The organism is Thiothrix eikelboomii (genome assembly GCF_900167255.1).
Taxonomy (GTDB): Bacteria; Pseudomonadota; Gammaproteobacteria; order Thiotrichales; family Thiotrichaceae; genus Thiolinea; species Thiolinea eikelboomii.
In genome coordinates this window covers 1-115,343 of sequence record NZ_FUYB01000006.1, presented here as the reverse complement: position 1 = coordinate 115,343, position 115,343 = coordinate 1, and the positions used below count along the sequence as shown (strand labels likewise).

Genomic DNA, 115,343 nt, shown 5'->3' with positions numbered 1-115,343 from the left:
GCCGAAGGCACCCGCCTAACCAATACCAGTTTACAAGCAGACACTTTAGAACTCGAAACCGAAGACGACTAAAGCAGCCTGTAAAAAGCCCAGCACTGGTACTGCTGGGCTACCAACCTGCCCTTTGGGGCAAGCCTGTTAAAAAGGAGTGTTTAATGAAACGCAAGTATCTATCTTGGCTGGGCGCTTTAGCCTTGCTCGCTAGCTCAAGCCTAAGCTCTAGCGCAAATGCCACCGATTATACGGGGGGGCGCTTAACTAATACAAACATCAGTGCAGCCGGTGTGCTGATTCCAGACGGAGCACGTCTGTTGGCTTCACAGTGTTTTCAATGCCACGGCACCGATGGCAAGTCCACCACAGGTATCGACAGCCTCGCAGGTGAAAGCCAAAATGAACTCGTCAGCGAAATGCGTGAAATGAAAGCTAAAAATAAAGTCGATCTGATGCATTACCAAGCCAAAGCCTATACCGATGCACAGATTCAATTGATTGCAGCCTATTTCGCCAGCATCAGTGGCGGTGGGAATAATGATAATGACGATGATGACGACAACCATCATAACGATGATAACGACGCCAACGATTAAGCCTAGTCATTCCCATTAAACCGCTTTTCAAGAGATCATGATTATGAACGATTTATCTCGCCGTCAGTTTTTAAAAAACCTCAGCCTAGGCTTAGGTGCAGCGGCTTTACCAATCAGCTTTGCTCAGGCTGCCGTCATTCGCCCGCGTGTTATTGTGATTGGTGGAGGTTTCGCAGGAGCGACTGCCGCTAAATACCTACGCCTATGGTCAAATAATACGGTCGATGTCATCTTGATTGAACCGAATGCCATCTATTATTCACCGATTTTAAGTAATTTGGTCTTGAATGGTCAGCGCCAAGTTGCTCAGCTTGGCTTCAAATACGACACGCTGGCGCAAAAATACGGCGTTCAAGTGGTACGTAGTACTGCCATTGCACTCAATAGTGCTAGCCGTACCGTCAAGCTCGCCAATGGCCAAACCCTAGGCTATGAGCGCTTAATTCTCGCTCCCGGTGTGCAATTTAAAGCAATCCCCGGTCTGAATAGCAATAAAGTCTTGCATGCTTGGAAATCAGGTAATCAAGTTCAGCAGCTACGCCAACAATTACAAGCCATGCCTACGGGTGGAAGCTTTGTCATGAGTATCCCCAAAGCACCATATCGCTGCCCACCAGGGCCGTATGAACGAGCGTGTGTGGTTGCGGATTATTTAAAGCGGAATCAGCCCGGCTCTAAAGTGATTGTTTTAGATGGTAATCCAGATATTACGGTAGAAAAAGATACCTTCAACCATGCCTTCACCAACACCTATGCGGGTATCGTGCAATATGTGCCGAATACTATTCTGCAAGCGGTCGATTCTAATAAAAAGGTAGCGATCACGAGTTTTGGTGATTATCAAGCCAGTGTCTTGAATGTGATTCCGCCGCATCAAGCAGGTGGTATTGTCAGGAAGAACGGCTTGGCCAATAGCAGTACGGGCGATTGGGCGAATGTCAATCCGTTGAGCTATGAATCCACGGCGGCACAAGGCATCCATATTATTGGTGACTCACAAGGAACTGGCCAACCGAAAGCAGGTCATATCGCCAATGCGGAAGCGAAAGTCTGTGCGGATGCCGTGTTGCGTTTGTTATCGGGTGCTCAACCTTTCCAATCACCCGTCACCAACTCAGCCTGTTATAGCCCGATTAGTGCAGATACGGCCTCTTGGTTAACAGCAGCCTTTGCTTATGATCCTGCCAGCCAAAGTATGCAGCTAATCCCAGCTTCTTTTGGTGCTTCGAGTGGTGCAAGCTCATCGAACTACCGCAAAATGTTTGAGTGGGCCAATAGTCTATTTAGCGATACCTTCGCCTAACAATAAGTTCCTGATCCACCTATCGTTCGGCAGCAGTTTAACTGCTGCTGTTTTTTTGGGTGAAGGCAGCTAGCTTAATAGCATCCGACAAACCTCCAATCAGCTTTTATCTAATAGACCACGTTTCATTCAAGGCCTAGCGAATACGCTATTTGCCTAATTGCCATAATCCCTAAATTCACTTAAAAGCGCTTGCTAGCAAGTACCTGATCTTCAGGACTATAGTGGAGTTTTAAGCATGAGTACTTACAACAAGTCAACCACCGATCTTAGTTTTCTTCATCATCCAATGCCTTGGCAAAGTCTCAATACTTTCGACTGGCTATGGAGCCTTATTATTAGCAGTGGTGTCGTCTTAGTTTATTGGCTATATGGCGCATACATGGATGGCTTTGAGCTTGCTATTTTAGCAATTGCCACACCCGCGTTAATTGCACTGGGCTGGTTTTGGAAGTCATTCCGCCTTTATACTTTAATCGTACTGGCTTTAAGCTTATTAGCCTTATTTCTCTATGACAGCAGCCGAACTCAAGCTGATACTAACTTTTTCTTAAAATATTTACTTTCTAGCCAGTCTGCGATTATGTGGATGAGTACGCTATTCGTAATGGCGACTTTTACTTATTTCCTTGGCTTATTTACCTCTCATGAAGTTATTTTAAAAACAGCCACTTATTTAACTTGGAGCGCAGTGGTGATGGGTTTAACTGGCTTGATATTGCGTTGGTATGAGTCTTATTTAATTGACCCAAGCTTTGGACATATTCCAGTTAGCAACTTATACGAAGTCTTTATTCTGTTTTGTATTTTGACGGGTTTACTGTATTTATATTATGAACAGCAGTACCAACAACGTAGCCTAGGTGGTTTTGTATTGTTAGTGATTAGTGCTGCGGTTGGTTTCCTCCTTTGGTATAGCTTTGAGCGCGGCGCTAATAAAATTCTGCCGCTCGTGCCAGCCCTACAAAGTTATTGGATGAAAATACATGTACCCGCTAATTTTATCGGTTACGGCTCATTTGCTCTTGCGGCTATGGTTGGTATTGCCTATCTACTTAAGCAGAACGCTGAACAACACAAACCGAATGGGCTGTTAGCAAGCGCTTTGCCTTCCTTAGATATGATGGATGACCTGAGTTACAAAGCGATTGCTTTAGGCTTTGCCTTCTTCACAGTTGCCACCATTTTGGGTGCGATGTGGGCAGCCGAAGCTTGGGGTGGTTATTGGTCGTGGGACCCGAAAGAGACTTGGGCGCTGATTGTCTGGTTGAATTATGCGGCTTGGTTGCACTTTCGCTTCTCTAAAGGCTGGCGTGGTACCGCGATGGCGTGGTGGGCGATTCTTGGTTTGTTGATCACCTTATTCGCGTTTTTAGGGGTGAATATGTTTTTGTCGGGTCTACACTCGTATGGGCAACTTTAGTAGCACTACCTTAAGTTTAGGCTTGAGTACCTTAAAACTATGCGGTAGCAGGCTAAAACCCCTACCGCAAATAGAATAAGCAACTATGTTTTAATCACGAGCAGGCAACATACGCACTAAAGTCGTATCTCGTTGAACATAGTGGTGGAATAATGCGGCCAAAGCATGCAGACCAATCAAAAAATACCCCACTGTTCCGGCCGTAACATGCAGCTCTTCAAGTTGTTCGGCCCACTCTTTATTAGGCGCTATCAAGGCTGGTAACTCTAAACCAAACCAAATGATCGCTTTGCCTTCCGCACTCAAGATCGCCCATCCCAACAAGGGCATGACTAGTAATAAAGCATACAGCATAAAATGCATCACACTAGAGGCATACCGTTGCCAAGCAGTGATACGGCTATCTTTAGCCGGTGAAGGATTGAACCAACGCGCTACTATCCGTAATAGAGTCAGACCAAAGACCGTTAAACCCAGCATGAAATGCCAACTTTTCAGTGCATTTCTTGGGTCACTTCCTTTTGGAAAAAACTCGCGCAGCTCAATACAGGCATACACCGCTATCAGTAGTAATAAAGTCAGCCAGTGGAAAGCGATCGGAAATAGTCCATAACGGTTTAGTGAATGAGACATGCAGAAACTCCTCGTTAAAATACAGTGATTGGATTTGCTTAGCTTGCAATATCCCGCTATCCACACCAAGCGACAAACCTCACAATTCCCCACTAGGCTATGTAGGCTAAACATTATAAGTCATAAGTGGTTTGGCCTATCCTTAGCTAACGATTGTCTCTCTCACGGCTTATGAGCCTAGCTTTCTCCTCAAAGGTGTTGGTATCTTGATCTATAAGTTTAAAAAACCAAGTTCATATCCACTCATATCGGTTGATTTCAGATTCTCTTAAGAATCGCTCTTCACAATCAACTCATTTAATCATTAATAGGAAGGAAAGCATGTTTAAACTCAAAACCCTCACTCAGGCTTTAGCCTGTACGCTGCTACTCAGTGCAGGTTGGGTACAAGCCGAAACTCCACAAGACTTTTTAAGCAGTTATCAAGCCGCCGCTAAAGCCGCCGATACTAAATTCCAAGGCTTTTCTGCACGTCGTGGCGAGCAGTTTTTTAAAACCACCCACGGTAATGATTGGAGTTGTGCTTCATGTCATACCAGCAATCCAGCTACGGTCGGCAAGCATGCTTCTACAGATAAAGCGATTGACCCACTTGCCCCCGCCGCCAATCCAAAGCGTTTTACTAACCCGCGCAAAGTGGAAAAGTGGTTTAAGCGCAATTGCAAAGATGTCCTTAGCCGCGAATGCACTGCTTTAGAAAAAGGCGATATTTTGACTTTTTTAATGGCTATCCAATAAGGAGCTGGCGATGAAAACTGGGATCAAAGGTTTAGCGGCTGTGGCAGCCAGCTTATTGTTAATCCTTACTGTGCAAGGGTTAGCCGATGCAGATGAGGACAAGTCAGCCTATCAAGGCCAGCGGCAGGGCAAGTATTTAGAAGTTCGACGCCCAAATGAGCACCATGAAGGCAAGATGCAAGGTTTACGTGCTAGCAATGCAACTTGGAAAGCAGAATGCAGTGCTTGCCATCTGGCTTATCCCCCCGGCCTCTTACCCGCTTCTTCATGGCAAGCCATGATGGATGGCTTGGATCAACACTTTGGCACTGATGCAAGCCTTGATGAAGCGACCATCAAAGAAATTTTGCCCTTCCTAACCGCCAATGCAGCCCGCGAGCCGAAAAGGCCGCTTGCTGAGCCGAATTTACGGATTACCGAAACAGCATGGTTTAAGCATGAGCATGATGAAATTGCTGCGATCACTTGGAAAAACCCCAAGATCAAAACCGCTGCTAATTGCGCTGCCTGCCACACGCAAGCAGAACAAGGCAATTTTGATGAAGATAGCGTGCAAATTCCGCGCTAAGGAGTTGAGATGTCAGAACGTATTTTAGTTTGGGATTGGCCGACTCGAGTGTTTCATTGGTCATTCGCACTCAGCTTTGCAGGTGCTTATTTAACAGCTGAATCTGAACGCTATCGGGATCTTCACTTAGCCCTCGGTTATGTATTCGGAGCGCTGATCTTATTCCGCCTCATCTGGGGAGTGATTGGTACCCGTTATGCGCGTTTTAGCTCATTTAGCTTTGCACCGATTGCCGTACTGAGTTATCTCAAATCACTAAGCCAAAACCAAGCCCAACACTTTTTGGGGCATAATCCAGCGGGGGCTATCGCTATCTTTTTACTCTTGGGTTTAGGCTTACTGATCAGCTTGACGGGTATCGCTTTAGAGTGGGAGCTGGGCGCAGAAGACTGGGAAGAGCTCTACGAAGAGACGCACGAATGGGTTGCTAACTTCATGTTGCTGGTTGTCTTTGTCCATATTGCAGGTGTACTCGTCAGCAGTTGGCTGCACCATGAAAACTTAGCACGAGCGATGATCACCGGCTATAAGCAAGGTCAAGCGAGTGCTGCCATCCAAGGCCGTTTCCTCTGGCTAGGTGTGCTGATCCTAATAGGCATATTGGTCTTTTTAGTGATGTATTTAAGTTAAAGGTGGGACGCAACTTCGCGTAATACCAAACTGCCCGATCATCATAAGAACATATTTCTACTACCTTCCTACCCACAATCTAGGATCGACTCGAGTGTTTCATAAAGTCTGCTTTAAAAGTGGCGTTTAAAAAGGCAAATCCAGTTCGACTTGCCTTAAGGATTAAACAAGCTTAGGCCAGATGTTTAATCTGTAGTTGATCATGAATAGCATTCAGCTCAGCGCTAGAGAGTCCTAATCCAGCCGCTAAATTTTGCATATATTTCACTTCGCGGGGGTCGTCCAAGGTCATTGCTAGCAAAGACATCAGATATACTTGCTTTTCCATACCTTGAGGCACACTCTTAATCAAGCCCTGTAAGTCTAAAGGCTTTCTAAGTTCTGTGGTCACAAACTCAAGATCAGCGGGTGACACATCTTTTAAATACTCTTTAATCTTGGCTTGCTCTTGGTCATCAATCACTCCATCGGCTTTCACTGAGTTGATCATGGCACGCAATAAAATCCCGGCATTCTTTTCATCTTCAGGCGTGGTTTGCATCGGCTCATCTTTTAATGCCGCTTGAAAGAAAGAACCCACATCTTTAGCCGAAGCATTTTTAGTTTGTGGACTATCACCTAGCATATTAAATAGATTAGTTAAGATATTTCCGCCGCTGCCATTTCCAGAGCCACTACTGGCTTGAGCCGGTTTACTGGATAGCAAACTCGTTAACAGTGCGCCGATGCCACCCGCAATCGCTGTATTGCGGGTAGCACCGCCACCTAATACCGCACCGAGCAAACCACCTAAAGCGCCACCTCGCCCGCCTAATAGCTTTTTTGAAGCTTGCGCAACAATCAAACCAAAAGCGACTCGACCTAATGTTTTTACTAAGCTCATTCTTTCCTCCAGCAGGTTTTAAAGGGATTTGACTCGAACGGTGTAAGCATGCGTCTAAATAGAGCTTAGCTCAATTTACCTCAATTGCTATTAAGCCCATTAAACTAGCCTACTCTTAAGCACAACTTGTTGATCAGCTTCTTGATGCACATTCAATATGCACATCCAATATGCACATTCAGCGCACGACCTCAGGCTAGACTTATTGTCGATGGAAAGTAAGAACCAAGACATCACGCCACGCGGGTTGATTTTTATCTTCTGGTAAAATGGGCGTTACCCCATGATAGACCTTGTGATCATTCACTAACAATAGATCCGTACTCGTGTTTAAAGTGTATTGCTGCAGAGCTTGCATCTGATTGTTATAAATATAACTCACCCCACCTTGGACATTATGCCGCGCCAATAACATGATCAGAATATAATCTGCACCATCTTTATGCACACCTTCTGGAGTGGGTCTACCCTCTTCCAAGGCCGAAGCGACAATCCGAAATTGATGAGCCTGAATCCGCCATAATTGCTTAGGATTAGCACTAAATTGCTCAACCGACCATGCGATCAAACGCTTAAACACCGGATTAGCGATAGTTGTCGGTAGCCAAGCACGAAAATGACGATTAAAGCCACCATGTACCGCATTATGATAGCTCGATTGATAATGTGGCTCATGAGGCAACTGTTGCAACCGACCTTGTTGCCAATGGAACACTGAATAGCGACGCAAACGATAACGCCCACCATCCCGCAAATAGGGATCTGGCAATAATTGATTCCAGCTTTGACAAAAACGCTGATAAGCCTGCGCCATCTGCTGACACAATTGATGCTGTAAGCGATTCCGAGAGTCACCAACCGCTGCCATAAAGCCAAGTTGATTAAGCTGTGCGTTCACAATCCTTCCATATTATTTTGATCAAGACTATTAATAATCTACTCGCCTTCTGCCTACTTGCCCAGATCACTTAGGAGCTGTAGCAATTATCACCGCCCGCAACGGTGCTGGATAACCTTCAATCGTGCGGGACTGATCCTGCGGATCTAAGAAATCCTGTAAAGATTCAAAACGCATCCATTCAGTTGCACGCTGCTCAGCTGTCGTGGTCGGAGTCAAATCCACTGTCCGAATCTGTTCAAAGCCTAAACGCCGCAGCCAAAGCTCAAGCAGAGCAACCGAAGGGATAAACCACACATTTCGCATCTTGCCATAGCGATCTTCTGGCATCAGCATAGTGCGCTCATTCCCTTCGACAACCAAAGTTTCTAGCACTAATTCGCCCCCTACTCGCAGCACATTTTTCAACTCTTGCAAATGCTCTAAGGGTGAGCGCCGATGATATAACACGCCCATTGACAGTACCGTATCAAACCCCTTACCTTGAAAATCGGGCAAATCCTCGCTTTTTAAAGGCAAGAAATGCACAGGCGGCTGATGGGTATAGTGTTTGATCAGTTGAAACTGCATGAGGAAAAATAAACTCGGATCAATCCCAATAACTTGCTGCGCCCCAGCACCGAATAGCCGCCACAAGTGATAACCACTGCCACAACCGACATCCAGCACCAAACGCCCTTGCAAAGGGGACAAATGTGGAGCGACTCGCGCCCACTTCCAATCAGAGCGCCACTCAGTATCAATCGGAATACCAAACACCTCAAACGGACCTTTCCGCCAAGGAATAAACACCTCTAAGGCTTGGCGTAAAGCTGCACTTTGGGCTGCACTCACATCCGCTGCTTGGCCAATGCGTACCGTTGCTTGCTTAAAATCGCAGCTAGTGGCGGTTAATGGCGGCAATTGTTCCAAAGTTTGTAGCCAGAATTCGCGTTTACCGTGGGGCATTGCGTATAAACTCGTTTGCACCTGCTGGGGCAAGTTGGCTAACCAAGCAGCCAAGCGAGTGGGGGCTAAGTCCTGATATAAAGCCTCAAAACGGGCATCGAGCCAAGCACTCATGCCTTCACCGCGATCATCGAAGCAAATACAAAATTCTGAAACCAGACCAAGCTTTGACTGAAACCCGCCCGTTGTAACCGCTCGTGGTGAACCGCCAACGTGTCAGGAATCAGAACATTTTCCAAAGCAGAACGCTTCTGACTGATTTCTAGCTCGGAATAACCATTGGCACGTTTAAACTCCAGATATAGCTCGGTCATTAAAGCCTGTTGATCCGCCTCAGCGAATTTAATTTTCTCAGAAAGAATCAACACCCCACCCGGCAATAAAGCGTGATAAATCCGTTCAATTAAGGCTTGGCGAGCGGCAGGCTGAATAAATTGCAAGGTAAAATTGAGTACAACAATAGAAGCTCGCTGCATCGGAACTTGGCAAATATCCTCCACCAAGGTTTGGAAGCTAGCAACTGGCAATTGACGCTGCAAACGCTGCTCACAGCGCTGAATCATCGCTTCAGAATTATCCACGCAAATATATTGCACACCGGGTTGCCTAACTTGAGTCGCCATCGCTAACGTAGCTGCACCGAGTGAACAGCCTAGATCATAAATAGTGCTATCCGTTTGGGCATAATGCCTTGCTAACACCCCTAGCTGGCTAATCACGGTTTCATATCCCGGTACAGAGCGGCGCACCATATCAGGAAATACATCAGCAACCGCCGCCGTAAACGCAAAATCGACGACTTGCTGCGTTTGGGCAAAAATTTGATCGCGTGTAGACTCAGTTGCCATGCTTAACCTTGGCCTTGCTCGCCAGCCCAATGAAAATCAGCGGGAATTTTGGCTAACTGCAAAGCCTCACCTGTGCGCTGACCTGCATCCGGCCCCATAAAATACAAATACGGCCCGACCACAGCCTCAGGGCCAACATTGCTATCGACATGCTCACCAGGGAAATTCAAGACCCGAAGACTAGTACGCACAGGGCCAGTATGAATCCGATTCACTCGAATAAAAGGTTGATGATCATATTCCTGTGCCAAAATGTCACACAATGCATTCATCGCCGCCTTACTTACCCCAAACCCACCGTAATAGGCACGATCAGTCGTGTCCGTAGAGAAGACAATCGCTGCATCGGGGGATTTTTCTAGGAGCGGTAAACAGGCACGGACTAATAAGAAATTAGCCTGCAAATTAATTTGTAGCATCTTCGTCCACAAGTCCAAATCATGCTGGCGCACTGGCATAAAAGCCCCCAACCACGCTGCATTCAGCAACAGACCATCTAAACGCCCAAGCTCCTGCTTAATCATCAAGGCTAAACTATGATAAGCATCCGCCGTGGCTGTTAATAAATCCAATTGGCAAATCACTGACTTAGGATAACCGGCTGCAAGGATCTCGTCATACACGGCCTCCAACATGTGATCTTGCTTATCCACTAAAATGACTGTGGCACCAAAACGCGCATATTGCAGAGCAACTGCCTTCCCTATACCCATTGCAGCCCCCGTGACTAACAGCACGCGCTCACGCAGCATCCCCTCAGCGGGTACATAATTCAGTAAATCACTCTGCATGGATTAGCTCCTGACACCTAGAAAAGTTCGGCATGATAACGCGAAATATCCATTGCCGACATGGAAAGGATCAAAAATAGGTGACAGGTTTTATGCTTTCGTTGATGATGCACGTACAGCAAATAGGCGCTAGGCGTTTACTAGCCCTCCTCACAATCAATAGGCATTTGTATTCATGACTGAAACGACTACCACACCAAGTTGGCGTGAGACCTTGCGCAACTTTTTAGATGCGCGAGTGCTAACCATGTTGTTTTTAGGTTTTTCAGCTGGCATTCCGATTTTATTAATTTTTTCATCCTTATCCTTGTGGCTCGGCGAGGCTGGAGTAGAACGAAAAGCAGTCACCTTTTTTAGTTGGGCTGCTTTGGGGTATTCATTTAAATTTGTCTGGGCACCTTTAATTGATAAATTACCCTTGCCCTTGCTCACACGCAGTTTAGGTAAGCGGCGAGCGTGGCTCTTGTTATCACAAGCCCTGATCATGCTCGCGATTGTCACGATGGGCAGCATTGACCCCGCTTTAAGTAAAAATAATTTAACGCTCATGGCATTTGCAGCGGTGCTATTGGGGTTTTCTTCTGCTACCCAAGATATTGTGATTGATGCTTATCGCATTGAGTCGGCTGAGACACGTCTACAAGCCCTGATGTCCTCGACTTATATTGTCGGCTATCGAGTTGCCATGATTGTAGCGGGGGCAGGCGCTTTATATTTAGCCGCTCAGTTTGGTTCAGAAAAAGGCCATTATGTCTACACCGCTTGGCGTTGGACTTATTTTATTATGGCCGCCATCATGTTGGTGGGCGTGCTCACAACCTTCGTCATTCCTGAGCCTAAGCATAAACCCAGCAGCCTGCATTACACGACTCATGACTACTTGCGCTTAGTACTAGTGTTTGCTTGCACAGTTACTGCCTTTGTCTTGACCTTTTTCCTCACCGATGCGCTCTTTACTCATTTGAAAGCAGGCACAGATGGTGGCGTATTAACAGGCTTTTTATTAGAAGCCCTCCGTTTTGCCTTAGCCGTCGCGGTGGCTTTTGCAGTCGGGTATCTACTAGTACGTGCTGGATTAGTCGACCGAGCGATTGCAATTGAAACTTGGATTGCCCCAATCGCTGATTTCTTCAAACGCTATGGCGTAAAAACAGCCACATTTTTATTAGTCTTGATCGGCTTTTATCGAATTAGCGATATTGTCCTCGGTGCAGCTTCCAATGTGTTTTATCAGGACTTAGATTTTTCCAAACAAGAAATTGCTACCGCAGTCAAAACCGTGGGCGTGCTCGTTAGTGTACTTGGAGGGGTATTCGGTGGCTTGTTTGCGACCCAATTTGGCGTCATGAAAAGCTTGCTGTGGGGGGCGATTTTAGCTGCTTTAACCAATTTAGTGTTTGTGCTCTTGGCCGTGAGTGGACATAATCTTCCGGTTTTCTATTTAGCCGTTATCGCTGATAATTTAGCCGCTGGGTTTGCCAGTGCTGCCTTTGTGGCCTTCCTATCTGCACTGACCAGTGTTTCTTTTACCGCCGTTCAATACGCTATCTTTAGCTCACTCATGTCTTTATTTCCCAAAGTTTTGGGGGGCTACTCTGGGACGATGGTCGATGCCATTGGTTATCCTAGCTTTTTTATTTTCACTACCCTAATTGGTTTACCGGTGATTGGCTTAGTGTTGATCGCCACTAAATTTTTAGAGTTAGATCAAAGCAAACTCACTCAGCCGACCTAGCCAGTCCTGATGGGCAGCTGCTTCCTTAACAATAAAGCTGAAGCCGGACAAAGACCAATCAATTGAGCCGTTTGCTGAATGCAGTCAGGTGCTTGGCTGCGCTCAGTAAGCTGATACGCCAAGGCTCTAAAAAAATTACTCGCCGTGGTGGTTAATAAATACAGCTCTTGCACACCTTGCTGAGCTGCTTGCACCTCCATAAAACTGACTAATCTTCGTGCCAAACCGAGTCCTCGGTAATCAGGTAAAACCGCTAAAGACCGTAGCAAAGCCACCGATTCATAAGACTCTAAACCAATGACAGCAATCAACTTACCCGCCCGTTTAATCCCAAAAAACTGTAAAGCCGGGTTATAAAGATCATCGCTAGGCAACTGGCATAAATCCACTAGCCCTTCTAATTCAGAATTCGCAGTCAAGGCCTCAATATGCATCGTTGTCACCTCTATTCCTATCGTACTCGTCCTAGCATCAATAAACCTAAAGCAGAAAAGAGCAACATCGGTAGTATCGCTGATAACAAAGGGGGCAGACCATAGACTAAACCAGTACGCCCAATGATCCGATCTAATAATAAATAACTAATCCCAATCAAAATACCAATAAAAATCCGTTGCCCAGCCCCTGCATTCCTTTGAAAACCGAAGACCAAAGGTGCAGCTAGTACTAGCATCACGAGAGTCGATAAGGGGGTTGTGAAATGCTTCCAATATTCCAACTCAAAGCGGTCGGTATTGAGCGCATTATCGCGTTGATGTTGGATAAACTCTGCCAACTCCCGTGCCGCGAGTTGCTCGGGCGTGACCGTTGCTAAACTCAAAATTTTACTCGGCAGTATATCCTTCAACAGCAACTGCTCATGTCGAGCCAGCTCCACCCCACTTTTACTTAAATATTGATCAACTACTTGCTGCAACTGCCAACTCTCCCCCTGCCGCTCAGCATGTGCTGCTTTAAGAATACGACTGATTCCGCCTACTTGCTCATCCACCTCATAAATAGCCAAACCGTCTACTTTCGCCTCTGACCAAACTTTATCAATATGAATCAGTTGCTTGCCATTTTTCAGCCAGACCCCTTCTTCAGAAATAGAGAGTTCTTGTTGCAAACTACGAATTTTAAAGTTTTCTGCATAGGCCTCTGCACGCGGCACAACCCACTCACCCAAAGCAAACGCTAATAAACTTAATACCAAACCCAGCTTTAAAGTGGTCAGAACAATTTGCCGAATTGAAAAGCCCGCCGCCCGCATCGCAGTAATTTCACTATTTGCCGCTAAATTACCCAAACCCATCAAACTGCCAATCAAAGCTGCATAAGGAAAGTTTTCATATAAAGTTCGCGGTAAGCTATAAACTACATACAGCAAAGCTTGCAATACGCCGTAGCGAGTACCGACTTTGGTGTCCCCTAATTCGGCTAAAAAATCAAATAAAGCAAACAGTAAGCTCAATGACAACCAAGTCATTAAGATACTTAACAGTAGATTTTTCCAAAGATAGCTTACGAGTAGTTTCATGCGGGCTTTCCATAGTATTTACGCAACAGCCAAAATGCCAAAACCACCATTAGAATATGCACCCACCACATGCCAATCCAAGCGGGCAACTCACCGCGCTCCATCATCCCCCGGAGCATAGCGAGCACATTTGCGTATAAACCATATAAGAGAATAGCGACGGCTATTTTGCTAAACCGCCCTTGCCGGGGCGCAGTATAACTTAGGGGAAAAGCCAGCAAGGCTAAAACTAAAGTAGACAGTACAATCGACAAGCGCCATTGTAATTCAGCTTGATTAGCAGGGGAGGCAACGGCTAACAGCTCTAAAGTCGACACGCTTTCAATACTGATTGAGCGCGTAAACGACCGTAAAGGAATCCGCACTCCATGCTCTTTAAAGTGAATAATCGACATACCGCCACGCTCAGCATCATTTTCATAGCGATAACCATCGCGAATTTGCAAAAAGCGTTCACCGGTGGCGGAATCCACAAACAAAATAGCCGATTGCGCCCAGACTAAAATTTCATTCGCCCCGTCTTGTACACGAATAAAAAAACGCTCCATGACCGTCCGTGAATCATCAATACCTTCCGCTAAGACGGTATAATTATTGGTTTTATTACCCGCTGTCACGAATTGACCGGGCGGAATACCGGCAGCTTCGGGGCGTTGATACATTTCTTTGCGTAGGGCTTGGTTTTGTACTTCTAACTGTGGCGAAAATATAAAGACGGCGACTGCCATCAATACTGTCAGTGGCAATACAAAACTAAAAATGGCTCGATAAAACTCTTTAGGCCCGACACCTGAAGCGCCTAGAGCCACCATCTCTGAATCACGATACAAACGACTAAATGCCAGCATCATGCCAATGAGCAAGGCCACCGGGATTAAACGTAATAAATTTTTTAACGACCCAAACAGCAACATATTGCCTAAGAGATCTAAAGGTAGATCACCACTACTAGCACTCGCGAGTAAGCGCACAAAGGTATTACCCACAATAATGAGCGATAGAACCAAGAGGGTTGCCGTGAAATTAAGAGCAATTTCTTTGAACAGATAGCGATTCAGTATCATCTGAGCATTTTTTAGGTATTGAGCTATGATTGTAGCAGCATTATGCTTAGTGAGTCGTCCCTAGTTATTAAGAAACCTTGGGCCTTTTTGAGTGTTTCTTGCTCTAAACGAACGATCTTTGCTAGCTAGCGATTGAATATGGGGAAACGCTATTGCTATCATCACCGCCGTGGTGACTTCTGAATGGATCTGCAAAAACAGGCTTGGGTAATTTGCGATCTGATGGGCCAAATGAGCTCGAAACCCCAATCAGGAAATATTGTATGGAGACTTTATATGAATTTTCCGCTTGAGGGCAGGAATTTTTGTTTGATTAAGAATTATTCATTGGTGCTTTTAAGTTTAGCCATTTTCACTTGGGCAACGCTGGCTCAGGCAGAAACTGCGGCTGAAGCTGAGGCACAAATTAGTGTATGGAAACAAGAGGCCGCCCGCTTAACTAAAGAAGGCAAAACCGCTGAAGCGGCTCAAGCACAAGCTTATGTTAAACAGTGGGAAGAATTGGCTCAGCAAGCGGTAACTACCCCTGCAGCCAATGGCACACCGGCAATCGCCAATAACCCCGCAACACCGGCGAATGTTACTGGGTCGGGTGCAAATCCTGCACAACAAGCTGCACTAAAGGCTCAACAAGAGCGCTTAGCGGCAGAACAAGCTAAACGTGATCAAGCTCAAGCTAATGAAGACCGCCTCTCTAATGGCTTACAAGCGGCGATCACTCAAGGTGATTATAACCAAGCTAAAAACTTTATTAATCAAGGGGCTAAGCCAACTCAAGAGCTGGTACAGATGGCGGTTGATGGGGGCTATACGGGTATTGCCTATTTATTAATGAAAAGTGGCGCACCCAATGATGCGGGCGTTTTAGGGCGTGCTCTGCTCAAAGCCGTGCAAATGCAAGATCGTGATCGGGTGAATAATCTGATTAAATTAGGTGCGAATGCCAATTACTCGGAAGGTGAAGTTACGCCTTTATCCATCGCTGCACGCAATGGTGATATTGGTTTAATTGGTATTTTGCTAGCCGCAGGTGCACAACGCGATCCCAACGATTTAGGTCGTGTCATGTTTACTGCGGTTGAGCAAGGCGAGCGCGAAAAAGTCGCTAACCTCCTAAAAATGGGAGCCAATCCCAATTACGCTAAGGATGGCGAATCAGCCCTCTCGCTTGCTTTAAATCGGGGTGATTTTGGCATGGCAGGCGCTTTAATCGCAGGGGGTGCAACAGCGGATGGTGGTGTTCTCGGTAAAGCCCTGTTCCAGACAGTTGAGCGCGGTGAAGCCGATAAAATTCCGCAGCTGATTAAACTAGGGGCTGATGTCAATTACTCAGCTAGTGGTGTCACCCCTCTAACGATAGCTATTAATAATAATAACTTAGATATTGCAAATATCTTAGTTCGCTCAGGAGCAACTGACCCTTCAGGTCGATTTGGCAAAAAAACCTTTGATGCAGCTTTAGATGGGGATTTAGCATGGATTGCGGTATTGGCTAAAGTGCCAAGCTATGCTAACTATCGAAATGCTCAAGGAGAAACGCCGCTGCATGCAGCAGCCTCTACTGGGCAAACCTCTGCGGTCACGACTTTACTAGCGGCTGGCGTTGATCCAAATATTGTAACGGTGAAGAATTGGACACCTTTGCATCATGCTGCTCGCTTTGGACATAAATTAGCCTTAATTAATTTATTAAAAGCGGGGGCTGATGTTTACGCAGTCAACTCCGATGGCAATGATGCGATGAAGCTGGCTAATCTGGCTTTACGCGACAACAAACATGAAATTGATAGTCGCGGCGTTTTAGAATATCTGAATCTTTGGATGCAACATCACCCACGCGCCCAATAAATGGCTTAGTTTGAGCTAGGAAACTAAGCGATAAAAGAGCGGATTTAAACCGCTCTTTTTAGGCGAATCTGAACATAGAGCAGAAATAGAGCAATGTACGATGCCATTAAAAGCCATCAAAACCAGTTATTCAAGTGACTGAGGCTGAATACCAAGCACGCTCAGGTTGCTCATCAGTATCGCGAATCGTATAGGCATTACGCCCTGCAGCTTCAAAATAAGTACGTGCTAACATTTCTGCCAGAATACCCGTTGTTAAAAACTGTAAGGCAGCAATCATCAAGACCACACCAACTAACAATAGCGGTCGACCGCCAATATCATCACCGAAAATAAATTTCTCAATCGTCAGCCAGAATAGAATTAAGCCGCCGACTAAACCTGTTCCTAAGCCCATCACCCCAAAGAAATGCCCAGGACGAGCGCGGTAATGCATAAAATACCACATGAAGAGCAAATCGAGGATCACTCTGAAAGTACGCGAAATCCCATATTTAGATTCGCCACTAAAACGCTCATTATGCTTGACGACGCGCTCACCAATCCGTGAGGGCGGTACAGTGGTTGCGACCCAAGCAGGAATAAAGCGATGCATTTCACCATAGAGCCGTACTTTTCGAATCACCGAACCACGGTAAACCTTTAAGCTGCAACCGTAATCATGCAGATACACGCCAGTGACTTTACGGATTAACCGATTAGCTATCCGTGAGGGGATTTTGCGTAGAATTAAAGTATCTTTGCGCTCTTTGCGCCAACCGACTAATAAATCTAGCTTCCGCTCCTGCAAGTCAGCAACCATTGCTGGAATATCAGCGGGGTCATTTTGCAAATCGCCATCCAAGGTGACTAATAAGCTCCCTTGCGCTTGATCAATCCCTGCTTGCATAGCAGCGGTTTGGCCAAAATTCCGCTGCAATTCGACGACAAAAACATGCTGACCGTATTGAGCCGTCGCTGCCTGTAAGCGTTCTAGGGTTGCATCTGTGCTACCATCATCGACTAGCACAAGCTCCCAAGGCAAAGTGAATTCAGCGAGCGCGGTATGTACCCTTTCGACTAAGGGTAAGACATTACCTTCTTCATTATAAAAAGGTACGATAATACTTACTGTTTCTTCATATTCAGTCGCCACAATGCTGATCCAATCATTTAGAATGCAAGCGGATTATACGGAAAACCTATCGCGATGACAGATACTAAACAACTCCCGCCACCGACCTCTAGCTCTAAACCACCTCACTGGTTTAGTAAAGTTTGGCCTTGGTTGATTGTGCTCCTCTTTGTGCTTGGCGTGGAATACTGGCTAGGCTGGAAAAATATCCTGCAACCGTGGGCCAGTTTAAGTTGGAAGCAATTGCTGATTGCGGTTGTCTTACTGCTGGTGAGTTATGGCCTACGTACTTGGCGCTTATATGATTACTTTCCGGCCTTGCGTCCGTATCCAGTTGCCTGTTTACGTCTGACTTTACTGCATAATGTATTCAATAATTTACTGCCTGCTCGCACGGGTGAGTTGAGCTTTCCCATGATGATGAAGCGTTATTTTGAGATCAATTATGCACAATCGGTCTCTGCTTTATTATGGTTTCGCTTTTTAGATTTACACTGCATTTTGGCCTTTGCTATTTATCCTTTGCTCGTCGTTACTCCGTTAAGACGACTGGCCATTCCTATTATCCTGCTATGGATGCTAATTCCGCCGTTAGTTTATTTACTCCGCCATCGAGTTGAGCTGCATTTTGCAGGTAAAACTGGGCGTTTTAGCGCCTTAGCTCAGCAAACTTTATTTGGCCTACCCGATAGTATGCTGAGCTTTCTCAAGAGTTGGGCCTTAACTTGGTTAAACTGGCTCGTCAAACTACTGACCTTGGCTTGGGTTTTGGATCAGTTTATTGATGGTGTCACTTGGAATGTTTTAATTACTGCGGTGGTGGCCGGTGAACTAACTAGCGTCCTCCCTCTGCATGCTCCCGCAGGAATCGGGACTTATGAAGCAGGGATTATTGCCGCCCTCCTGCCTTTTTTAGCGCCCGCTATCGCCAGTAGTGCAGCCATTAATCTGCACTTATTTGTGCTCGGCTCAGCGTTGATAGGCGGTTTAGTCGGTTGGTTATTACCTAAGCCGAAGCTTTAGGCTGACTTAAACCGCTCTCGAGCTTGCTTTCAATCCTGACTGCGTTGACGCTCTGTCCAACGCTGCAAGAATAAAGCGAGTACCGTCAAAATCAGGAAACCCAGTACAATAGGAATCACGGTGTTGTTATACGCTTGCCCAATCACAACACCCAGAGGAATCGCCACCGCACTTGAAAGCACACCAATAATGGACGCACCGATCCCTGCATAATCCCCAATGGTTTCCATAGCCAGTGCGTTTAAATTACCAAACAGCAGACCCACACTAAAAAAAGCAATCAAGCAATACAACATAAACAACCATAAAGGCGGCTGACCCTGCTGTAACAAAACGATCACTAAAAATACTGCGGATAAAGCAGAGACTATCTGCAAGGCGTAAGCGGATAACAGTCGCATTCCCAACTTCATCACTAATTTAGCATTGACGATAGAAGCGCCGCCAATCGACAAAGCGAGGGCTGCAAAATACAAAGGAAACTGCTCACCTAAGCCATATTGCTCTTGGAGAATTTGCTGAACTGAGTTTAAATAACCTAAAAAAGCCGCAAAGACCAAGCCTGTGACAACGGAATATCCCATCACCAACCGATTACTGCAGACTATTTTGGTGGCGATCCATTGCTCCTGCCAAGCAAAGGGGCGGCGCTTCTGTGGTGGCCAAGTTTCGGGCATACGCAACCAAAACCAGATCAGCATCGGTGCTGATAAGAAAATAAATGATCCAAAAATCATCCGCCAATCAGCCACCCATAAAATGCCTTGGCCTAAAGAGGGCGCAATGGCGGGCACCATAATAAAAACAATCATAGTGAATGACATAATCTGCGCCATCTCACGCCCAGAATAACAATCACGGACTAACGCCATTGTCACAACGCGGGGGGCTGCCACACCAATACCTTGCAAGATGCGTCCGAACAACATCATTTCAAAACTCGGCGCAAACATCGACACCAAACTACCGAGCATAAACAGTCCTAGCCCCCAATAAATTAATGGCTTACGTCCGACACTATCAGAGAGTGGGCCAAAGAGGACTTGCCCGACGAGCATACCTAAAAATACGGTAGAAATAATCAACTGCGGGGCATTAGGATTACTCACCCCTAAATCATCACCGATAATGGGCAAAGCAGGCAGCATGGCATCAATCGCCAGTGCCATTAACGAAGAAAGGAGTGCCACTAGCGTAACAAACTCCACAAGGCCGGGCATTTTCGGCTGCATCAGGTTAGCTTCTATTTTGGTGGAAAACCCGAAAGTGTACGACCAAAAGCCCAGCTTGTGAACGAGGCTTATTGCACCTTGGCCTCTAAATGGCTATCTTACGCCCTTTAAACAGCCGATATTTAAGACCAAATCAAGGAGCAATATCATGGCTTTCACGCTGCCAGCCTTACCTTATGCACAAGATGCTTTAGCCCCGCATATTTCTGCAGAAACTTTTGAATATCACTATGGCAAGCATCATGCTGCCTATGTTACCAACCTGAATAACCTGATTCCTAATACTGAATTTGCAGATAAATCGCTCGAAGACATCGTAAAAACTTCTTCTGGTGGTATTTACAATAACTCTGCACAAGTGTGGAATCACACCTTCTTCTGGAATTGCATGCAGCCAAATGGTGGCGCTGCTCCTACGGGGGCATTGGCAGAGGCCATTAATAAAAAATGGGGTTCTTATGAGGACTTCAAAAAAGCCTTCCAAGCGTCTGCTGTCGGTAATTTTGGTTCCGGTTGGACTTGGCTGGTGAAAAAAGCGGATGGCTCAGTCGACATCGTTAATATGGGTGCAGCCGGCACGCCTTTGACCACAGGCGATACGGCACTGCTGTGTATTGATGTCTGGGAACATGCTTATTACATCGACTATCGCAATGCACGTCCTAAATTTGTAGAAACTTTCTTAAATAATTTAGTGAACTGGGATTTTGCTGCCGCAAACTTCGCAGCATAATAAGGCTGAAAAACAAGAAGCCGGGTTATTACGCCCGGTTTTTTTATGTTTTTTTATTAAATACTTGAACTACCACAGTAGCAGCCCTACTAATAACAAGGGTAACCTCGATAGGAGCACTTATGTTAAGTAAAACAGTTAAACTCCGCGAAACCTCAAGTTTCGTGCTAGAGTGGATGAAAGCACCGCTGGTTACCGCATCCGTGTTACCGTCTAGTGAACGCTTAGCCCGCAAAATGGTAAAAGGTTTAAGTGCTGAAGTCGGTAAGGTTGTTGAATTAGGCCCTGGTACGGGGGTCTTTACTCGTCAACTACTGGCTTGCGGTATCCCTGAAGAAAATTTGGTATTGATTGAGCTGAATCGTAAATTCGCCAAAAATATGCAAACCCACTACCCCAAAGCTTTGGTTGTGAATGGGGCTGCTGAATCCCTCAACCGTTTACCCTTACAGGACGTCGGTGCAGTAGTGAGTGGCTTGCCCTTCTTATCCATGAAAGATAAGCAAATTGATGAAATTCTTAAAGGTGCGTTTCAAGTACTAAAACCTCAGGGGGTTTTTATTCAATTTACCTACGGCCATCGCTGCCCAGTGAAGCCTCAAATTCTGCAACATCATGGCCTCATCGCGGAACGCAGCAGTTTTGTACTGAATAATTTCCCACCCGCTAGTGTCTATCATATTAAAAAAAGGTCACATTAAACGGCCTAATACCCATCAATATCCGTTTAAAATCAAAGATCACCCTGAGATTTTCAACTCTCTGAATTCGCTTGAATAAACCTCTCTAGTGCCTAAGGTGCTTGGATTGACATAGCGGCATTCATCCCCTATATTCGAGCTTTGAATAACTAAAGGCAGCCTGCAGCGGCTGCCTTTTTGTTTTTCCCAATCTTAACTGGAGGGTTTGCAATGACGACTATAATTAAAGAAACATTAATGCCAACCTATGCTCGCTTACCTGTCACCTTTGCTCGTGGCCAAGGTGCTGTGCTCTTTGATACCGAAGGTAAGGAATATTTAGACGCAGTTGCTGGCGTGGCTGTATGTAGCTTAGGCCATGCCCGCCCAGAGGTCGCTGCGGCGATTTGTGAACAAGCCCAGCGCTTGATTCATACCTCTAATCTTTATCAAATTGAAAATCAGCAGGCTTTAGGTGCGCGCCTCTGTGCCTTAGCTGGGATGGATAATGCGTTTTTCTGTAACTCTGGTGCAGAAGCGAATGAAGCTGCCATTAAGATTGCGCGTTTGTATGGACATAATAAGGGTATTGAATGCCCAGTAATTATTGTCATGAGTAATGCTTTCCACGGGCGCACGATGGCAACAGTAACCGCAACGGGGAATCCGAAAGCTCAAGCGGGTTTTGGTCCGTTATTAGCAGGCTTTGTGCGGGTGCAATATGGTGAGGCGGAAGCTGTTGCCCAGCAATTAGCCACTGATCCTAATATTGTGGCGGTCTTGGTTGAACCCGTTCAAGGCGAAGGTGGCGTACAAATTCCTAGCGCAGACTATCTACCGCGTTTGCGCGAACTCTGTGATCAATATGACTGCTTATTAATCACTGATGAAATCCAAACGGGTATGTGCCGCACAGGCAAATGGTTTGCCTTTCAACATACTGGCATTCAACCGGATGTCATGACGCTGGCAAAAGCGCTAGGTAATGGCATGCCGATTGGTGCTTGTTTAGCACGGGGCAAAGCTGCGAGTGTATTTGGCTATGGAAATCATGGTTCAACCTTTGGCGGCAATCCTCTTGCTTGTCGCGCAGGTTTAGCGGTCGTTGAGGTGATGGAACAAGAGCAACTTGCCCAACGCGCCACTGAATTAGGTGAATACTTCTTAACGGGTTTCCGTACAGGCTTAGCTGAGGTGGCGGGCGTAAAAGAAGTGCGTGGTAAAGGCCTCATGATCGGCATTCAACTCGAGCGTGATTGCGGCGAATTAGTCAAGCAAGGTTTGGCTAAAGGGATTTTAATTAATGTCACCGCAGGAAATGTTATCCGCTTGTTGCCACCTTTAGTCATTACTCAGCAACAAGCGGATCAGATCATCACTACAGTCATAGATTTAATACGGGATTTTTTATAATCTCGCTCTTTATTGTGCCGGATGCCAGAGAGCTGATATGAGTACAGTCCGACATTTCCTTACTTTAAGCGATCTTAGTTCTGCTGAGTTACTCGCTGTGCTTGAACGCGCCATCGACTTAAAGGCCATGACTAAACGTGGCGAGCTTTATACCCCTTTGCAAAATCGTAGCTTAGCGATGATTTTTGAGAAGGCATCCACCCGCACACGAGTCTCCTTTGAAGTGGGGATGACTCAATTAGGTGGGCATGCACTGTTTCTATCGCCGAATGATAGCCAATTAGGCCGAGGTGAACCGATTGAAGATGCAGCGCGGGTGATCTCGCGTATGGTCGATATGGTGATGATTCGTACCTTTGAGCAGTATAAAGTGGAGCGCTTTGCGGCCTATTCCCGTGTACCGGTGATCAATGGCTTAACCGATACCCATCACCCTTGTCAGTTATTAGCCGATCTAATGACTTGGATCGAGCAACGGGGTTTACCCACTGGGCGTACTGTTGCTTGGGTCGGGGATGGCAATAATATGTGCCATTCATGGATGGAAGCTGCCCGTCTGCTGAACTTCAAACTACGCATTTGTACCCCACAAGGCTATCAACCCAAGGCAAGCATTGTGGCAGCTAATGCTGCTCAGCTCAGCTTCTGTGCGACTCCACAAGAGGCCGTCCAAAATGCTGATCTCGTCACGACCGATACTTGGGCCAGCATGGGGCAAGAAGCTGAAAAAAAGCAGCGTGAGCTAGCGTTTGCGGGGTTCGAGGTCACAGATGATTTAATGGCTTTGGCGCATCCCGATGCTATTTTTATGCACTGCTTACCAGCTTATCGGGGTAAAGAAGTATCTGCAGCCGTAATTGATGGCCCACAAAGTGTGGTTTGGGATGAGGCTGAAAATCGCTTACATGCTCAAAAAGCGTTAATGGAAGCCTTATTACTGGGCTTTCCTCATTAATCCTTAATCCACGAGTGCAGACCTATGCGTATCATCACTGCTAATGTTAATGGCATTCGCTCTGCCGCTAAAAAAGGCTTCTTTGCTTGGCTGAATACCCAACAAGCCGATGTCGTCTGTATTCAAGAAACTAAAGCCCAAGTCCATCAATTACGTGAAGATCCGGCCACTTTTTTTCCGACGGGCTACCACTGTTATTACCATGATGCCCAGAAAAAAGGCTATAGCGGTGTAGCCTTGTATTGCCGCACTCAACCGGACACGGTGATTGAGGGGATGGGTTCGGAAGAATTTGATGCTGAAGGTCGTTATCTAGAAGCACGCTTTGGTGACTTAAGTGTTATCTCCTTGTACTTACCCTCTGGCTCTTCAGGTGAGCTTCGTCAGGCCGCTAAATACCGTTGCCTTGCCCATTTTGAAACGGTGCTCACCCGCTTAAAGCAGTCGGGTCGCCACGCGATTATCTGTGGTGATTGGAATATTGCCCATAAGCCTGAAGATTTAGTCAATTGGAAGGCCAATCAGAAATTCTCTGGCTTTTTACCCGCTGAGCGCGCTTGGTTAGATAAAGTGTTTGTTGAATATGGTTTTGTTGACGCTTTCCGCGAATTACCGCAAGAGCCTCATCAATATACTTGGTGGTCAATGCGCACCAATGCCTGGGATAGAAATCTAGGTTGGCGGATTGACTACCAAGTACTCACTCCCAATTTGCAGGGCAGCGTCGTCACCACACGTATTTACAGAGATGAACGCTTTTCTGATCATGCGCCAGTGATCATTGACTATCGCTATCCTTAGTTTTTTCAATTTTAAAACCCAAGGCCATAATCACCTTGAGTACCTCGCGTGCCGTGTTGCGGTCATAAGCTTTTTCAGTTTCTGATAAATCTTCGTAAGGGATCAGACAAGGATGGCGTTTGTTTTTATCATCCCGCTCCTCTCCATAGACCCAACCCTCTTGGAGACGGTGCTGTGCCCAAACCTCATGGGTGTTATACGATAATAACTCTAATAACTCCTCTAAAACTTTCGGCAAAATCACCTTAGAGGTATCAATCGGCTCTGGCTGATACATGCAAAACTCCAACATAGTTTTCCTTAGTGTGGATCGAACGACTTCGTTCGTCAATCCAGTCTATTACGCCGCCGTCGCATCCCCCAACTTGCTAAGACCAGCAGCAGGAGCAGCCCATAATCCAAGCTACCCGTGCCGCCCTGTTGAGCCGGTACTGGGCTAGGTGGCGTAATCGGTGGGCGAGGTGGGAGCACAGGCGGTGTAATGGGGGGTTCCGGCTCAGGCTCTGGTTGGGCTAAATCAGTACCTGAGAGATCAGCACTCGGGCTTAAGGGATTACGTGCCTGCCAATCCCGTGGAGTCAGACTAATATAAGACCAATGCGCATCCATGAAAGGCGCATCTTCTGCACGGGGCATATGATAAAAAGTTGTGCTCGGCCATACGACTAAATCAGCACCTTGCAAAGTTTCTTGATTGACAAAACCTGACAAACTATCTGCACATCCTGCTAACTCGGGATTGTGGGAGGCATATAACTCACAATCACGGAAGGTCGTAAAATAAATATCCTCGTGGGTAAAGGTTTCGGAATCGGGGCCTCTATCTTGTTGCTCAGACTGTGGCAAACGAATTTCATAAGCAAGGGCTTGCCCTTCGGTATTTTTTTGCTCACGATCACGAATCAGCCAACGACGGGCAGTGGCTGGATTCACACTACGCCCCGTTTCTGTCGCCAGCTCTTTAACTTGTAAAACCAGTTGTTCACCCTGCTGTTGCAGATTCAGCTCCTCAATCAGATCATTGCGCGAACTACCCGCTAAATCGAAATCAAGTTTCCAAAAGAAATTATGCACATGGCCTAAACCGACTTTATTGTCTGCAATGAGCCACCCCCTATCTTCAGCACTGGCATCATTAAAGCGCTGCAAAGCCCCCGTAGCCCCGACTGCTGGTTCAATCGAACCATCCGCATAAAACCGCCACAAAGGAATATAATGATAAGCACCGACTCGCGATACACTGAATAGCGATAAGGACTCAATGTTGACCTGCTCGTTTTGATAACGAAAGCCGTGATCGCTTTGACTGATTTGCTCACAAATCACTGGCTTATTATCAAGCTTGAGTAATTTTCCGGCGGGACAATCGGTTTGGCGTAAGCCGACCATATAGCTGCCACCTAAACCATAATCAGAAATATCATGGTAGCGAGCGCCATTATCATCATAAGGTACATGAATTTGTGCAAGGCTGGCACTACTTAAGACCATGCGCCGCTGTCCTGCGGCGGGAGTGTAATGCACTTTATGTAAGATAATCCCCTCACGATTACGCTGCTCCCAACATAAATCCCAGCGCGCACCGTTGGCCAAAGTAACATTAATATAGTAGTCATCTGAACAAAACTCAGCTGCTTTACTGGGTGTCAGGTAAAGAAGATGGGTGACTACGAATAGTAAGGCTAAAAAATTTAAAGGTGTCTTAGTTTTCATAACAGCAGTCTAAAAGATGCTGCTGAAGAGTCGATGTCCAAAACTATAAGTGGTATTTATTAAAGGATAACTTAGAACTGGAGCCTACTCAGTAATGATTGGAAACCCGCTGTTAAATTACTCAGCATTTGCTTAGCCCTGCACCAACAATAGGTTATACTCCCAAACTTCATCGGTCATTGTTTTAGTTCTCATTTCCATGAATCCAAGCATCTTTAAGCTGAAACAAATTGGCGCGGGTCAGTTGTATATAATGCCCTGCCCTCGTCCTCAGGTCTTAGCGGAAGATATGGCGTATTATATGAGTCTAGGGATTGATACGATTGTCTGCTTACTGGAAAAGCCGGAGATGATTGTTCGGGGTTTAGCGCTTGAAGAACATCTATGTCAAGAATTCGATCTAGGTTTTGAGCATTTTTCGATTCCTGATCAAGCAGTTCCTCGCAACTTAACAGCCTTTCGTGGTTTAGTTAATAACTTAGAGACTGAGCTTAGACAGGGGCGTAATCTGGCGATTCATTGTTATGCTGGCATTGGGCGTACTGGCGTTTTAGCGGGTAGTTTATTGATCCGAGATGGGATGACACCACAAGCCGCTATGAACTTGATGTCTGATCGACGGGGTTGCCCGATGCCGCAAACCCAAATTCAATACGAGTTTTTAATGGCACAGCGCGCACCCACGACGAGAATTGCCCCCGATAACTCAAACCTACCCTTGTCACGCTCTTGGTGGCAACGCCTGATCGCTTAACGGGGTGCTGTTTAGCTTTTAGTTCGCCGCGTCACCAGCTGCTGACCACGTGCTAAAAAAACCGCTGCCACCGCCCCCGCTAGCCCACCGAATAAATGTCCATCCCATGAAACACCGGGTTGCCAAGGCAAAATCCCACTCAGCAAACTAGAGCCATACATAAACACCACGAACACCGCGATCAATAAAGGCAAGATACGGCGCTCTAATAAACCAGAAACAATTAAAAACACCGCCAAACCAAACACTAAGCCACTTGCACCAATATGCAAAGCTGCACCACGCCCAAATAACCATAACAAGCTTCCGCCGAGCAAGATAATCGTTAGCACAATCGTCCGACTATTGGCTCGTGAACCTGCTAATAAGGTCAGCAGGACTAATAAAGGTACCGTATTACTCATTAGATGCTCGAAGCTACCGTGCAAAAACGGCATGGTGATAATGCCAAACAGATGTCCGCTATCACGTGGCACTAAACCTAATTGCTCCAAAGGTAAGAACCGATCCAAAACAAAGACCAACCAAATTAAGCCAACAAACAATAAAACCAGCGGGAGTTCTTGCCGAATACTGTGTTGGTTATTTTGCTGAGTCATACACTCTTCCCTTGTAAAATACGCTTGAGGGTATCGACCCCTAATTGATGCATCACTTGAATATTGCGTTCTGGAATCGCATCCACATTCGGATGTTGCGCAATAGCTTGCTCTAAACTGGCTTCACGCAATAAATGCAGCATCGGATAAGGTGAGCGATTGGTATAGTTTTCAGCATTATCCGGCTCTGTCCCAGAGAATTGATAATGTGGATGAAAACTGGCTATTTGTAAAATACCCTCTAAGCCTTCTTGATAGAGCAATTCATCAGCATCATCCAGAAAATCATTATAGGCATAGAAATCTGTCAAAACCTCAGGGTGAATCAGCAGTGTGGTGGCTACTTTTTCCGTAGGTGTCGCTTGGAGGGCATGCAATTCCGCCTTCAAGACCGCTAATAGCAGCTCCGGCTTAGTCGCGGCAGTTACACTAAACCGAATCCGATCGGTTTGATACGGCTGATGCGCAAACGGGCATAAATTATGCGCGAGTACCAAACGCTCGATCCACTGGCGCGTTTGAGCAATCACCGTGGCCGCTTGTGGATGTAAAGCCATACTTACTCCTGAAAAATGTCTTTAATTAACTGCTCACCCGCCTGAAGCTGCAGCTGGCGATGCTGCCGAGCTTGCCAGACTCGATAAACGATTAAGGTAAATAATACTAGCAAACCCGCTAACCAGACTAAATAGTGCGCAGATTCTTGTGCTTGACTCTCGCTGGCCGCACCCGTCGCCGGTGCTGTTATCGACGGCACAAGATCCTGTCCTAAACTGCTAGTTTGATTATCCGGCCTTGTTAATGAATCGGTATGACTAGTTGCATCAGTACTGCTTGTTGCATCAGTATGACTTGCTGAATCAGTGACCTGTTCAGCGATATTAGGTTCTAAACTAACCTCCGCTGATTGTTGAGACAAATTCAAACTCATCCAACCAATCACAGCCGCTAAGCCTAAGCCACCTACCCCTAACAAACTCCAAGTTAAATAAGCCTTAGGTGACTTAGCCGCTGCTGTGGCGGGAGGACTGAGCATAAAATTCGTTAAAGCATGAAACTGCCCAAGCTCAAGCGGTAGTGGTGTTGGATCTAGCAAAATAGGAACTACCCGTTTTTGCATCGCAATCGCAATACTCCACTCCCGATTCACCCACTCAGATAACTGCGCATTGCTACTCCAAAACACCAGCACGCGCTCCGCTTCGGCGAGTTTTTCACGAATCACCGTTTCCCAACGATCACCGTATTGAATATCATCAATATCCCGAAAAATATCCGCCCCGCCAGCTTCTAATAGCTCAACAGCTTTTTCTACTTGAGGGCTATCTTTTCGAGAATAGGAAACAAAAACTGTTCGGCGCATCATGCTGTTATCCTCGCTATCCGACCCTACTCGAGTCATACTGTATGACAAGCATACTGCAAAGCATGTTCACTACAAATCAGCAGATGCACCAGCAGATGATCAATGTTGACGCATTTAATGTTTATTATTATTCGTATTCGTTAAACGTTTCGTCACCACCACCACACTATCATCCATCTCACTTTTATGACGCTCAAAGCCTAAGCGGCTCATTAACCGCAGCATCCCGGTATTTTCAGCTAAGACCTCACCAATAATCATCGCCAACCCACGACTACGGGCGGTATCAATCAGCGTCTCCATTAATAAACCACCTAAGCCACGTCCTTGCCAAGCATCGGCAATGACCAGTGCAAATTCGCAACTTTGGCGATCAGGATTAATTGAATAACGGCAAACCCCAACCTCTTTATCAATACCCTCTTCACGCGCTATCGCCACAAAAGCAATTTCACGGTCATAATCAATTTGTGTAAAACGTACTAGCATATCGGGCGTTAACTCCCGTAAAGACTGCATAAAGCGCATATAACGCGATTCACGGGAAAGACTCCGTACAAACTCTTGCTCCATTTCAGCATCTTCAGGGCGAATCGGGCGAATTAAAATATTAGTCCCATCCGCTAGCTGCTGATGCTTGACTAAATCATTCGGATAAGGATGAATCGCCATATGATCATAGCGCTGTGCTGCCCCCTTAGGATAAGCCACCGTAAAACGGGCATCGACAGCCACAGCTCCTTCAGGGCTAGCCATTAAGGGATTAATGTCCATTTCCAAAATTTCGGGCAACTCACACACCATTTCAGAAACACGTTGCAAGATTTGGCGCAAAGCAGGGAAATTCACCTCGGGCATATTGCGAAACTCCATCAACATCCGTGCAGCTCGCGTCCGGCAAATCATCTTCTTGATCATATAGTCATTTAAAGGTGGCAAAGCCACTGCCCGATCTCGATGCACCTCAACCGCTGTCCCCCCCGTACCAAAGCTAATCACCGGCCCAAACACCGGATCATGTACCACACCGATCATTAATTCCCGGGCGGCTACACTCTGATACATCCGCTCAACCGTAATGCCTTCAACACGGGCTTGCGGCATAGCTCTAATGGTCGCTTCAGTGAGTTCTTGATACACGCTGCGAACCGTGCGGGCGCTATTAATATTTAAACGCACGCCATTCACATCTGATTTATGAATAATATCCGGTGAACTCACCTTCATCACCACTGGAAACCCCACTGATTCAGCGGCGACTAACGCTTCTGCGGGACTCCGGGTGAGAATCGTTGGCAAAGAAGGAATACGAAAGGCGGATAAAATGGCTCGTGACTCGGTAGTTGACAACACGCGCCGCCCTTCAGCCAATACACTTTCAATAATCAGGCGTGCCCCTTCAAGATCAGGCTCGGAACTTTGCACCTCTACCGAAGCAGGTACTTGCATTAACAGCTTTTGATTGCTGCGATAAGACGATAAATAAGAAAAGGCTTCCACTGCCGATTCAGGGGCGGTGAAATGCGGTAGTTTGGCAGCCGATAGAATTTCACGTCCCGCTTCAACCTGTGAATTCCCCATCCAACAAGCCAATAAAGGCTTTTTAAATTTAGCCTTAGCCTTGACAACCACTTGAGCGACAGCAGCCGGATCGGTCATGGCTTGTGGTGTCAGCATCACTAATATGCCATCTACACTCTCATCCGCTAAACAAATATCCAAAACAGCGGCATAACGCTCAGGGGTGGCATCCCCTAGAATATCAACCGGATTCCCATGCGACCAAGCTGCTGGCAAGACTTGATTTAAAGCCGCTACAGTCGCAGCGGCTAATTGAGGAATCCGCAAATTCATTTCAACCGCACGGTCAGTCGCCATCACCCCCGGGCCACCACCATTGGTCACAATCATCAACCGATTCTGGGTCACTGTCATCCCGGAAGACAGAATTTCGGCCGCAGAAAACAATTGAGTGATCGTGTTTACCCTAACCACACCCGCACGCTCTAAGGCGGCATCAAACGCATCATCACCGCCCACAATGGCGCCCGTATGTGAACTCGCGGCTCGCGAGCCTTCTTCATAACGCCCTGCTTTAAGCACAATCACCGGTTTCATGCGGGAAGCAGCACGGAGGCCACTCATAAAACTACGAGCATCATGAATACCTTCGATATAGAGCAAAATACTATCGGTTTTAGGATCAAGTGCTAGGTAATCGAGCACATCGCCAAAATCAACATCCGCCGCATCACCTAAAGTGACCACGGTGGAAAAGCCTACTTGGCGGGTACTCGCCCAATCTAAAATCGCCGTACAGACCGCCCCTGACTGCGAAACTAAAGCTAGATTACCGGGTAGTGCTTGGCTTTTACTAAAGGTGAGATTTAAACCCGAGGAGGGGCGGATCACGCCAAGGCAATTCGGGCCAATTAAATGCATGCCATAGTGATGAATTAACTCCATCATCTCTTTTTCCATGCGTTTGCCACGTGCACCTGCTTCACTGAAGCCCGCTGAGAGCACAATCACCCCTTTAATACCGTGCTCACCACATTGCTTAATAATTTCTCCAACGGTATTAGCCGGAGTCGCTATAATGGCCAGCTCAATCGCCTCAGTAATCACGGGCAGGCCGGGGTAACCAGTTAAACCCTGTATCGTTTTATACTTAGGATTAATGGGAAATATTTTGCCTTGGAAGCCAGCTTCGATTAAATTTTGTAATACGAGGAAACCGACGGTATCAGGGCGTTCTGTGGCGCCGAAAATGGCAACTGCTGAAGGCGCGAATAATTGATTTAGGTAATGGTGGCCCATTATTAAAACCTCTATGATAGTTCTTACTGAGGCCGAGCGCTTATAAAACCGCTAGAACGTTTTTAACAATCTTTTTTGTGCACTGCAACATATACTACTCTTTATAGACTGAAAAAACTATGACAGCAGCCGTAATTAGTCATCAAAAGTGTTCACTTCACGATCATGGTAATCCTTATCACCCCGAATCACCGGAGCGAATGAATGCGATTAATAATCGTATGATTACCGCCGGAGTGGATTGGATTACCCGTCATTATGATGCACAAATGGCCACCCGCGAGCAATTATTGCGGGTGCATGCAACTGATTATATCGACAAAATTTTTGCAGTCGCCCCACAGGATGACAGGATCATCGACTTAGATGGTGACACTAGTATGAATAAGCATAGCTTAGCAGCGGCTTTATATTCAGCGGGTGCTGCTGCTCAAGCGGTTGATCTAGTCATGACCTCGTCTTATCAACATGTATTCTGTGCGACCCGCCCCCCCGGACATCATGCAGGCCGTGCTCATTCGGCTGGTTTTTGCCTTTTTAATAATATCGCTGTCGGAGCCGCCCATGCACTGGCGCAATACGGCCTTGAACGGATTCTGATCGTAGATTTTGATGTGCATCATGGTGATGGGACTGAAGCTATTTTTATCAATGATCCACGGGTATTGTTTTGCTCATCCTTCCAGCATCCATTTTATCCGTTTACGGGGGCGGATACCCGTGCTTTGAATATTCGTAATCTCCCCATGAAAGCGGGAACACGCTCTAACGAATGGCGCGAGCAAGTACGTGAGCAGTGGCTGACCTCTTGGCGCGACTATCAGCCTGAATTAGTGATGATTTCCGCTGGCTTTGATTCACATTTAGAAGATGATATGGGTGGGTTTAACTTAGTCGAGGCGGATTATGTATGGATTACCCGTGAACTCTGCCAAGTCGCTAAAGATTATGGGCAAGGGCGGATCGTGTCCTGCTTAGAAGGCGGCTATGACTTATCTTCATTAGGCCGCAGTGTCGCCGCGCATGTGAAAGAATTAGCTGAGTTTCACTGAGAGCCTTTAAACTTTAAAAAGGGATAAGTTATAGACCTATCCCCTGTCTCCCCTGTTTCAGGACTCGCCGACAGGGACTTTGCCAATACTATCCTAAGCGGCTATTTTCAAATGCGGCTGCTCGTCCCAAGCTAAAGGTAAGCCTAATTGATGAGCCACTTCAAAGGTTAGGCTTGGAATGTTTAAGGTGTAGAAGTGCAATTGATTCACACCCTCAGCCATGAGTTTTTCACATAAATCGACCGCTAGCTCAATCCCTAATTTTTTCTGCTCTTGACTACCTGCAACCGTCCCTTCAAAAATTGAGTGGAAGCGGTTTGGCACGGTTGCACCACAACGTGCACTGAAAGAGATGACTTTATCAAAATCATGCACAGGTAAAATACCGGGTACTAAAGACTGTTGAATACCTGCTTTGACGGCTGCATCCCGAAAACGTAAAAACATCTCAGGTTCAAAGAAATACTGAGTCAAGGCACGCTTTGCACCTGCGTCTAATTTACGCTTCAGTTGCTGGATATCCGCTGCTAGGTTAGCAGCTTTCGGATGGGTTTCAGGATAAGCGGCAACACTAATATCAAAATCGGCGATAGTGTGCAGAGCTTGCACCATGTCAGCAACCTCGCTCAGGCCACCCTCCGTCAGATCAGCATCACCTCGTAAGGCAACAATGCGCTGCACGCCCTGCTCTTTGAAGCGCGTTGCCAAAGCTAATAAAGACTCTCGAGTATGACCTGCTGCAGTTAAATGGGCAGCGACAGGCACTTGGCATTCACGCTGCATATTAAACACCGTGTCTAAGCTATGATCACGCTCGCTGCCTAAAGCCCCATAAGTCACGGAGAAGAAAGCAGGCTTGAGCATTTCCAATTGCCCAATATTCCGCCAGAGGGTACGCTCCATCCGTGGAGTTTTGGGTGGGAAGAACTCAAAAGACAAAATCGGGCTAGTCATACACAAATCTCATGGTCACTGTTGTTATCTTGGAGGTATTTTCTTATGCTGCTGTAATGAAAGCAATTTCAACTTTATCAATAAAAAATTGAATTTTACTGAATGAATCTCCAACGCAAGCACTTAGAACTGATCCACGCTCTGTATCACAGCGAAACTTTAGCTGCAACGGCGAGTCGGCTGCATATGACGCCTTCTGCCCTCTCCCATCAATTAGGTGAATTAGAAACGCGCATGGGCTTAGCCGTAGTGAATCGTAAAGCCAAACCTTTACACTTGACCGCTGCTGGCAAACGTGTCTATGAAACTGCCAGTGATATTTTGCCTCGCTTTGAGCGATTGGAAGCGGACTTAACTCGCCAAGTCAGTGGTTTAGGGGGGCGCTTAAATATTGCGATTGACTGCCACTCTTGTTACTTGTGGTTACTGCCGACTTTGAATCAATTCCGCCGCCAATGGCCAGAAGTGGAGTTGGATTTATCTGGTGGTTTTAGTTTCGATAGCTTACAAGCACTCGTGGCTGGTGATTTAGATGTTGTGATCACCGCTGACCCCGAGCCACTGAATGGAATTAGTTATATTCCTCTGTTTCAATACGAATCCATGTTAATTCTGCCGCTGGATCATCCTTTATTGCAGGAAAAGGAAATTCGCGCCGCCATGCTCAAAGACCAGACTTTAATTATTTATCCTGTCCCCCCTCGGAAGATGGATATTTTCCGCCTCTTCTTACGCCCTGCGGATGTCGAGCCTGCACAGATTCGCCATAGTGAATTAACGGTGATGATGGTGGCTTTAGTCGCGAGTGGTCGTGGTTTATGTAGCTTGCCGAATTGGGCAGCCGATGAGTATATTGACCGAAATTTTGTAACCGCACGTTCATTAGGCCAAGGCGTTTTTAATACCTTGCATGCAGCGGTGCGAGAAGAAAGCTTGCAACTGTCTTATATGCAAGAGTTTTTATGGCTGGCAAAAGACCTTCCATTTTCGACTTTAAAGGGAATAGCACGACCTGCTTGAGTATTTATGATCTTGCGTGCAAATATGAGTCTTAAGCTTGCAATCTTACCCTTGGTCGGTCAAATTAACGGTGGCCTGCTTGTGGGAGAGGGGTTAGGGTGAGTGTGTAGTGCAATCAGTAGCCTATGCTCAACAATGCGGTGCTAATGCGCCTGCTTTTCCCGATGAAAAATATACAAGCCCGACCCCACTAAAATCGCGCTGCCCATCCAAGTATTTAACGTAGGCAGATCACCGAACAGCCACCAACCTAGCACTGCTGCAGAGAGCAACTCAAGGTATTGAAAACCCGCTAACACCGAAGCATCTGCATATTGAAAAGCTTTAGTCACCACTACATGCCCAATAGAGGCTAGCACCCCAACTAAAATTAATTGCCGCCATTGCCAAGGCTCAGGCCAAGTGATTTCAAAGGCAGGATGCTGAAATGGCTGCATAAGCACAATAGCCAGCACAATCATTAAAGAACCAAACACCCCTGAATAAAACTGCATAGTAAAGACAGCGACCCCTTGCTGCGTTGAACTAGTCCGTGCTAACTGACGGGTAAACAGTAAATAAAAAGCAAAGCCCAAGGCCGCGATTAACGGCAAGACGGTGACCAAACCAAAGGAGGATTGCCCGGGTTGAATGATAATTAAAGCGCCGATCATCCCCACTGCAACGGCAGATAAACGCCGCCACCCTATTGTTTCACCGAGCATCCAAGGCGCTAACAAGGTGACTAATAACGGCATGGTAAAAAAGATCGCCAGCGCATCCACTTGAGGCATGACCTGAATCGCGGCAAAAAAGCAAAAGGTTGAAACACAAATCCCCAAAGCACGCCACAGATGCAAACGCAGCTCTTGCCCTCGCGGTAAATACAAGTCACGCCAAACAAAAGGCAAAAGAAACAAACTCTGGAAACCAAAGCGAGCGAGCACAATAGTCGCGGCCGCAATACTATCACCCATCACCTTAGCAGCAGCGTCCATCGCAGGGAGTAAAATCACACCGAACGCCATCAGCTGAATACCAAAAGCTTGGCCTTTTGCCTGAGTCATCGCCAGTTTAAGCGGCTTAGAGCGCTTGCAGCACAGCTTCGGCCTTACTCACTTCAAAGCTATTGGGCGCCTCGACATTGAGTAATTTTACCACTCCATCTTCAAGCACCATCGCATAGCGCTGTGAACGGATGCCACCAAAATCCCCAGTATCTAAAACCAAGCCGAGGGCTTGCGTCAAAGCAGCCCCACCATCTGCGATCATGGTGAGTTGCTCAGCATTTTGTGACTCCCCCCAAGCTTGCATCACGAAAGCATCATTGACGGATAGACAAGCAATCATATCCACGCCCTTGGCTTTCAAATCATCCGCATGCACTACATAACCCGGTAAATGGGCAGCGGAACAGGTCGGAGTAAATGCACCGGGTAAGGCAAATAAAACCACTTTTTTGCCTGCAAATAATTCGGCAACATTTACTTTTTTATGGCCTTCTGTACCTGCGACCGTCACCTCTACAGCTGGGATTTTTTCGCCAATTTGAATCATTCTGTTCTCCTAAGGTTGGGATAAAATTAATAACGCTCAATAAGCTCTGCTGAATCAACTTTGCTTAAGGCTGAGTATTAAAACACAAATAGCAGCCTAAACACCTGCCCCCTTACTCATTAAGGGATTAATAAAGTCGTCCCCGTAGTTTTGCGTCCCTCTAAATCGCGGTGGGCTTGCTGTACCTCGGATAAAGGATAACGCTGATGAATCGGTATCTGCAGCTGACCACTTTCGACCATAGCAAATAAATCGCTGGCATTTTCCTGCATCGCCTCATCGGTGGCGGTATAAGTCATCAAGGTGGGACGAGTAAGATATAAAGAACCTTTAGCTGATAATAGACCTAAGTCAAAATGCGTAATTGGCCCGGAAGCATTCCCATAACTGACTAATAAGCCACGCGGTTGCAAGCTATCCAGTGACCCCATTAAGGTTGCACGCCCTACCCCATCATAGACCACCGGTACACCTCGACCCTCGGTGATTTCTCGCACCCGTTTAGCCACATCTTCGGTATTGTAGTTAATCGTATAATCGCAACCATGTTCACGCGCAATCGCTGCTTTTTCTTCAGAACCAACCGTACCGATCACCGTCACACCCAATGCTTTCGCCCATTGGCAAGCCATTAAACCCACCCCACCAGCAGCGGCATGGAATAAAATGGTTTCGCCTGCTTGCACGGTATAGGTTTCACGCAAGAGATAGCGCACGGTCATACCTTTAAGCATCATGGCCGCAGCGGTTTCATCGCTAATCGCATCCGGCAATTTACACACCCGATTAGCTGGCATATTGCGCAAACTGGTATAAGCCCCTATTGGTCCTGTACCATAAGCCACTCGATCCCCGACCTGTAAATGCTCGACCCCCTCACCCACCGCTTGAACTACCCCCGCAGCCTCTAAGCCCAAACCATTGGGCATCGGTAAAGGATAAAGGCCATTACGATGATAGATGTCGATATAATTCAAGCCAATCGCCGTTTGCAGGATCTGCACTTGACCCGCCACCGGTGCACTCACCGCCTCTTGTACTATCTGCATTAGCTCAGAGCCACCGGGGCTAGTAATCTTCACCACTGTTGCCATACTCATGAAAAACTCCTTGCATAAACGAGCCACTCAAACCCATCACTGTGCCGCCAAAAATAAATAAAAACCAGCCCTATTCGTATTAAATTAACTCTTTTACACTGATGGCGTTCTTTCGCCAACCCAGTAGCACCCACTATGTTTGTAGATACCTTTAAACTCGATGATTATTGCCAACGGATTCAATACCTCGGCGAACTCAAGCCAGATTTAGTCACTGTCAAAGCCTTGATGCAGCAGCATTTAACCACCATTCCCTTTGAAAACTTAACAGTACTAGCAGGCAAAGCTGTCTCCCTCAAACCTGAAGATCTCATTGAAAAACTCATCTATCAGCAACGTGGCGGCTATTGCTATGAAATGAACGGCTTATTCACCATGGCCTTGACAGCACTCGGTCTGGATTATCAATGGGTCGCGGCTCGCCCCCTCTTTTACCCTGTCAAACGACCCCGTACCCATGCAGCCTTAATCGTCAAATTCGAGGGGGTAGAATGGCTCTTAGACCTAGGGTTCGGCAGTTATGGCATTCGTGAGCCGATGCGCTTAGATCAGCTCAGTCAGCCCATCCCTCAAGCTTATGATCAATTCATGCTGACTCAAGAAGCCGATGGTGATCTCGCTGTCCAAGCTCTAGTTGATGGTAGCTGGGTTAAACAATATGGCTTTAATCGTAATGCCATTGATTGGATTGATTTTCTACCCGCGAATTGGATGAACTCCACTCATCCTGAGGCAATTTTCACGCAAAAACCGGTGATTGTCCTCTTCACTCCTGACGGGCGCAAAATCTTATTTGGGCAGAGCTTCAAAACCTATCAAGCCGGTCGTGTTAGCCTAAAAGAAATTCCTCCTGAGCAGCTTGACCAAGTACTCAAGCAAGAATTTAATTTGATTAGACCTAATCATGCCTGATTAGCTCGATCTTCACTGGAGTCCAGCGCCTTGATCCTCGCCAATAAACGTTCTTCCACATAGCGGACGATACTCTCAAGCAGGATTTCACGCGGGTAATCATTCTTGTTCAAGAAAAATCGCAAGAACGGCCATTGTTTGGTTAATGGCAAGGTCAAAGCCCAATGATCGGCATTCACATAGCCTAGCAATTCACTCCCCGGAATCAACGCATCTTCGGCTAAGACTTGACTATCATTCTTAGGGTTATATTTGGCTAACTGCCGATAATTGAACCGCAAAATCCGCGACACCTGCTCAGGCCGAGGTAAAGCGACTAAAGAAAAATAGGCTAACTCGGGCGGTAAAACATGTTCACTTAACCATTGACGGCGCTTAACTCTGGCCAAACTGTCTAACGCTTTACCATCACCGGGATGGCAATCCGGTAACGGCAGCCTCGCGAATAAATACTTCAGCCAGCGAGGCAGTATTTCCACCAAAGGGGAGCCGCCAATCGCACCCGCTAAACTCACCACCGCCACCGTCCGCTGACGAATACTCGGATAAGTGACTAAGGCATGTAAAGCATCGACCGCACCCTTCGAATAACCAAGCAACACAAACCGATGTGCAGCCGGAAAAGAGGTCAATACTTGCTGGATGAGGGCTGCGTTATAACCGCTACTGGCTCGCCCATTCACGGTTAATACCGAACTCATAAAACCCAGCTGGTGCAAGCACTGCCGCTCTTTATGAAATGGAGTCACCCGATGACTCAGGCAATCAGCGACTAGCCCAGTGATAATCACATAATGCAAGTCTAAGCGCGGAGCACCTAAATACACGGTTGGCTGCAGCGCTGGAGCTTCATCCTCCCCTACCCATAAAGCCGACTCAACAGCCCAGTTTGAGGCTTTAGTCTGTGCATAACGCCGACTAACTGCTTGAAAAATTGCACGAAAGCGCGCCCTTGCATCCACTAGATGAATTGTATTATCTCGTGGAGCAGGCTTAGCAATCAGAGCGGGCATCGACACTGAACGTTTGAGTTATTGCGCAGGTTTAGCGCCTAAAATAACCGTGACCATCTGTTCAGGTTGTAATTTAGCCGCAAAGGCACGCTGAATATCCTCACGTGTCACCGCATCAATCCGCTGTGTCCAAGTATCTAAATAATCAAGGGGCAAGCCATTACGCGCTATATTAGCGATATTGCTCAGTAAATTACGATTACTGTCAATGCGTAAAGGGAAACCACCTATCAAATTCGCTTTAGCAGCGATTACCTCTGCTTCAGTCGGCCCCTTCTCCACAAAATCTTTTAAAACCTGCATCGACAAAGCGGCTGCTTGCTGAGCTTGATCAGGACGTGTTTGCAAAGAAATCGTGAACTCCCCAACACTTTGGCGAGCGGCAAAATAACTATCCACACCATAAGTTAAGCCGCGCTTTTCCCGCACTTCATCACTTAAACGCGATATTGAACCACTCCCTCCCAAAATATGGTTACCCACCAAAATCGCAAAGAAGTCAGGATCACTGCGCTTCATGGCAGGTTGACCCATCAGAATCTGTGCTTGGGCAGAATCAAACGGTAAATCGAGGTTTACCGCTGCTGTCAATTTAGCCGGATCAGGTAAGTCTGCTAAGGTCGGGCAAGTCGCTGGGCTGTCTGTTTTTAAGCCTGCCAAGAGTTGTGTCACCAACTGGTCTGCTTGCTCGCGTGTCAAAGCGCCCACTATGCTGACTTTCGCCTGACAAGGATTAAGTTTAGTTTGATAAAATTGCTTTAAATCATCTAGGGTTAAGGCTTTTAAGGAGGCCTCAGTGGTCGCATGTCCATAAGGATGTTGCCCAAAAACGGCCTTGGCATAAGCCACACCTGCCACATAATCAGGGCGAGTTTCGGCTTCTTTAATTGCTGCAATGGTTTTATCTATTTCACGCTGCGCCACCACCGGATCAAAGGCAGGTGCTGCGATCTGTTGGGCGGCTAAAGCAATGGCGGCTGGTAAGACATCAGGATAAGTCAAACTGCGCAAAGCAAAACTAAACGTATCATTATCCGAACCAATACTAAAATCCGCCCCCAAATCTGCCCAAGCCTCACCTAGACCAGCTTCATCCAAGGCAGGGTGAGCTTGCCAAGCTAGTACCCCTTTATTCGCTAAGCTAGCTGTCAGTGAAGACAAACCCATTTTATTCTCAGGGTCGCGGCGCGCCCCTTGATCAAACTCGACATGCACATCCACCATAGGAATGCCCATGCTTGAAGCCAGCCAAATCGAACTACCCTTCGGCTGTTGCCAATGTTCAATCGGTGTAGCGGCATAAACAGTCCCCATTGAAACCCCCAAAGCCAAAATACCTACTGCTTGATAGGCTAATTGATAGACAAACTGAACAGAACTGATGCGCATGCTTAATGTCTCACCTCTACTGATGGCGTGCGTGGTTTAGCCTTAGGATCACGTGTCTGCGGATTTAAAACTGCCACCGTTAACTGATCATCACCAAAATATTTTTTCGCAACGGCTTTCACTTGATCTGCAGTAACTTTTCGCAACATCTCAATCAATTTATCTTTAGTTTCCAGTGGCATACCAATAGCCCACAACGAGCCTAAATCATTCGCTTGCGAAAATACCGAATCACGCTGATAAATCTCAGCGGCGATCCATTGAGTTTTGACGCGCTTTAATTCAGCTTCCGTCACCCCTTCATCAGCGACGCGCTTGATTTGTGCACGCAAGGCTAGCTCTAAATCCTCCACCGTTTTCCCTGCCGCAGGTACACCACTCACAAAAAATAATTGCGGTCCCCGTCCATACATACCATTTCTGGTGCTGGCATTATCTGCAACCCGCTGCTCACTATTAATCAAATTGCGCTCAAGGCGGGCACCATCATTCCCATCTAAAATCGCAGAGAGCACCGTGAGGGCGAGTGCATCCCAATCACTCTCCGTGGGCTGATCAACCGATTTTAATTGTGGTACTTTAAAAGCCATCAGGAGATTAGCTTGTTCAGCGGGTGCTTTTATCTCGAAGCGTCTAATTCCGACTTGCATGGGCTCAAGCGCAGGTTTACGCACCGGTAAAGGTTTAGCGGGTAAACTGCCATAATATTTTTCGGCTAACACCAAAGCCTCTTCAGGCTGAACATCACCTGCAATCACCACTGCTGCATTTAAGGGGGTATACCATTGCTGATAAAAAGCGCGAGCATCATCCGGCGTCATATTATCAAGATCATTCATCCAGCCAATAATCGGATTGCGATAAGGATTCAGTACATAGCTGGCGGCCATCAATTGCTCATACAATAACGAGCGCGGTTGGTCATCCGTTCGCATCCGCCGCTCTTCTTTGACCACTTCTAATTCATGTTTAAATTCATCATCCGGCCATTGATTATTCACAAAGCTATCCGCCTGCAATTTCATGACCTCTTCTAGCTTATCTTTAGGAATTTGCTGGTAATAAGCGGTGTAGTCGGTGCTAGTAAAGGCATTATCTTCCCCACCCAACGCTGCCACCCGCTGAGAAAATTCACGCGCCTTCACGGTTGGCGTGCCTTTGAACATCATATGCTCTAAAACATGAGCCACTCCGGTCGTTCCACTGAGTTCATCCATCGAACCAACTCGCAGCCATAGCATGTGGACTGCAGTAGGCGCACGGTGATCGGGTTTAACAATGAGCTGCATCCCATTTTTTAGGGTGAATAAACGCGGCTCTAATTCTGTCGTGGCGGCTGCGACAGTTGGGTGGGCCACGACCGGTTGGCTAGCCTGCTCTGCATAAACACGGGTACTTGCACTCAAGGCAACTAAGCAAGCGCATAAAACTCTTTTTCTCATTTAAAGTCTAACCTAGCAATCAACCAAAAGTAGTTGGTTTTAATTAACAAACGGTTTCGAAGTATTGGCAAATAACCCTAGCACAGAATAGGGTCACTACTTCATGTCGATTTGTTAATAAAACTAATCGACTGACTGAGCTGCCCTTATCATCGAATCAAACCCAAGCTGCGAGGACTAACATGCAACCCTATTTAGTGATTTTAACAACGACTCTCTTCCTCAGCCTCAGCTTCACTAGCCAAGCCGCTGACCCAATCACAAGCGTTTACACGGCTCTAGATGGGGCAACGTGCAAAACTCTAGAATCTTCTGAGGAAGGCGGTGGCTGGTATAAGGGCCGCTGCAATGGCATCAATGCTTATAAACTCTTAGTGATGGAAAGTGATCTACGCCAAACCATCACCGTGCTTGACCCCAAACAAAAAGAGTTTCCCCTTGAATTATGGAGTACCGTATCCAGTGGCTTTTCTAGCTTAGGCGCTAAAGCGGAATGGCGGGTTAAAAAACAAGGCAATAAAACTCAACCACTTGCCCTGATTGTACGCTTTAATGTCTCTGAAAATCCCGAACAACCTGAAAAAAACACTTCCTACTTAGTAGTGAGCAAAATTACCGCTCAACAAATCTGCGTCACCGATATAGTTAAACCGCAGGCAAAAGCAAATGAATTAGCACGAAAACTAGCCGATCAAGCCGGGGCTAAGGCGTGCAAGTAGTGGGGTAAATTATTACTCAGCATCAGGAATCCTTACACTTGATGCTGTTTATGAATGAGGGGTTTAGCAGACTTGATCCTCCCCAAGAATAATGGACATTCCTACTTGACATCCTCCTCCGACTAAAGTCAGGGGATTCCTCATTCATCGAGCGCTGGAGACTGAGCATTTCCCAGCCCACTGACACACTCTTCAAGGATTACTGAGCTAGATCAGTATTGGTTTCTCCATTAATTCAGCGTAAACATTGAGGGAAAACCCTTATTCTCAATAAAACCCTGCTGGACTATGATGGCTGTGAATATTTTAACCCATGACGGAGTTCATTATGACCAATATGCATTCTGAGGATAAACAGCCTACCCCAGACTATGCGGAGGATAATGCATTTTTCCCCTCCCCTTACTCGCTAAGCCAATTTACTTCGCCCAAATCTGATCTTAGTGGTGCAAATTATCCGACCCCCTATGCCGGTAAACGTTGGAAGATTTTGGTGGTAGCAGCAGATGAACGTTATCTGTTAATGCAAAACGGTACGATGTTTTCTACAGGTAATCACCCGATAGAAACCTTGTTACCTATGTATCATTTAGATAAAGCTGGCTTTACTTTTGATATTGCTACCCTTTCTGGAAATCCCGTGAAGTTTGAGCATTGGGCAATGCCACGTGAGGATGAGAACATCACCGATTTTTTCTCAAAACACCGTGCGCAATTTAAAAGCCCGCTTAAATTGGCTGATGTTATTGAGCAATCATTAGGCGATGACTCTGATTATATTGCCCTATTTATTCCCGGTGGTCATGGTGCGTTGATTGGTTTGCCATTTAGTCCCGATATGCAAGCGGCACTGGGGTGGGCTATGGATCACAATAAATTTATTATCTCACTGTGCCACGGCCCAGCCGCTTTGCTGGCAGTCGGTAAGGATTCTCGCTTTACTGGCTATAAAATTTGTGCATTCCCAGATGCCTTAGATGCACAAACGCCAGATATTGGGTATATGCCCGGTCATTTAACTTGGAAATATGCCGAGCAGCTCACCGCAAATGGTTTTGAGATTCTTAATGAAGGTATTTCCGGTAGGGTGCATCGTGATCGAAATTTACTGACAGGCGACAGTCCTCTGGCGGGCAATGCGCTTGGCATATTGGCTGCAACAACCTTATTGGCAGGCCTAGCCGCGTCTTAACGAAATGCCAACGGAGCAAGTATTAGAGATTGCACTTGCTGTTGAAAACAGCAAGTGTTTGACTGAGGTACAGCATCACCTCAGAGAATTTGCTCAAAGATTAGGCTATGATCGCTTTGTATTATTTTCTACAAGTGCCAGCCTAGATGGGCTTGTGGAGCATATCTATTGGATGGAAGGAGCATGGTTCGAGGACAATGGTTCACTGGATGCAGTGACCTACATGCGCCATTGTCCTGCGACCCAACATATCGCCCAACATGATGAGCCTTTTTTCTGGACTAAAACGATGGTATCTCAAGGTGAGTTGTATCGCATTGTTGCCAAACCTCGTGGTTCGGGTGTACATGGTCTACAAGTTCCCATCTTTGGACGAACAGGGCTACAAGGCGCGATGAGCTTTGGAGGCACGAGTATTTCAACAACGGCAGCAACTAGGCTAGCGTTAACCTTTCTGGCTAATACCGCTTTTTTTACTGTGCGTAAATTGTTAGCTCCTCCCGAAGATGCCGCAGTCGGCTATCTTTCCAAGCGAGAAAAAGAAATGCTGGTTTGGACGGCTGCTGGCTGGCGGCAATCGGCGATTGCTGAAGCCTTGGGCTTGTCTGTGCGTACTGTGGAAAATCACCTAAGAAACGCACGACGACGGCTGGGCGTTGCGACAACCGCCGAGGCAATTCGCATTGCGATACGCAGCGGGCATATCCAAGGGTAACAAAAGCAACATTGGTGAATTAGGAACGCTTCCTAGTCCTACAGTTTGGCGGTTGCTTCCGCCCAAAACATACGCATATCAGCATTGTCCACACGCTCGTAAATGGCTTCGACCGCAACCGTGATTGGTTATAACAGCATGCATTTTCATTGAAGCCGCAGCAAAGCCGCCCGTACTTCCGCCAACTCATTGCGCGTCTGAATCAATAAAGCATCCCAAACTTCATCGGTTTGCCGCTCAATCGCCTGCTCTTCCAAGTCTTTATCATGAGTTCCTTGTAGATCAGCGACTAATTTCTGTTCACGTTTGACTAGCTCTGTTTCAAGAGCTTCTAATTCAGCACGGGTAGCGGGCTGGCGGGTTTGATTGTTCATGATCAACTCCTTAACTTATTCTAAGATTGAGCCTATGTATAAGCTTGAATATATCGCCTATGATTTCTCTAGCTCATTGTTGAGTAAAGCATGGGATTCAAGTCAAAATATTCCCATTGTTTCATCATAGACTAAAGCGGATATCTCGTCTGCTCCCTAAGCATTGCAATCAATAGCTATTATGGTTATTATGACCATAATAGCTATTATGGGAGATCACTATGAATGCAATCCCCGTCTCTATTGCCGAGGCCAAAAGCCATATATCTGAGCTTATTGCTAAAAGCCAACACTCACAAAAACGCTTTGTTTTAACGCGCCGTGATAAGCCAGTAGCGGCCATTGTGAGCTTGGAGGATTTACAGTGGTTAGAGCAGCGCGAAGAGCGTAAAGGTTTGGCCTCCATTGCCACACAATGGTTAGGCTTTGAGGAAGTAGCGGAACATCTAGAAAACTTAAACAACTTGAGAAACCAAGGTGACATGGGGCGCGATGTATCTCTTTGACACGGACATATTAACTAATATTGTAAAACCCCGCCCGTCACCCAGCTTACTCACTCGCTTAGCAAGTATTCCTCAAGAACAGCAATTCGTTTCAACAATTACGATTTCTGAAATTGTCTATGGCGCAATGAAGAGCCAACGCCCTGACTACCACTTAAAGATGTTAGAAGAAGTTCTATTACCCGCTGTGAATATTATTGGCTTTAATGCAAAGGCCGCTTATGCCTGCGGGAGACTACGCGCAGAATTGGAAAAACAAGGTACTCCCTTAGCTTTGGCTGATTTGGAGATTGCAGGAATAGCGATTGCCAACGACTTTATTCTAGTTACAAATAACTTGAGGCACTTTGGACGGATTGAACGATTGAAATCCGAGAGTTGGATATAAGGCTGTTTTTTGTAAATAACCTTATTTATGGGTTAATTACTCACTAGTATAAGAGTGAATACTTTTAATCTGATAATTCCATTCACCATCTTTATCAAATACAGTAAAATACTCACCTACTTTAATGGGGAGAGTTCCCAAAGTCATTTCATCCCCTTGGTCTTTACTATGACCACCGTAAAATATTTTTGCTCTAGAGTATGAAAATAATTTCTCAAAAAAGAAAGGGGTATATTCTGACGTCATATCCCAATGACCATGCCACTGGCCTCTGCCAAGTGACTAGACTCATCAAGACCACAAATTATGATAGCAGGGTGTTTGTCAACTCAACAAAAGCTGAGGACACAACTATTGTAGTTTATTGATCATTTTAAAATCAATAAAAAGCCCCGCAATGCGGGGCTTCTTCTTAATCAAGTTTTAAAGCACTAGCTTAAGCTGCTTTATCCGCTGCTTTCACATACTCTGGCATTTGATCAAAGTTCAAGTAACGGTAAATATCGCTCGCCATGCTGTCGATAGTTTTTGCGTATTCCATATACTCTGCGACGGTGGGTAATTTACCCATAATAGCTGCCACCGATGCTAACTCAGCGGAAGCTAAGTAAACATTTGAGCCAGTGCCTAAACGATTCGGGAAGTTGCGGGTTGATGTCGAGACAGCAGTACTCCCCGGCGCGATCCGTGCTTGGTTACCCATACACAGTGAACAGCCCGGCATCTCAGTGCGTGCACCTGCCCGCCCATAGACATTGTAATAGCCCTCTTCCATCAACTGATGTTCATCCATCTTGGTCGGGGGAGCAATCCATAGACGAGTTGGAATCCCATCCACTTTGTTCAGTAACTTACCTGCTGCCCGGAAATGGCCAATATTCGTCATGCACGAACCAATGAAGACCTCTTGAATCGCATCACCTTGAACCGCAGACAGTAGGCGTGCATCGTCTGGGTCATTTGGAGCGCAGAGAATAGGCTCTTTAATTTCCGACATATCAATTTCGATCACAGCCGCGTATTCAGCATCCGCATCCGCCCGCATCAAGCTTGGATTAGCTAACCACTCTTCCATCCCTTGAATACGTCGATTAATCGTGCGCTCATCGCCATAACCTTCTGAAAGCATCCACTTCAGCATCACGATATTCGAGCGTAAGTATTCAGCCACTGAAGCTTCAGACAAAGCAATCGTACAACCCGCTGCAGAACGCTCCGCAGAGGCATCGGATAATTCAAAGGCTTGTTCAACGGTTAAATCGTCCAAACCTTCGATTTCAACGATACGACCATTGAATACGTTTTTCTTACCTTTCTTTTCAACCGTTAACAGACCGGCTTGAATCGCATAGTAAGGAATCGCATGGACTAAATCACGCAACGTAATACCGGGTTGGCGAGTACCTTTGAACCGGACTAAGACCGACTCGGGCATATCCAGTGGCATCACCCCAGTTGCAGCCGCAAAAGCCACTAAGCCAGAACCGGCAGGGAAAGAAATACCAATTGGGAAGCGCGTATGCGAATCACCACCTGTCCCGACCGTATCGGGCAGCAACATCCGGTTCAACCATGAGTGGATTACACCATCACCGGGGCGTAAAGACACACCACCACGAGTCATAATGAAATCAGGCAGCGTATGATGCGTCACGACATCCACAGGCTTAGGATAAGCCGCCGTATGGCAGAAGGACTGCATCACCAGATCCGCTGAGAAACCTAAGCAAGCCAAGTCTTTCAGCTCGTCACGAGTCATCGGGCCGGTGGTATCTTGCGAACCCACAGTCGTCATCTTCGGTTCGCAATAAGCACCGGGGCGTACACCTGCTAAGTTACAGGCCTTACCCACCATTTTCTGCGCTAAGGTATAACCTTTACCCGTATCAGCAGGTTGCTCTGGAGAGCGGAATAGCTCAGATGCACCTAGACCTAAAGCTTCACGCGCTTTATTGGTTAAACCACGCCCGACGATTAAATTGATCCGGCCACCTGCACGAACTTCATCCATCAACACGGGGGTTTTCAATTCAAAGGTGGAAATGACTTCATCCGTATCATGACGCTTAACCACACCTTCATACGGGTAAACATCAATCACATCGCCCATTTCCATCTTGGCGACATCCATTTCGATCGGCAGAGCGCCCGCATCTTCCATCGTATTGAAGAAAATTGGTGCGATTTTGCTACCGAAGCAATAGCCACCAGTACGCTTATTCGGAATCCCCGGCATATCATCACCGAAGAACCACAAAACCGAGTTAGTCGCTGATTTACGTGAAGACCCTGTCCCGACCACATCACCGACATAAGCGACGGGGAAACCTTTTGCTTTCATCGCTTCGATTTGCTTCAATGGTCCTACTGAACCATTATTAACGGGTTCAATACCATCCCGAGCCATTTTTAGCATCGCATTGGCATGCAAAGGAATATCTGGGCGCGACCAAGCATCTGGGGCTGGAGATAAATCATCGGTATTGGTTTCACCGGGGACTTTGAACACAGTCACCGTGATTTTTTCAGCTAATGGCGGGCGGGAAGTAAACCACTCACCGGCCGCCCAAGAATCCATCACTTGCTGAGCAGCAGCATTGCCTGCTTTGGCCTTATCCGCCACATCATGGAAAGCATCAAACATCAACAAAGTTTGTGACAAAGCCTTAGCTGCTGCTGCCGCTGTCTCTGGATGATCTAAAGCTGCAATCAGCGGTTGGACGTTATAGCCCCCTAGCATCATCCCTAATAGTTCAACAGCACGTACTGAGCTGATGAGCGTAGATTGAGTTTTGCCACTGGCCAAGTCTGCTAAGAAAGCAGCTTTCACATAAGCTGCTTCGTCAACTCCAGCGGGTACACGATTTTCTAATAAATCCACTAAAAAGGCTGCTTCGCCTGCAGGTGGATTTTTTAACAGCTCCACTAAAGCTGCGGTTTGTGAGGCGTCTAAAGCTTTAGGGGGTATCCCCTCAGCAGCACGCTCGTTCACATGGTTACGATAGGCTTCTAACATGAGATCTTATCTCCTCAAACACAATTCTTTGAATTACCGTTTAGCCACTGGCACATAATCACGACGCGGCGAACCGACATAGAGCTGACGGGGGCGGCCAATACGTGATTCTTCATCACCCATCATTTCATTCCACTGAGAAATCCAGCCAACCGTCCGTGCCAAAGCGAACATTACGGTGAACATCGTGACTGGAATCCCCATGCTCAGGAAGATCACACCTGAGTAGAAGTCAACATTGGGATATAAGCCACGCTCTTTAAAGAACTCATCACTTAAAGCGATTTGCTCTAATTCACGTGCGATATCGAATAACTTCTGGTTAGGATTACCCGGTGGCAATTTATCCAGAATTTCGTTAGCCAATTTGCGGATAATCTTCGCACGTGGGTCATAGTTCTTATAAACACGATGACCAAAACCCATTAAACGGAAACGGTCATTCTTATCTTTAGCACGCGCCACCCAATGTGACAGCGGTTGATCGGATTTTTCGATTTCACGCAGCATATTGATAACGGCTTCATTCGCTCCACCGTGGGCAGGTCCCCATAAAGAAGCAATCCCTGCTGCGGTCGCTGCATAAGGATTTGCCTCTGAGCTACCTGCTAACCGCACGGTTGAGGTTGAGGCATTTTGCTCATGGTCAGCGTGCAGAATCAGAATGACATCCAAGGCTTTCGCTAAGAGAGGATCCACCTCATAGTCTTCAGTCGGTACAGCAAACATCATCCGCAAGAAATTGTCCGCATAACCAAGTTTATTCAGTGGATACATGAACGGCAGACCGCGTGAATAGCGGAAACTCCAAGCAGCAATTGTTGGCATTTTGGCGATTAACCGATGTGCACAACGCTCACGCTGAATCGGATCATGAATATTCAGGTCTTCATGATAGAAAGCCGATAAAGCACCGACTACACCCACCATTGTTGCCATCGGATGCGCATCACGCCGGAAACCACGATAGAAGAATTGCATTTGATCATGCAGCATCGAATGGCGAGTGATGATAAATTCAAACTCTTCCTTTTGGGCTTGAGTCGGCAATTCACCTTTTAACAGCAAATAGCACACTTCTAAGAAGGTACTATGCTCAGCCAATTGTTCAATCGGGTAGCCACGGTACAGCAGCTCACCCTTGTCACCATCGAGATAAGTAATCGCACTCGAACAACTTGCAGTCGCCAGATAACCTGGATCATAAGTGAATAGATTCAGCTCTTTAGTCAGCTTACGAATGTCGATGGTTTTAGTACCCATCGTTGGACTCAATACATCCAGCTCGACTTGCTTACCCGTCAAGTTGTCAGTCAGTGTAACGGTATGTTTCGTCATCATGGTACTCCAAGTATCGGGTGGATCGGGGTTATTTGCTCAACGCGGCAGCAATACCTTTACCCAACTCAGCTGGAGATTTTACGGTAATGACACCAGCCGCTTCGAGGGCAGCAAACTTCTCATTAGCCGTGCCTTTGCCACCCGCAATAATCGCGCCCGCATGCCCCATCCGCTTACCTTTAGGTGCAGTCACCCCAGCAATATAAGCAGCAACGGGTTTGGTCACATAGTCTTTAATGAAAGCAGCCGCTTCTTCTTCTGCAGAGCCACCAATCTCACCACACATCAGAATAGCTTCAGTTTGTGGGTCAGCTTGGAACAATTTAAGTGCATCAATAAAACTCGTACCCGGAATCGGATCACCACCGATACCAATACAGGTACTTTGACCCCATTCATTGGTTTGCTTGACCGCTTCATAAGTCAAAGTACCTGAACGAGAAACAATACCGATCTTACCCGGCTTATGAATATGACCGGGCATAATACCGATCTTGCATTCACCCGGAGTGATTACACCGGGGCAATTCGGACCGACTAAGCGCACACCTAAGCTATCTACGATCATTTTCGCTTCAAGCATATCCAAAGCAGGAATACCTTCAGTGATACAGACGATCAGTTTTACACCTGACTCAGCAGCTTCAATGATGGAGTCTTTACAAAAGGGAGCTGGAACATAGATCACCGTGGCATCTGCTTGCGTCGCATCCACTGCATCACGCATGGTATTAAATACGGGTAAACCTAAATGCGTACTACCGCCTTTACCCGGCGATGTACCGCCGACCATTTTCGTGCCATAAGCAATCGCTTGCTCAGAATGGAAAGTACCTTGCTTACCGGTGAAGCCTTGGCATAAAACTTTAGTATCTTTATTAATCAATACGCTCATGCAGCACCTCCTACAGCAGCCACGATTTTACGAGCAGCATCGCCAAGATCATTGGCAGCAATCACCGACAAACCACTGTTATTCAGCAGTTCTGCCCCTTTTTCAGCATTATTCCCTTCCAAGCGCACGACCACAGGAACCGTCACATTCACTTGTTGTACGGCTTGAATAATACCTTCTGCGATCAGATCGCAACGCACGATCCCGCCGAAGATATTCACCAGAATACCTTTGACTGCACTGTCAGACAGAATGATTTTGAAAGCCGCTGCCACCCGCTCAGCCGTAGCACCACCGCCCACATCAAGGAAATTAGCGGGTTGACCACCTGACAATTTGATGATGTCCATTGTGGCCATCGCCAAGCCCGCACCATTCACTAAGCAGCCGATATTGCCTTCAAGGGCGACATAATTCAGATCCCACTCAGAAGCTTCAATCTCGCGGGCATCTTCTTGAGACTTGTCACGCATCGCGACTAATTCAGGCTGGCGATACAGCGCATTGCTATCGACATTGACTTTACCGTCTAAGCACAACAAATTGCCTTCTTTAGTGACGACCAGCGGGTTGACTTCAACTAAAGCGAGGTCTTTTTCTTTGAACATTTTGCCAAAGCCGACTAAGAGCTTAGTGAATTGATTAATTTGATCGCCCTTTAAGCCTAAGCCAAAGGCCAATTCACGGGCTTGATAAGGCATCACGCCACAAATAGGATTAATCGCAGTTTTCAGGATTTTTTCAGGTGTCTCATGGGCAACTTTCTCGATCTCCATCCCACCTTCCGTCGAGGCCATAATCACCATGCGACGGCTAGCACGATCTAGCACCGCACCTAAATACAGCTCACGGTCAATATTGCAGGTTTCTTCAACCAAAATAGTATTGATCGGTTGACCATTGGCATCGGTTTGGAAAGTCACCAAATTGGTGCCGAGTAAAGAGCCTGCAAATTTGCCTGCTTCAGCTGGATTATCAAATAACTTAACCCCACCCGCTTTACCACGCCCACCCGCATGCACTTGCGCTTTGACCACGACTTTAGGCGTGCTTAAGGACTTAGCGGCTTCTTCAGCTTCAGCAGCAGTCGTAGCGACTTTGCTGTTTGGCACAGGCAGGCCATATTGGCGGAAGACTGCCTTGGCTTGATACTCGTGTAAATTCATCCTGATTTCCTTTAGTTGCTAACCCACTTTGAGTCGTAGGTCTTGTTCGCACAAACGCCACGAACTCTAACCGCAAGTCGTGGCGTATCGTGTTATTAGTATGTGCAATTAACGCTTGCGGTTAACTGCGTGCAATGCGCGTCCATCGACAGATAACATAGCTTCATGCACGGACTCAGACAGCGTTGGATGACCAAATACCATCCGGGCGACATCTTCTGCTGAGCTTTCACACTCCATTGCAATCACAGCTTGACCAATCAGCTCAGAAACCATTGGTCCTACCATATGCACACCGAGCAGACGATCAGTCTTTGCATCGGCTAGTACCTTAACCAGGCCCACGTCTTGACTCATCGCTTTCGCCCGACCATTCGCTGCAAAAGAAAAGCTACCGGTGCGATATTCAACGCCCGCCGTTTTCAGATCAGCCTCAGTTTTTCCAACCCAAGCAATTTCGGGGTGGGTGTAAATAATCCAAGGAATGTGGTTGTAGTCTAGATGTGGCTTTTGACCCACAATCTGTTCAGCAACCACGATACCCTCTTCCGAAGCTTTATGCGCCAACATTGGTCCTTGTACACAATCACCAATCGCATAAACATTCGGTAGATTGGTTTTGAGATGACCATCTACAACCACACGACCGCGCTCATCCACTTGTAAACCGATAGCGGCATCAGCAATATCACGGGTATTGGCTTTACGACCCACTGCAACAATTAAGCGATCGACTTCAATTTTCTGCTCGCCGTTTTTGTCATTATAAGTAACGGTTAAACCGCTCTCACCGACTTCAACTGCAGCGACTTTAGAGCTTAGGCGAATATCCAAACCCTGCTTTTTGAACTGTAACGCAGCAGCTTTAGCTAGATCACGATCAGCAGCAGCTAAGAAGTCATCTAGAGCTTCTAAGACAACGACTTCAGCGCCCAAGCGCCGCCAAACACTGCCCATCTCTAGACCAATAACACCTGCACCAATCACACCTAAGCGCTTCGGAATAGTTTCCCAATCCAAAGCCCCTGTCGAGTCAACAATACGCTCATCCAACCATTTGGCAATCGGTAATTCAATCGAGGTTGAACCCGTCGCAATAATGATATTTTTGCCTGCATGGGTAGAGACTGCACCATCTTGCCCAGTCACTTGTACCTGATTACCCGCGAGTAACTTACCGCGACCTTGCAACCAAGTAACTCCATTCGCTTGGAATAATTGTGCAATCCCACCCGTCAATTGCTGCACAATTTTATCTTTGCGTGCAATCATTTGTGGAACGTCAATGTTTAGGCCAGCTACCGTAATGCCATGATCCGCATTGTAATGTGCGATTTCTTCATAGCGCTCAGAACTTTCTAGCAACGCTTTTGAAGGAATACAGCCTACATTTAAGCAAGTACCACCCAAAGCGGGTTTACCTTGCTTATTAATCCACTCTTCAACGCAAGCGGTCTTTAAACCAAGCTGAGCACAACGGATAGCTGCAACATAACCACCAGGGCCACCACCAATCACAATAACATCAAAATCACTCATACCTGACCTCATACATCCAAGACGATACGAACTGGATTTTCCACCAATTCTTTAATAGTTTTGAGGAAGGTCACTGCACCTTGGCCGTCAACAATCCGATGATCATAAGACAGTGCCACATACATCATCGGACGAATGACGATTTCATCATTAACAACGACAGGACGTTTTTGAGTCGCATGCATCCCCAAGATCGCGCTTTGAGGAGGGTTAAGAATTGGGGTTGACATTAACGACCCAAAAACGCCCCCGTTGGTAATCGTAAAAGTACCGCCGGATAAATCCGCCATATCTAATTTGCCTGCTTTCGCTTTCTTGGCAAAATTTACAATACTCGTTTCAATATCAGCCAGACCTAAATGCTCAGCACTACGTAGGACTGGAACTACTAAACCGCGCTCCGAGGAAACAGCAATCCCGACATCACAATAATTGTGATAGACGACATCATTGCCGTCGATAAAGGCATTAATTTCAGGGAAACGTTGCAAAGCAATCGTTGCTGCCTTAACGAAAATGGACATAAAGCCTAAGCGAGCGCCATGCTTTTTCTCGAAGGCATCTTTATATTCATTGCGAATATCCATGATCGGCTGCATATCAATTTCATTGAAAGTAGTCAGCATCGCCGTCGATTGTTTAGCTTCTAATAAGCGCTCAGCGATCCGTGCACGCAGACGAGTCATCGGCACGCGATTTTCAGCGCGATCACCCGTTGGAACAACAGGAGCTTTCGGTGCAACAGGGGCTGGAGTAGCCGCTACTGGAGCTGGAGCAGCAGGCTTAGCAGCTGGCACATCTTCTTTCAAAATGCGACCGTCTTTGCCTGAACCTTGTACCTCAGCTCTGCTTAAGCCGGCTTCATCTAAAGCCTTACGTGCAGCAGGACCTGCTTTGGCAGCCACACTTGCCGCTACCGCTTGGGCAACGCGCTCCGGCGCAGCATCTGCAATCGGTGTCACAGGCAAAGGCCCCGCTGCTGCCGCAGCGGCTTCATGATTGGCAAGAGAAGTAGCCGCACCCGCTTCAATTTTACCTAAGAGCTGCCCGCTGATGACCGTAGCCCCTTCAGCCTGGGTAATTTCAGCCAAGACGCCCGCCACCGCAGCAGGAACCTCAAGCACTACTTTGTCGGTTTCCACTTCAACTAGAACTTCATCTAGTTTAACCGCATCACCTACTTTTTTGTGCCAGGTAACAACGGTCGCATCCGCAACAGACTCAGGCAATACCGGGGTTAAAATTTCACTACTCATCCTGTCCTCATCCTCTATCGGTTTGTTTGGCGGTTATGTGGTTTTGATAAACCATCTGGTAATGGCAGTGACTGTTTTTAGAGCTTACTATCCATGAAGCTGCAAACATTTTCATGGTGATTGTCATAGAGAAATCCACGATTAGACTCAATGAACTGACATCTAAAACCAGCCCTTACAAGAAGATTGTCGACATTATACGCCCGAACTTAGCACTGTCAAATCAAACAGGCTTTTATTGTCGACAAAACAACAAGGTTGCTAAAAAGCAGCCGACTCGTCAGTGGATTTTGGAAGAAATCAAGATCTAGTTGGAGACAAGCAAACTACCCTCTAGTTTTTAGCCCTAGAGAGTAGCTGATCATTGAAACCTAATTGCAACTGTGGCTTAACACTTCAGGCTAGTGTGCAAGGCGTTTTTAGCTAAACATCCCTTTTAGCATGAAGAAAAAGAGTATAGATAGTATAGCGCCTGCGGGTAAAGTGACAACCCACGACATAAAAATATTACCCACAATACGCATATCAATCGCGGCAATCCCACGCGCAAAGCCTACCCCTAAAATTGCACCGACCAAAGTATGCGTGGTCGAAATCGGTAAACCCGTATAAGAGGCTAAAACGACCGTTGAAGCAGTGGCAAACTCCGCAGCAAACCCACGGCTAGGGGTTAACTCGGTGATTTTTTTACCAACCGTAGCAATCACTTGATAACCTAAGGTTGCCAAACCTAACACGATCCCCACCGCACCGACTAATAATACCCAACTCGGCACAGCGGATTTTGCCGCTAATTGACCGTTTTCTTGCACTAAACTAATAATCGCCGACATCGGCCCTACCGCATTGGCCACATCATTCGAGCCGTGTGCAAACGCCATCGCTGAAGCGGTAAAAATCATTAAAATGCCAAATATTTTTTCCACATTGGTAAAATGGAAAGCCTTGTCCGCTTGCTCATCAAATTGAAGGCGACGAATCAAGGCCGCCCCCGCCAAAGCCACGAATAAGCCCACACCGATAGCAATCGGAATTTCCATACCGGGGTGAATATTCAAGCCCACATGCGCCAAACCTTTTTTGACGGTGACTAAAGATAAGATCAAGCCCACAGCAAATAGATAATAAGGGCCATAGCGCCGTGCATTCTGTAAAGGTTCTTTGGTATCCAAGACAAGCTTATGAATACTAGTGAACACCAAAAATGCCAAGACACCCGCAATAAACGGCGAGAACACCCAACTCGTCGCAATAGTCCCGACCGCTCCCCAACTCACTGCATCAGTCCCGACTCCGACCGCTGCAAAGCCGACAATAGCACCGACAATACTATGCGTCGTTGAAACCGGCCAACCTTGGAATGAGGCGACTGTTAACCAAATACCTGCCGATAACAAGGAAGCCAACATCCCCCAGACTAAATACTCGGGATGCTCATCGAAGGCTTCGACCGAAACAATCCCACTACGAATCGTATTAGTGACCTCACCACCGGCTAAATAAGCCCCCGCAAACTCAAAGACCGCCGCAATCATCAACGCCTGTCTAATCGTTAGAGCACGCGAACCCACGGAAGTCGCCATTGCATTGGCCACATCATTCGCGCCGATCCCCCAAGCCATAAAAATCCCAAAAGCACCCGCCAAGAAGATATAGATCGTATTTACATCACTAAACCAAGCCATCATGACAGTCTCCTTAGCGCGCTAGCATTAGTTGCAGTCGAGTACCCACTCGTTGCGCATCATCCGCAACCCGCCCCATCCACTCAATCAAGCGATAAGTGAACATTACATCTGTTGCACGCAGGCTATCCTCCAACTCAAATAAAATATTGCGCAATTCGACTTGCTTGCGATCCGTGGTCTGTTCAATGCGGCCGAGATCTTTGATCATCTCTTCGACACGCTCAACCTCTAGACCTCGAAAGCCTGTTTCTACTAAAGAATCCAACTCACCAATGACCAGTAAAGCTTGCTCAACTGCCTTCACCGTTTGGGCGGTATAATCAAGAAATAACGCACGCATCGTTACAGGGAGCTGCATTTTGCGCCCTACGACCAAACCAGCAATATCTTTAGCTTGATTAATGACCGCATCTTGCATCATTAAGACATCGAGTAAATCTCGACGATCAACCGGCATGAATAAGCCTTTAGGCAATTGATGTCGCAAAGCATGCTTCATGTCATCAGCATCGTGCTCAGCTTGCACAATGGCCTGCTGCTCAACCTTCACTAAGTCTAAGTCACCCGCATTCATGGCTTCGACCAGCGGGATTAAATGCTGCACACCCAAACAAACTTTTTGCATATGCTCTTGTAAGGGACGAATGGGAGAGTGGCCGAACAAACCAGCCATATAGTTGGAGATAGGCATAACAATCACCCTAGGGGTCGTAGGATTAATGACGGGCGATTATGACGATTATGACGTTTTTATGAAAGGCTTATGACCAACTTAATCCTGTCAGAACTTAACCTACTGCACTCAAGCTAGTCACTGATCCCTCCTCCGCTAGCTGACACCCAAAGTATTTAGCCCGCTCGATTACTTGCAATGCCCAGCTCTGATGGGTGGTTAACTCACACATCACACCATTTAATTGAAAAACGGCGGGCGCATGATTAGCTAAGATTTTTTTTGCCGCTAAATAATCGGTATGCTTAACTCTCAAGGCTTGATGAATAATCGGTATTTGATGGGGGTGTATCACGGTTTTCCCGACTAAGCCATGCAGTAAATCGCGCTGAAACTCCGCTTTTAGCACGGTATGATCCCGAAAACATTCAAAAACAGGAGCAGTTAGTTGGAAACCAGCAGGCATTAATTGGGCAACTAACATGCCCACCACATAAGCTAAAGGGCCATCATATAAGGTATGTTGCGGATGAGTTCTCAGTTGTAAACAGGCTAATAAATCATTACCACCAATACGTAGCACTAAAATACGTGACTTTAATTCGGCCTGCTGTAAGCGTAAACGCAATTCACGAACCGCATAAGCATCCAGAATTTGAGCCGTCTCCAAGGTCGGCATAAACCAAAACTGGTTTGGAGCAGCTTGCATCACTTTTTGCCAATGCTGAAAAGAGTCATGATCAAACTTAGGTAATACAAAACCGTCTAAGGCACAGATACTACGGTGGCTCAAGAGTTCAAGTGCCATTTGTGGATGACGCGGACGCACAAACACCAAAGGTTGAGCACCACGTTCTGCCTGATAAAGCACTTCTAAACAAGCGTATAAATTGAATAAAGCAGCCTGCACCTCATGCTCAGCAATGGCATCTTCTAAACAAATCACCAAAGAGCGCAAATCAGGAATTTTTTGCTGTAAAATAACATCAAGCAAGTCCGAACGAGTCGCGGGCATATACAAAGTTGCCCCTAGTTGATACGGCGATAGTTTATCGTTCATATTGCCTTTTTGATGATAGTGACAGCGCGATAAGGTGCGATCAGCTCCCCAACCACTTCCAAAGCTAGTCCTCGCTGGGTAGCTAGATGGTTTAGTAAGCGAATGGCGGGGTCAGCCAATGATTGAACTAAGACTGTCTCAGGTACACGCCGCATCACTGCACGAGTGGCCTCTGCAATCCCGGGCTTGAGTAAATTTAAGTTGCGAATGCCATAGCGACTCACCACTTGCCTTAGCGCCTCCTCAGACTGTAAGGCTAAACTTTGGCGCAACTCAAGCGTCCACTCACTGGGTAAAACGGGGGGTAATTGTGCATACTCAGCCTCAATTGTGGCAATGAAGGCCTGACTGACATCTTGTTCAGCCAGATGAGTATAGTACATACAATAATGCCAACCCTCATCCGGCGACCATACTGAACGCGAAACTAGCCCAGAAATGGTCGAACCTAGCACTCCAAAGGGAATTAACCAGTCCTCACCGGAGGCAGCTAGCCATGAGCGCCCAGTCGGATCCGCTAAACTGACAAAGGGAAGTTCTTGAGCAGGATAGCGCGGTGCTAAAGATGCAGTGAGCTGCTTAAAAATAGCCCCCTTCCCCACCCAACCATCTAAGAATACCCAATGATCGACAGCCGATCGCGCCTCTAGCCAAGCGAGTGCACTTTTATCAATACCACGATCACGAATAATACTAACGCCATAATGATCAGCCTCCACCCCCATTGAGCGAAGTGCACGCACTAACAAAACCCCAAGGGGGACTCCCGCTCTGACCAAGCTGATCAAGATAATGGGTTGTTGAGGGCGATGCTCAACGAGGCTGCGGGCTAATTGCTGCACTTCTAGGGCTAAACGCTGCTTGCCTGCCTGTAGCGCTTGCCTAAACAAAGCCAAATGTTCCGGCGTGGGAGCTGTTTCTAAGGTCAACATCTCTGAATAATGGCGCTGCCCTGTTTGGATTAGCTGTTCTTTTTGCTCGACGGGGGTATCAGCTAAGACACTCAAGCGCAATAAAAACTGAATATCCTCAGCAGCGTAAGAGCCTGAAAATCCTTGATACTCACTCATGCCATTGCCCTGCTAACTGACTTTTGGCTGGAAAGGCTAGAAAATCACAGTGCTGCATAAACTCAAAATCAGACAAACTATCGCCCATACCGAATAAAGGCCGCCGACCATAAACGGCTTGGCATTGCTTGATCACCTCAGCCACCGCCTTAGCTTTACTAATTGGGCTAGGAATCAAAGCTAAGTTATTGTCATTTTGGTGTAGATAAAATCCCTCTAAATCAGCCTGCTCAAGCAATAACTGCCTTATTTGATCCAGCTCAGCGACCTCTGCCTTGGTTTTAAACACGAGATAGACGGCGGTCGTATCCACGGTTTCTAACCAACCCCGTAAATTTAAGCCTGCCTGCTCACCTAAAGCTAAACCTTCAGCCAGTAAATTTAGCAAGCGTGTTTGATACGGATCAAGGAGGGCTTGTGTCTGTGCCTGCCATTTCGGCTCAAGCTGCCCCTCAGGAGTCAAGATCACACCACCATGCAAACACACTGCACCATAACTAAACGGAAGTTGTACTCGCTTAAAAGACTCAATACCTCGGGCAGTGACTGGAATGACCATCATCTGTTGTAAAGCCCAGTGGATAAACTCGTGTTGCCAAGGATAAAGAAAGCTCAAGGCTTTACCATCCGCACCATTGGCAACCACCCATTGTGGCTCTACGCATGACATTTTGCGGGCAGTCTGAAATAAGGTGTCATCCAAGTCAGTGAGTAAAATGGGCTTCACGGATAAAACTCCACTACCGTCGCTTGTAAGGCTGCAAGCAAATCAGCATCGAGCAAAGCGGCTGGCGTTTCGGTGCATAAAAAAATACGATCATAGACACTTGGATCGACATTATATAAAAAATTTGCAATCCCTTGACCATAGTTATCCTGTAAAGCATAACTCCGCTGAATACTATGCCCCAAGGCAATCGGCGAACGAGTGGTCGCGCTGAAATCGACGGAAATACCCATTTGCTCTAAAGATTCGGCTAATAAAAACGGCGGCCAAACAAATTCCCCTGTACCCAAAACCAAGACATGCTCATGGGGCTGAACACCGAGTTGCTCAGCATTAACCGGTAAGGTATGGGTCTGTACCCCTAAACGCCCCCAGTCATGTGCACAACGAGCCTGCCATGCACCCGTACCCACCACATCTACCGCAGGCATTTCAAGGGGCGGAGCCTGATTAGCCTGCCACTGCCACTGCCCTGCTAATAAAGCTACCTGGGTCGCCCGCGACCCCAAACGAGCAGCGGCTTGACCGGCTGACCAATCGGTCAAGGTGGTGACAATAATTCTTTCAAACTGATCCTTACCTTGGTCTTGTAAAGCAGTGACGAGATTTGCAAAGGTTTGCCCTGTCGAAGCCTCATCATCCACCAATACTAAAGAACGCGCCTCTTGTAGCAACTGTTGATGAGCCAAGGCTTGTGGATAATGTAAAACCTGCTGAGTCGCGTGACTATGTTCTTCTTTAAACTCTAAGCTAATCGGTGCAGGTAAAGGATGGCGAGTCGTACACAGATACAAGCTATCAGGGCGCGTGCGACTTAAGGCTTGTTGGACACCTGCACCTAAACTAATAGCGGTTTCTGCCATACCAATCACGACGATAGGTCCTGGCAAATCCGCTGGAATACGGGCGGCTAAAGCATCCATCACAGCCCGCATCCGTGAGGGGGCTACGGGGATATGCCGACCCAGCACTTTAGAGACAAATAAAAAAGCTCGCTTAGGATTACGACGCTGTGCAAAACCGAATAAATCATCTGCTTGATAGGAACTAAGAGGGGGATCTAAATGCAGGGTGAGAGTACCCGTTTGTAATTGCACGCTTAAAGCCATCCACCACTCCCCCCTTAATAAAAAGCTAAAAACCTAAAACTCTAAAATTTATCCACTAAAAACCGCGCTGAGTATAACAAGAGTTCTTAATTAAATCAGTTAATGCTTAAGCCCTACACTCGACCCGCCAAATCGCTAGTTGGGTTTGGCTGACAATTTGTGCAGCTGTCAAAATCGGTGCGGTCTCTAAGCCCTTACTGTGTTCAACTTGTGCTGCCTCCAGCAAAGCCACTGCGAGCACCCCACGAATCGCAAAATTCATATTCTGGGTATTCGTAAAGCTAGACGAAACCACACCCAGCACGCCACCTTGGCTATCCAGCAAGGGGCTACCACTTGAGCCGGGCTGAATGGGCGCTGTAAACTGCAATAAGCGCACATCATTATGTGCACCAAACAATCCCGAGATAACACCTTGGGTGACTTGCACCCCACTCCCCATAAGGCTAGCTAATGGATACCCTAAGGTAGTAATCGCCTCGGCTAAGTAGACTTGGGTTTGACGAAAGGGTAAAGGTCTGACTGAGAGACCGGTACTAACCCGGATTAAGGCAAGGTCATTGGTCGCATCACTAATCAGCACCTCGCCCGCCATTTTACCCTGCATTGAGCTAAGCTGAATATGTTGAGCACCCTCTACCACATGTGCATTGGTCATAAACACTTGAGGAGCAACTAAAAAAGCCGAACCGGTCCAAGCCTCTTGCGACGGCCGCCCCGCATCAGGGCGACCGTGCGTGACAAACGGCGAACCTTCATCAATATCCTGCCCCATCCGCCGCCCTAAAGCCGCTAAGCCATACGCAGAGCTTTCCGCTAAAGCTCTAACCTTCCACTTCGCTTGTTTCAAATAAAACTCAGCAATAATCATCGCAGAGGCCGTCTCTGTAGCTAAAGGCAAAGTATGCTGAAAGACCTCGGGCAAACTCAGACTTACCTGTTCCCCTAGATTTAACGGGCCGAAGGCGCCATAGCGATAGAGCACCACACACAAGCGCGTAATATTAGGATTAGGCAACTGCTTCACGGCCAAACTCAGACCATAACCACAACCATCCTCATCTAAGGTGGTGGTCATCCAAACCGGATCGGGTAAATGGCCTAATTGTGCTGGAGCGACCAGTTGTCTCGCCTCATTCAAGGGGAGGACTGCAAGGCCTATCTCCTGCTTAATTGACTGTTTAAAGCGCAGGCTCAAGCGCCAATAATCGCTCTCTAAGGCTAAATTTGCACCGACTGCTAAATTGATCATGCTGTCTTGACCCACTCGCTATAAACTCTATTGGATCATAGCAAGAAGGCACTGAGTTTGATAAAATTTACGCCTAACGTGACCCGTCGCTAGGTCGATTACTGACGATGGCTTTTATTACAATTTGTTTAAATAAATCACAACAAACACACGATTAGATTTCAACCTCTTGCAAAAGACATCAAAAAAACAGACTTAATTTTGATTAACGCTTAACTTGATAAACACCCTTTGAAAACTCAGCTGAACTCATTACTCGTATTGATTACCTATTGATTAGTAAGCTTATCTTTACTGATCTTTACCCAAACGATGAGTCCTAAGCTGACCTCAAGCAGGATACATTATGCGTATTTGGTTCAATAAAACATTTTCTAGTATTAGCTCTATTTTTTCTAATCTACGCCAAGCCCAAGGGGTAGGATCGGTCACTATTATCGCTAGCCATACCAATCCCTATGCACCTGCTCTAGGGATCGCGCATGAGGCCTATGCTGAACCGAGCGGACTAGTCGGGGAAGCTTATTTGCAGTGGTGCTTGCAATTTTGCCAAACCAAACAGATTAATCTTTTTTGGGTCGCCAAAGAAGCGCGCTTTTTAGGTAACCATAAAGAAAAATTTGCACAAATTGGTACTAAACTCTTAATAGTAGCTAAACCGGAAGTGTTAGCGCTGTTAAATAATAAAGGCGAGTTTTATCGCAGTTTGCCACCTGAAGTCGCTCTGACGATGGAATGTCGCAGTGCCTGCAATAAAGAGGCCTTTGCTCAAGCAGTTGCAGAGCTAGCTCAACGACATGACAGCCTCTGTGTCAAGCCAGCTATTTCTATTTATGGATTGGGGTTTAGGATCTTAGATACCGTTCAACCGAGTATTACTCACTTACTCGAAGGAGTTGAATACCAAATTCCTTTAGACGAATTGCGGGTAGGGATGGAAAAAACATCCGTATTTCCCGAGTTATTAATCATGGAAAATTTAACCGGCCACGAATGGAGCGTAGACTGTGTTGGACGTCAAGGTCAGCTGCTTTGTGCGATACAGCGGCGTAAACTCGCTAAGGGCTTGGGTCAAGTGATTGATAATGATGCTGAAATTCAAGGTATGGTAGTGCGTCTGACTCAATATTTTCAGTTAAATGGTATTTTTAATATTCAATTCAAGCTCGGTGCTCATGGGCCAAGGCTCTTAGAAATTAATGCCCGCCCTTCCGGTGGTGTAGGAATGGCTTGTTTAGCTGGGGTCAACTTAGCGGAATTGTTATTAAAAAGCTTAGAGTCTGAGGTGGTGGAATTGCCGCCCATTCACTATGGACGACGGGTATCAGAATTGAATGCCCCGATAGTCCTAGAGGCTGCCAGTTCAGTCATCGTGTCAGTCTGAACTTGATTAATTTTTAAAATAGCTGTTTTAAGTGAGTCTAGTTATTAAGTTTTTATTAAATGATTTTTTAATTAGGCTGTGAATAAACGAAAAAAATTTGGAGGTGGATGATGGCTGTTAGTTTAAGTAAAGGTCAACGAATTACCCTAGAAAAACAGGGTGGCAGTAGTTTAACTAAAGTAAGAATGGGGCTAGGTTGGGACCCAGTTAAGAAAAAAGGCGGCCTATTTGGCAGCTTGCTAGGCGGTGGCGGTGGTGATATTGACTTAGATGCTTCTTGCTTACTCTTAGACGCACAAAAAAACTTACTCGATGTGGTTTGGTTTCGTCAATTACAAAGCAAAGATAGCTCCATCAGACATTCTGGCGACAACCTCACCGGTGAAGGCTCAGGTGATGATGAGATCATTTATGTCGATTTAACACGCATCCCAACGGGGGTCGCTCATTTAGCGTTTACGGTCTGCTCTTTCCGTGGTCAAACCTTCAATGCCGTAGAAAACGCTTTTTGCCGCTTAGTTGACGATACGAATAATACCGAGCTAGCGCGCTTCAATCTCTCCGATAAAGGCTCACATACCGGTGTGGTGATGGCCATTATCAGTCGAAATGGCGCAAGTTGGCAGATGAAAGCGATCGGCAGCCCAACAGCCGGTGCAATTGCCAATGATATGATGCCTGCTGTGATCGCGGCGATCTAGGAGTATTACCATGTCTATTACTCAATTAGTAGCAGGTGGCAATTGCGCTGTTCCTAAAGAATCGCTAACCGTAGAAGTTCAACTTACACCCACACAGCTCAATGGGGTAGATGTTGATATTTCTGCGTTTGTATTAGCGAGCAATGGCAAAGTGCGGGGTGATGAAGGCATGGTATTTTACGGGCAACCTAGCCCCGGAAATGGCAGTGTTGCCCTGATGGGTAATACCGCAGGGCAAGCGACATTCAAGGTTAATTTGCCAACTTTGGATGCAGTGACTGAGAAAATTGCCTTCACTGCCACCATCCATGAAAATCGCCAAAACTTTGGCGCTTTTCAAAGCTTAAAAGTCACCGTAAAAACTGCCAATACGACGGTACTAGAAGCAAATATTAATACCGGTAGTATGATTGAATCCGCCTTAATTTTAGGTGAACTCTATCTACGCCAAGGCCAATGGAAATTCCGTTCAGTAGCCCAAGGTTTTGCTGGGGGTTTACAACCCTTGGCCGAGCATTTTGGCATAGAAGTGAGTAGCCCAACGCCAAGCCCTGCACCTGCACCTGCACCTGCACCTGCACCTGCACCTGCACCTGCACCTGCACCTGCACCCAAAAAACCCATTTCATTAAGTAAAATCACGCTAGATAAGTCGCGCCCGACGGTTAGCCTTGAGAAAAAAACCGAAGGCTTTGGTGAAATTCGCGTTAACTTAAATTGGAATCGCGCCGCCACCCCCCCTAAAACGGGTGGTTTATTAGGTGGGTTATTTGGTGGTAATTCAAACGGGCGCGTCGATTTGGATGTGGGTTGCTTATATGAACAAGCCGATGGCAGTATTAGTGCTATTCAAGCTTTAGGTAATCGCTTTGGCTCTTTTCATAGTGAACCTTATATTGAATTAAAAGGTGATGACCGCACGGGTGCAATTAGCGAAGGCGAATGGCTGCATATTAATGGTCAGCAATGGCAAAAATTTCGACGAATCTTGATCTATGCTTTTATTTATGAAGGCGCTCCCAATTGGGCACAAACTGATGGTGTAGTCACCATTTATGTACCGAATGAAGCCCCCTTAGAAATTCGCTTAACCGAAGGTAGTAATAATCTCGGTATGTGTGCGATTGTTTTATTAGAGAATGATCGTGGCACACTTAAAGTTAATCGTGAGGTTCGTTATTTCAACGGACATCAAGAATTAGATAAAGCTTATCATTGGGGTTTAAATTGGCGAGCGGGTTCTAAATAAAACCCATTAAAGGAGATAGCGATGGCATTAAGTTTACAAAAAGGCGGTAACCTTTCCCTCAGCAAAACTGATCCAAGCTTAACTAAGATTTTAGTCGGCTTAGGCTGGGACGAACGTACCACAGATGGCAGTAGCTTTGACTTAGACGCGAGTGCCTTCTTACTCACTGCAGGCGATAAAGTACGCAATGACAGTGATTTTATTTTTTACAATCAATTAAAGTCTCCCGATGGCTCAGTAGAGCACGCGGGTGATAACCGCACTGGGCAAGGCGATGGTGATGATGAATCGGTGAAGGTGGATTTAAGTAAAGTCCCTGCTGAGATCACTAAAATCGCTTTCACCGTCACTATTCATGATGCCGAAGCACGACGGCAAAACTTTGGACAAGTCAGCAATGCCTTTATCCGTGTCGTTAATGATTTAACGGGAACAGAAATCGTGCGTTATGACTTAGCCGAAGACTATTCCACTGAAACCGCCATGATCTTTGGCGAACTCTATCGACATAACAGCGAATGGAAATTCCGTGCAGTTGGTCAAGGTTATTCTGGCGGATTAAAGGCTATGTGTGACCAGTTCGGTATTAAAATCGGTTAATTTTTTGAACACCCATTAAGGAGCAATAACAATGGCAGTCAGTTTACAAAAAGGTGGCAATGTTTCTCTTACTAAAGAAGCACCCGGTTTAGCTGCAATCACGGTCGGTTTAGGCTGGGATTTACGTCAGACCGATGGGACTGATTTTGACTTAGATGCCTCTATTTTCATGTTAGGCGATAACGGTAAAGTCTTATCTGATGACTCCTTCATTTTCTATAATAATAGAAAATCAGCCTGTGGTAATGTCGAGCATATGGGCGATAACCGCTCTGGTGCAGGCGATGGTGATGACGAAGAAGTCAAAGTGAATTTAGCTGGTTTAGCCGAGAGTGTTAAAAAACTAGTGTTCTCTGTGACGATTCATGATGCCGAAGCACGGCGGCAGAACTTTGGGCAAGTCAGCAATGCTTATATTCGCCTAGTGAATGCAGCAGATGGTAAAGAAATTGCACGCTATGATTTATCTGAAGATGCGAGCGTTGAAACAGCAATGTTATTTGGTGAAATCTATCGCCATAATACCGAGTGGAAATTCAAAGCAGTCGGTCAAGGTTTTGCGGGTGGTTTAGGACCAATGGCTGCTTCTATGGGCGTTAATCTTGGTTAAACTGAGTATCCTAGTATAAATCCTGAGTACAGGCATCTATATAGATGCCTGTTTTTATATGTGCTTATGGTAGTTACCCTTCATTATGTGGAAAGATTTTAAATACTCTATTCTCGTTACTATTTTATGTGTCGGCCTAGCTGTTTGGTGGGGACTCTCTTCACCGATGGGGGTGTTGACAGCCGTCTTCTTGGTATTAGTGTTAGGGATTATGGAGGTCAGCTTATCATTTGATAATGCGGTGGTTAATGCCTCTATCCTTAAAGAAATGGATGAAAAATGGCAGCAAATCTTCTTAACCATCGGTATTTTAATTGCCGTGTTTGGGATGCGCTTAGTATTTCCGATTGTCATCGTCGCCATTGCTACCGGTTTAGGCACACTTGAAGTCATTAATATGGCACTGAATGACCCACAAGAATATTCTCGACATCTGATGGAAAGTCATGCCGGGATTGCTGCTTTTGGTGGTATGTTCTTGCTGCTAGTTTTCCTGAGCTTTATGTTTGATAAAGATAAAGAAGTTCATTGGCTAGGAGCCTTTGAAGAAAAGATGAGTGCCTTAGGTAAGCTGGATGTGATTAGCATTTTAATCGCTTTAGTGACGCTCTTCTTATTACAGGAATTTTTACCGATTGATAATGAAACACGCCTGACTGTTTTAGTCGCTGGCTTAGGTGGAGTGGTCTTATATATCGCGGTTAGCAGTTTAGATGTTTTTTTTGAAAATGAAGAAGAAGGCGCGGCCGCTGTCGAAACAGTCAAACGCAATGGTTTAGCGGGCTTTTTGTACCTAGAAGTGTTAGATGCATCCTTCTCATTTGACGGTGTAATTGGTGCTTTTGCGATTACCAACGATGTCGTCATCATTATGTTGGGCTTAGCGATTGGGGCGATGTTTGTCCGTTCAATGACCGTACATTTGGTGCATAAAGGAACTTTGGATGAATACATTTATTTAGAGCATGGCGCACATTATGGGATCGGTGCTTTAGCCATCATCATGCTCCTCAGTATCCACTTCCATATTCCTGAAATCATTACAGGACTCATTGGTGTTAGCTTCATTGTGGCTTCAGTGGTAGCCTCGATGCGGTATAAGAAGAAAGCAGTGATTAGTGCTTAAATTAAAGGAGAATAAACCATGTCTTTTTTAGATACTTTAAAACAAAAAGCGGGCGAAGCGCGTAGCAAGCTAGCCACCGAAGTGGGTAAATTCCGTAACCGTGAATTTATGGAAGCCTGTGTCGCAGGCTGCGCTTTAGTTGCCGCTGCTGATGGCAATATTGATTCAGCTGAAAAGCAAAAAATGATGAAATTCATTCAGCAATCAGATGAACTCAAAGTGTTTGAGACCAAAGATGTCATTAACTTTTTCAACAAAGTCGCTGAAAACTTTGAATTTGATAATGAAATTGGTAAGGCCGAAGCCTTAAAAGTGATCGGTAAACTGCGCAGTAAGCCGGATGCAGCCCGTTTAATGGTGCGGGTTTGCTGTGCGATTGGTAGTGCTGATGGTGATTTTGATGACAAGGAAAAAAACATCATCCGCGCTATGTGCCGCGATTTGAATATCCCTAGTGATGATTTCGGCCTCTAACACTTAGGCAGACTCAGAACCATCGTCATTGCCCACTGCTTAGCAGGGGCAATGATCTTGAGCTTAGTAATTACTCAAACAGAAGCCAGTCGCTCAATCGCTTTTTCGAGATTCGCCATACTGGTTGCAAAAGACATCCGAATATAACCGGGCGCCCCAAAAGCAGACCCTGGCACCATCGCAACGCCGACCTTATCCAATAAATAACCGGATAAAGCGGTATCATCCGCTAAACCTAAGCGCTCAATCATCCCCTCTACCTTCGGAAAGCTATAGAAAGTGCCTGCTGCAGGTAAGCAACTAACACCATCCATCTTGTTCAAACTCGAACACACAAACTCATGGCGCTGTTCAAAGGCTGCGACCATCGTGCGAATAAAAGACTGATCACCCGCCAAAGCAACCGTGGCTGCATATTGTGAAATTGAGCTTGGATTGGAAGTACATTGCGATTGGACATCAGCCATTGCCTTCACTAAAGCGACCGGACCTGCTGCATAGCCAATCCGCCAACCCGTCATAGCATAAGCTTTAGAGACGCCATTCAAAACTAAGGTACGCTCATACAGATCTGGACAAGCACTCAGAATATTAACAAATAACTGATCACCAAACAGGGTATGTTCATACATGTCATCCGTTGCAATCAGAATATGCGGGTGTCGACGAAGTACCTCACCCAAAGCTTGCAATTCAGCGGTGGTATACGCCATCCCCGTCGGGTTAGAAGGGCTATTCAGCACCAATACCTTGGTTTTAGCGGTAATCGCAGCCTCTAGTTTAGCGGCGGTTAATTTGAGTTGCTCTTCCTGTGTCGTTGGCACGATCACCGGCTTGCCATCCGCGAGCAAGACCATATCAGGATAAGATACCCAATAAGGGGCCGGAATAATGACCTCATCACCCGTATCTAAAAAGGCTTGGCAAAGATTATAGAAACTCTGCTTACCCCCAGAAGATACGATAATTTGATTTGGTTTATACTCCAAACTATTTTCCTGTTTAAACTTATTGATAATAGCCTGCTTAAGTTCTGGTGTCCCATCGACGGCGGTATAGCGCGTCTTCCCGGTTCGAATCGCCTCAATCCCTGCCTCTTGAATATGCTGAGGCGTATCAAAATCGGGTTCACCGACACTCAGGCTAATAATATCGCGCCCTTGTGCTTTCAATTGGGCGGCTAAGGCACTCATCGCCAAAGTAGGTGAGGGTTTAATGCGCCCGATGCGCTCTGCAAGTTGAATATTCACTTTTTATAAATCAACCATTTAGATTATTTTCAAACAATAAGGCAAGCCCGATAGGGTTTACCGTCCTTTTGTAGACTGCTGCGGTATCTTATGTTAGCTGCTCCCCACTTAGAAAAACAGCAAGCAACTTGAGTTTCTCTGCTACTCAATTGACTTGCTTATTTACTCGAGTCTAATCCTCTGAATTTCCACCCGCTCACTGTCCGTCAGCATCAGCCACACACTGAGCTTGGGCACGGCAATAGCAGGCAGTTGCAAATAGCCTTGTACTTGCGCGATGCCCTCCTGCTGTTTTGCTTCCCAATCGGCTGCGTTATCGCTTTTTTTGGCATATTTCAATTCAATCAAATGCTGGTGTTTCACCGCAAACGGGCTGCGTTCCAGCAGCAATACATCGGGGTATTTCTTATCCATTTCGCGTTCGCTGTGGATGAAATAAATCGGGAACTGATAGAGCAATGTCACCAACAAGGTCTTGATGTGCTTTTCATCCAACTTGATCAAATTGAGTGTGGCCTCTACTACTGTGAAGGAAATTTAGGCTTCCAAGGATTCAGAATAGCAACATGTGTGCAGGCCGCCCACGATCAATGATGAAAACCGGTCTATTCATGAATAAACACACCTTAAATGTGAAATATTCAGCACTACCCTTGATCAGTATTTAAAAACGAACAATAACCGTACAAACGATCCGTTTATCCTTTCACTTAGCCAAAATCTGCTAAAATCTCTGCACTATCTGGAGGTTTGCATGAGTGCTGCTAATCAATTTAATCTGAATACCGATTACCAACCCGCAGGCGATCAGCCTCAAGCGATTGCTTCTTTGTTGGAGGGGCTAAACCAAGGTCTAGTCAATCAAACCTTGTTGGGTGTGACGGGTTCAGGTAAGACCTTCACGATGGCCAATATCATCCAAGCCACGCAACGCCCTGCCATTATCTTAGCGCATAACAAGACTTTAGCAGCACAACTGTATGGCGAGTTTAAGGAGTTCTTCCCCAACAATGCCGTTGAGTATTTTGTCTCTTACTATGATTATTATCAGCCAGAGGCCTATGTACCCTCTAAAGATATTTATATTGAGAAGGATGCCTCGATTAATGATCATGTCGAGCAAATGCGTTTATCCGCCACCCGCAATTTGTTTGAACGCAAAGATGTCGTTATTGTTGCCACCGTTTCGGCTATTTATGGCTTAGGTGATCCCGAATCTTATTTAAAGATGCTGTTGATTTTAGTGCGGGGTGACAAAATTGATCAGCGTACCCTGCTGCGGCGGATGGCTGAACTGCAATACACGCGCAACGACCTTGATTTGCAGCGTGGGACTTTCCGGGTGCGTGGGGATGTGATTGATATTCATCCGGCTGATTCAGATAAAGAAGCGATTCGCATTGAGCTATTTGATAATGAAATTGAAAACCTCAGTTATTTCGACCCGTTAACTGGCGAATTACTGCGCCGAGTCCCGCGTCTGACAATTTATCCCAAAACCCATTATGTCACCCCACGTGAGGTCTTACTAGCAGCTGTCGAGCAGATTAAAGATGAGTTACGCGAGCGCCTAACGGTCTTACGCACGGAAAACCGCCTCGTCGAAGCACAAAGGCTGGAACAGCGCACGCTGTATGATCTGGAAATGATCATGGAAACAGGCTATTGCTCCGGCATTGAAAACTATTCACGCTATCTGTCTAAGCGCGCCCCCGGTGAAGCACCACCTTGCTTATTTGACTATTTGCCGCGTAATGCCTTGGTCTTTGTCGATGAATCACATGTCACGATTCCACAATTTGGTGGTATGTATAAAGGTGATCGCTCCCGTAAAACCACCTTGGTGGAATACGGTTTCCGCTTACCGTCTGCTTTAGATAATCGCCCGCTGAAATTTGAAGAGTTTGAACGCTTAATTCCTCAAGCGATTCATGTCTCAGCTACACCGGGTAGTTACGAACTTGAACATTCGGATAATATCGCTGAACAACTGGTACGCCCTACCGGCTTAATTGATCCACTCGTGGAAGTGCGTCCTGTCATTTCACAGGTTGATGATGTGATGTCTGAAGTGACGGAGCGGGCAAAAAAAGATGAGCGGGTACTCGTGACTACGCTCACCAAACGCATGGCTGAAGATTTAACTGATTATCTAATGGAGCATGATCTTCGTGTGCGCTATTTGCATTCAGATATTGATACCGTTGAGCGGGTTGAAATCATTCGTGACCTGCGTAAAGGTGAATTTGATGTTTTAGTCGGGATTAATCTCTTGCGGGAAGGTTTAGACATTCCTGAAGTTTCTTTGGTCGCCATTTTAGATGCCGATAAAGAAGGCTTTCTTCGTTCTGAACGCTCACTGATTCAAACGATGGGGCGGGCTGCCCGCAACTCTGAAGGTAAAGCGATTCTGTATGCCGATAAGATCACTGAGTCGATGCGTAAGGCCATAGAGGAAACTGCCCGTCGTCGTCAAAAGCAGCTTGAATTTAATGCGGAACATGGTATCACCCCACAAACCATCCGTAAGCGGATTGCGGATGTCATGGAAGGTGCTTATGGCCACGCCAAACGCACGGATAAACATGGCAAAGCGCAGAAGATTGCAGAACAAGGGGCTGACTACCGCAGTATGAGTCCCGCCCAAGCCGTGAAAACACTTAAGCAACTTGAAGAAAAGATGTTTGCTTTAGCTAAAAACTTGGAATTTGAAAAGGCAGCCGCGCTGCGCGATGAATTGGCTAAACTACGGGCGCAGGTGTTTGGTTTGGAATGAAAACACTTAGCCCATGACTTATTTTACTATTCGCCAGTACGCGAAAAAATTAGCTTGGCTAATGCCCTAAACTCACTAAAATAGTGATTCCCAAGTTCCTTGAAGCCCGTTTATGCTAACTCTGTTACTTAATCTTCTGTTGTTCTTAGTACTCAGCAGCCTTGCTTCTTTTTTTGGCCTGCGGGTTTGGATTAATCGCAAACTACGCCCAAATCCAGAGGATTTACCTGAGCTGATCATTAGCCAAGACTCCCCTTTGTATAAAAACTTCTATGGCCTTTTGGATCAAGCTCCCAGCCCAAATCATTCAATGTTTTATCCACTTAGCCCGTTGCAAGATGCTTTATTAGAGCGGGTTAAATTAGCTGAGCAAGCGGTCGGTAGTATCGAAGCGCAGTATTACATGCTGAATGATGATGAAGCGGGTGATATTTTTTTGCAGGCATTGACCGAGGCAGCTCAGCGCGGGGTCAAGGTTCGCTTACTGATTGATGATCTGGATGTCATTCAACGTGAAGATGTACTCATTCGTTTAGTGGATGAATTCCCCAATTTTCAGATTCGTGTCTTCAACCCTGCTTGGCTACGCCTGATTCGTAAGCCAGAGTTTTTAGTGCGATTTCCTCGGCTGTCACGGCGTATGCACAATAAATCTTACACCGTCGATGGAATTTTCAGCATTATCGGTGGGCGGAATATTGGCAATGAATACTTTGACTTAAAGCACGAACTTATCTTTGCTGATTTCGATATTCTTTTTGCCGGACCGATGGTGCAAACAGTAAGGCAAGAGTTCGATACCTATTGGTATAGCGGCCTCTGTGCAGATATTCATGATTTAGGCAGCGCTGCTGATGATGAAAAGTATGCAGCATGGCGCAATAAGCTGCGTAGCACCTATACAGAATATCTGCCGATTTTAATGCATGATCGTGACCAAACCTTACCAGCATTAAAACGAGGTGAAATCCAACCGTATTATGCTGAAGTAAAAGTCATCTACGATGAGCCTGATAAAATTCTCACCAGCGTTTTCAAACCCGATAGCCGCATGCTACAAGAAGTAGAGGGCGTGATTAACTCGGCACAACAAGAGCTATTGATCTGTGCGGCTTATTTAATTCCCAGTAAGCATGGTATCAAATTATTGCAAAGCTTACGGGATCGTGGAGTGAAAATAACCGTACTGACCAATTCGTTTGAATCCAATGATGTGATGGTCGTACATGGAAGCTATAGCTCCTATCGCAAACCTTTACTCAAAATGGGCGTGCGTTTGTATGAACTCAAATCCCATGATCGGCACGCGGATAATAAGCACTCCTTGCTAGGCTCAGAATGCACCAGCTTACACGCGAAAGCCTTCTTTATTGATCGGCATCGGAACTTCATTGGCTCGTTTAATATGGACCCGCGCTCAGCGATTCATAACACCGAAATGGGCGCTATTTTTGAGCATCACGGCTATGCCGAAATGCTCACTCAAGAGATTTATGATTTTGTGGAAACCCAAGCTTATCAACTGCAATTAAGCCCCCGAGGCAAACTAGAATGGCGAGAGCCTTTAGCCGATGGCAGCTATCGTATTCATACGAAAGAACCGAAGATGACACCTAGACAACGCCGTTTCTTACCTTTAATTGCTTGGCTACCTGTGGAGTGGTTGCTTTAGAAGCAAACTGAAACCACTCGACCCGCCTAGCCCATGCTATTGGCAACCTCAGTGACCTTTATGACTGAGTTTATCCATGATTGCATACAACACACCCGAAACCACAAAGGTGAGGTGAATGCCGACCATCCACATTAAATCCCGATCTGTTAAATCACTGACTGCCATAAAGCCCTTGAGCAATTCAATCCCTGAAATGGCTACAATCGAGCCAATTAACTTAATCTTTAGATCCGTAAAACCAATTTGCCCCATCCAGTCAGGGCGATCCATATGCCCATGCAAATCCTCCATTTTGGAGACGAAATTTTCATAACCACTGAAAATGATGATGATCAATAGATTCATAATCAAAGAAATATCGACAATAGACAAAACGCCAACAATAATTTCATCCCCATCCGCCACCAAAATCGTTGAGCCTAACACCCAAAGCTGCTTAAGCGCTTTAAATAATAACAGCACCATACTCACTACCAATGCTAGATAGATAGGTGCAGTTAACCATCGACTCATAAACAAAAAATGCTCAAAACCACTTTCTAATCTTTTCATTTTTAAACTTCTAGCGATTAACAAACGGCGCTGAGTATAGCGAACTCATCCTCAAAAAGTTAATTTCCCCTAGGCAATTTTCTGAACATTAACGGCTAAACACGCTATCATGGCTCACAAAAAATGACACTTACAGGATCAAGCATGTCACACCAGCTACCACCACTGAATGCTTTGCGAGCGTTTGAGGCTGTTGCGCGTCACCAAAGCTTCACTAAAGCAGCGGAAGAGCTTTTTGTGACTCGTGCGGCAATTAGCCATCAAATTAAGCACTTAGAAGAGTTTTTAGGGATCGAATTAGTTGAGCGCCATAACCGCTCCATCACCTTAACTCGAGCGGGCGAAGCCGCCTTACCCAAGCTCAGAGAAGGCTTTAATACCCTCGCTGATGCTGTACATCTGATGCGCTCCCAGAAAACTAATGAAAGTTTGAGTGTTTGGGTAGCGCCTTCTTTTGCCTCAAAGTGGCTAGTACCGCGCTTACATACTTTTTCGCAGCAACATCCAGACATTGATATGCGTATTAGTGGTGAGGCCAAACTCGTGGATGCTACCGAGCAACACGGTGCTTTGGATGAATTATTCCGAGCACATGAAATCGACGTGATGATTCGCTTTGGACAGGGCAATTATCCGGGCTGCTTAGTAGAAAAACTGTTTTCTGTTGAAGCCGTGCCTTTATGCAAGCCCTCTTTGCTCACCGACAGTGAGCATCCCTTGCGTGAACCTGCAGATTTAAAGTTTCATACCCTGTTGCATGACGATACGCCTTATATCGGTCGCCCTAGCTGGGAGCGTTGGTTGCAGCTCGCTAACGTAGAAGGTGTCGATTTCAAACGCGGCCTACATTTCAACCATGTTTCATTGGCGATGGAAGCGGCTTTAGATGGGCAAGGCGTTTTGCTCAGTATGGATGCTTTAGCTCAGCATGATATTGAAGCAGGTCGTTTATGTATTCCCTTCCCGCTCAGTATGCACTTAGAGCATGCCTATCATGTGATTCGCCCCAAATCCGCCACGACCAATCAGCGTGCAGCTTCAGCTTTTATTGCTTGGGTATTAGCCGAAGCCGAAGAACAAGAAGAGCAGCGACTAGCTTAGAATCGCTGCGTTTTTGATTTCAGCATAGACGGTTTGCCCTAGTTTCAAACCCAAGAGCGTGGCAGCTTTACGGGTTAACTGGGCTAATAACTGCTCATGACCAACTTGTAAACTCAAGGTGGTATAACCACTCGAATGATCCACCCAAGCTAGTACTTGGGCTGGCAAGCTAGGGCTGGCCTCCAGTAAACGCGGAGGCTGCAAACTCAGGCTCACATCTCGAGCATAAATTCGTAAGCGCAGCAGATTACCTTTAGCTAGCTCTGTATGGGGTAGACTTAATATGCCGCCCGAAAACTTAAGTTGTAATAATTCGAACTCCGCATCATAAGCTAAGACCTCAGCTTGAATCACGCTAGAGGCGCGTTGGCTTTGGGCTAGGGGTAAATCTAAGCGTGTTAATACTGCTTGCAAAGCGCCACTGGCTAACACTTTGCCTGCCTCCATCAACACTAAATAATCAGCCAGTTGCGTGATTTCTCGGGGTGAATGCGTAACATACACGATCGGTAAAGCCAGCTCCTGCTGTAAGCGACGCAAATAAGGCAAAATTTCATGCTTATGCGCTTGATCTAAAGAGGCCAAAGGTTCATCCATCAGCAATAACTTAGGATTGACGGCTAAGGCTCGAGCAATCGCCACACGCTGCTTTTCCCCACCCGATAATTTGGCCGGTTTACGGTGCAGCAAATGCTTAATATTCAACAAAGCCAATACCAACTCCAAGTGAGCCTGCGCTTGCGGTAAAGCCACTCGCTTGCGTCCATAAGCAATATTCTGCTGTACGGTTAAATGTGGAAATAAGCAAGCTTCTTGAAACACATAGCCTAAAGGGCGTTGATACACCGCTAAAAATAAACGTCTTGAACTATCCTGCCACAGCTCATCCTTGAACTGACAATAGCCGATTTGCGGCGACTCCAAGCCCGCTATACAGCGTAGTAATAAGCTTTTACCCGCCCCAGACGCTCCAGTAATCACACTAATCCCCGTCGCGGGTAACTGAAGTTGTACCTGTAATTCAAAGGCCTCGAGCTTTAACTGAAAATGCGCAGTCAGCATGACCATCGACTATTTGCCTCGATTCAAATAATACAGACCGAGTAGCACACTGAACGCAAACAATACCAGTAAAGCTGCCAAGCTATGCGCTGCTTGGTAATTCATAGCCTCCACATGGTTATAAAGTTGCACAGACACTACTCGTGTCTCACCCGAGATATTGCCGCCAATCATCAGCACCACCCCAAACTCACCCACCGTATGCGCAAAACCGAGTACTATCGCGGTCAGGAAGCCCTGCTTAGATAAAGGTAAAGCGACAGTAAAAAAAGCATCTAACGGATGAGCACGCAAAGTCAGAGCCGCTTCCAACAAACGTCGATCCAAACTACTAAAAGCGGCTTGAATCGGTTGCACCACAAACGGTAATGAATAGAGCACTGAAGCCACTAATAAACCGGTAAAACTAAAGGGCAAAGTCTCTAAACCTAGCGCTTGCATACTTTGCCCGACCCAACCTTTTGGCCCTAAAACAACCAGCAAATAGAAGCCCAACACCGTTGGCGGCAATACCAAAGGTAAGGCTACCAAGGCATTTAAGGGGGCTTTCCACCAGCCTTGCGTCTGCGCTAAATGCCAAGCCAATGGGGTGGCGATCAAGAGAAGAATGAAGGTTGTTAAACTGGCTAATTTTAGGGTTAAGGCGATCGCTGTCCAATCTTCTAGGGTCAGCATACTTAATCAGCCTTGGGTAAACCGTAACCGTAGGCACTAATCATCGTTTGGGCAGGCTTACTGGCTAGAAACTTTAAAAAGCTTAAGGCCGCAGGTTGAGCTTGGCCTCTAACTAATAAGACCGCATCTTGCTGAATCGGTGTATATAAATCCTCAGGTATTAGCCAAACAGAACCTTGAGTTAACTCCCCCTCTTTTTGCACTTGTGATAAGGCTACAAAGCCTAACTCTGCATTACCCGTTGCAACAAAATCATAGGTTTGACTAATATTTTCACCTTGGACTTGCTTGCTGGCCAAGCTCTGGCTCAAGCCTAAGCTATCCAATACTTCAAGAGCAGCCTTACCATAGGGCGCGGTCGTTGGATTAGCCAGAGCTAAATGCTGGAACTCATTTTTTTTCAAGACCTCCACTGGCTCAGCTAGCTTATTTGGCTCACTACTCCACAAGACTAATTTACCCAGTGCATAGGTGAATTGACTCTCAGCTACTGCAAGCTTAGCTGCTACTAACTGTTGAGGTGTTTTGCTATCTGCCGATAAAAACACTTGAAACGGTGCGCCATGCTCAATTTGTGCATACAATTTGCCCGTTGAACCCGTAGAAACCTTTAACTCATGCCCTGTTTCTGCTTTAAAAGCCTGTGCTAATACCGCTAAAGGTGCAAAGAAATTGGACGCTACCGCGACATAAACCTCATCAGCACTCAATACCGAACTATAGACACTATTCAGCAAAACTAAGCTGAGTAAGCGTTTCTTCATAGCCGATACTCCTTTAAAAGCATAACGCTAAATAACCTGGGACAAATTGAGAGCAGTTTAGCACAAACACCAGCAGCTATAGCTTAGTTAAGGCTGAGCGTACTTGTTGCTCACTATATGCAGCCAAGGCTTTGCGGGGAGCAGCATGGCTATCAATACTCGGTAGAAAGTGTACTTCAATCAAGATCTTGGGTTCTGCCAACACAGCCCAAAGATTTTGCATTAAAGTTTGTGGAGTCAGATAGGGCACAATAGGATGGGTTTGGCCTTGAATCGTTAGATAATGAATCGCAACCGGTTGAATCAGTGCATCTACAGTTACCGCTGCTGCAAATAAGCGCGCATGAAACGGTAACATCGTCTTATTGTCAGTGGTCGTACCTTCTGGAAATATCAAGACGCGCTCTTGCTGTTCTAAGCGCTTGGCAATGCCTTCGCTTGCCCCCTTAGCACCATCCCGTTTGCCACGCTCAATAAATAAAGTCCCACTTTTAGCAGCTAACCAGCCTAACACTGGCCAAGTTTGTACTTCGCTTTTAGAAAGAAACGTAAGCTCGGTTTGCCCGCCCAACAGTGGAATATCTAACCAAGACACATGATTGGCCGCTAATAAGCTACCCGCAGAGGCAGGCTCACCATAGGTCATCACCTGCCCCCCCACAATACGGATGATGCGAGCTAGCCACCAACGCTTCAGACGCTGATAGCTCGGATCAGTAAAGTGACGCTGCAAAGCCGCTAAGATAGCGGTAATCAGCACTCCAACTAAAACGTGTAAGGCTAAATTTAGAAATCGAAATAAACGTCTTAGCAGTATCACAAAACTCTCATCATCTTAAACTATCAAGGAGTGGCCTCGGCTCCTAGTTTAGGGCGGTTAGTATGGCGTACATCTTTGCCTTCTACTAAATAGATCACATATTCGCAGATATTCTTGCAGTGATCACCGATCCGCTCTAAAGAGCGTGCACACCATAATACATTTAGGCTATCCCGAATCGTGCGCGGATCTTCCATCATATGCGTTAATAACTGGCGTGATAATACATCAAACTCAGCATCAATTTGCAAATCACTGTCTGCAATTTGCCGAGCAGTTTCTGCGTCCATCCGTGCCATAGTATCTAAAGTCCGGCGCAGCATCTCGCGCACATGATCACCTAAATGGCGCAAAGCCGTGTGCAAAGAGCTAGCCAAGCCTTCGGTAGAAATCGCATGGCGGGCAATTTTCTCTGCTTCATCACCAATCCGCTCTAAATCGGTCACTGACTTAATTAGACTAATCACTAAGCGCAAATCACCAGCGGCAGGTTGGCGGCGAGCAATAATTTGTGTACAGGCTTCGTCAATTTCGACCTCTAAACGGTTAACCCGATAATCTGAATAAGCGACCTCCTCACCTAACTGACTATCATTTTCCATTAAAGCCCGTAAGGCCTTACCTAATTGCTCTTCAACCAAACCACCCATTTGTAGGGATTGATTGCGCACATGCTCCAATTCTTGATTGTATTGATGCGAAGTATGCTGCCCAATGTCCATCGGAAAACTCCTCGTAATTTTATATATTTTATCAATGTGGACTAACCAAAACGCCCAGTAATATAGTTTTCTGTCAACCGATGCTGCGGATTCGTAAAGACTTTATTGGTTTCATTCACTTCGACCAAATAGCCTAAATGGAAATAAGCAGTACGCTGTGAAATCCGCGCCGCTTGCTGCATCGAGTGCGTCACAATACAGATTGTAAAACTTTGCCGAAGTTCATCAATCAGCTCTTCAATCGTCGCGGTGGCAATCGGATCTAAGGCTGACGTCGGTTCATCCATCAGGATCACTTCAGGGCTAACCGCAATCGCCCGGGCAATGCATAAACGCTGCTGTTGACCACCCGACAAACCTGTCCCCGGTGCTTGTAAACGATCCTTGACTTCGTTAAATAAGCCCGCTTTTTTCAAGCTTTCCTCGACAATATCATCTAGCTCACTGCGATTTGCCGTTAAACCATGAATGCGCGGGCCATAGGCCACATTGTCATAAATCGACTTCGGAAAGGGATTGGGTTTTTGGAAAACCATCCCAACACGAGCGCGCAAGAGCACCGGATCTTGCTCTTTGGCATATACATCTTCACCATCTAATAAGAGCTGCCCCCTGACTTTACAACCATCAATGGTGTCATTCATCCGATTCAAACAGCGCAAAAAAGTGGATTTGCCGCAACCCGAGGGTCCAATCATTGCAATCACTTCATTTTTGCCAATATCTAAATCAACGCCAAAAATAGCTTGCTTGACTTGGTTATAAAAAACATCCACATCGCGGGTATAAAACTTAGGATCATCTAAGAATGGATTGCCAACTGGTTGAGAAGCTTGCTTGAGTTCCTCAACAATCGTTTGAATATCCAGCGGTTGATCTTTAGCGCTGGCGGCTGAAGCATCCTGTGAAATCGGAAGTGTCATAGTGTTTTTTGTCAAAGCTAGAGTGTTCATAGGCTTACCAGCGTCTCTCAAATCTTTTACGTAACAGAACTGCCAGTAAGTTCATCATCACAAGGAAGAATAACAGGACAATAATGGCAGCGGAGGTTTTTTCAGTAAAGGCACGTTCTGGGCTATCCGACCATAGATAAATCTGGACAGGCAAAATAGCCGCTGGATCAGTAATACCGTGGGGAATATCGACAATGAAGGCCACCATGCCGATCATTAATAGCGGTGCAGTTTCACCGAGTGCATGTGCCATGCCAATAATCGTACCCGTTAAGATACCGGGCATCGCTAAGGGCAGTGTATGGTGGAAGACCGTCTGTACTCGTGAAGCCCCCATCCCATAAGCCGCTTGGCGAATCGAAGGCGGCACTGATTTTAGTGCGGCTCGACTGGCAATAATAATCGTCGGCAAAGTGATTAAGGTCAACACCAAACCACCGACTAATGGGGTTGAACGTGGCATACCAAAAAACTGAATAAACACCGCCAAGCCCAATAAACCAAATACAATTGAAGGCACCGCCGCGAGGTTATTAATATTCACCTCAATAAAATCCACGAAAGGATTATTCTTAGGTGCAAACTCCTCTAAATAAATCGCAGCTGCCACTCCAATCGGGAAGGCTAAGGTCATGGTTACCAACATGGTATAGAAGGAACCCATCAGCGCACTCAAAATACCTGCCTGTTCTGGCTCACGAGAATCACCTGAGGTGAAAAATGGGACATTAAAACGGCGCTCAATCTCACCTTTCGCGGCTAAATCATCGAGCCAAGCCAATTGAAAATCTTTAATTCGCCGATCCGCTTCAGCTTGGGTACGATCAATCTTACCTTTAAAGTAAGTATCAATATCATCATCAGTCATCACCCAAATCGTTGGTTGAGTGCCAATGAGTTGAGGGTTGTCCATGACTTGTTTTTGCAAATCATAAGCTGCGCTCGAACTCACCAACTTTTTTAAAGCCATTTTTTGCTTGCGCTCGGTCACCCCCGGGAAACGGGCATTTAAGGCATTCATCACAACCGCATCATAATTCGCCGCCCGTAACTTTTCTTGAGAAGCCGTCGACTCGACGCCTAAAGCTTCAGCACTTAGATTCACTTCTAATTGCATATAGGTTTGGGTAAAGGCTGGCCAACCTTGCATGAAAATAGTGGTTAAGAGAATCACCAAAAAGGTCAAACTCAGCACAATTGACGCTAAACCATAAAAGCGAAAGCGCTTTTCCCGTGCATAGCGCTTAGCCAGACTGGCACGAACTAATTCAGTCTTATTACTCATGTTCCGGCTCCCGTTTAGTCATACTGCTCGCGGTATTTGCGCACGATCCGCAAAGCCACGATATTCAAAATCAAAGTGAGTACGAATAAGGTCAAACCTAAAGCAAACGCCGCTAAGGTCTTTGGACTATCGAACTCTTGGTCGCCTGTTAAGAGCGTAACGATTTGTACCGTCACAGTGGTGACAGCTTCCAACGGATTGGCCGTGAGATTGGCAGATAAACCAGCCGCCATCACGACAATCATGGTTTCACCAATCGCACGAGAAGCCGCTAATAAGAAAGCCCCAACAATCCCGGGCAAGGCGGCAGGTAAAATCACTTGCTTGATCGTTTCTGAGCGAGTAGCTCCCATGCCATACGAACCATCACGCATCGCCTGCGGGACTGCGTTAATCACATCATCGGACAGCGATGACATAAACGGAATAATCATCACGCCCATGACTAAACCGGCGGCTAAGGCACTTTCTGAGGCGACGGTCAAACCCACACTTTCCCCCAAATCACGAATGAAAGGTGCAACCGTTAACGCCGCAAAAAAACCATACACCACGGTGGGAATCCCAGCCAAGACTTCTAAGCTCGGCTTAACCCAAGCACGAACCCGCCGACTGGCATATTCAGATAAATAAATCGCTGACATTAAACCTACTGGCACCGCAATCACTAAGGCAATCACTGAAATCAACAAAGTGCCTGCAAATAAAGGCACCGCGCCAAAGCTACCAGAACCACCCACTTGATCAGTACGAATCGCCGTTTGCGGACTCCAATGTGTGCCAAATAAAAACTCGGTGATCGGTACGGCTTGGAAGAAACGAATTGACTCAAAGAGAACTGACAGCACAATCCCCAAGGTCGTGACAATCGCAATCGAGGCACAAAGAATCATTAAACCCACAATGACTTTTTCAACTTGATTACGTGCACGAAATTGCGGTGCAATTTTGCGTAAGCCCCAAAAGATGCCTAGACCCGCTAAAGCAAATACCAACACAGATTTGATCAGGTTGCTATTAGCTTGTAAGTCCATGTAGTAGCGTGCCGCTGCTTGTTGCACAGGCTCGGCAGTTGCATCAATCGCCCCTGCTTTTGCCATGCTTGCCACCCGATTCATAAACAGATTCACCGTGGTTGCATCGGCTGCCTGAATGTCCGCAGGTAAGCTAGCAACGACCTGTTGGCTAATCAGTGCAGGGCTAAAAAATGACCATAGCATTAAAGCGATTAAAGAGGGGATTAAGCACCACACCACTACTAAATAACCATAATAGCCGGGCAGTGAATGCAGCTTATTAACTCCACGATTTCCATTGGAGACAGCTAAGGCTCGCTTACGCCCAAAGAAATAGCTGAAAGCTGCTAAGACCAGCAGTAGAAGCAAGATGATTGAGCTATTCATACATGTGTATACCACAGCAAGGAAGAGGTTTTGCAGTCGGTAGCCACTGTCATTTTAGAGCGACACAAGTGGCTGCACGCGGATAATACTGCGTGTTTATGACAAATTCATGACAAAATGACTAAGCTTCTTTAGCAAAAACCGGGAGTTAGCGAGCTAACCCCCACCGTGAAAATTAAAGTAAATGCTTAGTTTTTACTATTAGAGAGACTCGAGAACTTTTAAACCTTTTGCTGCCTCACCAAAGCTCTGACGCTCAGCCTCTGGCATAGGGATCATACCTTTTTCGGCTAAATATCCGGTATCACCCCAAGCAGCATCGCTCGTCAGTTCGGTCACGAAATCTTCAATGCCTTTCACTGTACCCACATGCTCTTTCTTCACATATACATACATCGGACGTGAAACCGAGTATTTGCCAGCAGCAATATTTTCGAAGCTAATCTCAACACCTTCGATAGCTGAACCTTTCACCTTGTCGGCGTTTTGATCCAAGAAACTGAAACCGAAAATACCCACTGCTTTCGGATTAGCTTGCAGCTTTTGTACGATCAGATTGTCGTTTTCGCCCGCTTCGATGTATTTGCCATCTTCACGCATGCTATTGCAGATTTTCTTGAATTGATCGCCATCTTCTTTTTCCAACTTTTTGATCGCTGGGAAGCTTTTGCAACCTTCATGCATAACCAATTCAACAAAAGCATCCCGAGTACCTGAGGTGGGTGGTGGTCCTAGGACTTCAATCGGTGCATCCGGTAATGCAGGATTGATTTCTTTCCAAGTTTTGTAAGGGTTAGGTACTAATTTTAATTCGCTACTAGCTACATCCGGTATCTCTTTCGCCAGTGCTAAAAACAGATCACGGCGGGTGAAGTTATAAGCATCCGCCGCTTTAGCATTCGCTACTGCAATCCCGTCGTAACCAATTTTGATTTCAACCGGGCTAACGCCGTTCTTTTTGCAATCGGCTAATTCGCTTTCTTTAATCCGACGCGATGCACCCGTCATATCGGCCGATTCAACCGCAGTCCCTTCGCAGAATAATTTCATGCCGCCACCTGTGCCAGTGGATTCAACCTTAGGAGCTGGATTGCCCGTTTTCTTGGCATAGTTTTCAGCGACGGTCGTAGTAAAAGGATAAACCGTTGAAGAACCAACGATTGAGATATTGTCACGAGCTTGTGCAGCACTAGTAGCAACCAGCAAGCCCGCTGCGATAGCCATAGACAGTTTTTTCATTTCAGCGTTCTCCGTTCATTAAGCCTTAAGATGTGCGCAGTGTAGAGCTTAAATATGACAAAGCGATGACAAACTGTCATTTTCAGGATTTAATTATTTACCCCTAAAATTCTCAATAAAACCATTTAATAACAATGACATAGGATATTCATCAGAGCGTCATTGTTCTGCAGCAATCAAGATTCACACTCTAGTTCTGGTTCTTAATAGCTTTAACTTAGGAAAGAAATCATGAAGCTGCTCCAGCAATTAAATGCACGTGAAATTCCTTTATGCCTACTCATCAACCAGATTAATCGTAGACGACCGATTAGCTATTTCTTTGCGGGAATCAGTCGCTTAGGCAATGGTGTGTTTTGGTACACCTTAATGCTAACGTTACCACTAATTTATGGCTGGTCAGCTCTCTATGTTTCACTCCACATGGGGTTAGTCGGCTTAGTCGGTTTAATGATTTATAAACTCCTCAAGGGTTCAACTTTGCGAGTACGCCCTTATCACTACAACACAGCTATTTTCCAAAATGTAGCGGCTTTAGATCAATTCAGTTTCCCCTCTGGACACACTTTGCATGCGGTGAGCTTTACATTGATTTTGCTGCATTACTATCCAGAGTGGTCTTATTTAGTGATTCCATTCGCGGCTCTCACGGCCGTTTCACGCATTGTGCTTGGCTTGCATTATCCAAGTGACGTGCTAATCGGTGTCTTAATTGGCGTCACCCTAGCCTTGAGTAGTTTCCTAGTCATGGTTTAAACCACCTCTTTAAACCACCTAGGCTTTAAAGCTGATTGAAGGCTAATTTAACAAGGAGCGTGTTATGCAAGGCTTACGTCCTGTCACCTTAGAAGGCAAACTGATCCGTTTAGAACCTTTAACCAAATGGCATGCACCGGATCTATTAAAAGCTGCACGCGATGAATCCATTTGGAAATATATGTTCTATGGCAATTTAGCAGAACCCCTCGCAATGAATACGTTCATCAGCCATGCGATTCGCTTACGGGATGCCGGTAGCGATTTACCATTTGCTGTGATTCACAAAGCAACCGATCAAGCCATTGGCTGCACTCGCTTTCGAGATATTTGCCTTAAGCATTTTAAACTGGAAATTGGTGGAACTTGGTATGCCAGCGACTATCAACGCAGTGGGGTCAACCTTGAGAGCAAATACTTATTGATGCGCCATGCCTTTGAAACCTTTGGTATTTTGCGCGTACAGTTTAAAACCGATATTCGCAATCTGCGCTCACGTCAATCCTTAGAGAAAATGGGTGCAGTCCCCGAAGGGATTTTAAGACGGAGTGCGATCATGCCCGACGGGGTGATTCGTGACACCCTTATTTATAGCATTTTAGATACGGAATGGGCAGCGGTAAAACAGAATTTAGAGCAGCGCATGGAGCGCTTTAATCATAACTATCCCCCCGATTATTTACAGGGCTTGCCAAATTGGATCAACTCAAATTCGACAAGCCACTAATCACTGATTACTCATGAGTAATCAGATGATTATTTCAAAAGCGGCAAATACTCTGGATTATAATTACCTACCGGATAGGGGCGACTTTCATCTATGCCCGTGCGGGTATTGCCTGCTCGGTAGGTAAAGCTTGCTGGGTCATCCAGCTCAACCGCTCGTTCGGTAATTAATTCACCCGTTTGGTAAGGCGTACCATCGACTTTAGTCAGCGCCTCAATCGGTTCACGGAAATGCCGATACGCCCAAGGTGTAATGGCAAATACATCCTTACCGAAGTGATAACGCTGGCTGACAACCACTTGTCGATAGCGAGCTGCAGCGGCCAAAGCGTCTTGTTGAGGTGGATATAGAAAAACGCCTTGAATATGGCCATTGTCTTGCAGATGTTTGCCTTTAGCTGTTAACTCACGCATCAGACGCTGACGCAAGTCTTGCACCTGTTGGAAGGCTGTTGCATCCGCATTCATTAAACTCGGCCAATCAGCACTATAGCCCTGTTCTTGACGAATTTCGTGGGCTAACCATGCCTCAATGGAGGCTGGCATCTCACCATAAAGGCTAGCACCAACGACAGTTTCTAAGAAATAACGCAACTCCCCCATGCCTAAGTTCCGATTAATCGGATCAGCCTGCCGAGCTTGACCGGGAACTGTACTCGGTAAAGCGGTTTTATCCGCTTGATAGCTTAAGTAATTCATCTCCTGCCAACCTAAACTACTCGAAAATTTGCGGGCCAATGCCCAGGTACTATCTATCGTATTGCCCGTGCCGGACGTAAAGGTCGGAAATTCAGTGCGGGTAATCCCACTATGGCAAGCAAGACATTGCATCATTTCTTCACGGGTTTGTGGGCGTAAAGCCCCCTGCTTATCCTCAATAAAGCCTGCGAGTAACCACCCAGCTCCATTATCAACCCAACCTTGCTCATCATTACCATAGATACCACTGCCCTCGGCTTTTTCTGCGGGGCGAAACTGACTCGGTTGCCAAGGGCGAGCTTTATACATATAACGAATTTCTTTAACCCGCCGACTCCGCGTACCCGGAAATGGACTGATACTTGGGTCTGAACCATCTGCTTGTACATCAACATAATGCAAAGGATGGGCAAACTCAGTACCTAACGGATAGAGACCACGCTCGACCTTTACATCATGAGCTTTACCCCAATACTGCTGTGGGCTGTCTGCGGTGAGCCGATCTTGAATCGCTTGCTCCAATAAATCTAAATTCGCCTTATAAACGGCTAAATCAAAACGTCCTGTTTCATCCTGCATAAACTTAGCAGGCAATCGGATATAAACCCCCGAAACCGATCCTGTGAGCGGCGTAAAAATCCCGTAGGGCATAAAATTTAATGCCCGCCAACCGGTTAACCAACCGTGTTCATCCTGAAAAAAGCCATGCTTGGCTTGCATACTGCGCACAAAACCATCGGCTTTAGCGGGTAAGTCTTGAGGATCTAGTGCCGGAAATAAGCGAAAAGGTGCTTGTACCCCTGCATCCCAAGCTCTTAAATCGCCACTGCGTTGCTGAAAAGCGGCTTGCCAATTATCACTACGAAGATAAGTTTGCATATCCCAAGTTGAGGGATCTAAGCCTAAGCTTGTGACGACTTGGCTTAACACTTCAGGCTTTAAGGTATTTTCCCAATGATTCACACTGGCTAAAGGTGCATAGTTATCATAAGGCGCATAGGCATATTCCAATTGAAAATTGCCAATCCGTGGCTCAGCTCCAGCTTGCGGATTGTTATTGCCTAAACCCGCTTTATAGGCTGCATTGGTATGGCAATACTGACAGGTATTCTGTGCACCGCGTGAAGTTTCGGTATAACACTGTGCAGGAATCTGCGGATAGGGATTACTAAAACGCAGCGGGCTAATCACAGAACCTTGTAAGCCAACACCTGCACTCGATTTCTCAGCAACTGACCATGCTCGCTCATCACAAGCACTCAATAACAAAGCACTACTCGCCAACCAACCGATCAGAGTCTTCATCGTTTATTCCATAAAAAAGGTCGATGATTTGCACCATCGACCTGAAGAGAAGAGAACTCAAACTTTATTATGCAATGAATATAAATGAGTTACTTAATAGCGGGCAGACCACTGATATAACCTATGTTAGCATCGAACTTGTCGATCTTCGCTAAAGCAGCATCCACCACAGCATTCGTCCCCGTATCCCAATCACCATGATGCTGGCTATTGCTCATGATATAAGCATGCCCATTGAGGTCTTCAAGAACTTGCAAGCCGGTATTTTCACCCCCTGCAACAGCACTCAAAATACGGGTTAACTTTTTAGTATCAACGTTATACGCCCATACGAAATTATTCACATGCATGCCTGAATCTTCGCCGATAAATAAAGTACGCATCTTTTCAGCAAAGAAAATATTATCGGTATTGGCGATTTTCTCTGGATTGGCGGTATTACCTAAAGCATCTGCTGCACTCAGTGGCTCACCCAACAAAGCCGCTTCGACATACATATTGGTGGCAACATAATCAGAATTGATGGCATTGCCTGCACTGTCTTTTTGACCCGCTTGCAAATCGGCAGAATACGTTGCACCCGCTGAGTTTTTGGCTAATTTAATATCATTGGCAGGCTCGCCACTGGTATCGGTCATGCTGTCACGAATCGCCGACATGGCTAGATATAAGCGCTTATCTTTAGCATTGACCGCAATGCCCTCCATTTTAGTGAACTCTGTCGTTGCCCCTTTGAGCGCAGCATAACGACGGGTTTCTAAGAAAGCCGCTGCTTGATCTTGCCCCGAACGCACGATTAAACATTCATCAGCCGTCGAACCCGCCCGCACACGCTTATACCCTGTTGGGCAAGCCCCGCTAGTTGGTGCGGTTGCATCAAAAATACTACTGAAGCTTGCAGCATCGGCTAAGGCTTTAATTTCAGCATCCGTACCATGCCCAAGCTTTACCCAAGTTAAATTGGCTTTACCGCCTGCCTCTGCACTCGTCTGCGTCCATTTTGCAGCGTAGATCGTACCTGCTGATAAATCACCCGACTTATCGGCAACAAACAGAGCCATTAGACCGTGCGTGCCATCATCACCAAAATAAGCGGTCTTGCCATCGGGCATAACTTTAGACATTTCCCAAGTACCACGCCCCATTGCGTAATGCTTGACGACTTTGGTCGTCCCATCCGCATTGACCGTTACTTCAGGAATAATACCATGATGATAAGGATTGGCGGTTTGCTCAGATTTATAGTAGATCTCGTTTAAAGCCTTCAGACCCGCCGTGGTCGTCGTATAGTTGCTAGCTAAGGGATTGTATTGCAGATCGTAATCTTCTTCTGAGCCTAAATGGGTATTCCACGGGGTTTGTGAACCAAAACAAGGAATCCATAAACCATTGACTCCGGCAAAATCAATCGGGCGTTGTGACTTAATGCTGAGCTTCCCATCTGAAGCTTGCGTTAAAGCGGTCAACAACATGCTCATCGGCATCCGTGTATACCAACCCTCTTTGCTATATGCCGTACTACCATCTGATAATAACCAGTCATATTCTAAGTGGTTCACCAGAAATAAATTGCCACCTACACTTAATAAGCTATTCGCATCGGGGGTTTCCGCGATAACGGGCTGCCCCATTGGGTCTTTAATCGCTTCCATCTTGTAGTTATACAACTGACCTGCAGCATGGGCATTGCCCCCGACTTTATCTTTTACCCCAAATAATTTGTTATAAGTCAGTGGATATTGTGCCGTGCTACCATCGCTATACGTCACGGTAGCCACTGAGCCAGTATGCGCTTTAGCCATTGCATCCGCTGTCGCAGGAGCGGGTGTGCTACTAAACTCAATAGATTTGAAAGTTTTAGTCGAATGACTATTCCCACTCTCATCACAAGCCACTAAAGCGGTGGCGACTGCTAAGCTTAGCATTGAAAATTTCAGCGGTTGCATCACAGGTTTCCTATTCCAATTTATATCGTTAGATGCCGCTACTCTAAGCAAGAAATTTTGCAATTGTATGAACCTAAGATAGCAATTCAGTGAATTTGCAAATAGCCATACTATTTATAAATAGCTCTATAAATAGTTTCATAAATCGCGTTATAAACAGCCTTGTTATTCCGCCAAACAGCTACACTTAGAAACTAATCAAACCTTTACCAGTCTAGTTGGTAACTGAATTTATTTTTAAGCTTTGATAACCACACCCGAGAGGAAATTTATGTCAGCTTTAAAACTTATGAGTGCTAGTTTCTTCGTGGCTGCCACAACAGCTATTTTACCCATTACCCAGGCTGCCAGCCCACCTGCGGTTCAACCACCCGGTCCGGTCGACATGAGTGTGACGATGAAACCCTTCCCTAAACCCCATCCTAATGATAATCGCCTCGTGATTCGTTTGCCCAAACGGCAGAATGAAGCGACCTTATTAGTGCGCGTCACGCCGGGTAAACATACTCAGGTTGACTGCAATACCCGTGCATATAGTGGTGAGTTAGAAACTAAAACAGCTCAAGGTTGGGGCTATGATTTCTATGTCTTACGCACCGATGGTAAAGCCATGTCGACGATGATGGCTTGCCCACCGAATAGCTCACAGATGAGATTTGTACCGGTGACTTCAGCTCAGCAAACCCTGACTTACAATAGCAGAATGCCCTTAGTTTATTATGTGCCAAAAGGTTTTACGGTGAACTACGAAGTGTTTGTACCACAGCACCGTGGCACTGCCAAACCTGAATAACTGCAAACAATTAAAACTCAGTTCCTACCCAACGAGTTAGACTACTTGCCAACCCCCTTTGAGCTGGCGTAAAAAGTAAGACACGAGTTAGGAGGAGCTGAGCAATTGACTGAACGATTGTTTGAAGCCGTGTCGCCCTAGCTCGACCAAACAACAAATACCTAGCACTTAAATCAATGCGTTTAAGTGCTTAATGCAAGTGACAAGGTTGGTTATGACTACTACCCCCTCTACACCTGAGTCAGACAATAGCAAGGCTCAAGATACCGCTAGTGTACCGGCAGGTCGGATTGCCCGGCTCGCTCGCCTTGGCTCTTTAGCCACGGGTGTTGCAGGCGGCATGCTGGCTGAAGGTGCACGTCAACTTGCACAAGGTAATCGTCCCTCGATGGGAGAGTTGCTAATGACTCCCGCCAATGCAAAACGGGTCGCTGATGAACTGGCACGGTTACGCGGTGCGGCAATGAAAGTGGGTCAACTGCTTTCAATGGATGCTGGCGATCTATTACCTGCCGAACTTGCTGAAATTTTTGGGCGTTTACGGGCTGATGCCCAACCGATGCCACTGCTGCAATTATCTAAAGTCTTAGAAGAAAACTGGGGTAAAGACTGGAAAACTAAATTCCGTCAGTTTAGCTTGCAACCTTTAGCGGCAGCCTCCATCGGCCAAGTCCATGAGGCACACACCCAAGATGCTCGTCACCTTGCCTTAAAAATTCAATATCCGGGGGTACGTGCCAGTATTGATAGTGATGTCGATAATGTCGCTACTTTGTTGCGCCTTGCGGGTTTGATCCCCAAAGGCCTTGATTACCAACCTTTATTGGATGAAGCCAAACGCCAGTTGCATCAAGAAGCCGACTACCTGCGTGAGGCTGGTTATATGCGGCAGTATCAAAGTTTACTGGCAGATAGCCCACATTATACTTTGCCGACGGTTTGTGAGGAGTTAACCACTCCCAACATTTTAGCCATGTCATTTATGGGTGGCGTACCGATTGAAGCCATTTCTTATGCCTCCCAAACTGAGCGGGATCAAGTGATGACTTGGCTATTAGCCCTGCTCTTTCGTGAGATTTTTGAATTCCGCTTAATTCAAACCGACCCGAATTTCGCTAATTACCGCTACGACCAAAGGAATCAGCAACTCATTCTGCTCGACTTTGGGGCGACTCGCGCCTACCCAGCGGCGATTGCAGAAGCCTATCGCCAACTGATGCAAGGTGCTGTTGAATATGATCGTGCCAAAATGGATACCGCTGCCGCAGATATTGGCTTTTTCCAAGCAGCGATTCACCCTAAACAGCGTGAAGCCGTCATTGATCTCTTTACGCAAGCCTGTGAACCTTTACGCTGGCAAGGCGTGTATGACTTTGGTGCCTCCAGTTTAGCCGGGCGGATTCGTGATGCAGGCTTAGTGCTCAGTATGGAGCAAGGTTATTGGCATACGCCCCCTGCGGATGCACTATTTTTGCACCGCAAACTAGGTGGCTTGTACTTATTAGCGGCGAAATTACGCGCCAAAGTGGATGTACGCAGCCTCTTTTTACCTTACTTGCATTAAATTTGCGGCAAACTGAATGTCTTGCTATTCAAACAGCATATCCTTCAGTCAAATACCTAAATAATTTGTCATCTGCGGCAACTTCGAGGGTGGCTCAAAATGAGAGTCCTGTTTACGATATACAGCTAAAAATGCATACCGCCCGGACAAATGCTTAATTTTTAAGTTCGCCCCTGAAAACATGGCGAGTTCTTCTAAACTCTGCAAAATTCTGGGTTCAGGGTGAACATTAAACCAAGTCAGCCAAGTGAATAGTGCTGTTCGAAACCACCGAGGCAGCTCGGCTTGATCAGAAAAATCCACAATATGTAAACAGCCTTGTGGTTTAAGTAAAGTCAGGGCATGCTCTAACACTGCTGGCCAACCCGGAATCATCGACAGCACATAAGAGAAGATAATGTGATCCAAGGGTTCATCTAAACCCAAATCACGCCAGCTAATCTGCTCAGCTAAACCTTGGTGGAGCTGAATCGAATGAGCATACAGAGTACGTTGAAGATTCTTTTCAGCCCTAGCTAGCATCAGGTTAGAAGCATCTACACCATAGAAACGGGCTGCCGGATAGCGATAAGCCAACTTCACTAAATTCCGCCCTGTACCACAGCCTATTTCTAACACCGCCTCATCCGCTTGGATCGGCAAATCCTTTAAGAGCGTATCGCGGCCTAACAAATAATATTTTCTCGACAAATCATAAATATAACGCTGATAGCGGTATTGTTGATCCATCCGTAAGCTGGCATCTAAACTGTCCATACTCAAGCAGCCAAACGATATAAGTGAAAACCGCCATAAATCGCTGAACGATCCTGTTTGAATAAACGCGCTGATTCGGCTGCTTCATAAACAAAATACTTCAATAACTCAGCTGGTAAGGCAGATTCTAGAGGTGAATGAGTCGCAGCAGTACGGAAAATCACTCGTGTCCCCGGTTTAGCAACTCTTAGAATTTCTGTCCATAACTCAATGAGTACTGCATCAGTCATCCAATCCTGGGCATCTAGCAATACAAAACGGTCATAGCTTTGCTTAGGTTGTGTTTTTAGATAATCGAGAATAGAACCAAACTGTGTTTCAACCTTAGGCAGCTGCTCTTTAATTAACTGATAATTATCTATTTTCAAATAAGCAGGTAAGGCTAGACGCTTAGTATGATCATAATTATGACTAAAGGCTTGCCAAGCAAAATAATTATCTCTAATCGGAAAATCACAGGCTAAACGCTTTACTCGCTCACGATATTGCTGCACTAAATTGCCATCTGCTTTCATCGCAGCATATTGTTGGGGTGGAATCCCTAAGCTAAATACCGACATAGGTAGTTTGCCTAGGAAATTTACCAGTTTATTATCAAAGAAGGGGGCAATATGTCGATTAAAAATTACCTCTTGTTCATATAAGCTATTTGCTTTTAATAGCAAACTGGGCTTGCAATCAATCCGCTCACCTAACCAATGCAAGCAACGCATGAAATAGCCAAAACGGGTTTGCTTATATAAACCTTTAGTAAACATTTTAACTCTAGCTGAACCTAATAACTGAGATTTGCCCCAGAAAGCCACTAACTCAGGGTTAAGCTGTGGTTGAATATAATTATAATAATTATCTAGATTAGAAGCACGATCTGCATAACCGAAGAAATCATAAAAACTTTTATGATTCGGTAAATATTGCAAAGCTGCAAGCTTTAGGCGCGTCAGTGATAAATGATAAGGATTCAAATCAATCGCAGTGATTTGTGCTGGGCTAGCCGTTAAGTAATTCAGAACATTACAGCCACCAGAAGCAATCGTGAGCAAGCGGCTATCTGTATTCAGTTGTAGTGCTTGTAGGTCAACCACGGGGTCTTCCCAAATTTGGTTATATATAAAACTATCAAACCAGGTACTGAATAGGCGCTGCTGCATCCCCATCATTGAGCTAGGTGCATGCTGGTGAACGGCATTACGCAGAGCGATTGAATGCGTCATGTTGAATTTTCCATTTTTATAAATATTTCAGAATGATGCAGCCCTGCAATGAAGTCTCGATGACAAACAGATGACGATTTTATTAAAAAACACAGCAGGCTAAGTATTATTCGTTAAACTAACGCCTCCGTGGAGGTGCATAGATGCTAATAGTACTCAAAGAATACGCCCGCTTATGGTGGCGACAACGTTGGTGGCTCAGCCTAGTATTGCTGGCGATTACGGCGGCGGTGAGCATCGAACTGCTGATTCCACTGATTTTTAAAAATATGGCGAATGCCTTCGCACTGCCTGTCAGTGAGGCGACCGCTCAGGTTTTAATGCAAAATCTGCTCTATCTAGCGCTGGCTTTTATGCTGGAATGGTTGATCTGGCGAGCGCTAGAATTTGGCATTATCCCACTGGAAGCGGGTGGAATGCGCTATTTAGATTCCTTTTGCTTTGAGGTCTTACTTAAGCAGCCTTATCGGTTTTTTGAAAATAACTTTGCAGGTAGCTTGGTCAAGCAAGCTTCGCGCTTTACTCGCTCTTTTGAAAGCCTGACCGATTGGCTGATATTTCAGCTATATAGCAAAGTCTTAGCGACCAGTATTGCCTTATTTTTATTTTTTCAACAAGACCCGCTATTAGCTGCCTACTTTCTGATTTTTATTATTCTGTTTATTGCTTGGAATTTAGGATTTTCTTTATGGAAGTTAAAATATGATGAACAAGTTGCCGAATGGGATTCAAAATTAGGTGGCCTTTACTCAGATAGCATTAGCAATATTGCCGTTTTAAAGAGCTTTGCTCTCGAGTCGCATGAACAAGCTAATGTTCGTCATTTCGCTAGGATTTTATACAAAAAGCGCCGTTTCGCTTGGATACTGATGTTCATTTCTTTTGCGGTGCAAGCGATTTTAACTTCTTCCATTGAGTTTATTTTAGTTTACAATATGATTCAAGATTGGAGGCAAGGTCAATTTGAAGTCGGCCAATATGTTTTATTTCAAACTATTCTATTAGTTTTATTACGGCATTTATGGGAATTTGGGCAAAGCTTTCGTTCTTTATTCAGCTCTATTGCCGATGCTCGTGAGATGGCGAACATCATTCAAAACCAACAACTCGAACAAGATACTAGCGAAGCTCAAGCCCAAACCATTCGGCATGGAAAAATTGAATTCAAACAAATTTATTTTAATTATCGTCAAACCAAAGCCGGTAGTACCGTAGCCACGAGTGGTTTATTTGAAGATTTTAATTTAACTATTCAAGCGGGGGAAAAGTTAGCACTCGTAGGGCATTCTGGCTCGGGTAAAACTTCCATTACTAAGCTTTTATTCCGTTTTGTTGATCCACAACAAGGTGAGTTATTGATTGATGACATACCGATCAAGCGCTTCACTCTTGCGTCCTTACGCCAGCAAATCGCCCTAGTGCCACAACAGCCCGAACTGTTTCATCGCAGTATTAAAGATAATATTCTGCTAGGCAAGTCAGTCAGTACCGAAGAGTTAGAACGAGTCGCTCGCCAAGCTCAGGCTTTAGATTTTATTGAACAATTACCTGAAAAATTTAATACCTTAGTGGGTGAACGGGGTGTCAAACTCTCCGGTGGTGAAAAGCAGCGCATTGCAATTGCTCGCGCCTTATTACAACAAGCCCCGATTGTGGTCTTAGATGAGGCCACCAGTGCACTCGACTCCCTCACCGAACAGCAGATTCAAACCGCTATTTTTGAATTGATTGAAAATAAAACAGCCATCGTGATTGCCCATCGCCTCTCCACCATTCTACGCATGGATCGGATTGTCGTGCTCGCCAATGGCCGTATTTTAGAGCAAGGCACACATACTGAATTACTGGCTAAACAAGGCCATTACTATCGCATGTGGCAACATCAAAGTGGGGAGTTCTTGAATTTAGATTAAACCAAAGAATACACCTGCACCCCATGCTGGGCGCAGACTTGGGCTACCTTTGGCCGAGTGAGCTCATCAATAAATAACCCGGTTAATTGCGAAGCATGCCCTACCCTTACGGGTGCATTACGCTCGAGCTTAGTTTTATCCGTTACCAAAAAACGCTCGCGCGCATTACTCAAAATCGCTTGCGTGACACGCACTTCACGATAATCAAAATCAAGCAAGGCTCCCTCCTCATCTAAAGCGGAAGCCCCAACCACGGCATAATCCAATTTAAACTGCTTAACGAAATCCACAGTCGCCTCACCAATCACCCCACCATCAGTATGCCGTAAGACGCCCCCAGCAATAATAATTTCAAAACTGGGATTCTGAATCAGGATATTCGCTACGTTTAAATTATTGGTGATGACCATTAAATTCTGATGGGTCAATAAAGCGCGGGCGACTGCTTCCGTGGTCGTGCCAATATTAATAAATAAGGAACTATTATTGGGAATTTGCGCGGCACATAATTCCCCCAGTAGCCGCTTTTCTTCTGAGGCCATATTCCGCCGCTGCTCATACCCAACATTTGCCACCCCAGAAGGCAATAAAGCGCCACCATGTACCCGTGCTAACAGCCCCGCCTCACACAGTTCATTCAAATCTTTACGGATCGTTTGTGGTGTCAGCTCAAAGGTTGTGACCAGTTCATCCACCAAAACCCGCTCGGCGCTACGGGCTAAACTCATAATTTGCTGTTGTCGTAATGAAAGCTGCATGCGGGTCTCCTGCTCGAAGTTTACGGCCTTGAACTTCAAGCCTAGCTAAATAACGAAAATAAATCTTGCAAAAACGAAAATTCACGAAGATACTTTACAGCGACCATCATCGCACTATAAACAAGCACAGGATAGTATGATGTTAAATTCACCCACGCATGAGCTTTATGATCTAGTTGTGATTGGCGGCGGCATTAATGGCTGCGGTATCGCACGGGATGCAGCAGGCCGTGGCTTAAAGGTATTATTAGCCGAGCAAGGTGATTTAGCTCAAGGTACTTCGTCTGCTAGTACTAAATTAATTCATGGTGGGCTGCGTTATCTCGAATATTATGAGTTTCGTTTAGTACGTGCCGCACTTTCAGAACGCGAAATCCTGTTAAACAATGCACCGCATATTATTTGGCCGATGCGGTTTGTCCTCCCCAATAATAAAGCTATCCGCCCTGCTTGGTTGGTTCGTTTAGGTTTATTTCTCTATGATCATATCGGTGGGCGCAAACAACTCGCACCAACCAAAACGCTGAAGCTTCACCAACATGCAGCACTCAGTGCTCCCCTGAAAGACCATTTTGAAATTGCTTTCGAATACTCCGATTGTTGGGTCGATGATGCTCGCTTAGTGGTTTTAAATGCGCTAGATGCAGCTCAGCGCGGAGCAACTATTCGCGTACATAGCGCTTGTACGGGTGCACAGCGTCAAAATGGGATTTGGCAAATTACGCTTCACAATCAAAAAACGAAACAAAACGAAACTATTCAAGCGCGAATTTTAGTTAATGCCACTGGTCCTTGGATTGATCATTTATTGCATCAAGCTCAGCTGTTAGCGACGCAGCAACATAATGTGCGCTTAGTGCGTGGCAGTCATATCGTCGTACCGAAACTGTATGCACATGATCGCGCTTATTTTTTCCAGAATACCGATGGCCGCATTATGTTTGCTATTCCTTATGAGCAAGCATTTACCCTGCTCGGCACCACGGATGTGGATCATCAAACAAGCTTAGATCATGTGCAGATCACCGAAGAGGAAACTCAATATCTATGTGACTCAGCCAGCTTGTATTTCAAACAACCCATTCAACGCACCTCTGTAGTTTGGAGTTATGCTGGAGTGCGGCCTTTATACGACGACGGTGCGAATCAAGCACAAGCTGCAACCCGTGAATATGTTTTGCGGGTGGACGATGAACAAGGGCAAGCGCCGTTACTGAATGTGTTCGGTGGTAAAATCACCACTTACCGACGCTTAGCCGAAGATGCTTTGTCTAAATTAACTGCTTGGCTCCCCACCGCAACACCGTCTTGGACAGCCAATGCGCCTTTACCTGGGGGAGAGTTTGCCTTCGCCGAGCAGGCTCAGCTGGTGGCGCAATTGCAAAACGATTATCCCTTTGTTGATCAAGCTTGGGCGCAAAGCTTAATGCGACGTTATGGTAAGCGGGCTTGGGATTTATTGGGTGATGCTAAAAGTTTAGCCGACTTAGGTCAGCCGTTTGGTGCTACTTTAACAGAGCGTGAAGTTGATTTTTTACGTAAAACAGAATGGGCGAGGGATGCAGAGTCGATCTTGTGGCGACGTAGCAAATTAGGGCTACAGATGACCGCAGAACAGCGCGCAGCATTCCAAGCGTGGCTAGAATAAGCACGCGACCATCAGGAGGAGGGAGAGAATTCATGAGTTTGACACTGGAACGAGTGTCCAAGGTCGTCGAGCGGGATACTTATATTTATCCTACCGATCTACACCTTGAAGCGGGCAGCTTGAATGTTTTGCTCGGCCCTACTTTGTCTGGCAAAACCAGCTTAATGCGCCTCATGGCAGGCTTAGACCTACCTAGTACTGGGCGAGTGCTATGGCAAGGCCAAGATGTGACAGGCAAACCCGTGCAAGAACGCAATATCGCAATGGTCTACCAGCAATTCATTAATTACCCGTCCATGTCCGTCTATGAGAATATCGCCTCGCCTTTACGCATTCGTGGTTTGAAGCGCCAAGCACTGGACCAACGTGTCCAAGCGGCCGCCGAGTTACTCAAGCTGACGCCCATGCTGCAACGTAAACCTTTAGAGCTATCGGGAGGACAACAGCAACGTTGTGCCTTAGCTCGTGCCTTAGTGAAAGAAGCGGATTTAGTGTTATTGGATGAGCCACTAGCGAATCTCGATTACAAACTGCGGGAGGAATTACGCGAAGAATTACCCCGCATCTTTACGGCCTCCGGTGCGGTCTTTGTTTATGCGACCACCGAACCGACTGAAGCCTTATTATTAGGTGGGCAGACGGCTACCCTATGGGAAGGGCGACTTACCCAATTTGCGCCTACGCTTGAGGTGTATCGCCAGCCAAACTCGATGACAACAGCGCGGGTCTTTTCTGATCCTCCGATGAATTTCTTGCAACTCAGTAAACAGGGTAATCAATTAAAATTTGATACTGGGGAAACACTACAAGCGAGTGGTGGCCTCACCAATCTCGCGGATACCGTGTATAGCTTGGGCTTTCGTCCGAATCATTTAAGCTTAGCACCCACGAGTCCTGATGCTTTGAGTTTTCAGGTGACCGTCACCGTCGTAGAAATCAGTGGTTCAGAAAGTTTTGTGCATCTCAAGCACGGTGAACAGCGTTGGGTAGCCTTGCTCAGTGGGATTCACGAGCCAGCCCCCAACACAGGCCTGACCGCTTATGTTGACCCCAAACATCTCTATGTATTTGCCGCCGATGGCTCACTGATTAGCCTGTCTACACACCCAGAGCGCCTAAGGAATTAGTATGGCAGAGATTTATCTGAAAAAACTGGCACATAGCTATCTCCCGAATCCACAAAAGCCGGAAGATTATGCCCTGAAAGAAATTGATCAGGTCTGGGAAGATGGTAAAGCTTATGCCCTACTCGGCTCTTCTGGCTGTGGCAAATCCACCTTACTCAATATTATCTCGGGTCTACTCACTCCTAGCCAAGGTCAAGTGCTCTTCGATGGCCAAGAGGTCACCCAGCTACCCACTGAACAGCGCCAGATTGCACAAGTTTTCCAATTTCCGGTGGTCTACGACACGATGACGGTCTATGACAACCTCGCTTTCCCTTTGCGCAACCGCAAGCAAGATGAAGCCAGTATTAAAACCCGTGTTGCCGAAATTGCTGACATGCTGGAATTAACGGCGGATTTAAAGAAAAAAGCACGAGGTTTAACCGCAGATGCTAAGCAGAAAATTTCCTTAGGGCGGGGTTTAGTGCGCCAAGATGTTGCAGCCATTTTATTTGATGAACCACTAACAGTGATTGACCCGCATTTAAAATGGCTATTACGCATGCAGCTCAAAGCCCTGCATCAACGTTTAAATCGCACCATGATTTATGTCACCCATGATCAAACCGAAGCCTTGACCTTTGCCGATCAAGTTGTGGTGATGTATGACGGCTATGTGGTGCAAATCGGCACCCCTCAAGAACTCTTTGAACGCCCTGAACATACTTTCGTCGGTTATTTCATTGGCAGCCCAGGGATGAATGTTCTACCTGTGAGTTTAGAGGGAGCAACCGCCTATCTGAATGGGCAGAGCCTTGCGTTAACCACACGCTACATCAGCCAGCCGGGCGATAAGCTTGAATTAGGAATTCGGCCTGAATTTACCCAACTCAGCCCTATTCCCTCTGCGCATAGCCTAACGGTGACTATCAAGCGGATTGAAGACATTGGGCGGCATAAAATTGCACGGGCAGATTATCAAGGCCGAGAAATCAATATTGTCATCCCTGAAGATCAGCCAGTTTCCGTGGATTATAAATATCTCACCCTTGATCCGAGGCATATTCATCTCTATGCCAATGGCTGGCGACTCAAACAGGAGGCTTCCGCATGAATAAAACCTGGAATAATAAAGCTTGGTGGATGGTTTTGCCGGTCGTACTCTTAGTGGCCTTCAGTGCAGTCATTCCATTAATGACGGTGGTGAATTACTCCGTTCAAGATACCTTCGGCAATAATCAATTTTTCTGGGCGGGTTTACAGTGGTTTGAAGAGATTGTTAATTCTGAGCGCTTTCATGATGCCTTAGGTCGGCAGTTTTTATTCAGCGGTATTATTCTGTTAATTGAAATCCCGCTAGGTATTTTTATTGCCATGAATATGCCGAAAAAAGGCTGGTCAATTTCTGTATGCTTAGTCTTAATGTCCTTACCCTTATTAATTCCTTGGAATGTTGTCGGTACAATTTGGCAGATTTTCGGACGAGTTGATATTGGTTTACTCGGGGCTGCTGCGAACAAACTTGGGATTGATTATAATTATACCCGTGATATTGGAGATGCTTGGTTCACGGTTATTATCATGGATGTCTGGCATTGGACTTCTTTAGTGGCCTTATTATGCTATGCTGGCTTGCAATCTATTCCTGAAGCCTATTATCAAGCAGCACGTATTGATGGCGCTAGCAAATGGGCTATTTTCCGCTATATCCAATTACCAAAAATGCGCGGCGTTTTATTAATTGCGGTGCTCTTGCGTTTTATGGATAGCTTTATGATTTATACCGAGCCATTTGTAGTCACGGGCGGGGGACCAGGGAATGCAACCACCTTCTTGTCGATTGACTTAGTAAAAATGGCGATTGGGCAATTCGACTTAGGCCCTGCGGCGGCTTTCTCGTTAGTTTACTTCTTAATCATTCTGTTACTGAGCTGGGTATTTTATACCATCATGACTAACCTTGATAAGCAGGAGCGCTAACGATGAATGCGACTATGGCTAAATCCAGCTCACCTAAGCGTTCTCGCCTGACTCGTCAAGGCGTCGTGATGACTTTATATCTGGTGTTTTTATTGCTACCGATTTATTGGTTGCTCAATATGAGTTTAAAAACCAATGAAGAAATTCTATCGACCTTTAGCTTATGGCCACAAGACTTAACTTTTAAAAACTATATTACTATCTTCACTGATCCGAGTTGGTATTCGGGTTATATTAATTCGATTACCTATGTACTAATGAATACCGTAATTTCGATTACAGTCGCCTTACCAGCGGCTTATGCCTTTTCACGCTATCGGTTTCTGGGGGATAAGCATTTATTCTTTTGGTTATTAACCAATCGTATGGCACCACCGGCTGTTTTCGCCCTGCCATTTTTCCAATTATATAGCTCAGTTGGGCTATTCGATACGCATATTGGGGTGGCTTTAGCACATTGCTTATTTAATGTGCCACTCGCTGTTTGGATTTTGGAAGGATTTATGTCGGGTGTACCTAAAGAAATTGATGAAACCGCATATATTGATGGTTATAGCTTTGGTCGCTTTTTCACCCGTATTTTTATGCCCTTAATTGCTTCAGGCATTGGGGTCACGGCCTTTTTCTGCTTTATGTTTTCATGGGTGGAATTATTACTCGCACGTACCTTAACCTCAGTCGCTGCCAAACCTATCGCAGCGACAATGACCCGCACGGTCTCAGCCTCAGGTATGGATTGGGGGGTACTCGCCGCAGCGGGAATCTTAACCATTATTCCGGGGGCTTTAGTGATTTGGTTTGTGCGTAATTATATCGCCAAGGGTTTTGCCCTAGGTCGAGTGTAAAGGAGGTCAAGATGGATTTAAGTTGGATGGCTTGGACTTGGCAAACTGCTTTGTTTTTTAGCCTGATTGCCTTGACCTTAATTGGCATGGGAATTTGGAGTGTAAAATCCCCACAAGCCCCCCGCCTAGGGATTTTACAGATTGAAACGACCCCCGGTGATCGGCTATTTATTTCCCTATTGGGGAGTGCTTTCATTTGCTTGGGTTGGTTAGCCGCTTTTGGCTCACCTTTATGGTGGGCAGTATTAGTGTGTATCGTATATGCCTTAGCGGTATTTCGCTGGGTATAGCATTCTTAACTGAGGAGGAGCTTGTATGAAAATCAAAAGACTAACATTTGCAATAACCACTGCCCTGCTATTTAGTTATGGGCAAATTGCGGTGGCAGATGTTGATGCTGCAAAAAAATGGATTGATAGTGAATTCCAACCATCATCCTTGTCTAAAGAAGATCAATTAAAAGAACTAGAGTGGTTTATTAAAGCTGCTGAGCCTTTAAAAGGGATGGAAATCAATGTTGTTTCCGAGACCATCACCACTCACGAATATGAATCTAAAACTTTAGCTAAAGCTTTTAGCGAAATCACCGGAATTAAAGTTACTCATGATTTAATTGGCGAAGGCGATGTGGTTGAAAAGCTGCAAACCCAAATGCAATCGGGTAAGAATATTTATGATGCCTTTATTAATGACTCAGACTTAATTGGTACGCATTGGCGTTATCAGCAAGCCCGTAATCTGACCGACTGGATGGAAGGTGAAGGTAAGGAGGTGACAAATCCGGGTTTGGATTTAAAAGACTTTATCGGCTTAAGCTTTACTACAGGACCTGATAAAAAGCTGTATCAATTGCCGGATCAACAATTCGCTAACTTGTATTGGTTTCGCCAAGATTGGTTTAGTGATGAAAAAAACAAGGCTGATTTTAAAGCAAAATATGGCTATGACCTAGGTGTTCCAGTGAATTGGTCGGCTTATGAAGATATTGCTGAGTTTTTCACAGGGCGGGAGATTGATGGCAAAAAAGTCTATGGACACATGGACTATGGTAAAAAAGATCCCTCTTTAGGTTGGCGCTTTACTGATGCGTGGATGTCAATGGCGGGGATGGGTGATAAGGGTGAGCCGAATGGTTTACCTGTGGATGAATGGGGGATTCGGGTAAATGAAAAATCCCAACCGGTCGGCTCTTGTATGGCACGCGGTGGGGCAACCAATGACCCTTCTGCAGTGTATGCAATTACCAAATATGTGGATTGGTTGAAGAAATATGCCCCACCCGCTGCCGCTGGTATGGTGTTCTCTGAGGCGGGCCCTGTTCCTGCTCAAGGTGAAGTAGCACAGCAAATGTTCTGGTACACCGCTTTCACGGCCGATATGGTCAAAGACGGTTTACCCGTCGTGAATGCAGATGGCACTCCCAAATGGCGGATGGCCCCCTCACCTCATGGTGCTTATTGGGAAGAAGGCATGAAAGTCGGTTATCAAGATGCGGGTTCTTGGACGATCATGAAATCCACCCCGACTGATCGGGCAAAAGCGGCTTGGCTCTATGCGCAATTCGTCACTTCTAAAACCGTGGATGTGAAAAAATCGCATGTCGGCCTGACCTTTATTCGTGAATCGACGATTAATGATAAGAGCTTCACGGAGCGCGCTCCGAAATTGGGCGGCTTAGTGGAATTCTATCGTTCACCAGCACGGGTTCAATGGTCGCCAACCGGTACTAACGTTCCTGATTATCCAAAACTTGCCCAATTATGGTGGCAAAATATTGGCGATGCTTCATCCGGCGAAAAAACACCTCAACAAGCCTTAGATGCTTTATGTGAAGCCCAAGAAAAAGTCTTGGAACGTTTGGAAAAAAGCGGGGTGCAAGGTGAAATTGGGCCAAAAATGAATGAGGCCAAAGACCCGAAAGAATGGCTCGATGCCCCCGGTGCACCTAAGCCTAAATTAGACAATGAAAAGCCTCAACCCGAAACCATTAACTATGATGAGTTAGTAAAATCTTGGACTAAAAGCTGATTTAAGCTATAAAGATTAACCCCTCCCAGCCTCCCCTGCTCAGGGGAGGCGTTTGCTTTTTCCCTTGTTAAGGAGAGATTTGGGAGGGGGGTTTCTCATCCTCAAAGGAACTCGCTATGGCCTATTTAATTGCAATTGATCAAGGCACAACCTCCACCCGTAGCATGGTCTTTAATGAGCGATTGCAAGTCATTGCGTTGGCTCAACAAGAATTTCCACAATACTTTCCACAATCGGGTTGGGTGGAGCATGACCCCGAAGATTTATGGCAAACCACCCTCAGCACACTGAAAGCGGCGCTTGCTAAAGCTCAGCTTGAGGCAGCGGATATGAGTGCGATTGGTATTACTAACCAGCGTGAAACTGTTGTTGTTTGGGATAAAGACACAGGTAAAGCCATTTATAATGCCATTGTGTGGCAAGACCGCCGTACCGCTGATTACTGTCAAGAACTCAAAAAAAATGGCAGTGAAGCACTGATTCAACAAAAAACGGGCTTACGGGCGGACCCTTATTTTAGTGGCACAGAAGTCCGCTGGATTTTAAATCATGTTGAAGGTGCACGTGCTCAAGCCGAAGCGGGTCAACTGCGCATGGGTACTATTGATACTTGGTTGATTTGGCAGTTAACGGGCGGCAAAGTCCATGCCACTGACGCGACCAATGCTAGCCGCACGATGCTATTTAATATTCATACCGGACAATGGGATGCCGAGCTATTAAAACTCTTAGAGATTCCGGCGAGTTTATTACCTGAAGTCAAAGACTGTGCCGCCGATTTTGGCATCACTGACCCCGCGATTTTAGGTGCAGCCCTGCCGATTTCAGGCGTGGCGGGTGATCAACATGCTGCTGTAGTCGGGCAGGCTTGTTTCCAAGCAGGGATGATGAAATCAACCTATGGCACGGGTTGTTTTGCACTGTTAAATACCGGAGCGCATGCGGTTAACTCGCATAATAACTTACTCACCACCTTGGCGTATCAACTCAATGGCCAGCGAACCTATGCCTTAGAAGGCTCAATTTTCATCGCTGGGGCAGCGGTACAATGGCTGCGTGACGGCTTAAAAATCATCCAAAAAGCCAGTGATACTCAAGCTTTGGCTGAAGCGGCTGACCCGAATCAAACCGTGTATTTAGTCCCTGCCTTTGTCGGTTTAGGGGCACCCTATTGGGATCCAGAGGCACGCGGGGCTTTATACGGCTTAACTCGCAATACCGGTCCGGCTGAAATTTCCAAAGCCACCTTAGAAAGTATTGGCTATCAAACTCGTGATTTATTACAAGCGATGCAGGCAGATAGTGCAGGTTTAAAAGAAACCAAGACCGTACTGCGGGTCGATGGCGGGATGACCGCTTCCACGTGGGCCATGCAGTTTTTAGCGGATATTTTGGACAGTCCAGTAGATCGCCCTCAAATCTTAGAATCAACTGCCACGGGGGCTGCTTATTTAGCGGGCTTACAACAAGGTATCTGCCCAGCACCCGAGCAATTTGCCAAAGAATGGGCCTTGGATCAACGTTTCACACCCACAATGAACCAAGCAACCCGCGAACAAAAATATGCAGGTTGGTTAGATGCCGTGCGGCGGACACGGAGCAGTTTAGCTTGATCAGAGGGCGCGACAAACCTAACGATTAGCCAGCAATTGCCTTAATAATGGAACATCCACATACTGCCTGACACCAGCCTCACCCTGTAACACCGTTATGCCTTGGTCTGGCTCACCCAAGTGATCCAGCACCAACAAGGCTTGACTAAAATCTTGGGTTTTAGTGTATTCATTCACCGTCACCAATGTTGGTACTCCGGCAGCATGTGCGGATTTTAAGCCATTGTCGGAATCTTCTAGGGCTAGGCACTCTTCAGGCTGAAGCTTTAATTGCGCTAAAGCATAGGTGTAAATATCCGGTGCAGGTTTTTTCTTTGGCACTATATCGCCCGCTGCAATGCAATCAAACCACTGCAGCGCCTCAGCCCCCAAAGTGGCTGCTAATAAATAGCTCACATTCTCCGGTGTAGTCGTGGTAACAATCGCTAGGCGCAAACCTGCAGCCCGTGCTTCTTGAATTAAGCGTTGCACACCACAGCGTAAAGGAATCTGTCCTTGTTGCAGTCGCTCTAAATAGAAATGCGTTTTGCGCTGATGCAGCTTAGCGATAAAGTCTTTTAAATCCTTGGGCTTGATGAATGGTGTTGCATAATGGTCTATGAAAAATTGAATCCGCTCTTTGCCCCCAGTCACTTGGAGCAACTCACCATACAGTTGCACATCCCAATGCCACTCTAAACCGATTTCAGCAAAGGCTTGATTGAAAGCAACACGATGCCCGTGCTCCTCCGTATCGGCCAATGTCCCGTCAACATCCCATAATAAAGCTTTTAATTGTGTCATACTCAGCGCCTCCATTGGCTTAGGATAAGCGTGTTTGTGGCGTGGTGTTATTCATCTCAAGAGATAAGTCTTAAAATTAACGAGGTATTATCTGCCGCCTTGTAATCAATCTGAAATATTTGTCATGCTAGGATGCGCCGAAGCCACTAAAGGTAGAAGGTCATGAAAAAACAAATCCTCTGTGTCGAAGATGAAGCAGCGATTCGACAAATGATTCGCTTTAGTTTAGAACGTGAAGGCTATACCGTGATGGAGGCCGAAAATGCCTATGTAGCGCGTGAATTGGTTGCGAATCAAACCCCTGACCTCATGTTAATTGATTGGATGTTGCCCGATTTGTCTGGGCCTGAGCTGATTCGGCGTTTCCGTAAAGATGAAGTGACCCGCGATATTCCTATCGTCATGCTCACGGCACGCTCTGAAGAAGAGGATATGATTCATGGCCTTGAGGTCGGTGCGGATGACTATTTAGCCAAACCGGTGTCTTTAAAAACCCTCACCGCCCGCATTAAGGCTTTGTTGCGCCGCTCTGAAGGTTTTAGTGCACGCAAGGTATTAACGATGGGGCCAATTAATCTCGATTTAGATGCTCATCAACTCACCATTCATGGCCAAGCGATTCATCTAGGGATTACCGAATATAAGCTGCTGGAGTTCTTTATGAAGCATCCGGGGCGAGTCTATTCACGCGCCCAACTCCTCGATTTTATTTGGGGGCAAAATACGTATATCGAAGAACGCACCGTGGATGTACATATTTTGCGTTTACGCAAAGCCCTAAAACTACAAGAAGCGGATCACTGCATTCATACCGTGCGCGGTGCCGGCTATCGTTTTACCGAGGAAGCCTTTCATGAGCTATGACTATTGGCAGGTGGAAATCCGCCGCCTAATAGCCATGCTCGTGCTTAGCCTCATCATCGCTTATGCGACAGGTTATTGGCTCTTGAGTTTTTTAGTGGTCAGCTTGGGCTATATTGCTTGGATGCTGTTTAAGCTAAGGCAGTTACAAACTTGGCTAGCCACGGGTCAACCACCAGAAGCGATGCCCGATAGTGATGGTGCTTGGGAGCAAATCACTTATCTGATCCATCGCAGCAAACAAAAAAGCAAATCACGTAAAAAAAAGCAGCGCGAAACTTTAGATCGCTTAAATAATGTGATGGCCGCCTTACCCGATGCGACCGTGCTAATTAACCAAGACTTTATTATTCAATGGTCAAATCCTGCAGCGGCTCGCCTGTTAGGGATTCAAATTGAATTAGATTGGGGTAATCGGTTAGATAATTTAATTCGCTCACCTGAACTCCATGCACTGTTAGCTGCAGGTGAGACGGATAAAAAAATCCGCCTGCTTTCGCCACTGGATGAGCAAATTATTCTACAAGCACATTTAGTCGCGGTGCAGAAAAATCTATTTTTATTTAATGTGCGTGATATTAGCCAAGGTGTTCATTTACAACAAACCCGCAAAGCTTTTTTTGCGAATGCCTCTCATGAATTACGCACGCCTTTAACGGTATTAGCCGGTTATTTAGAATTATTCGAAGATGAGACTGCATTGCCTGAGCATTTATTACCAGCCGTACAACAAGCCCGTGCTCAAGCCGAGCGAATGCAGCGCATTATCAGTGATATGTTGTCTTTATCTAAATTAGAAAATGATGAACAACGCCGGATGATTGAAACTGAAATTAATGTCCCTGAGTTACTGCATGAAATTGCTCTTTCTTTAGGTGATACGTTAGCTGCCGACTCCCATACTTTAAGTTTAAACTTCGATCCAAACCTTTATTTGCTAGGCCATGAGCCTGATTTACTGAGTGTGCTGACTAATCTCACAGATAATGCGATTCGGCATACACCGCCTGGAACCCATATTCAGCTGGATTGGCAGCAGCGAGCGAATGGACAAGTCTGTTTGAGCGTTGAAGATAATGGGTCTGGTATTCCAGCACAACATATTAGCCATTTAACAGAACGTTTCTATCGAGTGGATAAAGGCCGTGCACGCGATAAAGGTGGCACGGGCTTAGGCTTAGCCATTGTTAAACATGTGATGCTTAATCACGGTGGCAACTTAGACATCACCAGCAAAGCAGGCTGTACCCGCTTTACCGCTTGCTTCCCAAGTACACGCGCTCTACGAAAATAGCCGAGCATTTACAAAGCACGCTGCTATACTGCAGGCATGACTAATACCCTCAAATTCTGGACTCGCTTACCTGCCACGCTCTTACGAGAGTTAATCAATGGTGAAATCACCCTGCGTGCAATGGGCTTGGTGTATACAACCTTACTCTCTATTACACCCTTGTTAGCCTTAAGCTTTTCCGTGCTCAAGGGATTTGGGGTTCACAATCAGCTTGAACCTTTATTATTACAGTTTATGGCTCCCCTCGGGACGAAAGCTGAAGAAGTCACTAAGCAAGTGCTGGGTTTTGTCGATAATATTCAAGTCGGTGCTTTAGGCGTGGTCGGTTTAGTCACTCTGCTCTATACCGTATTAATGATGATGCAACAGATTGAAAATGCCTTTAATCATCTGTGGCAATTACCTACAAATCGCTCCTTACATAAGCAATTTAGTAAATACATCAGTGTCATTATGGTGGCTCCGATTATATTATTCACTATGTTTGGTTTAATGAGTTCATTAAGCCATACAGCGATTGCTAAACAGTTATCGAGCCATTCGAGCTGGAATAGTTTATTACAACTCATTCCTGTGTTATTAGTGGTTGCTGTTTTCACTTTTATTTATATTTTTATTCCTAATACCCGCGTTAAATTTCTACCCGCTTTAGGGGCAGGGATGATTGCAGGGGTTGCATGGCAAACAGGAGGTTGGCTATTTGCTGCCTTTGTCGTGAACTCTGGACCGCAAACGGCTATTTACTCTGTATTTGCGGGTTTATTTTTATTTATGCTCTGGATGTATATCGGTTGGATTATTGTATTATTAGGTGCGCGCTTGGCTTATTATTTCCAATACCCTGAAGCTGTTTTTCAAGTAGGGCAAGCCGATAATTTAAGCTTAGAAAGTCGTGAGCTACTCGCTGCTGCTGTCTTACGCGAAATTGCCCTCGGGTTTACCCAAGGCCGCCCACCTTTAAGCTTAGAAGAATTAAGAGCACAAATTCCTATTTCGCGGTTATTAATTAATAAAACTTTAGAGGATTTAATTCGCTACGGTATTCTCAGCCAAGAAACTGGTAAACAACCCCGCTATTTACTGCGTGTATCCCCTGATTTGCTCACCGTACACTATATTCGTCAGTCCCTTTGGCAAGGTGATCACTTGCAGCAAAAGCAAGCTCAACAGATTCGCCAAGCCACGGGTCTAGGCGAGCAAGGCTTAGAGCGTTTGCATCAACAAGCTGAGCTGACCATTACGCAATTATTAGAGCAACGCACGGCTGAACCACCGACACAAGCCAGCACTTAGCCATTGATTTCAACTGGATTTCATGCTTCATTGCAAGTTTAGGTTGGCCGCTTACTGCTCAGCCTCTACGCAGCACAAGGAATCCACTATGACGGCTAAATTCACACTCGATGAACTCCAACAAGCTTATGCCGCAGGCCAAATAGATACGGTTATTGCTTGCCAAGTCGATATGCAAGGACGCCTGATGGGTAAGCGCTTTCATGCCGATTACTTTATCAAACAGGCGGTGAAAGAAACGCATGCTTGTAATTATCTACTGGCGACGGATATGGATATGCATACCGTGGATGGCTATGCCGCCACCAGTTGGCAAGCGGGTTATGGCGATTATGTGATGAAGCCCGATTTAACGACCCTCCGCCCGTTACCTTGGTTAGCAGGCACGGCCTTAGTGCTTTGTGATGTACTCGATCATGCTACCCATGAACCCGTAGCGCATTCGCCGCGTGCCATGCTCAAAAAACAAATCGCCCGTTTAGCTGACTTGGGTATGCAACCCATGATGGCGACTGAATTAGAATTTTTTCTGTTTAATCAAAGCTATGCAGAGGCACATGCAGCAGGCTATCAACATCTAAAATTAGCCAGCGCCTATAATCAGGATTATCACATCCTGCAAACCAGTAAAGAAGAGTCCGTGTTGCGTGCCATTCGTAATGGCTTATTTGGAGCGGGCATTCCGGTCGAGTGTTCTAAAGGTGAGGCCTCTGCTGGGCAAGAAGAAATCAATATTCAATACGCTGATGCACTCACCACTGCGGACTATCATTCCATCGTGAAAACAGCTTGTAAGGAAATCGCCTGGAGCCAAGGTAAAGCGGTCACTTTCATGGCAAAATGGGATTACAGTGCAGCCGGTAGCTCTGCGCATATCCATCAGTCCTTGTGGAGTCTCGATGGCCAGACTGCCCTATTTTTTGATCCGCAAGCCCCCAATGGCATGTCTACCTTGATGCGTCATTATCTGGCAGGCTTACTCGCTCATGCCGATGCACTCACCTATTTCCTCGCGCCTTGGATTAACTCCTACAAACGCTTTCAAGCCGGCACGTTTGCGCCCACTAAAGCCATTTGGAGCCGCGACAATCGGACTGCTGGCTATCGTTTATGTGGTGAGCATAGTCAAGCTCTTCGGATTGAATGTCGTGTCGGCGGAGCGGATTTGAATCCTTATTTAGCGCTCGCCGCCCAAATTGCTGCAGGTTTGGATGGCATTGAACGTCAGTTGGAGCTTGAGCCTGAATTTCGTGGTGATGCCTATGCAGCTAACCATGTCCGTACCATCCCCACCACGCTAAGGGCGGCTTTAGAAAAACTCGATCACTCCGCGATGCTGCGAGCGGCGATGGGCGATGCGGTGATTGAGCACTATTTGCATACCGGACAGTGGGAGCAATTTGAATATGATCGGCGCGTGACCAATTGGGAATTATGGCGTGGCTTTGAGAGGGCTTAGGTATGCAGCACTATGATTATATTATTGTCGGTGCAGGGGCAGCAGGCTGTGTCGTCGCCAATCGACTGAGTGCCAATCCTAAAGTATCCGTCTGCTTAATCGAAGCAGGCGGCAGTGATAAAAGTTTATGGGTAAAAATCCCCGCAGGGATTTTTGGCTTATACGGTAATAAGAAATATGACTATACCTATCAGGGTGTACCCCAAAAGCAGTTGAATAACCGCGTAATTACTGTCAATCGTGGTAAAGGTTTGGGGGGGTCTAGCTCGATTAATAGCATGGTTTATATTCGTGGCAATCAACATGATTATGATGGCTGGGCCGCTTTAGGCTGTGAAGGCTGGTCTTATCAAGAAGTTCTACCTATTTTTAAAGACTTAGAACGTAATTTAGCAGGGCAAGACCCTGCCTATCATGGTTTTACGGGTGAACTGAATGTGGTCAACCCTCAAGATATTAACGAGCTAGCGCGGCGTTTTGTGCAAGCCGGAGCAGCGGCGAAGCTACCGGAAAATACCGACTTTAATGGCGAATCACAGCTAGGTTTAGGTATTTATCAGGTTACACAAAATCAAGGGGTGCGTGTCAGCAGTTATACGGCCTTTATTGAACCGATTCAACAACGCCCGAATTTAACGATATTAACCAATACCGAAGTCTTCAAATTGCAGATTACCCAAGATCGGGTGACAGGGGTCGAGCTTGAGCGCGATGGCGTGCACAGTAGCTTGCAATGCACTCGTGAAGTCATTTTAAGTGCGGGGGCGATTGCCTCGCCTCGGATTCTGTTAGCGTCGGGGATAGGGGATCAAGACGAGTTAAAAGCCCTCGGTCTAGAATGCAAACAGCATCTACCCGGTGTGGGTGAAAATCTACAAGATCATATTGATAGTATGGTTACAGTGCGCTCGCCTCAACCGGTGTCAATTGGTGTTTCTTGGGCAAGTGTGTTCCCCCATATTTTGCCCGCCCCTTTTCAGTATGGTTTAAAGCGCAAAGGCTGGTGGACGACTAATTATGTCGAAGCGGGTGGCTTTGCCAAAACTCGCTATGCGGAAGCCGCCCCGCTTGGCAGCCCTGCGGCTGACCCTGATGTGCAATTCCATTTCACGCCGATTTTTCGTAGTTATCGCGGGCGCAAATTGGAAATGGGGCATGGTTATTCCTTATTTACTTGCGTCTTACGCCCCGAAAGTAAAGGTCGTGTGAAACTCGCAAACGATGGCCGTTTTAAAAATCTACTGATCGACCATAATTTTTTCTCCGCCGCTGCAGATCAAAAGGTTTTGATTGAAGCCGTGAAAAAAGCGCGTGAAATCCTTGCCTCCCCCGTGTTCGATACGGTGCGGGGTGAAGAAATGGCCCCGACCTCGCGTCTGCAATCAGATGAGGAAATCCTTGCGTATTTACGGCAAACCGCGAGTACCGTTTTCCATCCAGTCGGTACTTGTAAAATGGGGGTAGATGCTCTGGCTGTCGTGAATCCGTATGATTTAAAAGTTAAAGGCATGCAGAATTTGCGGGTGATAGATGCCTCCATCATGCCTAAATTAATCAGTGGGAATACCTCTGCGCCGAGCATGATGATTGGTGAAAAAGGTGCACGAATGATTTTGGCTGCAGCTTGATATGCATAAGCTGACACTTATTCGGCCTATTTGCAGGCAACTCGCTGAACTGACAAGCTAGGCAAGCGTAGCAGCCTTAAAGGAGAATAGGCATGTTGGATTGGAAACAAGTGCTTCATCTGAGTCAAAAAGGTAATTTGCCTCCTGATCGCGTGGTGAGCAAAACCGATCAGGAATGGCGGGCGCAACTGAGCCCTGAGCAATATCAAATCACTCGTCAGCATGGTACTGAGCGGGCGTTTAGCTCAGAATTGTGTAGTTTATTCGAGCCGGGTTTATATGCTTGTATTTGCTGTGGCAGTCTGTTGTTTGATGCTAGTCAGAAATTTGAATCTGGCAGCGGTTGGCCCTCTTTCACTCAACCTCTTAAAGAAAATGCCCTTGCCTATCATGCGGATCGTTCCTATGGGATGTTCCGTGTCGAAACCCTCTGCAATACCTGTGAGGCTCATTTAGGCCATGTATTTCCCGATGGCCCACCGCCGAGTGGTTTGCGTTATTGTATGAATGCGGTCGCTTTGAAAAAACTGAAGGATGCTCAAAATGACAACTAGCCCCTTAGAAACAGCTAGCTTTGGCGGTGGCTGCTTTTGGTGTACGGAAGCGATCTTCCAAGAATTGCAGGGTATCGAACAAGTGGTGAGTGGCTATAGTGGTGGACATTTGCCCAATCCTGATTATCGTAGTGTCTGCACGGGTAAGACTGGGCATGCAGAGCTGGTGCAAATCCAATTTGATCCCACTCAGATCAGTTACGCCGACTTGGTGCGGATTCATTTAGCAACCCATGATCCGACCAGTTTAAACCGCCAAGGTGCAGATCGGGGTACGCAATATCGCAGTGTCATTTTTACTCATAGCCCCGAGCAACAAGCAACGGCTCAAGCAGTAGTCGAAGAAATGCAGGCAAATTTTGATGCGCCGATTGTGACGCAAATTACGCCTGCTGAGACTTTTTATCCTGCAGAGGATTATCATCAAAATTATTACCGCACGAATCCAAGCGCAGGTTATTGCCAAGCGGTGATTAATCCGAAATTGAGTAAAGCACGGGCTTTGCTTAAGCAATATCTTGCTTGACCCTTAACGAGGGTGTGTTTAAACTCTAGTTACAAACTGTTTAGTTCAGCTATTATTTTGAGTGAATTTTATGCAATGCTTAATTTTTTCTCATGCAAACTTTTTATACAGCACATTTCCTGCTAAGGGCCTCTGTAAGTGCTTGATT

At 46.2% G+C, this 115,343-nt stretch carries 111 protein-coding genes (1 of these 111 running past the window's edge); 54 read left to right on the top strand and 57 right to left on the bottom strand.

Translation table 11 applies throughout. From position 1 onward, the window contains the following. The 4 genes from B5D50_RS08865 to ccsB all read left to right on the top strand — a co-directional run. Window positions 1–72 carry the 3' portion of a DUF5666 domain-containing protein gene (locus tag B5D50_RS08865; protein WP_078922243.1) on the top strand. Its footprint begins 1,383 nt before the window's first position, so only the last 72 of its 1,455 coding nucleotides appear in the window; its start codon lies beyond the left edge, outside the window; it ends in the stop codon at window positions 70–72. 83 nt (window positions 73–155) lie between these two features. After that, window positions 156–590 carry a c-type cytochrome gene (locus B5D50_RS08860; protein WP_200807067.1) on the top strand — a complete coding sequence of 145 codons (435 nt, stop codon included), beginning with the start codon at window positions 156–158 and terminating at the stop codon, window positions 588–590. Window positions 591–633: 43 nt separating this feature from the next. Beyond that, a complete protein-coding gene (locus B5D50_RS08855; protein ID WP_078922242.1) occupies window positions 634–1,893 on the top strand; it encodes an NAD(P)/FAD-dependent oxidoreductase in 1,260 nt (419 codons plus the stop codon). Between the two features lie 238 nt (window positions 1,894–2,131). Further along, complete coding sequence (ccsB, locus tag B5D50_RS08850; protein WP_078922241.1) at window positions 2,132–3,316, top strand: c-type cytochrome biogenesis protein CcsB; 1,185 nt, start codon at window positions 2,132–2,134, stop codon at window positions 3,314–3,316. A gap of 90 nt (window positions 3,317–3,406) precedes the next feature. Here the strand turns inward: ccsB and B5D50_RS08845 are convergent, their stop codons facing one another. Next, a complete protein-coding gene (locus B5D50_RS08845; RefSeq protein WP_078922240.1) occupies window positions 3,407–3,949 on the bottom strand; it encodes a cytochrome b in 543 nt (180 codons plus the stop codon). Between the two features lie 321 nt (window positions 3,950–4,270). Here B5D50_RS08845 and B5D50_RS08840 point away from each other — a divergent pair, with 321 nt between their 5' ends. Genes B5D50_RS08840 through B5D50_RS08830 form a run of 3 tightly spaced genes read left to right on the top strand, consistent with a single transcriptional unit; the run spans window position 4,271 to window position 5,885 of the window. Next, window positions 4,271–4,687: a DUF1924 domain-containing protein gene (locus B5D50_RS08840; protein ID WP_078922239.1), complete on the top strand. Its 417-nt coding sequence runs from the start codon at window positions 4,271–4,273 to the stop codon at window positions 4,685–4,687. A 10-nt stretch (window positions 4,688–4,697) separates the two neighbouring features. Beyond that, entirely contained in the window at window positions 4,698–5,255 is a 558-nt protein-coding gene (locus tag B5D50_RS08835; RefSeq protein WP_078922238.1) for a diheme cytochrome c, read from the top strand. A 9-nt stretch (window positions 5,256–5,264) separates the two neighbouring features. Beyond that, window positions 5,265–5,885 (top strand): cytochrome b/b6 domain-containing protein, encoded by a 621-nt coding sequence (locus B5D50_RS08830; protein WP_078922237.1) that lies wholly within the window; start codon window positions 5,265–5,267, stop codon window positions 5,883–5,885. Between the two features lie 172 nt (window positions 5,886–6,057). Here the strand turns inward: B5D50_RS08830 and B5D50_RS08825 are convergent, their stop codons facing one another. From B5D50_RS08825 to B5D50_RS08805, 5 genes are all read right to left on the bottom strand, one after another. Continuing rightward, window positions 6,058–6,768 carry a DUF533 domain-containing protein gene (locus B5D50_RS08825; protein WP_078922236.1) on the bottom strand — a complete coding sequence of 237 codons (711 nt, stop codon included), beginning with the start codon at window positions 6,766–6,768 and terminating at the stop codon, window positions 6,058–6,060. Window positions 6,769–6,970: 202 nt separating this feature from the next. Next, entirely contained in the window at window positions 6,971–7,666 is a 696-nt protein-coding gene (locus tag B5D50_RS08820) for a 2OG-Fe dioxygenase family protein (RefSeq protein WP_234975839.1), read from the bottom strand. A gap of 66 nt (window positions 7,667–7,732) precedes the next feature. Beyond that, window positions 7,733–8,728: a tRNA 5-methoxyuridine(34)/uridine 5-oxyacetic acid(34) synthase CmoB gene (cmoB, locus tag B5D50_RS08815; protein ID WP_078922234.1), complete on the bottom strand. Its 996-nt coding sequence runs from the start codon at window positions 8,726–8,728 to the stop codon at window positions 7,733–7,735. Beyond that, on the bottom strand, window positions 8,725–9,462 hold the full coding sequence (gene cmoA / locus B5D50_RS08810) for a carboxy-S-adenosyl-L-methionine synthase CmoA (protein WP_078922233.1): 738 nt from the start codon (window positions 9,460–9,462) through the stop codon (window positions 8,725–8,727). The genes cmoB and cmoA overlap by 4 nt, the downstream gene beginning before the upstream one ends. A 2-nt stretch (window positions 9,463–9,464) precedes the next feature. Further along, window positions 9,465–10,253 carry an SDR family NAD(P)-dependent oxidoreductase gene (locus B5D50_RS08805; RefSeq protein WP_078922232.1) on the bottom strand — a complete coding sequence of 263 codons (789 nt, stop codon included), beginning with the start codon at window positions 10,251–10,253 and terminating at the stop codon, window positions 9,465–9,467. A gap of 175 nt (window positions 10,254–10,428) precedes the next feature. On the opposite strand from B5D50_RS08805, the gene B5D50_RS08800 reads away from it, so the two are divergent. Next, a complete protein-coding gene (locus B5D50_RS08800; protein WP_078922231.1) occupies window positions 10,429–11,988 on the top strand; it encodes an AmpG family muropeptide MFS transporter in 1,560 nt (519 codons plus the stop codon). Here B5D50_RS08800 and arsN2 read toward each other — a convergent pair. From arsN2 to lptF, 3 genes are read right to left on the bottom strand one after another with little or no spacing between them, the layout of a single operon-like run. Then, window positions 11,985–12,422, bottom strand: coding sequence for an arsenic resistance N-acetyltransferase ArsN2 (arsN2, locus tag B5D50_RS08795; protein ID WP_078922230.1), 438 nt, complete (start codon window positions 12,420–12,422; stop codon window positions 11,985–11,987). The genes B5D50_RS08800 and arsN2 overlap by 4 nt on opposite strands. A gap of 17 nt (window positions 12,423–12,439) precedes the next feature. Beyond that, window positions 12,440–13,507, bottom strand: coding sequence for an LPS export ABC transporter permease LptG (gene lptG, locus B5D50_RS08790; protein ID WP_078922229.1), 1,068 nt, complete (start codon window positions 13,505–13,507; stop codon window positions 12,440–12,442). Then, window positions 13,504–14,571, bottom strand: coding sequence for an LPS export ABC transporter permease LptF (gene lptF / locus B5D50_RS08785; protein WP_078922228.1), 1,068 nt, complete (start codon window positions 14,569–14,571; stop codon window positions 13,504–13,506). Before lptF ends, lptG begins: the two co-directional genes overlap by 4 nt. A gap of 309 nt (window positions 14,572–14,880) precedes the next feature. On the opposite strand from lptF, the gene B5D50_RS08780 reads away from it, so the two are divergent. Continuing rightward, window positions 14,881–16,419 (top strand): ankyrin repeat domain-containing protein, encoded by a 1,539-nt coding sequence (locus B5D50_RS08780; protein ID WP_159448601.1) that lies wholly within the window; start codon window positions 14,881–14,883, stop codon window positions 16,417–16,419. A 130-nt stretch (window positions 16,420–16,549) separates the two neighbouring features. Here B5D50_RS08780 and B5D50_RS08775 read toward each other — a convergent pair whose 3' ends face one another. Continuing rightward, the gene (locus B5D50_RS08775) at window positions 16,550–17,554 is read right to left on the bottom strand and encodes a glycosyltransferase family 2 protein (RefSeq protein WP_143594305.1); all 1,005 of its coding nucleotides are present in this window, start codon (window positions 17,552–17,554) and stop codon (window positions 16,550–16,552) included. Window positions 17,555–17,608: 54 nt separating this feature from the next. Here B5D50_RS08775 and B5D50_RS08770 point away from each other — a divergent pair, with 54 nt between their 5' ends. Continuing rightward, on the top strand, window positions 17,609–18,556 hold the full coding sequence (locus B5D50_RS08770; protein ID WP_078922225.1) for a lysylphosphatidylglycerol synthase domain-containing protein: 948 nt from the start codon (window positions 17,609–17,611) through the stop codon (window positions 18,554–18,556). 29 nt (window positions 18,557–18,585) lie between these two features. Here B5D50_RS08770 and B5D50_RS08765 read toward each other — a convergent pair whose 3' ends face one another. After that, entirely contained in the window at window positions 18,586–19,788 is a 1,203-nt protein-coding gene (locus tag B5D50_RS08765) for a multidrug effflux MFS transporter (RefSeq protein WP_078922224.1), read from the bottom strand. A 148-nt stretch (window positions 19,789–19,936) separates the two neighbouring features. Between B5D50_RS08765 and B5D50_RS08760 the strand changes: the two genes are divergently transcribed. The 5 genes from B5D50_RS08760 (at window position 19,937) to B5D50_RS08740 (ending at window position 24,370) form a co-directional block, all read left to right on the top strand. Continuing rightward, window positions 19,937–20,521 carry a superoxide dismutase gene (locus B5D50_RS08760; RefSeq protein ID WP_078922223.1) on the top strand — a complete coding sequence of 195 codons (585 nt, stop codon included), beginning with the start codon at window positions 19,937–19,939 and terminating at the stop codon, window positions 20,519–20,521. A 122-nt stretch (window positions 20,522–20,643) separates the two neighbouring features. Further along, window positions 20,644–21,222 carry a class I SAM-dependent methyltransferase gene (locus B5D50_RS08755; protein WP_078922222.1) on the top strand — a complete coding sequence of 193 codons (579 nt, stop codon included), beginning with the start codon at window positions 20,644–20,646 and terminating at the stop codon, window positions 21,220–21,222. 210 nt (window positions 21,223–21,432) lie between these two features. Further along, window positions 21,433–22,614, top strand: a complete 1,182-nt coding sequence (locus B5D50_RS08750; RefSeq protein ID WP_078922221.1) for an aspartate aminotransferase family protein — start codon at window positions 21,433–21,435, stop codon at window positions 22,612–22,614. 37 nt (window positions 22,615–22,651) lie between these two features. Next, window positions 22,652–23,569 carry an ornithine carbamoyltransferase gene (gene argF / locus B5D50_RS08745; RefSeq protein ID WP_078922220.1) on the top strand — a complete coding sequence of 306 codons (918 nt, stop codon included), beginning with the start codon at window positions 22,652–22,654 and terminating at the stop codon, window positions 23,567–23,569. A gap of 24 nt (window positions 23,570–23,593) precedes the next feature. Continuing rightward, window positions 23,594–24,370 carry an exodeoxyribonuclease III gene (locus B5D50_RS08740; protein WP_078922219.1) on the top strand — a complete coding sequence of 259 codons (777 nt, stop codon included), beginning with the start codon at window positions 23,594–23,596 and terminating at the stop codon, window positions 24,368–24,370. Here B5D50_RS08740 and B5D50_RS08735 read toward each other — a convergent pair. Both B5D50_RS08735 and B5D50_RS08730 read right to left on the bottom strand, forming a co-directional pair. Next, window positions 24,348–24,647, bottom strand: a complete 300-nt coding sequence (locus B5D50_RS08735) for a RyR domain-containing protein (RefSeq protein ID WP_078922218.1) — start codon at window positions 24,645–24,647, stop codon at window positions 24,348–24,350. The genes B5D50_RS08740 and B5D50_RS08735 overlap by 23 nt on opposite strands. A 50-nt stretch (window positions 24,648–24,697) precedes the next feature. Then, on the bottom strand, window positions 24,698–26,083 hold the full coding sequence (locus B5D50_RS08730; protein WP_078922217.1) for a copper amine oxidase: 1,386 nt from the start codon (window positions 26,081–26,083) through the stop codon (window positions 24,698–24,700). Window positions 26,084–26,282: 199 nt separating this feature from the next. On the opposite strand from B5D50_RS08730, the gene B5D50_RS08725 reads away from it, so the two are divergent. Further along, the gene (locus B5D50_RS08725; protein ID WP_078922216.1) at window positions 26,283–26,837 is read left to right on the top strand and encodes a protein-tyrosine phosphatase family protein; all 555 of its coding nucleotides are present in this window, start codon (window positions 26,283–26,285) and stop codon (window positions 26,835–26,837) included. An 11-nt stretch (window positions 26,838–26,848) separates the two neighbouring features. On the opposite strand, the gene B5D50_RS08720 is transcribed toward B5D50_RS08725, so the two are convergent. From B5D50_RS08720 to B5D50_RS08705, 4 genes are all read right to left on the bottom strand, one after another. Further along, window positions 26,849–27,436: a rhomboid family intramembrane serine protease gene (locus B5D50_RS08720; protein ID WP_078922215.1), complete on the bottom strand. Its 588-nt coding sequence runs from the start codon at window positions 27,434–27,436 to the stop codon at window positions 26,849–26,851. Then, complete coding sequence (locus B5D50_RS08715) at window positions 27,433–27,993, bottom strand: DUF1415 domain-containing protein (RefSeq protein ID WP_078922214.1); 561 nt, start codon at window positions 27,991–27,993, stop codon at window positions 27,433–27,435. The genes B5D50_RS08720 and B5D50_RS08715 overlap by 4 nt, the downstream gene beginning before the upstream one ends. A 2-nt stretch (window positions 27,994–27,995) precedes the next feature. After that, a complete protein-coding gene (locus tag B5D50_RS08710) occupies window positions 27,996–28,802 on the bottom strand; it encodes a toll/interleukin-1 receptor domain-containing protein (RefSeq protein ID WP_159448599.1) in 807 nt (268 codons plus the stop codon). A gap of 114 nt (window positions 28,803–28,916) precedes the next feature. After that, window positions 28,917–31,622, bottom strand: coding sequence for a bifunctional acetate--CoA ligase family protein/GNAT family N-acetyltransferase (locus B5D50_RS08705; protein ID WP_078922212.1), 2,706 nt, complete (start codon window positions 31,620–31,622; stop codon window positions 28,917–28,919). A 119-nt stretch (window positions 31,623–31,741) separates the two neighbouring features. Between B5D50_RS08705 and B5D50_RS08700 the strand changes: the two genes are divergently transcribed. Beyond that, window positions 31,742–32,674: a histone deacetylase family protein gene (locus tag B5D50_RS08700; protein ID WP_078922211.1), complete on the top strand. Its 933-nt coding sequence runs from the start codon at window positions 31,742–31,744 to the stop codon at window positions 32,672–32,674. A gap of 93 nt (window positions 32,675–32,767) precedes the next feature. On the opposite strand, the gene B5D50_RS08695 is transcribed toward B5D50_RS08700, so the two are convergent. After that, window positions 32,768–33,628, bottom strand: a complete 861-nt coding sequence (locus B5D50_RS08695; protein ID WP_078922210.1) for a methylenetetrahydrofolate reductase — start codon at window positions 33,626–33,628, stop codon at window positions 32,768–32,770. A 102-nt stretch (window positions 33,629–33,730) separates the two neighbouring features. Between B5D50_RS08695 and B5D50_RS08690 the strand changes: the two genes are divergently transcribed. Then, window positions 33,731–34,648 (top strand): LysR family transcriptional regulator, encoded by a 918-nt coding sequence (locus B5D50_RS08690; protein WP_078922209.1) that lies wholly within the window; start codon window positions 33,731–33,733, stop codon window positions 34,646–34,648. 143 nt (window positions 34,649–34,791) lie between these two features. Here the strand turns inward: B5D50_RS08690 and B5D50_RS08685 are convergent, their stop codons facing one another. The 3 genes from B5D50_RS08685 to B5D50_RS08675 all read right to left on the bottom strand — a co-directional run bounded on the left by B5D50_RS08685 (window position 34,792) and on the right by B5D50_RS08675 (window position 37,284). Further along, entirely contained in the window at window positions 34,792–35,694 is a 903-nt protein-coding gene (locus B5D50_RS08685) for a DMT family transporter (RefSeq protein WP_078922208.1), read from the bottom strand. Window positions 35,695–35,710: 16 nt separating this feature from the next. Next, window positions 35,711–36,184, bottom strand: a complete 474-nt coding sequence (locus B5D50_RS08680) for a peroxiredoxin (protein ID WP_078922207.1) — start codon at window positions 36,182–36,184, stop codon at window positions 35,711–35,713. A 119-nt stretch (window positions 36,185–36,303) separates the two neighbouring features. Next, on the bottom strand, window positions 36,304–37,284 hold the full coding sequence (locus tag B5D50_RS08675; RefSeq protein WP_200807066.1) for a quinone oxidoreductase family protein: 981 nt from the start codon (window positions 37,282–37,284) through the stop codon (window positions 36,304–36,306). 135 nt (window positions 37,285–37,419) lie between these two features. Here B5D50_RS08675 and B5D50_RS08670 point away from each other — a divergent pair, with 135 nt between their 5' ends. After that, a complete protein-coding gene (locus tag B5D50_RS08670) occupies window positions 37,420–38,196 on the top strand; it encodes an arylamine N-acetyltransferase family protein (protein WP_078922206.1) in 777 nt (258 codons plus the stop codon). Here the strand turns inward: B5D50_RS08670 and B5D50_RS20495 are convergent. The 3 genes from B5D50_RS20495 to B5D50_RS08655 are packed head-to-tail and all read right to left on the bottom strand — an operon-like array spanning window position 38,187 to window position 42,040. After that, entirely contained in the window at window positions 38,187–39,209 is a 1,023-nt protein-coding gene (locus B5D50_RS20495; protein WP_078922205.1) for a hypothetical protein, read from the bottom strand. The two genes, B5D50_RS08670 and B5D50_RS20495, sit on opposite strands and share 10 nt — an antisense overlap. Window positions 39,210–39,227: 18 nt before the next feature. Further along, window positions 39,228–40,598 carry a M16 family metallopeptidase gene (locus tag B5D50_RS08660; RefSeq protein WP_078922204.1) on the bottom strand — a complete coding sequence of 457 codons (1,371 nt, stop codon included), beginning with the start codon at window positions 40,596–40,598 and terminating at the stop codon, window positions 39,228–39,230. A gap of 2 nt (window positions 40,599–40,600) precedes the next feature. Beyond that, window positions 40,601–42,040: a M16 family metallopeptidase gene (locus tag B5D50_RS08655; protein ID WP_078922203.1), complete on the bottom strand. Its 1,440-nt coding sequence runs from the start codon at window positions 42,038–42,040 to the stop codon at window positions 40,601–40,603. Between the two features lie 182 nt (window positions 42,041–42,222). On the opposite strand from B5D50_RS08655, the gene B5D50_RS08650 reads away from it, so the two are divergent. The 3 genes from B5D50_RS08650 (at window position 42,223) to B5D50_RS08640 (ending at window position 44,666) form a co-directional block, all read left to right on the top strand. Next, complete coding sequence (locus B5D50_RS08650; RefSeq protein WP_078922202.1) at window positions 42,223–42,759, top strand: hypothetical protein; 537 nt, start codon at window positions 42,223–42,225, stop codon at window positions 42,757–42,759. Window positions 42,760–43,087: 328 nt separating this feature from the next. Continuing rightward, a complete protein-coding gene (hchA, locus tag B5D50_RS08645; protein WP_078922201.1) occupies window positions 43,088–43,951 on the top strand; it encodes a glyoxalase III HchA in 864 nt (287 codons plus the stop codon). A 4-nt stretch (window positions 43,952–43,955) separates the two neighbouring features. Then, window positions 43,956–44,666 (top strand): PA1136 family autoinducer-binding transcriptional regulator, encoded by a 711-nt coding sequence (locus tag B5D50_RS08640; protein ID WP_078922200.1) that lies wholly within the window; start codon window positions 43,956–43,958, stop codon window positions 44,664–44,666. A gap of 146 nt (window positions 44,667–44,812) precedes the next feature. Here B5D50_RS08640 and B5D50_RS08635 read toward each other — a convergent pair whose 3' ends face one another. Next, on the bottom strand, window positions 44,813–45,040 hold the full coding sequence (locus B5D50_RS08635) for a hypothetical protein (RefSeq protein ID WP_078922199.1): 228 nt from the start codon (window positions 45,038–45,040) through the stop codon (window positions 44,813–44,815). Window positions 45,041–45,261: 221 nt separating this feature from the next. Between B5D50_RS08635 and B5D50_RS08630 the strand changes: the two genes are divergently transcribed. After that, complete coding sequence (locus B5D50_RS08630) at window positions 45,262–45,546, top strand: type II toxin-antitoxin system Phd/YefM family antitoxin (protein WP_200807065.1); 285 nt, start codon at window positions 45,262–45,264, stop codon at window positions 45,544–45,546. Further along, a complete protein-coding gene (locus B5D50_RS08625; RefSeq protein WP_078922198.1) occupies window positions 45,533–45,934 on the top strand; it encodes a type II toxin-antitoxin system VapC family toxin in 402 nt (133 codons plus the stop codon). Before B5D50_RS08630 ends, B5D50_RS08625 begins: the two co-directional genes overlap by 14 nt. A 36-nt stretch (window positions 45,935–45,970) precedes the next feature. Here the strand turns inward: B5D50_RS08625 and B5D50_RS20085 are convergent, their stop codons facing one another. The 14 genes from B5D50_RS20085 to B5D50_RS08555 form a co-directional block, all read right to left on the bottom strand. Then, the gene (locus B5D50_RS20085; protein WP_143594302.1) at window positions 45,971–46,180 is read right to left on the bottom strand and encodes a hypothetical protein; all 210 of its coding nucleotides are present in this window, start codon (window positions 46,178–46,180) and stop codon (window positions 45,971–45,973) included. Window positions 46,181–46,370: 190 nt separating this feature from the next. Then, window positions 46,371–48,950, bottom strand: coding sequence for a bifunctional aconitate hydratase 2/2-methylisocitrate dehydratase (acnB, locus tag B5D50_RS08620; RefSeq protein ID WP_078922197.1), 2,580 nt, complete (start codon window positions 48,948–48,950; stop codon window positions 46,371–46,373). Window positions 48,951–48,983: 33 nt separating this feature from the next. Continuing rightward, window positions 48,984–50,288, bottom strand: coding sequence for a citrate synthase (locus B5D50_RS08615; RefSeq protein WP_078922196.1), 1,305 nt, complete (start codon window positions 50,286–50,288; stop codon window positions 48,984–48,986). A 31-nt stretch (window positions 50,289–50,319) separates the two neighbouring features. Further along, a complete protein-coding gene (gene sucD / locus B5D50_RS08610; protein WP_078922195.1) occupies window positions 50,320–51,186 on the bottom strand; it encodes a succinate--CoA ligase subunit alpha in 867 nt (288 codons plus the stop codon). Then, complete coding sequence (gene sucC / locus B5D50_RS08605) at window positions 51,183–52,358, bottom strand: ADP-forming succinate--CoA ligase subunit beta (protein ID WP_327193078.1); 1,176 nt, start codon at window positions 52,356–52,358, stop codon at window positions 51,183–51,185. Before sucC ends, sucD begins: the two co-directional genes overlap by 4 nt. 102 nt (window positions 52,359–52,460) lie before the next feature. Beyond that, the gene (gene lpdA, locus B5D50_RS08600) at window positions 52,461–53,891 is read right to left on the bottom strand and encodes a dihydrolipoyl dehydrogenase (RefSeq protein WP_078922193.1); all 1,431 of its coding nucleotides are present in this window, start codon (window positions 53,889–53,891) and stop codon (window positions 52,461–52,463) included. A gap of 8 nt (window positions 53,892–53,899) precedes the next feature. Next, window positions 53,900–55,147 (bottom strand): 2-oxoglutarate dehydrogenase complex dihydrolipoyllysine-residue succinyltransferase, encoded by a 1,248-nt coding sequence (gene odhB / locus B5D50_RS08595; protein WP_078922192.1) that lies wholly within the window; start codon window positions 55,145–55,147, stop codon window positions 53,900–53,902. A 419-nt stretch (window positions 55,148–55,566) separates the two neighbouring features. Continuing rightward, window positions 55,567–56,835, bottom strand: a complete 1,269-nt coding sequence (locus B5D50_RS08585; protein ID WP_234975838.1) for an inorganic phosphate transporter — start codon at window positions 56,833–56,835, stop codon at window positions 55,567–55,569. Between the two features lie 10 nt (window positions 56,836–56,845). Beyond that, complete coding sequence (locus tag B5D50_RS08580) at window positions 56,846–57,526, bottom strand: TIGR00153 family protein (protein ID WP_078922190.1); 681 nt, start codon at window positions 57,524–57,526, stop codon at window positions 56,846–56,848. A 97-nt stretch (window positions 57,527–57,623) separates the two neighbouring features. Next, complete coding sequence (locus B5D50_RS08575) at window positions 57,624–58,568, bottom strand: HpcH/HpaI aldolase/citrate lyase family protein (RefSeq protein WP_078922189.1); 945 nt, start codon at window positions 58,566–58,568, stop codon at window positions 57,624–57,626. Next, on the bottom strand, window positions 58,565–59,638 hold the full coding sequence (locus B5D50_RS08570; RefSeq protein WP_078922188.1) for a cysteine protease StiP domain-containing protein: 1,074 nt from the start codon (window positions 59,636–59,638) through the stop codon (window positions 58,565–58,567). Before B5D50_RS08570 ends, B5D50_RS08575 begins: the two co-directional genes overlap by 4 nt. Beyond that, complete coding sequence (locus tag B5D50_RS08565) at window positions 59,631–60,365, bottom strand: HAD family hydrolase (RefSeq protein ID WP_078922187.1); 735 nt, start codon at window positions 60,363–60,365, stop codon at window positions 59,631–59,633. The genes B5D50_RS08570 and B5D50_RS08565 overlap by 8 nt, the downstream gene beginning before the upstream one ends. Continuing rightward, window positions 60,362–61,474, bottom strand: a complete 1,113-nt coding sequence (locus tag B5D50_RS08560) for a phosphoribosyltransferase domain-containing protein (protein ID WP_078922186.1) — start codon at window positions 61,472–61,474, stop codon at window positions 60,362–60,364. Before B5D50_RS08560 ends, B5D50_RS08565 begins: the two co-directional genes overlap by 4 nt. Window positions 61,475–61,580: 106 nt before the next feature. Further along, window positions 61,581–62,726 (bottom strand): trypsin-like peptidase domain-containing protein, encoded by a 1,146-nt coding sequence (locus tag B5D50_RS08555; RefSeq protein ID WP_234975837.1) that lies wholly within the window; start codon window positions 62,724–62,726, stop codon window positions 61,581–61,583. 346 nt (window positions 62,727–63,072) lie between these two features. Here B5D50_RS08555 and B5D50_RS08550 point away from each other — a divergent pair, with 346 nt between their 5' ends. The 7 genes from B5D50_RS08550 (at window position 63,073) to B5D50_RS08520 (ending at window position 68,870) form a co-directional block, all read left to right on the top strand. Next, window positions 63,073–64,110, top strand: coding sequence for an ATP-grasp domain-containing protein (locus B5D50_RS08550; protein WP_078922185.1), 1,038 nt, complete (start codon window positions 63,073–63,075; stop codon window positions 64,108–64,110). A gap of 107 nt (window positions 64,111–64,217) precedes the next feature. Further along, complete coding sequence (locus tag B5D50_RS08545) at window positions 64,218–64,811, top strand: TerD family protein (RefSeq protein ID WP_234975836.1); 594 nt, start codon at window positions 64,218–64,220, stop codon at window positions 64,809–64,811. A 10-nt stretch (window positions 64,812–64,821) separates the two neighbouring features. Further along, window positions 64,822–66,060: a TerD family protein gene (locus B5D50_RS08540; RefSeq protein ID WP_143594301.1), complete on the top strand. Its 1,239-nt coding sequence runs from the start codon at window positions 64,822–64,824 to the stop codon at window positions 66,058–66,060. A 21-nt stretch (window positions 66,061–66,081) separates the two neighbouring features. Beyond that, entirely contained in the window at window positions 66,082–66,660 is a 579-nt protein-coding gene (locus B5D50_RS08535; protein ID WP_078922183.1) for a TerD family protein, read from the top strand. A gap of 31 nt (window positions 66,661–66,691) precedes the next feature. Beyond that, complete coding sequence (locus B5D50_RS08530; protein ID WP_078922182.1) at window positions 66,692–67,270, top strand: TerD family protein; 579 nt, start codon at window positions 66,692–66,694, stop codon at window positions 67,268–67,270. 85 nt (window positions 67,271–67,355) lie between these two features. Next, window positions 67,356–68,396 carry a DUF475 domain-containing protein gene (locus B5D50_RS08525; protein WP_078922181.1) on the top strand — a complete coding sequence of 347 codons (1,041 nt, stop codon included), beginning with the start codon at window positions 67,356–67,358 and terminating at the stop codon, window positions 68,394–68,396. Window positions 68,397–68,414: 18 nt separating this feature from the next. Continuing rightward, a complete protein-coding gene (locus B5D50_RS08520) occupies window positions 68,415–68,870 on the top strand; it encodes a tellurite resistance TerB family protein (RefSeq protein ID WP_078922180.1) in 456 nt (151 codons plus the stop codon). Between the two features lie 74 nt (window positions 68,871–68,944). Here B5D50_RS08520 and B5D50_RS08515 read toward each other — a convergent pair whose 3' ends face one another. Together B5D50_RS08515 and B5D50_RS08510 are read right to left on the bottom strand one after the other, a co-directional pair. Further along, window positions 68,945–70,120, bottom strand: a complete 1,176-nt coding sequence (locus B5D50_RS08515) for a pyridoxal phosphate-dependent aminotransferase (RefSeq protein WP_078922179.1) — start codon at window positions 70,118–70,120, stop codon at window positions 68,945–68,947. 162 nt (window positions 70,121–70,282) lie between these two features. Continuing rightward, window positions 70,283–70,624: a PD-(D/E)XK nuclease domain-containing protein gene (locus B5D50_RS08510; RefSeq protein ID WP_327193048.1), complete on the bottom strand. Its 342-nt coding sequence runs from the start codon at window positions 70,622–70,624 to the stop codon at window positions 70,283–70,285. Window positions 70,625–70,874: 250 nt separating this feature from the next. On the opposite strand from B5D50_RS08510, the gene uvrB reads away from it, so the two are divergent. Together uvrB and B5D50_RS08500 are read left to right on the top strand one after the other, a co-directional pair. Continuing rightward, window positions 70,875–72,896, top strand: a complete 2,022-nt coding sequence (gene uvrB / locus B5D50_RS08505; protein ID WP_078922177.1) for an excinuclease ABC subunit UvrB — start codon at window positions 70,875–70,877, stop codon at window positions 72,894–72,896. A 112-nt stretch (window positions 72,897–73,008) separates the two neighbouring features. Then, on the top strand, window positions 73,009–74,568 hold the full coding sequence (locus B5D50_RS08500; protein ID WP_078922176.1) for a phospholipase D family protein: 1,560 nt from the start codon (window positions 73,009–73,011) through the stop codon (window positions 74,566–74,568). 48 nt (window positions 74,569–74,616) lie between these two features. Here the strand turns inward: B5D50_RS08500 and B5D50_RS08495 are convergent, their stop codons facing one another. Further along, entirely contained in the window at window positions 74,617–75,123 is a 507-nt protein-coding gene (locus tag B5D50_RS08495; protein ID WP_078922175.1) for a TIGR00645 family protein, read from the bottom strand. A 144-nt stretch (window positions 75,124–75,267) separates the two neighbouring features. On the opposite strand from B5D50_RS08495, the gene gcvA reads away from it, so the two are divergent. Beyond that, window positions 75,268–76,224, top strand: coding sequence for a transcriptional regulator GcvA (gcvA, locus tag B5D50_RS08490; protein WP_078922174.1), 957 nt, complete (start codon window positions 75,268–75,270; stop codon window positions 76,222–76,224). Here the strand turns inward: gcvA and modC are convergent. The 9 genes from modC to B5D50_RS08445 all read right to left on the bottom strand — a co-directional run bounded on the left by modC (window position 76,216) and on the right by B5D50_RS08445 (window position 85,147). Then, window positions 76,216–77,292 (bottom strand): molybdenum ABC transporter ATP-binding protein, encoded by a 1,077-nt coding sequence (gene modC, locus B5D50_RS08485; protein ID WP_078922173.1) that lies wholly within the window; start codon window positions 77,290–77,292, stop codon window positions 76,216–76,218. The genes gcvA and modC overlap by 9 nt on opposite strands. A 3-nt stretch (window positions 77,293–77,295) precedes the next feature. Continuing rightward, window positions 77,296–77,961 (bottom strand): molybdate ABC transporter permease subunit, encoded by a 666-nt coding sequence (gene modB, locus B5D50_RS08480; RefSeq protein WP_078922172.1) that lies wholly within the window; start codon window positions 77,959–77,961, stop codon window positions 77,296–77,298. Between the two features lie 2 nt (window positions 77,962–77,963). Beyond that, window positions 77,964–78,725 (bottom strand): molybdate ABC transporter substrate-binding protein, encoded by a 762-nt coding sequence (gene modA / locus B5D50_RS08475; protein WP_078922171.1) that lies wholly within the window; start codon window positions 78,723–78,725, stop codon window positions 77,964–77,966. 76 nt (window positions 78,726–78,801) lie between these two features. Next, on the bottom strand, window positions 78,802–79,545 hold the full coding sequence (locus B5D50_RS08470) for a lysophospholipid acyltransferase family protein (RefSeq protein ID WP_143594300.1): 744 nt from the start codon (window positions 79,543–79,545) through the stop codon (window positions 78,802–78,804). A 23-nt stretch (window positions 79,546–79,568) separates the two neighbouring features. Then, entirely contained in the window at window positions 79,569–80,267 is a 699-nt protein-coding gene (phoU, locus tag B5D50_RS08465) for a phosphate signaling complex protein PhoU (RefSeq protein ID WP_078922169.1), read from the bottom strand. Window positions 80,268–80,308: 41 nt separating this feature from the next. Then, window positions 80,309–81,190, bottom strand: a complete 882-nt coding sequence (gene pstB, locus B5D50_RS08460) for a phosphate ABC transporter ATP-binding protein PstB (protein WP_078922168.1) — start codon at window positions 81,188–81,190, stop codon at window positions 80,309–80,311. Between the two features lie 34 nt (window positions 81,191–81,224). Continuing rightward, window positions 81,225–82,505, bottom strand: a complete 1,281-nt coding sequence (pstA, locus tag B5D50_RS08455; protein ID WP_078922167.1) for a phosphate ABC transporter permease PstA — start codon at window positions 82,503–82,505, stop codon at window positions 81,225–81,227. 14 nt (window positions 82,506–82,519) lie between these two features. Beyond that, window positions 82,520–83,908 (bottom strand): phosphate ABC transporter permease subunit PstC, encoded by a 1,389-nt coding sequence (pstC, locus tag B5D50_RS08450; protein WP_078922166.1) that lies wholly within the window; start codon window positions 83,906–83,908, stop codon window positions 82,520–82,522. 201 nt (window positions 83,909–84,109) lie between these two features. Continuing rightward, window positions 84,110–85,147 (bottom strand): substrate-binding domain-containing protein, encoded by a 1,038-nt coding sequence (locus B5D50_RS08445; protein ID WP_078922165.1) that lies wholly within the window; start codon window positions 85,145–85,147, stop codon window positions 84,110–84,112. A 231-nt stretch (window positions 85,148–85,378) separates the two neighbouring features. Between B5D50_RS08445 and B5D50_RS08440 the strand changes: the two genes are divergently transcribed. Together B5D50_RS08440 and B5D50_RS08435 are read left to right on the top strand one after the other, a co-directional pair. Continuing rightward, window positions 85,379–85,903, top strand: coding sequence for a phosphatase PAP2 family protein (locus B5D50_RS08440; RefSeq protein ID WP_078922164.1), 525 nt, complete (start codon window positions 85,379–85,381; stop codon window positions 85,901–85,903). A 64-nt stretch (window positions 85,904–85,967) separates the two neighbouring features. Further along, window positions 85,968–86,630 (top strand): GNAT family N-acetyltransferase, encoded by a 663-nt coding sequence (locus B5D50_RS08435; protein ID WP_078922163.1) that lies wholly within the window; start codon window positions 85,968–85,970, stop codon window positions 86,628–86,630. Between the two features lie 29 nt (window positions 86,631–86,659). On the opposite strand, the gene B5D50_RS08430 is transcribed toward B5D50_RS08435, so the two are convergent. Both B5D50_RS08430 and B5D50_RS08425 read right to left on the bottom strand, forming a co-directional pair. Further along, window positions 86,660–88,633 (bottom strand): hypothetical protein, encoded by a 1,974-nt coding sequence (locus tag B5D50_RS08430; RefSeq protein ID WP_078922162.1) that lies wholly within the window; start codon window positions 88,631–88,633, stop codon window positions 86,660–86,662. 89 nt (window positions 88,634–88,722) lie between these two features. Next, the gene (locus tag B5D50_RS08425) at window positions 88,723–90,579 is read right to left on the bottom strand and encodes a PhoX family protein (protein ID WP_143594299.1); all 1,857 of its coding nucleotides are present in this window, start codon (window positions 90,577–90,579) and stop codon (window positions 88,723–88,725) included. Window positions 90,580–90,850: 271 nt separating this feature from the next. On the opposite strand from B5D50_RS08425, the gene B5D50_RS08420 reads away from it, so the two are divergent. After that, window positions 90,851–91,372 (top strand): ecotin family protein, encoded by a 522-nt coding sequence (locus tag B5D50_RS08420; protein ID WP_078922161.1) that lies wholly within the window; start codon window positions 90,851–90,853, stop codon window positions 91,370–91,372. A 214-nt stretch (window positions 91,373–91,586) separates the two neighbouring features. After that, the gene (locus B5D50_RS08415; protein WP_078922160.1) at window positions 91,587–92,936 is read left to right on the top strand and encodes an ABC1 kinase family protein; all 1,350 of its coding nucleotides are present in this window, start codon (window positions 91,587–91,589) and stop codon (window positions 92,934–92,936) included. A 48-nt stretch (window positions 92,937–92,984) separates the two neighbouring features. Here the strand turns inward: B5D50_RS08415 and B5D50_RS08410 are convergent, their stop codons facing one another. Continuing rightward, entirely contained in the window at window positions 92,985–93,692 is a 708-nt protein-coding gene (locus B5D50_RS08410) for a class I SAM-dependent methyltransferase (RefSeq protein ID WP_078922159.1), read from the bottom strand. A gap of 2 nt (window positions 93,693–93,694) precedes the next feature. Beyond that, window positions 93,695–94,906 (bottom strand): BtaA family protein, encoded by a 1,212-nt coding sequence (locus B5D50_RS08405; protein ID WP_078922158.1) that lies wholly within the window; start codon window positions 94,904–94,906, stop codon window positions 93,695–93,697. Window positions 94,907–95,049: 143 nt separating this feature from the next. Between B5D50_RS08405 and B5D50_RS08400 the strand changes: the two genes are divergently transcribed. Then, window positions 95,050–96,819, top strand: coding sequence for an ABC transporter ATP-binding protein (locus B5D50_RS08400; RefSeq protein ID WP_078922157.1), 1,770 nt, complete (start codon window positions 95,050–95,052; stop codon window positions 96,817–96,819). On the opposite strand, the gene B5D50_RS08395 is transcribed toward B5D50_RS08400, so the two are convergent. After that, the gene (locus B5D50_RS08395; RefSeq protein ID WP_078922156.1) at window positions 96,816–97,577 is read right to left on the bottom strand and encodes a DeoR/GlpR family DNA-binding transcription regulator; all 762 of its coding nucleotides are present in this window, start codon (window positions 97,575–97,577) and stop codon (window positions 96,816–96,818) included. The genes B5D50_RS08400 and B5D50_RS08395 overlap by 4 nt on opposite strands. Window positions 97,578–97,716: 139 nt before the next feature. Between B5D50_RS08395 and glpD the strand changes: the two genes are divergently transcribed. The 8 genes from glpD (at window position 97,717) to glpK (ending at window position 106,797) form a co-directional block, all read left to right on the top strand. Then, window positions 97,717–99,225 carry a glycerol-3-phosphate dehydrogenase gene (gene glpD, locus B5D50_RS08390; protein WP_078922155.1) on the top strand — a complete coding sequence of 503 codons (1,509 nt, stop codon included), beginning with the start codon at window positions 97,717–97,719 and terminating at the stop codon, window positions 99,223–99,225. A gap of 32 nt (window positions 99,226–99,257) precedes the next feature. Next, window positions 99,258–100,352, top strand: coding sequence for an ABC transporter ATP-binding protein (locus tag B5D50_RS08385; RefSeq protein WP_078922154.1), 1,095 nt, complete (start codon window positions 99,258–99,260; stop codon window positions 100,350–100,352). A gap of 1 nt (window position 100,353) precedes the next feature. Continuing rightward, the gene (locus B5D50_RS08380; protein ID WP_078922153.1) at window positions 100,354–101,445 is read left to right on the top strand and encodes an ABC transporter ATP-binding protein; all 1,092 of its coding nucleotides are present in this window, start codon (window positions 100,354–100,356) and stop codon (window positions 101,443–101,445) included. Beyond that, entirely contained in the window at window positions 101,442–102,311 is an 870-nt protein-coding gene (locus B5D50_RS08375; RefSeq protein WP_078922152.1) for a carbohydrate ABC transporter permease, read from the top strand. Before B5D50_RS08380 ends, B5D50_RS08375 begins: the two co-directional genes overlap by 4 nt. A gap of 2 nt (window positions 102,312–102,313) precedes the next feature. Beyond that, complete coding sequence (locus B5D50_RS08370) at window positions 102,314–103,156, top strand: carbohydrate ABC transporter permease (protein ID WP_078922151.1); 843 nt, start codon at window positions 102,314–102,316, stop codon at window positions 103,154–103,156. An 11-nt stretch (window positions 103,157–103,167) separates the two neighbouring features. Next, the gene (locus B5D50_RS08365) at window positions 103,168–103,446 is read left to right on the top strand and encodes a DUF2160 domain-containing protein (protein ID WP_078922150.1); all 279 of its coding nucleotides are present in this window, start codon (window positions 103,168–103,170) and stop codon (window positions 103,444–103,446) included. 25 nt (window positions 103,447–103,471) lie between these two features. Beyond that, complete coding sequence (locus B5D50_RS08360; RefSeq protein ID WP_200807063.1) at window positions 103,472–105,184, top strand: ABC transporter substrate-binding protein; 1,713 nt, start codon at window positions 103,472–103,474, stop codon at window positions 105,182–105,184. A 116-nt stretch (window positions 105,185–105,300) separates the two neighbouring features. Then, window positions 105,301–106,797 carry a glycerol kinase GlpK gene (gene glpK, locus B5D50_RS08355; protein WP_078922149.1) on the top strand — a complete coding sequence of 499 codons (1,497 nt, stop codon included), beginning with the start codon at window positions 105,301–105,303 and terminating at the stop codon, window positions 106,795–106,797. Window positions 106,798–106,815: 18 nt separating this feature from the next. On the opposite strand, the gene B5D50_RS08350 is transcribed toward glpK, so the two are convergent. Continuing rightward, the gene (locus B5D50_RS08350; protein WP_078922148.1) at window positions 106,816–107,580 is read right to left on the bottom strand and encodes an HAD family hydrolase; all 765 of its coding nucleotides are present in this window, start codon (window positions 107,578–107,580) and stop codon (window positions 106,816–106,818) included. A gap of 162 nt (window positions 107,581–107,742) precedes the next feature. Here B5D50_RS08350 and phoB point away from each other — a divergent pair, with 162 nt between their 5' ends. The 7 genes from phoB (at window position 107,743) to msrA (ending at window position 115,195) form a co-directional block, all read left to right on the top strand. Next, a complete protein-coding gene (phoB, locus tag B5D50_RS08345; protein WP_078922147.1) occupies window positions 107,743–108,444 on the top strand; it encodes a phosphate regulon transcriptional regulator PhoB in 702 nt (233 codons plus the stop codon). Further along, window positions 108,434–109,735 (top strand): phosphate regulon sensor histidine kinase PhoR, encoded by a 1,302-nt coding sequence (gene phoR / locus B5D50_RS08340; RefSeq protein ID WP_078922146.1) that lies wholly within the window; start codon window positions 108,434–108,436, stop codon window positions 109,733–109,735. Before phoB ends, phoR begins: the two co-directional genes overlap by 11 nt. Before the next feature lie 36 nt (window positions 109,736–109,771). Beyond that, window positions 109,772–111,028, top strand: a complete 1,257-nt coding sequence (locus tag B5D50_RS08335; protein ID WP_078922145.1) for a YihY/virulence factor BrkB family protein — start codon at window positions 109,772–109,774, stop codon at window positions 111,026–111,028. 88 nt (window positions 111,029–111,116) lie between these two features. Next, window positions 111,117–112,487: a glutamine synthetase family protein gene (locus B5D50_RS08330; RefSeq protein WP_078922144.1), complete on the top strand. Its 1,371-nt coding sequence runs from the start codon at window positions 111,117–111,119 to the stop codon at window positions 112,485–112,487. Window positions 112,488–112,489: 2 nt separating this feature from the next. Beyond that, on the top strand, window positions 112,490–114,115 hold the full coding sequence (locus tag B5D50_RS08325) for a GMC family oxidoreductase (RefSeq protein WP_078922143.1): 1,626 nt from the start codon (window positions 112,490–112,492) through the stop codon (window positions 114,113–114,115). A 92-nt stretch (window positions 114,116–114,207) separates the two neighbouring features. Then, complete coding sequence (gene msrB, locus B5D50_RS08320; RefSeq protein WP_078922142.1) at window positions 114,208–114,669, top strand: peptide-methionine (R)-S-oxide reductase MsrB; 462 nt, start codon at window positions 114,208–114,210, stop codon at window positions 114,667–114,669. After that, window positions 114,659–115,195 carry a peptide-methionine (S)-S-oxide reductase MsrA gene (gene msrA / locus B5D50_RS08315; protein WP_078922141.1) on the top strand — a complete coding sequence of 179 codons (537 nt, stop codon included), beginning with the start codon at window positions 114,659–114,661 and terminating at the stop codon, window positions 115,193–115,195. Before msrB ends, msrA begins: the two co-directional genes overlap by 11 nt. Window positions 115,196–115,343 lie beyond the last annotated feature (148 nt).

Bases quoted from the DNA above. Each gene is read 5' to 3' on its own strand.
- B5D50_RS08860 (WP_200807067.1), top strand. From the start codon at position 156: ATGAAACGCAAGTATCTATCTTGGCTGGGCGCTTTAGCCTTGCTCGCT.
- B5D50_RS08855 (WP_078922242.1), top strand. From the start codon at position 634: ATGAACGATTTATCTCGCCGTCAGTTTTTAAAAAACCTCAGCCTAGGC.
- ccsB (WP_078922241.1), top strand. From the start codon at position 2,132: ATGAGTACTTACAACAAGTCAACCACCGATCTTAGTTTTCTTCATCAT.
- B5D50_RS08845 (WP_078922240.1), bottom strand. From the start codon at position 3,949: ATGTCTCATTCACTAAACCGTTATGGACTATTTCCGATCGCTTTCCAC.
- B5D50_RS08840 (WP_078922239.1), top strand. From the start codon at position 4,271: ATGTTTAAACTCAAAACCCTCACTCAGGCTTTAGCCTGTACGCTGCTA.
- B5D50_RS08835 (WP_078922238.1), top strand. From the start codon at position 4,698: ATGAAAACTGGGATCAAAGGTTTAGCGGCTGTGGCAGCCAGCTTATTG.
- B5D50_RS08830 (WP_078922237.1), top strand. From the start codon at position 5,265: ATGTCAGAACGTATTTTAGTTTGGGATTGGCCGACTCGAGTGTTTCAT.
- B5D50_RS08825 (WP_078922236.1), bottom strand. From the start codon at position 6,768: ATGAGCTTAGTAAAAACATTAGGTCGAGTCGCTTTTGGTTTGATTGTT.
- cmoB (WP_078922234.1), bottom strand. From the start codon at position 8,728: ATGAGTGCTTGGCTCGATGCCCGTTTTGAGGCTTTATATCAGGACTTA.
- cmoA (WP_078922233.1), bottom strand. From the start codon at position 9,462: ATGGCAACTGAGTCTACACGCGATCAAATTTTTGCCCAAACGCAGCAA.
- B5D50_RS08805 (WP_078922232.1), bottom strand. From the start codon at position 10,253: ATGCAGAGTGATTTACTGAATTATGTACCCGCTGAGGGGATGCTGCGT.
- B5D50_RS08800 (WP_078922231.1), top strand. From the start codon at position 10,429: ATGACTGAAACGACTACCACACCAAGTTGGCGTGAGACCTTGCGCAAC.
- arsN2 (WP_078922230.1), bottom strand. From the start codon at position 12,422: ATGCATATTGAGGCCTTGACTGCGAATTCTGAATTAGAAGGGCTAGTG.
- lptG (WP_078922229.1), bottom strand. From the start codon at position 13,507: ATGAAACTACTCGTAAGCTATCTTTGGAAAAATCTACTGTTAAGTATC.
- lptF (WP_078922228.1), bottom strand. From the start codon at position 14,571: ATGATACTGAATCGCTATCTGTTCAAAGAAATTGCTCTTAATTTCACG.
- B5D50_RS08770 (WP_078922225.1), top strand. From the start codon at position 17,609: ATGACAGATACTAAACAACTCCCGCCACCGACCTCTAGCTCTAAACCA.
- B5D50_RS08765 (WP_078922224.1), bottom strand. From the start codon at position 19,788: ATGCAGCCGAAAATGCCCGGCCTTGTGGAGTTTGTTACGCTAGTGGCA.
- B5D50_RS08760 (WP_078922223.1), top strand. From the start codon at position 19,937: ATGGCTTTCACGCTGCCAGCCTTACCTTATGCACAAGATGCTTTAGCC.
- B5D50_RS08755 (WP_078922222.1), top strand. From the start codon at position 20,644: ATGTTAAGTAAAACAGTTAAACTCCGCGAAACCTCAAGTTTCGTGCTA.
- B5D50_RS08750 (WP_078922221.1), top strand. From the start codon at position 21,433: ATGACGACTATAATTAAAGAAACATTAATGCCAACCTATGCTCGCTTA.
- argF (WP_078922220.1), top strand. From the start codon at position 22,652: ATGAGTACAGTCCGACATTTCCTTACTTTAAGCGATCTTAGTTCTGCT.
- B5D50_RS08740 (WP_078922219.1), top strand. From the start codon at position 23,594: ATGCGTATCATCACTGCTAATGTTAATGGCATTCGCTCTGCCGCTAAA.
- B5D50_RS08735 (WP_078922218.1), bottom strand. From the start codon at position 24,647: ATGTATCAGCCAGAGCCGATTGATACCTCTAAGGTGATTTTGCCGAAA.
- B5D50_RS08730 (WP_078922217.1), bottom strand. From the start codon at position 26,083: ATGAAAACTAAGACACCTTTAAATTTTTTAGCCTTACTATTCGTAGTC.
- B5D50_RS08725 (WP_078922216.1), top strand. From the start codon at position 26,283: ATGAATCCAAGCATCTTTAAGCTGAAACAAATTGGCGCGGGTCAGTTG.
- B5D50_RS08720 (WP_078922215.1), bottom strand. From the start codon at position 27,436: ATGACTCAGCAAAATAACCAACACAGTATTCGGCAAGAACTCCCGCTG.
- B5D50_RS08715 (WP_078922214.1), bottom strand. From the start codon at position 27,993: ATGGCTTTACATCCACAAGCGGCCACGGTGATTGCTCAAACGCGCCAG.
- B5D50_RS08710 (WP_159448599.1), bottom strand. From the start codon at position 28,802: ATGATGCGCCGAACAGTTTTTGTTTCCTATTCTCGAAAAGATAGCCCT.
- B5D50_RS08705 (WP_078922212.1), bottom strand. From the start codon at position 31,622: ATGGGCCACCATTACCTAAATCAATTATTCGCGCCTTCAGCAGTTGCC.
- B5D50_RS08700 (WP_078922211.1), top strand. From the start codon at position 31,742: ATGACAGCAGCCGTAATTAGTCATCAAAAGTGTTCACTTCACGATCAT.
- B5D50_RS08695 (WP_078922210.1), bottom strand. From the start codon at position 33,628: ATGACTAGCCCGATTTTGTCTTTTGAGTTCTTCCCACCCAAAACTCCA.
- B5D50_RS08690 (WP_078922209.1), top strand. From the start codon at position 33,731: ATGAATCTCCAACGCAAGCACTTAGAACTGATCCACGCTCTGTATCAC.
- B5D50_RS08685 (WP_078922208.1), bottom strand. From the start codon at position 35,694: ATGACTCAGGCAAAAGGCCAAGCTTTTGGTATTCAGCTGATGGCGTTC.
- B5D50_RS08680 (WP_078922207.1), bottom strand. From the start codon at position 36,184: ATGATTCAAATTGGCGAAAAAATCCCAGCTGTAGAGGTGACGGTCGCA.
- B5D50_RS08675 (WP_200807066.1), bottom strand. From the start codon at position 37,284: ATGAGTATGGCAACAGTGGTGAAGATTACTAGCCCCGGTGGCTCTGAG.
- B5D50_RS08670 (WP_078922206.1), top strand. From the start codon at position 37,420: ATGTTTGTAGATACCTTTAAACTCGATGATTATTGCCAACGGATTCAA.
- B5D50_RS20495 (WP_078922205.1), bottom strand. From the start codon at position 39,209: ATGCCCGCTCTGATTGCTAAGCCTGCTCCACGAGATAATACAATTCAT.
- B5D50_RS08660 (WP_078922204.1), bottom strand. From the start codon at position 40,598: ATGCGCATCAGTTCTGTTCAGTTTGTCTATCAATTAGCCTATCAAGCA.
- B5D50_RS08655 (WP_078922203.1), bottom strand. From the start codon at position 42,040: ATGAGAAAAAGAGTTTTATGCGCTTGCTTAGTTGCCTTGAGTGCAAGT.
- B5D50_RS08650 (WP_078922202.1), top strand. From the start codon at position 42,223: ATGCAACCCTATTTAGTGATTTTAACAACGACTCTCTTCCTCAGCCTC.
- hchA (WP_078922201.1), top strand. From the start codon at position 43,088: ATGACCAATATGCATTCTGAGGATAAACAGCCTACCCCAGACTATGCG.
- B5D50_RS08640 (WP_078922200.1), top strand. From the start codon at position 43,956: ATGCCAACGGAGCAAGTATTAGAGATTGCACTTGCTGTTGAAAACAGC.
- B5D50_RS08635 (WP_078922199.1), bottom strand. From the start codon at position 45,040: ATGAACAATCAAACCCGCCAGCCCGCTACCCGTGCTGAATTAGAAGCT.
- B5D50_RS08630 (WP_200807065.1), top strand. From the start codon at position 45,262: ATGAATGCAATCCCCGTCTCTATTGCCGAGGCCAAAAGCCATATATCT.
- B5D50_RS08625 (WP_078922198.1), top strand. From the start codon at position 45,533: ATGTATCTCTTTGACACGGACATATTAACTAATATTGTAAAACCCCGC.
- B5D50_RS20085 (WP_143594302.1), bottom strand. From the start codon at position 46,180: ATGACGTCAGAATATACCCCTTTCTTTTTTGAGAAATTATTTTCATAC.
- acnB (WP_078922197.1), bottom strand. From the start codon at position 48,950: ATGTTAGAAGCCTATCGTAACCATGTGAACGAGCGTGCTGCTGAGGGG.
- B5D50_RS08615 (WP_078922196.1), bottom strand. From the start codon at position 50,288: ATGACGAAACATACCGTTACACTGACTGACAACTTGACGGGTAAGCAA.
- sucD (WP_078922195.1), bottom strand. From the start codon at position 51,186: ATGAGCGTATTGATTAATAAAGATACTAAAGTTTTATGCCAAGGCTTC.
- lpdA (WP_078922193.1), bottom strand. From the start codon at position 53,891: ATGAGTGATTTTGATGTTATTGTGATTGGTGGTGGCCCTGGTGGTTAT.
- odhB (WP_078922192.1), bottom strand. From the start codon at position 55,147: ATGAGTAGTGAAATTTTAACCCCGGTATTGCCTGAGTCTGTTGCGGAT.
- B5D50_RS08585 (WP_234975838.1), bottom strand. From the start codon at position 56,835: ATGATGGCTTGGTTTAGTGATGTAAATACGATCTATATCTTCTTGGCG.
- B5D50_RS08580 (WP_078922190.1), bottom strand. From the start codon at position 57,526: ATGCCTATCTCCAACTATATGGCTGGTTTGTTCGGCCACTCTCCCATT.
- B5D50_RS08575 (WP_078922189.1), bottom strand. From the start codon at position 58,568: ATGAACGATAAACTATCGCCGTATCAACTAGGGGCAACTTTGTATATG.
- B5D50_RS08570 (WP_078922188.1), bottom strand. From the start codon at position 59,638: ATGAGTGAGTATCAAGGATTTTCAGGCTCTTACGCTGCTGAGGATATT.
- B5D50_RS08560 (WP_078922186.1), bottom strand. From the start codon at position 61,474: ATGGCTTTAAGCGTGCAATTACAAACGGGTACTCTCACCCTGCATTTA.
- B5D50_RS08555 (WP_234975837.1), bottom strand. From the start codon at position 62,726: ATGATCAATTTAGCAGTCGGTGCAAATTTAGCCTTAGAGAGCGATTAT.
- B5D50_RS08550 (WP_078922185.1), top strand. From the start codon at position 63,073: ATGCGTATTTGGTTCAATAAAACATTTTCTAGTATTAGCTCTATTTTT.
- B5D50_RS08545 (WP_234975836.1), top strand. From the start codon at position 64,218: ATGATGGCTGTTAGTTTAAGTAAAGGTCAACGAATTACCCTAGAAAAA.
- B5D50_RS08540 (WP_143594301.1), top strand. From the start codon at position 64,822: ATGTCTATTACTCAATTAGTAGCAGGTGGCAATTGCGCTGTTCCTAAA.
- B5D50_RS08535 (WP_078922183.1), top strand. From the start codon at position 66,082: ATGGCATTAAGTTTACAAAAAGGCGGTAACCTTTCCCTCAGCAAAACT.
- B5D50_RS08530 (WP_078922182.1), top strand. From the start codon at position 66,692: ATGGCAGTCAGTTTACAAAAAGGTGGCAATGTTTCTCTTACTAAAGAA.
- B5D50_RS08525 (WP_078922181.1), top strand. From the start codon at position 67,356: ATGTGGAAAGATTTTAAATACTCTATTCTCGTTACTATTTTATGTGTC.
- B5D50_RS08520 (WP_078922180.1), top strand. From the start codon at position 68,415: ATGTCTTTTTTAGATACTTTAAAACAAAAAGCGGGCGAAGCGCGTAGC.
- uvrB (WP_078922177.1), top strand. From the start codon at position 70,875: ATGAGTGCTGCTAATCAATTTAATCTGAATACCGATTACCAACCCGCA.
- B5D50_RS08500 (WP_078922176.1), top strand. From the start codon at position 73,009: ATGCTAACTCTGTTACTTAATCTTCTGTTGTTCTTAGTACTCAGCAGC.
- B5D50_RS08495 (WP_078922175.1), bottom strand. From the start codon at position 75,123: ATGAAAAGATTAGAAAGTGGTTTTGAGCATTTTTTGTTTATGAGTCGA.
- gcvA (WP_078922174.1), top strand. From the start codon at position 75,268: ATGTCACACCAGCTACCACCACTGAATGCTTTGCGAGCGTTTGAGGCT.
- modC (WP_078922173.1), bottom strand. From the start codon at position 77,292: ATGGTCATGCTGACTGCGCATTTTCAGTTAAAGCTCGAGGCCTTTGAA.
- modB (WP_078922172.1), bottom strand. From the start codon at position 77,961: ATGCTGACCCTAGAAGATTGGACAGCGATCGCCTTAACCCTAAAATTA.
- modA (WP_078922171.1), bottom strand. From the start codon at position 78,725: ATGAAGAAACGCTTACTCAGCTTAGTTTTGCTGAATAGTGTCTATAGT.
- phoU (WP_078922169.1), bottom strand. From the start codon at position 80,267: ATGGACATTGGGCAGCATACTTCGCATCAATACAATCAAGAATTGGAG.
- pstB (WP_078922168.1), bottom strand. From the start codon at position 81,190: ATGACACTTCCGATTTCACAGGATGCTTCAGCCGCCAGCGCTAAAGAT.
- pstA (WP_078922167.1), bottom strand. From the start codon at position 82,505: ATGAGTAATAAGACTGAATTAGTTCGTGCCAGTCTGGCTAAGCGCTAT.
- pstC (WP_078922166.1), bottom strand. From the start codon at position 83,908: ATGAATAGCTCAATCATCTTGCTTCTACTGCTGGTCTTAGCAGCTTTC.
- B5D50_RS08445 (WP_078922165.1), bottom strand. From the start codon at position 85,147: ATGAAAAAACTGTCTATGGCTATCGCAGCGGGCTTGCTGGTTGCTACT.
- B5D50_RS08440 (WP_078922164.1), top strand. From the start codon at position 85,379: ATGAAGCTGCTCCAGCAATTAAATGCACGTGAAATTCCTTTATGCCTA.
- B5D50_RS08435 (WP_078922163.1), top strand. From the start codon at position 85,968: ATGCAAGGCTTACGTCCTGTCACCTTAGAAGGCAAACTGATCCGTTTA.
- B5D50_RS08430 (WP_078922162.1), bottom strand. From the start codon at position 88,633: ATGAAGACTCTGATCGGTTGGTTGGCGAGTAGTGCTTTGTTATTGAGT.
- B5D50_RS08425 (WP_143594299.1), bottom strand. From the start codon at position 90,579: ATGCAACCGCTGAAATTTTCAATGCTAAGCTTAGCAGTCGCCACCGCT.
- B5D50_RS08420 (WP_078922161.1), top strand. From the start codon at position 90,851: ATGTCAGCTTTAAAACTTATGAGTGCTAGTTTCTTCGTGGCTGCCACA.
- B5D50_RS08415 (WP_078922160.1), top strand. From the start codon at position 91,587: ATGACTACTACCCCCTCTACACCTGAGTCAGACAATAGCAAGGCTCAA.
- B5D50_RS08410 (WP_078922159.1), bottom strand. From the start codon at position 93,692: ATGGACAGTTTAGATGCCAGCTTACGGATGGATCAACAATACCGCTAT.
- B5D50_RS08405 (WP_078922158.1), bottom strand. From the start codon at position 94,906: ATGACGCATTCAATCGCTCTGCGTAATGCCGTTCACCAGCATGCACCT.
- B5D50_RS08400 (WP_078922157.1), top strand. From the start codon at position 95,050: ATGCTAATAGTACTCAAAGAATACGCCCGCTTATGGTGGCGACAACGT.
- B5D50_RS08395 (WP_078922156.1), bottom strand. From the start codon at position 97,577: ATGCAGCTTTCATTACGACAACAGCAAATTATGAGTTTAGCCCGTAGC.
- glpD (WP_078922155.1), top strand. From the start codon at position 97,717: ATGTTAAATTCACCCACGCATGAGCTTTATGATCTAGTTGTGATTGGC.
- B5D50_RS08385 (WP_078922154.1), top strand. From the start codon at position 99,258: ATGAGTTTGACACTGGAACGAGTGTCCAAGGTCGTCGAGCGGGATACT.
- B5D50_RS08380 (WP_078922153.1), top strand. From the start codon at position 100,354: ATGGCAGAGATTTATCTGAAAAAACTGGCACATAGCTATCTCCCGAAT.
- B5D50_RS08375 (WP_078922152.1), top strand. From the start codon at position 101,442: ATGAATAAAACCTGGAATAATAAAGCTTGGTGGATGGTTTTGCCGGTC.
- B5D50_RS08370 (WP_078922151.1), top strand. From the start codon at position 102,314: ATGAATGCGACTATGGCTAAATCCAGCTCACCTAAGCGTTCTCGCCTG.
- B5D50_RS08365 (WP_078922150.1), top strand. From the start codon at position 103,168: ATGGATTTAAGTTGGATGGCTTGGACTTGGCAAACTGCTTTGTTTTTT.
- B5D50_RS08360 (WP_200807063.1), top strand. From the start codon at position 103,472: ATGAAAATCAAAAGACTAACATTTGCAATAACCACTGCCCTGCTATTT.
- glpK (WP_078922149.1), top strand. From the start codon at position 105,301: ATGGCCTATTTAATTGCAATTGATCAAGGCACAACCTCCACCCGTAGC.
- B5D50_RS08350 (WP_078922148.1), bottom strand. From the start codon at position 107,580: ATGACACAATTAAAAGCTTTATTATGGGATGTTGACGGGACATTGGCC.
- phoB (WP_078922147.1), top strand. From the start codon at position 107,743: ATGAAAAAACAAATCCTCTGTGTCGAAGATGAAGCAGCGATTCGACAA.
- phoR (WP_078922146.1), top strand. From the start codon at position 108,434: ATGAGCTATGACTATTGGCAGGTGGAAATCCGCCGCCTAATAGCCATG.
- B5D50_RS08335 (WP_078922145.1), top strand. From the start codon at position 109,772: ATGACTAATACCCTCAAATTCTGGACTCGCTTACCTGCCACGCTCTTA.
- B5D50_RS08330 (WP_078922144.1), top strand. From the start codon at position 111,117: ATGACGGCTAAATTCACACTCGATGAACTCCAACAAGCTTATGCCGCA.
- B5D50_RS08325 (WP_078922143.1), top strand. From the start codon at position 112,490: ATGCAGCACTATGATTATATTATTGTCGGTGCAGGGGCAGCAGGCTGT.
- msrB (WP_078922142.1), top strand. From the start codon at position 114,208: ATGTTGGATTGGAAACAAGTGCTTCATCTGAGTCAAAAAGGTAATTTG.
- msrA (WP_078922141.1), top strand. From the start codon at position 114,659: ATGACAACTAGCCCCTTAGAAACAGCTAGCTTTGGCGGTGGCTGCTTT.